This window comes from Pseudomonas sp. NPDC078416, assembly GCF_050268485.1.
Classification (GTDB): Bacteria; Pseudomonadota; Gammaproteobacteria; order Pseudomonadales; family Pseudomonadaceae; genus Aquipseudomonas.
Genome location: NZ_JBNNGV010000012.1, coordinates 56,746 through 143,766, shown reverse-complemented (window position 1 = coordinate 143,766; position 87,021 = coordinate 56,746). Strand labels below are relative to the sequence as shown.

Sequence of the window (87,021 nt, the reverse complement as noted above, 5' to 3'; positions counted from 1 at the left end):
TACGACATCGAGACCGGCTCGATTGACGCCCTGGATGCCGACAACCGCAGCTTCAAGCCGATCTCCATGGAAACTCCGATCGGTGATGACGAAGACTCGCACCTGGGTGACTTCATCGAAGACTCGACCATGCAGTCGCCAATCGATGTCGCCACGGTAGAGAGCTTGAAAGAAGCGACGCGCGAAGTGCTGTCGGGCCTCACCGCCCGTGAAGCCAAGGTCCTGCGTATGCGTTTCGGTATCGACATGAACACCGACCACACCCTTGAGGAAGTCGGTAAGCAGTTCGATGTAACACGTGAACGTATCCGTCAGATCGAAGCCAAGGCGCTGCGCAAGCTGCGTCACCCGACGCGAAGCGAGCACCTGCGCTCGTTCCTCGACGAGTAAGTAACGCGCGATAACAAAACCCCCGGCATTGCTGGGGGTTTTGCGTTTTAAGGAATAAATTTCCGGCAGAGTGCCACTGTTGTCCAGCCCGACTACACTCGACTCATTCTCACCAATGAATCACCGAGGCTGCCATGATGTGGATGCCGGCCATTGCTCTCCTATGCTTGCTCGCCCCCGCTGCCGTCACCGCCCAAACATTGCATGGCGAGGGTGAGAACGGGCAAGCGATGCACCAGGAGTGGCCGCCCGGCGAGGAGACCGAGTCCGGGCATGCAGCCGGGATAAGCCGCTATCTTCCCACAGACTTGATCAGCGATCGATTCGCTGGCGTCGATCAAAGTCGTCAACCCGAACAATTCAGTGGACTGGACGATCCGCCCTCCTCATCGCAGGCCGCCACTCACTCCAGTGAACGCAGCAAGCTCTGGCACGAGTTTCTGCTCATCGGTCTTCCCGGGTTGCTGTTCCTGACGACAGTGTTGGCCATCGTGGTGAGGATCAACCGTCGTCTCAGCTCGGAAATCTCCCGCCGAATTGCTTTGGAACAAGAGCTGCGCAGCAGCGAGTACCACTATCGCGGGATGATCGAGAGCCTTTCGGCCATCGCGTGGGAAGCCAACACCCACGACTACTCCTACAACTATGTCTCGCCCCACGCGCAGGATTTGTTGGGGTATCCGCTGCACCAGTGGCGAAGGCCCGGGTTCTGGCAGAGCATCGTTCATCCGGAAGACATCGACTACGCACAGGCCTACTGCGACCGTGAGGTGGCGGAAGGCAATGATCACAGCGTCGATTATCGAGTCCTGAGCGCCGACGGCAGGGTGGTCTGGATTCGAGACATCGTGAGCATGATCGGCTATGGCCGAGAGCCGGTGATGCGCGGGCTGATGATAGACATCAGTGAAGCCAAGCAAACCGAAGAAGCGCTGCGCTTGTCAGAAGGGAAATTCGCGTCGGTGTTTGCGCAATGTCCTGACATGCTGGTCATCGCGCGTCTTTCCGACGGCTGTTTCCTGGAGGCCAATCCGGCATTCGCGGAGCAGATCGGTATCAGCCCGGCCGACGTTATCGGACGCGTGCCTTCCGAGTTGAATATCTGGGGCATTCCCGACATTGGGCACAGTCTGCTGCAACGCCTTCAGAAGGGCAGCATCCGCAATCTGGAAATGCCGTTTCGGCGCAGTGATGGCCGCCTGTTCACAGGGCTTCTGTCAGCCGAGCCCTTTGATCTGGACTCCACGGCCGCAGTGGTTCTGGTGGTGAGGGACATCACGCCGCTCAAGGAAGCCCAGCAACAACTGCAAATGTCCGAAGAGAAATTTGCCAAAGCGTTCCACTCCTCTCCCGACGGCCTTCTGATTACACGGCAAAACGACGGGCTGCTGGTGGAAGTGAACGACGGTTTCAGCCGGATCACCGGTTATCACAGTTCGTTGTCCGTAGACCGTACCACTCTTGACTTGGGCATCTGGGTAGACCTGAACGAGCGACAGCAGTTGCTTGAGCAATTGAGCCGCGACGGCTTTGTGAAAGACTTCACCAGCCATATTCGTCGCAGAGATGGTCAGATCCGCCTGTGCGAGATTTCTGCGCGGCCGCTCCCGATTGCCGGTGATGATTGCATGCTCACCATCGCGCGCGACATCACCGACCGGCACCAGATGCAGGAAAAGCTGCAATTGGCCGCGACGGTATTCGAGAGCACTGCTGAAGGCGTATTGATCACCGACACCAGACAGCGGATCAATGCAGTCAACCGCGCCTTCAGCGAGATCACTGGCTACAGCGAACTGGAAGCGCTTGGCGACACGCCGCGGCTTTTGGCCTCCGGACTCCATGACAGCGCGTTTTACGCCGCCATGTGGTACCAACTGACGGCCGAGGGTCACTGGCAGGGCGAGATCAGCAACCGGCGCAAAAATGGCGAGATCTACCCAAGCTGGCTGACCATCAGTGCCGTGCGCAACCGCGATAAACTTATCACCCACTTCGTCGCGGTGTTCGCTGATATTTCCAGCCTGAAACAGGCGCAGGCTCGGCTGGATTATCAGGCGCACCATGACCCGCTGACCGGTCTGCCAAACCGGACGCTGTTCGAAAGCCGACTGCACGCCGCGCTGATTCACTCAAAAGCGGCTTACAGCCTCGGCGCGGTGTTGTTTCTGGACCTGGACCGCTTCAAGCACATCAATGACAGTCTCGGCCACCCGGTCGGCGATCTGCTGCTGAAGAGCATTGCGGTGCGCCTGAAGGAGAACCTGCGCGACATCGACACCGTCGCGCGACTCGGTGGCGATGAATTCATCATCCTGTTGCCTGGCCTGCAGAACCCAGGTGACGCCGAAGTCGTGGCAACCAAGTTGCTCAACAGCTTTTCGGCACCGTTTCAGGCGGGCGAACACGAGTTCTTCATGAGCACCAGCATCGGCAGCGCGCTGTTTCCCACCGACGGCGCAGATGTCGCCACCCTGATCAAAAATGCTGACGCGGCGATGTATCGCTCAAAGGCCAAGGGGCGCAACCGCGTCGAGCACTACACGCGCGATCTGACCGCTCAAGCCAGTGAGCGGATTGCCCTGGAGCACGAGCTGCGGCGGGCCATCGAGCGTAATGAATTCACCCTGTCCTACCAGCCCAAGATCAGCTTGCTGACACACAGGCTGGTCGGCGCCGAAGCACTGATACGCTGGTTCCACCCCACTTTTGGCGATGTCCCACCCGAGCGATTCATCCCGCTGGCAGAAGAAAACGGCATGATCCTGCAAATCGGCGAATGGGTGCTCGATACGGCCTGCCAGCAGTTGCACGAGTGGAACCAGCGCTACGATGTGTTTGGTCCCTTGTCGGTAAACCTCGCTGGCGCCCAATTGCGTCAGCCCAACCTGGTCAACAAGGTCGAGCGACTACTGCTCCAGCACCAATTACAGCCAGGCTGTCTGCAACTGGAGATCACCGAAAACTTCATCATGTCGCAGACCGAAGAAGCGCTTTCGGTGCTGCATCGCCTGAAGAAACTCGGCGTGCAATTGGCCATCGACGACTTTGGCACCGGCTACTCCTCACTCAGTTACCTCAAACGCCTGCCGTTGGATATCCTCAAGATCGACCAATCGTTTGTGCGCGGTTTGCCTGATGACCCCCATGATGCTGCCATTGTCCGCGCCATCATCGCGCTGGGACGCAGTATGCAATTGACCGTCATTGCAGAAGGCGTCGAAACCCTTGAACAGCAGCAATTCCTGGCAGACGAAGGCTGTGAACAAATCCAGGGCTACCTCGTCAGCCTGCCCCTGCGCGCGCAGGAATTCTGTGCGACATTTCTTCGTACAACCGTTTCAGACGTTTCGGATAGCACAGCGCGTAAACCGTCGTTATAATCCGCCGCCTACTGAGGGCCTATAGCTCAGTTGGTTAGAGCAGGGGACTCATAATCCCTTGGTCCACGGTTCGAGTCCGTGTGGGCCCACCAAATAAAAAGCCGCGCATTGCGCGGCTTTTTTCGTTCTGATGCGGCATACACAGCGCGCGTCCCATCCCCTCAATCAATCACCACATGCGGCAAAAACCGGCTGCTGTCTTTTGTGATCAGACTGTCGTCTTCACGAATCCCAATCCCCGAAGCTGTGTCACCCACCACCCACGATCCGATCAGCGTGTAGCTGTCGCCGAAGCGTGGTAAAGGCGCGAACGCCTGGAGGATGTAGGGGGCATCGTTGTAGGGGCCGTCTTCGAAAATGACCTGGTCAGTCGGGGTACGGATTTCGATGTTGGCGCCTTCGCGGGAAAAGTACGGCTTGCGCACCCAACCCTTTGGCACTGCGGATTGCGGGTGCTTATCGACGAAGGACGGCAGCAGATTGGGATGGCCTTCGTTGAATTCCCAAAGCAACGGCAGGATGCCTTTGTTCGAAATGATCGCCTTCCAGGCCGGTTCGATGAACTGCGTGTCGCACTGCGGGATGGCCTGGCCGTGGGGCTCATGGAAGACATGCTCCCAGGCATGCAGCTTGAAGATGCGTTCGATCCAGCGGCCTTCGAGATCGACGAATCTGCCGTGGGCGTTCAGGCCAATGTCCTCGATGTCGATGTGGCGGGTTTCGATGCCGACATGCTCAGCCATTTTGCGCAGGAATTCAGTCGTTCCTCGGTCTTCTATCGAGCCTGACATGCACGAGAAGTAAAAAGGCCCGCCTTCCCTGATCGCCGCAAACGCCCGCACCAGATCCTCCGCCATCGAGTTGAACTGCGAAGCGTGGGCCGGCAATACGCCGCGCTGGATCTGCTCTTCAAGCCAGATGAGCTGGAACGCGCCCGCTTCATACGCCGACGTAGGCGTGTCCATGTTGGCTTCCAGCAGCTTTGCCGGGTTGACGCCGTCATAGCTGAAGTCAAAGCGGCCGTACAGATGCGGGTGGCCTTCCTTCCACGAGGTGCGGACCAGATCGAAGAACGCCTGTGGAATGGCCAGGCGGGTCAGCAACTCTTCACTCTCGACGACTTTTTCCACGACGTCGAGACACATGGCATGAAGCTCCTGGGTCGGCGCTTCGATGTCGCGTGTCATCTGCGCTTCAGTGAACTGGTAGTAGGCCCGCTCATCCCAATAGCGCTCGCCGTCGATGGTGTGAAAGTTGAACCCTTCACGCTCGGCCGTCTGGCGCCAATCAGGACGTTCCTGGATGCTGATCCTTTTCATGGGTAACGTCCCTGTTATCCGCCGAAGCTTGAGCCGCTGCTTTTGCCGCCCCAACCGCTGCGAGCGGTGGCCTGGCTACCAAACCCGCCACGGGAAACAGACGACGAGACGGAGGAGTTACGACCAAGGGTGCTTTTGCTGTAAGTGCCGGTCGAGCTGCTTCGCGCCTGGGTGGAGTTGCCGAAGGTTTTGCCCTGCTCGATCTGGCGCGAGAGTGTGGAATACCCGTATCCACCCCGCGAGTCCCGCTCCTGATAAATGGGTTGGGCGTAGTAACGACCGCCACCGCCGGAGAATCCGTTGACCATGTTGCTGACGAGCATGCCCATCAGGAAGCCATTCACCCCGGAACCGAAGCCACCACCGCCGCCGCCACCGGACTGGTTAGCCTGTGCCTTCGCTGCGTCGACCTGGGACTTGGGAAGCTCACCGGAAATTTCCAGCTGGAAGCCGCCGAGCTTGGGCGTGAACTTGCCATCGGCATTCTGCTGGCAGTAATCGGGGACAAAATCTGCTTCGCAAGCGGTCTTGTCGTCGTAGGTCGGGGCAATGCGGCGGTGCTCCGCCAGCGCGTTCATGTAAGCGTCCGAGCAGATGTCGACCGGGACTTTCTGGTCAACGCAGGACTGAACCGACGGGTAGGTCTGCTGCGCGGAAACTTCCACAGTATCGGACTTGCTGCACGCACTGATCGCCAGCGGCAGGGTGCTGGCCAGGACCAGCTTGAGGGAACTACGTCTCATCGATAACTCCTTTCGATAACGGGCGATCAGGTCGACGGCGTCATGCAGGCCGAGTTGAGAAAACCGACACTGATCGAGACGCTGGCGGCGTAGATGGCCGCCGCAAGCTCGCCTCGGGTGATGCGTGCGGAAAGATCCTTGAGCACTATGCTGGTGGCGGTGAAGGCCAGAAGCTGTACGACTGCCGCAATGACTGCCCAGATCACCACATCCAGTACGCTGATGCTGTAGGTGATGACGTTGCTGGCAGGTAAGGCGAAGCCGATCAGCGCACCGCCGAGGGCGACGGCGGCGGCCACATTGCCCTCTCGAATCTGGGCAAATTCCTTGTGCGGCGTCAGTCGCGTGTAGGCCATCTGAAACAACGAGAACAATCCGCCGGCCACAATGATGTAGACCACAAAACCCAGCAACGACTGGAAGCTGACAGACATACGAAGCGCTTCGAGCATTTTTTACTTCCTTTTAAATGACGGTGAAATCAGTGGACTGCAGGGTCACGCCGACCGAGGTGGTGAAGGAGACAACGCCCTCCTCGTCCTCTTCAACGGACAGCAGCAGAAACTCGCGACGATCCACCAGCCCGGTGTCCCGCGCGTACAACATGCTCAGGTGCTTGATGCGGTAGGCACCGTCAGGACTGACGACGTGCTCGTCCATGGGCGTGAGCTCGGTCTGGCCTTGTTCAGTGCCCCACTGACGACCGTACTCCCAGCCGTCATGTTCGAACACCGGCAGACCGACTTTCGACGAAGGCCCCACCAGACGCTTGAGCTCCGCCTCGCTGTTGATTGTTACGGCGCTGCTGTAGCCGAACAGGATGATGTCCTGGACGTCTTCAGCGGCAGGGCCATTCATCATGACCTGCAGCCAGTAATCTTCGTCCTCGAAGTAGAAGCGCACCAGACGGACCGATTGCCCGAGATCGACCTGACCCACTGACCAGACCACTTCTTCGTTGGGGACCACCAGTTCCGAATGGCCGTCGAGCATCAGCTTGAGCGAGTCGTCGAGGTCGAGCATACGACCGGTCGCCAGCCCGAACGGATTAGCCAGGCTTGGATTGCCGAGACCGGCCGGTGCAGTGGGGGACTCCAGGCCTAACGCGCGTTTGATCCAGCTCATGTTTCATCTCCTTTGAATTCGCGCCGAGGCGATGTAAGAAATTTTAAATTCACTGCGCCGGACCTCGCTCGAGAAGCAGCCGCGAGTGCATCAGCCAGGCCGTCACAATACCGGCAAGCGCGCCACACAGGTGTGACTCAATCGATACGCCCGTCACCGGTATGAACCCAAAAATCAATCCGCTGTAGCCCAAGAGGGTCACCAGCGCAATCGCGAAACTCGCCAGACTGCGCTGGTACCACGCCCGGGCCAGCAGATACGCCCACAAGCCGAAGATCAGACCGCTGGCGCCCACATGGATGACCGGCCGGCCAACCACCCAGACCATCAGCCCGCCGAGCACAACGATGAGCAGCACCACGCGGAGGTAACGTTGAAGCCCCTCGGTCGCCACCAGCCAGCTCAGCACCACAAAAGGCAGCAGATTGCTCAGCAGGTGACGGACCGAACCATGCAGAAACGGGGAGAAAACGATGCCTTGAAGTCCGGATAACATTCTAGGCACCAGGCCGTGGGACAGCAGGCTGTTGGCGGTCAGGGAGTTAACCACCTGCACAACGATCATCAAAGCGGCAAGGCAGAGTATCGTCCGTAGTCCGTTTCCGATATTCATCTGCGCACCGGTAATCCGAAAAAATGAAACCGAAAAAAAGGCAGACGGGAAATCCGGCTGCCTCTTTTTAATGGTGCTTACTGCCCAGCGTTACCGCTCTGGTTTTGCGCTTTCAATCGGGCCAGAACGTCAGCTGCACCGCCGGTTTTTGCGCCGATCCCGGCATCCTGAAGACGACGCTCCAGATCGCCGCCATTGGCAACTTCGGTCAGCTCATCGGCCGCTTCAAGCCTGGCGTCCTGTTCATCCTGACGCTGCTTGATACGTGCCAAAGAACCCACTGCGGTTTCAAGTCGGCCGTTGGCACCGCCCGTTGCAGCTGCGGCGTTGATCTGCGCCTTTTGCACGCTGTCGCGGGCCTTGGCCATATCGGTCTGCTGACGCAAGCCTTTGATCTGGCTCTCAGCCTTGATGACCTGTGCGGTCAATTTGGCCACGTGAACACCAAACTGGTCTGCAGCAAGTTTCTCTTGATCGCGCAGGGCCGTCAGTTCAGCCACTTTCTCGGCACACTCGAGGGCAAGGGCTTCTTCGCCTTTATTCATCGCGGCGAGCGCTTTCTGCTCCCAGTTGGCGATGTTCTTGTCGTGCTCTTCGACGCGTTGCAGCGACAGCTTGTGCTTGGCTTTGATCTGAATCAGCTGATTGCGCGCCGCGAGCATTGAAGCGTCGGCGTCACGGATTTCCTGGTCGAGGATTCGCAGTGCCTGAGCATCGACGATGGCTTCACCCACCTCGGAAGCCCCACCACGCAGCGCTGTGACCATTTTTTTCCAAAGGCTCATTGATGTGTCTCCCGATTACTGTGAATCAATGGTTAGAAGGTCTTCGTAGGCATCAGCCGCACGAATCACGTTGTCTGCCAGCGTGAGGACTTCGTGGACGATGACCGTCAGCGAAGAGGCAGCGCTCAGGGCGCCGAACATGCTGTAGACGGTTTCGCCGTTTGGCATGGTCTCGATGCCGATCGACGACAGCGGGAAGAGGTCCCGACTGCGCAGCACTGTCTCGTTGAAAGACTTTGGGTCTTTGACCTGAGAGGCGTAGACCAGCACGGAATCAACCAGAATCTGGTCGCCCGCGATGGCAATGATGATCCGCAAGCCGCCGAACTGGTTCATTACCAGGCTCAGACTTGGCTCGGCGCCTTGAATGAGGGTCAGCTTGATCTCGTTGCTCTTCACCACGTCCAGTTCGGCGAACGCCGAGTGAAGTGTGTCGATCGTCCAATTGGTGTTCTCAGTCATGAATCCCTCCAGTTTGATCCGGTTACCCAAATAGGGCTGGCGTAGCACTTTTTCGATGTCTCTCAATACTTCCGCGTTTTCCGGAAGTACGTACAGCTCTCGTTTCACGTACCCGGCAGCCGTCAGCCGAGCGCGCATTTCGCGCATGTAATCGGTTGAAGTTTTCCGAGCCATTAAAGTTTTTCCTGAACATCACATGTGATAGCAATGCACCCTACGCGCAAGCATCCTGATAAGCAACATCTCACATGTGATGATTTTGTGAATGAAACCACGACGGCGGTGACGCGCCGCATTTGCCGGGCTTCGGATATATTCATCTTCCCCATGGTCTGTAACCCCATGAACTCAGCCTCTCTCCCCTCCTGGCTTCGCCGCGCATTGCGTCCTCTTCTGGACCCATACCGCCGCTATCGCCATGCCCGCTACATCCACGCCGGCCGCATCGTGGTCGGGTTACTGGTGTCGATTCTGCTGACGACAGGCATTAATTTGCCCCACGGTGAGTGGGCGTCGGTGACGATGCTGATCGTGATTGGCGGGTTGCAGCACCACGGCAACATCGGCAAAAAGTCGGTGGAACGGGCTTACGGGACGTTGATTGGCGCTGCGCTGGGTCTGGCGATCGTGGCCCAGGAAAGCTACTTGGGCATGCCGCTGCTGACGTACGTAGTCATGTCGTTGATCTGTGGCTTCTTTGCGTATCACGCCATTGGCAAAGGCGGTTACACGGCGCTGCTGTCGGCGATCACGCTGTTTATCGTGGCGGGCCACGGTGATAACCCGATCACGGACGGGCTGTGGCGTACCGTGGACATCCTGATCGGCATCGCCCTCGCATTGGCATTTTCGTTCGCGCTCCCGCTGTACGCCGTGTATTCGTGGCGCTACAACCTGGCGAATGGTCTGCGTGACTGCGCCCTGGCCTACGACCGCATCGCCAGCGGGCAGTCGATCACTGCGGATGAGCATGTGAAGCTGACCGCGCGAATGGGCGCAACGCTGCTACAGCTGCGTTCGTTGATGCCGTCGGTGTCCAAGGAAGTGAAGATTTCTATCGTTGAGCTGGACGCCATCCAGAGCCACTACCGCATGTGCCTGAGCATCCTTGAGATTCTTTCGAATCTGCGTCCGGCAGACGCCGGCAGTACAGGCGTGACAGCGGAGCAACGCCGCATTCGGCGCATGCTGATCGGCATGGCCCGCGCGCTGCAGACCGGTGCGACCGAGCGTTTGCAGCGGCCGACCGAGAGCTTGATCGTCGGGCCCGACGTTCCGACCGCGTCGACCGAGGTGCTGGGTTATCAACTGATGACCAGCCAGTTCACCCAGAATCTGGAAAGCCTGCAACAGCGTCTGGCGAAAACAGCGCCGGCGTGGAAGATCTGAACCACGCCAGCACGGTTATCAAAAACCGGCAGAGGATCAATAAACCGGCGGAACGACCATTTCACGCGGTACCGGCGCGCGCAGGTAATTGGCGTTGTACTCGCGCTCCGGCAGCACCACTTGCGGTGTCTCGGTATCGCCACGCGGGATCTGCTCCAGCAAGTGATGAATGCAGTTCAGGCGCGCGCGTTTCTTGTCGTCGGCCTCGACGATCCACCATGGCGCGACGTCAGTGTGGGAACGGGTGAGCATTTCCTCTTTCGCGTTGGTGTAATCCTCCCAGCGACGACGAGACTCAAGGTCCATCGGCGAGAGCTTCCACTGTTTCAGCGGGTCATGAATGCGCATCAGAAAGCGCCGGTATTGCTCGTCGTCGGTGATGGAGAACCAGTACTTGATCAGGATGATGCCCGAGCGCACCAGCATTTTTTCGAACTCGGGGACGGTGCGGAAAAACTCTTCGTACTCCTCGTCATTGCAGAAGCCCATGACCCGCTCGACCCCGGCCCGGTTGTACCAGCTGCGGTCGAACAGCACCATTTCGCCAGCAGCAGGCAGGTGTGCGACGTAGCGCTGGAAGTACCACTGCGTGCGCTCGCGTTCACTCGGCGCGGTCAGTGCGGCCACACGGCAAACACGCGGATTGAGACGCTGTGTGATGCGCTTGATCGCACCGCCCTTGCCTGCCGCGTCCCGGCCTTCGAACAGCACGACCACCTTGAGCTTCTGGCTCACCACCCAGTCCTGCAGTTTTACCAGTTCGCCTTGCAGGCGCAGCAGCTCACGGAAATACAGGCGGCGATCAATCCCTTTGGGCACCTCCTCACCCAAGTCAGCCAATAAGCCATCCAGGCGCGCGTCGTCGTACTCCATTTCCAGTTCTTCGTCGAAGCTGTCGAGGATATCGGCCTGGATGTAGCGGGCGGTTTCGGAGAAATCCAGAGTCATGACGAGGCTCCCGGCGTGGATTCAAAGGGGGTGGGGAGGGAATTTAGGCACGTCGGGGGTGACAGAAGAATGACAAAACCCTTACAGCGCAGAAAAGTCCTGCATAACCGGCGCAAGTTCCCGTACGCCCATCCCTGCTGGGCAAACAGCGACAATGACCTCGGTTGCCACCGTGCCCCCTGGTTCGAATATCACCCAAACCCCTACGGAATCTCCTAACATGCCCCGCTTGCCGAAGGAGATCCGCCCTTGCCTGACACCCGCCCACCAGCGCTCGACGACATCGACCGCAAACTGATCGCCGCGCTGCAAATCAATGCCCGGGAACCGGTCGCCTATCTGGCGCGGCAATTGGGCGTCGCGCGCACGACCGTGACCTCGCGACTGGCGCGCCTGGAGAAAGCCAAAATCATCACCGGCTATGGCGTGCGTCTGGGTCAGCGGCTGGTGGATGGCGGCTTGCAGGCTTATGTCGGGATCACCGTGCAGCCCCGCTCGGGCAAGGAAGTGTTGCGGCGACTGAGTGCGATGGCGCAGGTGCAGCAATTGTGCGCCGTGAGTGGCGAGTTCGATTACGTCGCGTGGCTGCGTACGGATTCGCCAGAGCAGCTAGATCAGATGCTTGATTTGATCGGCAGTGTCGATGGCGTCGAGAAGACCACCACGTCGATCATCCTCAGCAGCAAGATCGACCGCGGGCAGCCGTCCTGAATGGGCCAATTCTGACAATGTGACGAACCATCTCGTCACTTTGCATGACTTCTCGACACAACGACGACACTCTGCGTCTTATTAACGTCCCAACTGTTATCTAGACTTGTCCCCTTTCGCGCCCCACTCGAACAAGGTCAGTCATGAAGAACAATCGCCACCCTGCCAACGGAAAGAAACCGATCACCATTTTCGGCCCGGACTTCCCGTTTGCCTTCGATGACTGGATTGAACACCCGGCGGGCCTGGGCAGCATTCCGACGGAAAACTTCGGCAAAGAGGTGGCGATCGTCGGCGCAGGCATCGCGGGCCTGGTGGCGGCTTATGAGCTGATGAAGCTGGGCCTCAAACCCGTCGTTTATGAAGCCTCCAAAATGGGCGGCCGTCTGCGTTCGCAACAGTTCGAAGGCGCTGAAGGCATCATCGCCGAGCTGGGCGGCATGCGCTTCCCTGTCTCCTCCACCGCGTTTTATCACTACGTCGACAAGCTCGGCTTGGAATCCAAACCCTTCCCTAACCCGCTAACGGCTGCGTCCGGCAGCACGGTGATTGACCTGGAAGGCAGCACCCACTACGCACAGAAACTGTCGGACTTGCCTGCGCTGTTTCAGGAAGTCGCCGACGCCTGGGCCGACGCGCTGGAGGACGGCTCGCAGTTTGCCGACATTCAGCAAGCTATCCGCGACCGCGACGTGCCTCGGCTTAAAGAGTTGTGGGACAAGCTGGTGCCGTTGTGGGACGACCGCACGTTCTATGATTTCGTCGCCACGTCCAAAGCCTTCGCCAAACTGTCGTTCTATCACCGCGAAGTGTTTGGTCAAGTCGGTTTCGGCACCGGTGGCTGGGACTCGGACTTCCCGAACTCGATGCTGGAGATCTTCCGGGTGGTCATGACCAACTGCGACGATCACCAGCACCTGATCGTCGGCGGCGTCGGGCAAGTACCCATCGGCATCTGGCGCCACGCCCCTGAGCGGTGCGCGCATTGGCCCGAGGGCACCAGCCTGTCGACGCTTCACCGGGGCGCCCCGCGCACGGGGGTCAAGGGCATCAGCCGGGCCGCCAACGGCCAGTTCGCGGTCACCGACAATCTGGGTGACGTTCGCCATTACGATGCGGTTCTGGCCACGTGCCAAACTTGGTTGCTGACCACCCAGATCGAGTGCGAAGAATCGCTGTTCTCGCAGAAGATGTGGATGGCACTGGACCGCACGCGCTACATGCAGGCGTCGAAAACCTTCGTCATGGTCGACCGGCCGTTCTGGAAGGACAAAGACCCGGAGACCGGCCGCGACCTTATGAGCATGACTCTCACTGATCGCCTGACCCGTGGCACTTACCTGTTCGACAACGGCACCTATTCCAACGGCGTCGAGAAGCCGGGGGTGATTTGCCTGTCCTACTCGTGGATGAGCGACGCGCTGAAAATGCTGCCTCACCCGGTGGAAAAACGCGTCAGCCTGGCGCTTGGCGCGCTGAAAAAGATCTACCCGAAGGTCGATATCGCCGCGCGCGTCATCGGAGACCCGATCACCGTGTCGTGGGAATCTGACCCACACTTCCTCGGCGCCTTCAAAGGCGCGCTGCCGGGCCACTATCGCTATAACCAGCGGATGTACGCGCACTTCATGCAGAAGGACATGCCTGACGAGCAACGGGGCATTTTCATCGCCGGTGACGATGTGTCCTGGACACCCGCCTGGGTCGAAGGCGCCGTGCAGACTTCGCTGAACGCGGTGTGGGGCATCATGACCCACTTCGGCGGCAAGACTCACGCCGAGAACCCGGGCCCGGGTGACGTGTTCCACGAGATCGGCCCGATCGTTTTGCCGGAATAAGGAAGCCTCTATGCGCGTCGCTCTCTACCAATGCCCGCCTCTGCCGCTGGATGTCAGCGCCAATCTTATGCGCCTGGAAGCTCAGGCAATCGAGGCATCGGCGCAGGGTGCGGCGCTGCTGGTCTTTCCGGAGATGTTTCTCAGCGGCTACAACATCGGTGCTAACGCCGCGCGGGAGTTGGCGCAAGCGAGCGACGGTCCGGCTGCGCTGAAGATTGCCGAGATCGCTCAGGCCACGGGCGTCGCGATTTTGTACGGTTACCCGGAGTTGAGCGGCGACGATCAGGTTTACAACGCCGTGCAGTTGATCGACGCGCAAGGCGTGCCGCTCTGCAACTACCGTAAGACCCATCTGTATGGCGACCTTGACAACGCGATGTTCAGCGCGGGCGATGAGCACTTTCCGGTGGTGGAATTCGAGGACTGGAAGCTCGGCTTTTTGATCTGCTACGACGTCGAGTTTCCCGAGAATACGCGGCGTCTCGCATTGGCCGGCGCAGACCTGATTCTCGTACCGACTGCCAACATGGCGCCCTACGATTTCGTCGCGGAAGTCACCGTGCGAGCCCGCGCCTTCGAGAACCAGTGCTACCTGGTGTATGCCAATTACTGCGGCAGTGAGGGCGAGATCCATTACTGCGGTTTGAGCAGCATCTGTGCGCCAGACGGTCGGCAAATCGGGCTTGCCGGTCAGGATGAGGCACTGGTGATTGCGGATCTGGATCGTGAATCGATGAGCGAATCTCAGGCGATCAATACGTATTTCAAGGATCGCCGGCCGGGCTTTTATTCCGGTCTGGGTAAACCCTAGGGTAATCGCCCAGCGTCGGCACTGAGCACGCCCCACCCTGCACGCTCGTTATCCGCTAGCATGGCCGCTCAGTCATCAAACATCACAAGCGCCATGCCCAACGACATCAGCCGACGATCACTCACCCTGCCCAATGGCTTGAACGTGGTGCTTTTTTCGGCCTCACGTTTAAAGCGTTGCGCCGCGGCATTGCGGGTGGCGGCAGGCAGTCATGACGTGTCGGCCCGCTGGCCGGGGCTGGCGCATTTTCTCGAGCATCTGTTCTTTCTCGGCACCGAGCGCTTTGCGGACGACGAAAAGCTGATGGCATTCGTGCAGCGTCATGGCGGGCAGGTGAACGCCAGCACGCGCGAGCGCACCACCGACTTTTTCTTCGAGCTGCCGCGCGCCGTGTTCCTCGACGGTCTTGAGCGGCTGTGCGAAATGCTCGCCCATCCCCGTATGACGATTGCCGATCAGCTACGAGAAAGGGAGGTGCTGCACGCGGAATTCATCGCCTGGTCGCGGGACGATGCCTCTCGTGATGGGCTGAAACGTCTGCAGCCCTTGTCGGCCTTTCATCCCCTGCGCGGGTTTCATGCAGGCAATCGATTCAGTCTCCCGGTTCCGCGTCAGGCATTTCAGCATGCGCTGCAGGATTTCTATCGACGGTTCTATCAGGCCGGACAGATGACGTTGAGCCTCGCGGGGCCTCAGTCGCTGGATGAGCTGGGGGAACTTGCAGCGCAATCTGGCGGGTATTTCGCTCAAGGCAGCCGGGTTGAGCAGCAGAGACCACCTGCGCTGCTCACTGATGAACCGAAGCCAATCGGTGAGGCTGATCAGCGTCGGATGCATCTGACGTTCGCGTGCGAAGGCTTACCGGTAGGGCAGGAGCAGGCCGCGGCGTTTCTCTGCACCTGGATGAATGACGCGCAAGGGGGCGGGCTGGTGACGGAGCTGCGTGACCGAGGCTTGATTGAATCGCTGAAGGCCGAGGTCATGTATGAGTTTGCCGGCCAGGCAGTCATCGACATTGAGATCGCATTGGCCGCGAAGGCACCCGACGCGTCAGCGCACGTGTCAGCAATGGTCTTCAGCTGGCTCGCCTTCTTCAAATCCCATTACCGCCCGTTGCTCGAAGAATCCGCGCGGCTGGAACAAAGGCGCCTGTCCGCCAGTGGTGCGCTGTCGCTGGCGCGGTATTTCAGCGCTGAACCTGATAAGGCGGGTCTTTCGGTAGACGCGGTCAACGCACTGCTCAGCCAGCTCACACCACAGACGCTGTTGCAGGCGCAAGGCGAGTCTTCGGCGTACGAGGCCTCAAGCGTCCATTGGCGCCTGCCCAAACCCAATCCATTTCTCAAGCAGACAGCGCCAGCCACTGCGCCGACCTCGCACTTGCCTGCGCTGACATTCAGCGACGCGTTGCCAGCAAACGGCGAGGCCGCGGTGTACGTGCGATGGACGCTTGCCACGGCGCAACCAACGCTTGCACGAGTGCTGGGTGAAAGCTTGAAACCACTGGCTGCTCAGGCCAATCAAGCGGGGGTCACGCTGGCATTCAGTTCTTACGGCAGGTTCTGGCAATTGAAAGCCTCAGGCTTGGCGGAACCGTTGACCGCCGTGCTGGAACAGGCGGTGCGTCTGCTCGGCCAGCCGGCTGCGCAAACCCTGGCGCGCTACAGTGCGCCAGATAATGAACCGGCCCTCATCCCGATACGTCAGCTGTTGAAGACCTTACCTGATCATTATTTGAACAACTCAGTCCCCCAACAGACTGACAATCTGCAGCGCGTGTGGGCTGAGGCCAGTTGGACAGGGTTTGCCACGGGCTTTACACCCTTAGCGCGAAATGGGTTAAGCCACGCCGCTCGGCTTATCCCCGGTTTCCCGGGGCATTCAACGCACGCGACACTTCGGGCTTCCGGAACGCGTTGGGAAGTTGAACCGTCAGAATCTGCCGAAGTTGCGCTGTTGATGTTCTATCCGACGCCATCCGATTCTCTCCACGATGAGGCCACGTGGCGACTCTTCGCACAGCTGTTGCAGGCCCCGTTCTACCAGCGCCTACGGGTCGAGTTGCAGTTGGGTTACGCCGTTTTCAGCGGTTTCCGACAGATCGCTGGCCAGGGCGGTCTGTTGTTCGGCGTGCAATCGCCCAGCGCGAGCGCGGAGCAACTCGTTGCGCATATCGAGGCCTTCATCGAGGGTCTGCCGACATTGATCAACGCCGCAGACTTACCCGCCCAAGTACAAACCCTGCAGGATCAGCTCGAAACGGCTGACATGGAGCATCCGCAAGCGGCCGATCTGCTCTGGCAAGCGCATCTGGCGGGACACGGCAGCGACTACAGCGCCCGCCTGCAACATTCCCTTGCACATCTTCAGCAAGCCGCTCTGCTCGAAACCGCTCATCGGCTGGCCCAGCCCGACAGCCCCAGACTCTGCCTGTCGAACCGTTCCAGCCCGCTCTAGCCCGCTTCGGTCACGGCCCGCATACAGGTGATCATTGCCCGTTGTGCAAGGATCTTTATCGGATATTTCATCATTGGCCTTCCGATAATTTTAGTAACATAGGCCCCTAAGCATTTGAACGTCTCCGCTCGCAGGAGCACTAACGAATGTACTCACCCACCGCTGCACTAACCCAGAAGGAGTCAATTATGTGGACTAAACCTGCTTACACTGATCTGCGTATCGGCTTTGAAGTCACCATGTACTTCGCAAGCCGTTGATTGTTGCGCGGTGAGAAGCCTCGGTTCGCCGGGGCTTTTTTATTAACGCGATTCTGAATTCAGGGCCGGACTGGTCCGTCGCTACGGGGTTTACATGCACATCCAGATTCTCGGTTCCGCCGCCGGCGGTGGTTTCCCTCAGTGGAACTGCAACTGCGCCAATTGCGCAGGCTTTCGCGACGGCAGCTTGCGGGCGCACGCGCGCACCCAGTCGTCCATCGCGCTGTCGGACGACGGTGTGAACTGGATCTTGTGCAACGCCTCTCCCGACATCCGCGCACAGCTTCAGGGTTTTGCCCCGATGCAGCCCAATCGCGGCCTGCGCGATACCGGGATCAGCGCGATCATTCTGATGGACAGCCAGATCGACCACACCACCGGGCTTCTGAGCCTGCGTGAAGGCTGCCCGCATCAGGTCTGGTGCACGGACATGGTCCACGAGGACTTGAGCACGGGTTTCCCGCTGTTCAACATGCTCACACACTGGAACGGCGGCCTGGCCTGGAATCGCATCGAGCTGGAGGGCAGCTTTGTCATTCCGGCCTGCCCGAATCTGCGCTTTACGCCATTTCCACTGCGCAGCGCGGCACCGCCCTACTCGCCACACCGATTCGATCCACACCCGGGCGATAACATCGGCCTGATGGTCGAGGACCTGAGCACCGGCGGCAAACTGTTCTACGCGCCGGGCCTGGGCAAAGTCGACGATGCCCTCATGGAGAAAATGAGCGGCGCCGACTGCCTGCTGGTCGACGGCACGATGTGGGATGACGACGAAATGCAGCGCCGTGGCGTGGGCACCCGCACGGGTACGGAGATGGGTCATCTGGCGCAAAACGGCCCCGGCGGCATGCTTGAAGTGCTGGAGAAGCTGCCGCAACAGCGCAAGGTGCTTATTCACATCAACAACACCAATCCGATCCTCGACGAAGACTCGCCCGAGCGCGCTGAACTGGCGCGACGTAACGTCGAAGTGGCGTTCGATGGGATGAGCATCGAGCTGTAGGAAAGCACTTTCAGTAAACCGCGCCCCACATTCGTCAGGAAGAGTGCCGACATGAGCGATGCAACGCCGCTGTCCCCCGCTGAATTCGAACAGGCCCTGCGCGCCAAGGGCGCGTATTACCACATCTATCACCCTTTCCATGTGGCGATGTATGAAGGGCGCGCGACCCGCGAGCAGATTCAGGGCTGGGTCGCCAACCGGTTCTACTATCAGGTGAATATCCCGCTGAAGGACGCTGCGATTCTGGCCAACTGCCCGGACCGGGAGATCCGCCGCGAGTGGATTCAGCGCTTGCTCGACCATGACGGCGCGCCCGGTGAAGACGGCGGTATTGAGGCCTGGTTGCGTCTGGGTCAGGCCGTGGGACTGGACCCCGACCAGTTGCGCTCGCAGGAGCTCGTCCTGCCCGGCGTACGATTTGCCGTCGATGCCTATGTCAACTTCGCCCGGCGCGCCAACTGGCAGGAAGCGGCGAGCAGTTCGCTGACCGAGCTGTTTGCGCCGCAGATCCATCAGTCGCGTCTGGACAGCTGGCCGCAGCACTATCCATGGATCGACCCGACCGGCTACGAATACTTCCGCACCCGCCTGGGTCAGGCCCGCCGCGACGTCGAGCATGGTCTGGCGATCACGCTGCAGCACTACACCACGCGGGAAGGCCAGGAGCGCATGCTGGAAATTCTGCAGTTCAAACTCGACATTTTGTGGAGCATGCTCGATGCCATGAGCATGGCGTACGAGCTGAATCGCCCGCCCTATCACAGCGTGACCGACCAACGCGTCTGGCACAAAGGAATCGCCCTATGAGCTTCAATCGCGAACAGGTACCCAGTTGGCGCCGCGGTTATCGTTTCCAGTTCGAGCCCGCGCAAAACGGCCACGTGCTGCTCTACCCCGAGGGCATGATCAAGCTCAATGACAGCGCGAGCGCGATTGGCGGCCTGATCGATGGTCAGCGCAGCGTCGGCGCGATCATTGCGTTGCTTGACGAAAAATTCCCCGGCGTTCCCGAGCTCGGCACTGATGTCGAGCAATTCATGGAGGTCGCCCGTGCAGAACTCTGGATCGAATTTGCCTGACTCAGTGAACACCCCGTCCGACATCTACATTCCGCCCACGCCCCCGGTCGGGTTGCCGCTGTGGCTGCTCGCCGAGCTGACCTATCGCTGCCCGTTGCAGTGCCCGTATTGCTCCAACCCGCTGGATTTTGCCAAGCAGGGCCAGGAGCTGAGCACCGAGCAGTGGTTCAAAGTCATGGCCGAAGCCCGGCAAATGGGCGCGGCGCAGATCGGCTTCTCGGGTGGCGAGCCGCTGGTGCGTCAGGACTTGGCCGAGCTGATCGCCGAAGCGCGTCGGCTGGGTTTCTACACCAACCTGATCACCTCCGGCATCGGCCTGACCGAGCAGAAGATCATCGACTTCAAGGAAGCCGGGCTGGACCACATCCAGATCAGTTTCCAGGCCAGCGACGAGCAAGTGAACAACATGCTCGCCGGGTCGAAGAAGGCTTTCGCGCAAAAGCTGGAAATGGCCCGCGCCGTGAAAAAGCATGGCTACCCGATGGTCCTCAACTTCGTGACCCATCGGCACAACATCGACAAGATCGACAAGATCATCGAGCTCTGCGTGGCACTGGAAGCTGACTTCGTGGAGCTGGCGACCTGTCAGTTCTACGGCTGGGCGCACCTGAATCGTGTGGGCTTGCTGCCGACCAAAGACCAGCTCGTGCGCGCCGAACGCATCACCAACGAATACCGGGTCAAGCTCGCCGCTGAGAACCACCCGGTGAAGCTGATCTTCGTCACCCCCGATTACTACGAAGAGCGCCCAAAAGCCTGCATGAACGGCTGGGGCAATCTGTTTCTGACCGTGACGCCGGATGGTACTGCGCTGCCCTGCCATGGGGCGCGCCAGATGCCGATCCAGTTCCCCAATGTGCGCGATCACACGATGCAGCACATCTGGTACGAGTCGTTCGGCTTCAATCGCTTTCGCGGTTACGAGTGGATGCCAGAGCCTTGCCGTTCCTGCGACGAGAAGGAAAAAGACTTCGGTGGCTGCCGTTGTCAGGCGTTCATGCTCACCGGCGATGCGAGCAACACGGACCCGGTGTGCAGCAAATCGCCGCAGCACCACTTGATCACCCAGGCGCGTGATGAAGCCGAGTATGCTAGCCAGACCATCGAGCAACTGGCCTTCCGCAATGAACGAAACTCACGCCTCATCGCCAAGTCCTGACCTTCTTTCTGCCGCCCAGGCTGTGGCGGCAGGTACTGATTTCGCCGAACTCAGCGTCAGCCCTGCGGGGCTTTTCTGGAGTGAATTCCGCCCGCAAGATGCCGCGACGCGCATCTGGCGCTGGCACGACGGCGCAACTGCTTGCCTGACCCCCGAAGGTTTCAGCGTGCGCAGCCGGGTGTATGAGTATGGCGGCGGGTCGTTCTGTTTGACCGACCATGCTGTGGTGTTCGTCAATGAGGCGGACCAGCAGATTTACCTCCAGCCCTTCGACGCTCAAACCCCTCATCCCCTGACCCAGGGCGACAAACTCTTCGGAGACGTCCGCTATGCGCGTGGGCAGATTCTGGCGGTCGAGGAGGATAAGGATACCCATCGACTGGTCGCCTTCGACGTCGCCGACGGCCGCCGCCATGTGCTGGCCGAGGGCGCCGACTTTTATGCATCGCCCACCGTCAGCCCGGATGGCAATCGCCTGGTATGGATAGAGTGGTGGAGGCCCCATCAGCCGTGGACATCCACGCGACTCATGAGCGTCGAACGCCAGGCGGATCTTGCCTGGGGCCGGCCGCACTGTCTCGCGGGCGGATTGGGTCTGGAATCGCTGCAGCAACCTCGCTTTGATGAAACGGGCCGATTGTATTGCCTGACTGACCGCGCCGGCTTCTGGCAGCCGTGGGTTGAGACGCTGGATGGTTTTGAAGCACTGCCTGCCGCCCCTGCCGACCACGCTTCGGCGCCGTGGCAACTGGGCGCGTCGACTTGGGCGCCGCTCGGCGACGGCGCGTACCTCGCCGCCTGGTTCGAAGACGGTAAAGGCCTGCTCGGCGTGCGCTCGGCGCAGGATTCAGTTGAAGATTTCAGCGGCGATTACAGCCGTTTCAGAAGCCTCGCGGTGGACGCGGACTACCTCTATTGCATCGCGGCGTCGCCCGTCAGCCCCTCTGCGGTGATTGCCATCGGGCGTGCTGACAAGCACGTTCAGGTATTGGCCGGCGGCGTGAGCCCGCTCCCCGTCGAGCGCATCAGCCAGCCGCAAACCTTGCGTTATCCAAGCGGCTCGAGCGAAGCCCACGGGTATTTTTATCCAGCGATGAATGGCGACGAAAAGCCCCCGCTGGTGGTGTTTATCCACGGCGGCCCGACCTCCGCCTGCTACCCCGCGCTGGACCCGCGCATTCAGTTCTGGACGCAGCGGGGCTTTGCCGTCGCCGACCTCAACTACCGCGGCAGCACCGGTTATGGCCGCGCCTATCGCCAGGCACTGTTTCTGGAGTGGGGCGTTGTCGATGTCGAAGACGCCTGCGCAGTGGTTGAATACCTGGGCAACCAGGGCCTGATCGATCCAGAAAACGCATTCATTCGCGGGGGCAGTGCCGGTGGCTATACGACGCTGTGCGCATTGGCTTTCAAGGATGTGTTCCGCGCGGGCGCGAGCCTGTATGGGGTGAGCGACCCGCTGGCGCTGGCGGAAGCCACGCATAAGTTCGAAGCAGACTACCTGGACTGGCTGATCGGCGACCCCGACGTCGACATGGCGCGATATCGGGCGCGTACGCCGCTGCTGCATGCCGATCAGATCAAGGTCCCGGTGATCTTCTTCCAGGGCGAACTCGACGCCGTGGTCGTCCCCGCCCAGACCCGCGACATGCTCAATGCCTTACTGGAAAACGGCATCCCGGCGGAAGGGCATTTCTACCCTGACGAACGCCATGGCTTCCGCAAAGCCGCCAACCTGGCCCATGCACTGGAAACCGAGTGGGCGTTTTATCGGAAGGTGATTGATGGTTGAGGCGTCAGGCATTTGCCGTTCCGAGTGTTGATGGCCGCCCCACATCCGTAGGAGCCGGCTTGCTGGCGAACCGCGTGTCCAGACGACACTGCAGCGTCTTACATGACGCATTCGCCAGCAAGCCGGCTCCTACTCATTGCATTTGGCCCTGGAATTATCAGCGGCCAAAGATGCTGCCCTGTTTGATTTGAACCTGTGGCCCCTCTGAAACAACGAACACATTCAGTCATCCATACACGTGCAGCGCCACGGCACCGATCAATACCAGCCCCACCCCGCAGACCTGAATGGTGCTGAGCCGCTCTTTGAAGAACAGGAAGCCAAGCACGGCGGCGATCCCCCCTGAAAGGGTGCTGATGACGGTGACCACCGAAACCGATCCCACCATCACGCCATACGAGAACGCGGAGAATCCACCCAGGTTCAGCAGGCTCGCTGCCACAAGGGTTACCCCGGCGCGTACAGGCGGCAGCTTCAGGGCATCTTTCATTCGTAAAATCATCGGCGACAAAACGGCGAGGCCGACCAGATACCCCAGCCAAAGCATCGTGACGGGCCCCAATGCTGGCAACGTGTAGCGACCCTGCATCCAGAAGCTCGACCCGTACAGCAAGGCGGCGCCCAGTGCGTAACCAATCGCTTGGCGATTGTGCTTTTTCGCTCTGGAATCTTCGCCAGACGTGATGCTCGACAAAACAACCCCCAGCACACACAAAGCAATCAACGACAGTTGCGTCAGCGATATCTGCTCGCCGCTCGCCCACGACAATAGCGTGGTGAATACGCCGTACGACGTCACCAGTGGAGCCACAATTGAAGCTTTGCCGAGCGAGAACGCCTTGGATAACGCCAAGGCTCCACTCACCGTGAAAACCGAGGCCAGGACAACTAGAAGCCATACAGGCCAAGGGGCAGATAATGATTTGGAGATGAAGGCCGGATAGCTCAACAAGAGCGTGCACATGATCAGAAAGCCAAGCGCCTGACCGAAGTAAACCGCTCGCTTGACCCCTACCGCACGGGCATTGAGCCCTACCAGAAAATCTGTGCCGCCCCAGAACAGAGCGGCGAGCAATCCCAAAACAACGTCCATCCCTGACCTTCCTGATCATAAAGTCCGACGTCGGACTCTACGTCAGCTGACCTGAGACAGGAAGCGCGCTGTTGACCGGATCGGGTTACTTGCGACTGACAATGATGTAGATCGCATGGATGATCCCCGGGATGTAACCCAGCAGGGTCAGCAGGATGTTCAGCCAGAAGGCGCCAGCGAGGCCCACTTGCAGGAACACGCCCAGGGGTGGCAGCAGGATGGCGATGATGATGCGAATGATGTCCATGGGTGGAGCTCCTGTTTAATGGCCCAATGGGGGCCGCACAGCTAATCGACCTTGGGCCGTTACAGGGGTTCCGCGACACATATCATCAAGCCATGACCTTCCCGCAGGCGCACCACGCGAAGCGCCCGACGGCGCAGGATTTTTCCAGGACGCAGAAAAAAGAAAACCCCGCCTAAGCGAGGTTTTCCAGACTGTTTCCCATGACTTCCATTTCTTCCCGCCATCCTGGCAGGCAATCCCTTACGTGTCCCTGTTATCTGTTGCGCGTCCTGCGCTACGTCCATGTGAGTAGATTAAACTTGGATCCACTGGAGCGATAGAGCCGAATGCCACCACGTCGTGTAAGCAAATGCTTACACGACTTTCTGAGTGTCAGAACTGTGACGCCTCCAATAGGTACAGGGACTCACTCCCTGCCTTGACGGAAGCCGAAAGGGACTGAATCCGCGGCAGCAGACGCGCGAAGTAGAAACGCGCAGTACCCAGTTTGCCGGCGTAGAAGTCCTCCTGAGCTTCTTTGCCCCACGCGGCTTTTGCCATCATCGCCCACATGTAGGCGTAGGCCGTGTATCCGAATGCATGCAGATACTCGACGGACGCGGCACCGATTTCGTTCGGGTTGCTACGGGCCCGGTCCAGTACCCAGTCGGTCATCTCGTCCAGCGTGGTCAGGGCGGCGGCCAACGGCTTGGTGAACTCGGCTTGCGAGCTGTCGGATGAAGCGATGAATTGACGAACTTCGTCAGAGAACAGCTTGTAATACGCCCCGCCACTGGCGACAACCTTACGGCCCATCAGGTCCAGCGCCTGAATGCCGTTGGTGCCTTCGTAGATCTGGGTGATGCGCACGTCACGAACCAGTTGCTCCTGACCCCACTCGCGAATGTAGCCGTGACCGCCGAACACCTGCTGACCGTGCACGGTGGTGTCCAGGCCCATGTCGGTGAGGAAGGCCTTGGCAACAGGCGTCAGCAGCGCAACCAACGCATCGGCGCGCTGACGCACGTTGGCGTCTTCGCTGTACTTGGCGGTGTCCAGTTGCAGGGCCACATACGTGGAGAACGCGCGACCGCCTTCGTTCAGCGCCTTCATGGTCAGCAGCATGCGACGCACATCGGGGTGAACGATGATCGGGTCAGCGATGGTGTCTTTGGACTGCGCGCCCGTCGGGGCCCGGCTTTGCAGTCGGTCGCGGGCGTACTCGATCGCGTTCTGATACGAGCGCTCGCCGGACGCGAGGCCCTGAATGCCGACGCCCAGACGCTCGTAATTCATCATGGTGAACATCGCCGCGAGGCCTTTATTAGGCTCGCCGATCAAATAGCCTGCGGCTTGATCGAAATTCATCACGCAGGTGGCCGAGGCCTGAATGCCCATCTTGTGTTCGATGGACCCGCAGAACACCGTGTTGCGCTCACCGAGACTGCCATCGTCATTGACCATGATCTTCGGCACGAGGAACAGCGAAATGCCCTTCGGCCCTGCCGGTGCGTCAGGCAGCTTGGCCAGCACCAAGTGGATGATGTTCTCGGTGAGGTCGTGTTCGCCGCCGGTGATGAAGATTTTCGTGCCGCTGACCTTGTATGACCCATCGGCCTGGGGCTCCGCTTTCGTGCGGATAATCCCGAGGTCGGTGCCGGCGTGGGCTTCGGTCAGGCACATCGAACCGGCCCATACCCCGGCGTACATGTTCGGCAGGTACTTGGCCTTCAACGCCTCGCTGGCGTGGTTGTTGATCGAAACGCAGGCGCCGGACGTCAGCATCGGGTACAGCCCGAATGCCAGGCTTGCGGAATTGACCATCTCTTCGACCTGAGCAGACACCGCTTTGGGCATGCCCATGCCGCCGAACTCGGGGTTGCCGCCGACGCCGACCCAGCCACCTTCAGCGTACGTCTTGTAAGCCTGAACGAAGCCTGCCGGGGTGGTGACGACGGTGTCTTTCCAGTGGCAGCCTTCTTCATCGGCCGCGCGGCTCAGCGGTGCAACGGATCTGCCAGTGACTTTGCCCGCTTCTTCGAGAATCGCCTCGACGGTCTCGGCGTCCACGGTTTCGGACAATTCGGGCAGCGTGGCCCAAAGTCGGGAGACTTCGAACACTTCATTGAGGACGAAGCGCATATCGCGCAAGGGCGCTTTGTAGTCAGCCATGGCAAACCTCGTTTCAGCGGCAAAGAACTCGGGGGAGGAGCGCCACAGCAGGGATATTGCGGCGCCGATGTGTCAGTGGAACGAGTGTACATGAACACCATTTGCGACACATAGGGTCAACGCGTGACTATTAATGGATATCTGGTCACGACCCATTCGTAGCCATACAAATGCCGGTGCACGCACCAAAGTGCGTTTGCCTACAGCACAAAATGAGTACGTCTTAGCCGGCAGCGGCCATTCGGACGGCGCCGCGTTTGCTGGTCTGCGCATGACTGATGACGCAGTTACGCCCGGCGCCTTTGGCGGCATACAGCGCCTGGTCGGCGGATTTGAGGACTTCTTCCGGATTGCGGTGCTCCGGCAGACGCTCGGCCACGCCGATGCTCACGGTCACCGACACCGCTGAAGCCTGGGACCCCGCCCGACGCTGACGCCCTTGCAGGTCATCATTCGGACGATTGTCCTGATTGCGCAGCTGAATCTGATAACTGGCAATGCTTTCGCGAATAGCCTCAAGGTGTGGCATGCACTCTTCCAGGGTTTTGCCGGCAAACACGATGGCGAACTCTTCACCGCCATAGCGATAGGCGCGCCCGCCGCCATTGGTGATCTTCGACAGTTTGCTCGCCACCAGACGCAGCACCTGATCGCCGACATCGTGGCCATGGATGTCGTTGAATTTCTTGAAATGATCCACGTCGCTCATCGCCAGCACGTAATTGCGGCCGAGTCGCTGCATCCGTTCATTGAGTGCACGTCGACCTGGCAGCCCGGTCAGTTCGTCGCGGAAGGCCATTTGATAGGCCTCGTGCGCGACCGCCGCCGCAATCATCAACATCACCTGGCTGCACATAATGTTTAGGGTGAACGGCAGGATGAAGGTTTTGGGTAACGCCCAGAACATCCCGAGCAACCCCACCAGTTGAGCCGCATGCAGGGGGCGCGGCTTATACAGGTACTGCGTGATGAGCACGGCAAACGCGATCAGAAAGGTGACGTAGGACAACTGGATCAGGCTCATCCACTCGCCATGCAGCGCCGGCCAGCGGATGTCGGCCAGCCAGGCCAGCAGCCCGGCGGGGAAGCTCTGTTCGAGGCCCAGGGCGACGCTGCCGACAGCAACCAGCACGGCCAGCCGGGCGACAAGGTCCTGAAACAGGTGGGTCCGCTCTTCCCATGCGGCAAACAGGCCAAACATGACTGGTAGCAAGAGGCAACACAGGTGAAACACCACGGCGGCGTCCTCTCGGACTTTTCCGTTATCGCGGTAGTAGTCGGTCTGTGTATCGAGCAGGAAATAGGCGATGTACACCGTGATCATCAGAAACAGTTCACGCTGTCGCTTGTACACACCGCAATACGCGCCGCCCAGCAACAGCACCAGCGTGGGCAGCACGTTGAAAAGTGAGGTGAAGAAGACGTTAAGGTCTTTCACGTACGCGGCTGCCAGTCCGGCAATCAGCAGGGCCAGAGAGGGTAAAAAGTGACTGAGCCGTGCGGCAGAGGGGCGCAGCAAAAGGACTATCTCCTCACCGAATGATGCGAGTGCTGATTAAATGGCATTGTGCCTGTATCGGCCGCGACATGCATAGGATGAGGAGAATGTGCATGACCTTGAAGCAAAAATCGGCAGGCACAAAAAAGCCGCTTGTCCGTAAGGGCAAGCGGCTTTAAGTCAGGCCCTGCGGTGACTTAGTAAGCCAGGCCGAAGTGCTCTTCGTGCATGTCCATCAGGTTGCTCGCGCCCGACAGCATGGTTGCCACGTGAGTGCGGGTGCGCGGCAGGATGCGCTGGAAGTAGAAGCGCGCCGTCTGCAGCTTGGCGGTGTAGAAGGCTTCTTCGCTGGTGCCCGCCGCCAGTTTCTCGGCTGCAACACGGGCCATGTCAGCCCAGAAGTACGCCAGGCACGCATAACCGGAATACATCAGGTAATCCACCGAAGCGGCACCGACTTCTTCACGGTCTTTCATGGCCGCCATGCCGACCTTCATGGTCAGTTCGCCCCATTCTTTGTTCAGCGCAGCGAGCGGCGTCACGAATTCGCTGATCGCTTCGTTGCCTTCCTGGGACTGGCAGAACTTGTGGACGATCTTGGTGAAGCCCTTGAGCGCCTCGCCCTGAGTCATCAGCACTTTACGGCCCAGCAGGTCGAGTGCCTGAATACCCGTGGTGCCTTCGTACAGCATGGCAATACGGGCGTCGCGCACGTTCTGCTCCATGCCCCACTCGGCGATGAAGCCGTGGCCGCCGTAGACCTGCACGCCGTGGTTAGCGGCTTCGAAACCGACTTCGGTCATGAACGCCTTGGCGATCGGCGTCATGAACGCCAGCAGGCCGTCAGCTTGCTTCTTGGCTTCGGCGTCGTCGCTGTACTTGGCGATATCGACCTGCTTGGCGGTGAAATACACCATCGCACGAGTACCCTCGGCGAAGGCCTTCATGGTCAGCAGCATGCGACGTACGTCCGGGTGAACGATGATCGGGTCAGCGGCTTTTTCCGGCGCTTTCGGTCCGGTTAGCGAACGCATCTGAAGACGCTCGCGGGCGTATTTCAGACCGCCCTGGAAACCGATCTCGGCGTGGGCCAGACCTTGCAGTGCAGTGCCCAGACGTGCGGTGTTCATGAACGTGAACATGCAGTTCAGGCCCTTGTTCGGCGGGCCGATCAGGAAACCGGTGGCGCCGTCGAAGTTCATCACGCAGGTGGCGTTACCGTGGATGCCCATCTTGTGTTCCAGCGAACCGCAATTCACAGCGTTGCGCTCGCCGACGCTGCCATCAGCGGCCGGCACGAACTTCGGCACGATGAACAGGGAAATGCCTTTGGTGCCGGCAGGTGCATCGGGCAGGCGGGCCAGCACGATGTGGACGATGTTATCGGCCATGTCGTGTTCACCAGCGGAAATGAAAATCTTGGTGCCGGACACTTTGTACGAACCGTCAGCCTGAGGCTCGGCCTTGGTGCGCAGCATGCCCAGGTCGGTGCCACAGTGAGGTTCGGTCAGGCACATGGTGCCGGTCCACTCGCCCGAGACCAGCTTGGTCAGGTAAGCGTCCTGCTGTTCAGGGGTGCCGTGCTCGGAGATGGTGTTCATCGCGCCATGGGACAGGCCCGGGTACATGCCCCACGACCAGTTGGCTTCGCCGACCATTTCACTGACCGCCAGACCCAGCGACTCAGGCAGACCCTGACCGCCATGGGCGACGTCGTGGGCCAGGCTCGGCCAGCCGCCTTCGACGAACTGCTTGTAGGCTTCCTTGAAACCGGTCGGCGTTTTAACGCCGGACTCGCTCCAGGTGCAGCCTTCGGTGTCACCCACACGGTTCAGCGGGGCCAGGACCTGCTCACAAAACTTGGCGCCTTCCTCGAGAATGGCGTCAACCATGTCAGGCGTGGCGTCCTGGCATGCTGGCAGACTCTGATAGTGCGCTTCGTAGCCGAGCAGCTCGTCACGGACGAAGCGAATATCACGCAAGGGGGCCTTGTAGTCAGGCATAGCGATAACCTCTGCTGGTGAATCCTGGAATTGGATGACCGTGTGGTCACTGTGGGGCGTTGCCCCGGCGCCGGCGTTTGGGATCACGCGGCGATCAAACAGGTGTTTGAAACATACGTTTACGCCTATACCTTGTCAAGCGACGCCCTGCACCTTTCATCACCTGACAAGGGCAACGCGCGGGCGTGCTTGTCCGACGCCAGGCGGTTCAGACCGGTGCGTTGAGTCTAGAGAGGGTTGGGAGGAAGCGGGCCACAGCGCTCGAGGGATGGGCGCGTGAATGAGGCGTTATTCAGGAGAGGAGGAGCATCCAGCGACGTGCGCCGTAGCGCACGAAGGGAGGAGGATCAGGCGAAGGTGTCGATCAGCGTGCCAAGCATTTCATCGCTGGCTTTTTCGACCTTAACGCCAGCCTGAACTTGAATCCGGCCCTGGGTCAGTTCAACCACATTGGTGGCCATGTCTGAGCGTTGCGGGCGATCGACGGAGCGAAGGCGCTCAAGCTGGAAATCCGAAGACTGACTGCGTCCGGACACTTCAGTCGCAGGGCTGGCCAGTTGCGTCGCAGCCTGATCGACACGGTTCTGCCCGACCTGCATTGCGCCAAGGCCTGGGTACAGCGTGTTGTTCAGTGAGATTTGCATGAGCACGATCCTCTGTTCATAGCGAACAGCGTGATTAAAGCAGCAAAGCGCGCGGATTACTCTGCCATTCGACTAGTGGCATTGCGCCTTGTGACGCGCCTCACACTCGGCGACGCCCTAACGGTTAGTCCAGCAACTCAAGATGCAGATGCTCGGCAATCATTTCCGCCGTCGCCTTCTTCATGAACGGCACTCGACCCAAGCATGGCGCCGGCAGACGCTCAGCCAGCGTGGCGAGGTTTTCTTCAAGCCGTGACGTTTTGGGATCGATGATATTCGCCACCCAGCCCGCCAGTTGCAGACCGTCATTGGCAATGGCTTCGGCTGACAGCAACGCATGGCTGATGCAACCCAGGCGCACGCCCACCACCAGAATCACCGGCAGTTTGAGCGCGATGGCCAGGTCAGACAGATTGGCTTGATCGGCCAGCGGAACGCGCCAGCCGCCGGCGCCTTCGATCAGCGTGAAGTCAGCCTGCTTGTCGAGGATATGCTGCATCGGCCCGAGCAAGGACTGCACGGTCAGGGCGACTCCCGCTTCCCGCGCGGCCAGATGGGGCGCGATCGCGGGCTCGAAGGCCACCGGATTGACCTCGTTGTAGGTCAGCTGGATCGAACATTCGGCGCGCAAGGCGACGGCGTCGGAGTTGCGCAGCCCCTTGGGTTTGACGTCGCAGCCTGAAGCCACCGGCTTGCCCGCCGCCGTGCTCAACCCCGACTGCCGCGCCGCGTACAGAAGCCCCGTGGCGATGGTGGTCTTGCCAACGTCGGTATCGGTTCCCGTGATGAAATACGCAGCGCTCATCGTGGCGACCATCCGTTCAGATATTTCAAACTATTGCCTGCTTACTATAGCGCCCGTGGAACGGACTGACTCAATAGCTCATTCTTTAATCAATGCCGGGTTTCGCCAGAACGGCGTACACCACCTGATAGGTGGCGGGCAGGCCTTTTTCCTGACGAAACCTTTCGTATGCATTCATCAAGGCCTGAATCCTGGCGCGGCCAGTCAGGCCGCCCGGGCGACCCGGGTTGATGTTGTGCGCGCCCAGCGCCTTGAGTTCGTGAGTCAGGCTGCGCACGTCGGGATAGTGCAAGACGTGGGGCAGGACTTCGAAGCTGCGCACGTCCAAACCGCTGGTAGTGCAGAGGCGTTGATACGCCTCGCGCTCGCGGAAGCGGTTGACGTGGACCATGCCGTCCACCGCTTGCCAGCTGTCGCGCAGTTCAAACAAAGTCCCGACGCACAGGCTGGCGAAGGCGAACACGCCGCCCGGTTTCAGCACACGGCCCGCCTCGCTCAGCACCGCGGAAAAATCCGGGCACCACTGCACTGCCAGACTGGAGAACATCAGATCAACGCTGGCGTCGCGCAGCGGAAGATTCTCCGCGTCGCCTGCCACGTAATGAGTGGCACCACCTAAAGGACGTGCATAACGCAGCATGCCTTCGGCGAGGTCGAGCGCAACGCCTTCGCTTTGCGCAAACCTCTGCGCCAGCGCGCGGCTGAAACAACCGGTGCCGCTGCCCAGGTCCAGCCAGCGGGACGGCGCCAGGGCCGGCAACCGCGTCATCAATTCGGCGCCGACGGCGCGCTGCAAGTCGGCCACGCTGTCGTAGCTGACCGCCGCCTTCGAGAAGGACGCCGCCACCTGACGCTTGTCCGGCAGTGCCTGCTGCCCATTAACCTGTTGCTGTTTCACGGCTTTCAGCACCGCGCAGTGGGAAAGATCAGTCATCACCGGACTCGTGTAAAAACGCATGAACTGCAGCGGCGACGCCGTGCGGGTTTTCCAGAATGAAGGCGTGACTGGCCTGCTCGATCACGCCAACTTCGATGTCAGGCTGGAGGGTAAGCAGATCCGCCGATGCTTCAGCGGGCACCAACGCGTCAAGACCGCCGAACAGGTGCAATTGAGGGCCGCGAAACGCTTGCAGCGCTTTGCGCGTGTCCATTTGTTCAAGCAGCTTCAGGCCTTCGATCAAGCCAGCACTGGTGCCGTGGGGCGCGCAGGCTTTGAGTTGTCTCGACAGCGCCCGTGGTTCTTCGGCGCCTTGCACACATAACAGAGTGAAGCGCTTGAGCGTTGCGTCCAGGTCGGCTTTGCAACCGGCAATGAACGCGTCGAAATCCGTTTGCGGCATTGCGTTGGGCCATTCGCTGCGGGCCACGAAGCAGACGTTGCTGGCGAACGTTGCCAGTCCGCAGCAGCGCTCGCCCCTGCGCGCGGCCAGTTCGGTGGCCAGCATGCCGCCCAGGGACCAACCGCCCAGCCAGACATTGTCGGGCAATGTCGAATCCAGCTCATCGAGCCATTCGTCGAGGTTGTCGGTGTCCATGTCCGGCAAAGGCTCGATCACGACCCGCAAATGTTCGTCGAGCCCTCGCAGCGCTGCCGCCAGCGGTTCAAGCGGCGAGACGCCAAGGCCCCAGCCCGGCAACAGGATCAACTGATCACGCATGGTCCAGCTCCGATGAGTCGTATACGCCCAGCAGCGGATAACACTGCTCCAGTGCCTGCAACAATAGCTGCACCTGCGCCTCGCTGTGGGCGGCGGATAATGTCACGCGTAAACGCGCGCTGCCCGCAGGCACCGTCGGCGGCCGAATGGCGGTGACCATCACGCCGCGCGCTCGCAGCAACTGTGACAGCCGCAAGGCGCGCCCGCTGTCGCCGATAAGGATGGGCTGAATGGGCGTGAAACTGTCCATCAGCTCCAGGCCAAGGGCTTGAGCGCCGGCGCGAAACTGCTTGATGAGTGCTGCCAGGTGCTCACGCCGCCAGTGTTCGGTGCGCAGCAGTTCGAGGCTTTTCAGGGTTGCGCACGCCAGCGCCGGCGGCTGACTGGTGGTGTAGATGTAGGGGCGGGCGAACTGGATCAGCGTTTCGATCAGCTCTTCGCTGCCCGCAACGAACGCGCCGGCCGTGCCGAAGGATTTGCCCAGCGTGCCGATCAGCACCGGGACGTCATCAATGCCGAGGCCGAAGTGTTCGACGATGCCTGCACCGTTTGCACCCAGTGGGCCGAAGCCATGGGCGTCGTCGACCATCAGCCACGCGTTTTTGGCTTTAGCAACCTTGGCCAACGCGGGGAGGTCAGCGACGTCGCCGTCCATGCTGAACACGCCGTCGGTGACCACCAAGGTGTCACCGACCGCTTTGTCCAACCGGCTGGCGAGGCTGTCGCAGTCGTTGTGCAGATAGCGGGAAAAACGCGCGCCGCTGAGCAAACCGGCGTCGAGCAACGAAGCGTGATTGAGGCGGTCTTCCAGCACCGTGTCGCCCTGCCCCACCAACGCAGTGACCGTGCCGAGGTTGGCCATGTAGCCGTTGGAAAACAACAACGCGCGAGGCCGCCCGGTGAACTCGGCGAGGGCTTCTTCGAGAGCGTGATGGGGCGTGCTGTGGCCGATCACCAAATGCGAGGCACCACCGCCAACGCCCCAACGCTCGGCGCCGGTTTGCCACGCAGCGATAACCTCAGGGTGATTCGCCAAGCCCATGTAATCGTTGTTGCAGAACGCCAGCAGCGGCTTGCCGTCGACAATGACTTCAGGGCCCTGCGGGCTTTGCAGCAAGGGCCGCTGACGGTAAAGGTGCTCGGCACGACGGGCAGCGAGACGTGCGTTCAGATCAAAAGACATGCAGGCCTCGGGTCAAGCCACTGATGAAGAATCAAACAGCCGCGTCGTAAAACAGCTCGCTGCTTTTCTGTTCGATCAAGGCTTGTTCGATGGCTGCCTGATGGACCTCGTCCGAATGTTCTTCGCGCGTTTCTGGCTGGATGCCCAGACGCGAGAACAGCTGCATGTCCTTGTCGGACTGCGGGTTGGCGGTGGTCAGCAGTTTGTCGCCGTAGAAGATCGAGTTGGCGCCGGCGAAGAACGCCAGGGCCTGCATCTGGTCATTCATGGCTTCCCGGCCCGCGGACAGGCGCACGTGGGACTGCGGCATCAGGATGCGCGCGACGGCCAGCATCCGGATGAAATCGAACGGATCGATATCCTCGGCGTTTTCCAGCGGCGTGCCGGCGACTTTGACCAGCATGTTGATTGGCACGGATTCCGGATGCTCTGGCAGGTTCGCCAGCTGGATCAGCAAATTGGCGCGGTCGTCCAGGGATTCACCCATGCCCAGGATGCCGCCGGAGCATATCTTCATCCCCGAATCACGCACGTACGCCAAGGTTTGCAGGCGATCGCTGTAGGTGCGGGTGGTGATGATGCTGGTGTAGAAATCCGGCGACGTGTCGAGGTTGTGGTTGTAGTAATCGAGGCCAGCGGCGGCCAGCGCCTGGGTCTGGTCCTGATCCAGCTTGCCCAGGGTCATGCAGGTTTCCAGGCCCATGGCCTTGACGCCTTTGACCATCTCCAGCACGTAGGGCATGTCTTTGGCCGACGGGTGTTTCCACGCCGCGCCCATGCAGAAACGGGTCGAACCAATGGCCTTGGCGCGTGCGGCTTCTTCCAGCACTTGCTGGACCTGCATCAGCTTTTCTTTTTCCAGACCGGTGTTGTAGTGGCCCGATTGCGGGCAGTACTTGCAGTCTTCCGGGCAGGCGCCGGTTTTGATCGACAGCAGGGTCGAGACCTGCACGCGGTTGGCGTCGAAGTGAGCGCGGTGCACGGTTTGCGCCTGAAACAGCAGGTCATTGAATGGCTGTGTGAACAGCGCCTTGACCTCGGCTAGATTCCAGTCGTGACGCAGGTTGGCATTGATGCTGGCGCTCATGGGCGGCTCCTTGATGTTTTCTGGACGATGACCCGGGCGGCTTCGCCCAGCGGCAAAACCGGATAGCCCACAGGCGCAACACGGATGTTCGGCATATTTAAGGAAGCGACATGCGCTGTCAACCATATAACGGGCATGAGGTTTACATCTGGTTAGAAAACGTACAGCCGTGTTTGTTGTGCGATGAATCAACGGATTCAAGTACCCCGATCTGCATGCCCTGTGAGCGCGAACTCCCATGGCTCATTGACCAGTGCGACCGTTGTGCACTGCCCATGCCGATGTCCGGCCTCACCTGCGGGGCGTGCAATCGCAACGCTCCTGCTTTCAATGACGTCGTCGCCCCGTGGCTGTACGACTTCCCGATCGACGCGCTGGTCACACGTTTCAAGCATCAGGGCAAATGGCCCCTCGGCCGGCTGCTGGCGGAGCTGCTGGGCGAGACCCTGCAGCATCGTTTCGATGAAGGCCTGCGCCGACCCGACTGTCTCATTCCGGTGCCGCTTGCCAAAAAGAGGTTGCGCCAGCGAGGCTTCAATCAGGCGGCGATGTTGGCGAACTGGCTCGGCGCTCGACTGGGACTGCCTGTCGATGAGCGCGTGATCCGCCGTGTGAAAGAAACACCTTCGCAGCAGGGCCTGGATGCAAAAGCCAGGAAGCGCAATCTGGCGTCCGCCTTTGCACTGGGGGACGCCACGCCGATTATCGGCAAGCACCTCGCCCTGATTGATGACGTACTGACCACAGGCTCCACGGCGAATGCGCTGGCAGCACTGTTGCTCAAGGCCGGCGCCCAATCGGTGGATGTGTATTGCCTGGCAAGAACGCCGAAGCCTGGGGACTAAGCGGCCGACGGATTAAGAAATCCGCAGCATGGGGGAGCAAGGCGTTTTGCCTTACACTCCGGCGTCATCACTTCCAGCGCATCCGACCCCTATGTCACTACCGCCTTCCCTCACCCAGCACATGGTTCGTCGCCCGCACCGCATCGCGCTGTTGCAGCACATTGCCGAACAGGGTTCGATCACCCGTGCGGCGAAAAGCGCCGGGCTGAGTTACAAGGCGACATGGGACGCCATCGATGAGCTGAACAATCTGGCACAGCAACCGCTGGTCGAGCGCAGTGTCGGCGGTCGAGGGGGCGGCGGCGCCAAATTGTCCGCCGAAGGCGAGCGCGTACTGCGGCTTTATCAGCGCTTGCAAGCGTTGCAGACCCAGTTGCTGGAAACCTCGGAGGAGTCCGATGACCTGGCCCTGCTCAGCCGCTTGATGCTGCGCACCAGCGCGCGTAATCAGCTGCATGGTCAGGTCAGCGGCGTCCGCTCCCAAGGCCGCAACGACATGATCACGTTGCAGCTCGCGGGCGGTTTGTCGATCGAGGCGCAGATCACCCACGACAGCACCTTGCGACTGGGGCTCGAAATCGGCACGGATGTGTTCGCCTTGATTAAGGCCGGCTGGCTGGAGCTACTGACGCCCGACCAATCTGAAACAATCGGACACAATTGCCTCATCGGCAAAATCGAGGAAATCCTCGACGCCGAGGATGGCCCGAGCGAGGTCAGAATCGTTCTACCCAGTCACCAGATCCTCTGCGCGGTGGTCGACGCGGACCGGCTGCACGCCTTGCAACTCAAGGCCGGCGGCGCTGTGAAGGTTCAGTTTGCGCCCTCCAACATTCTGCTCGGCACGCCGCTGTAAGCGCTGTTTGCACGAAAGACCAAAGCCCGACTCGTCATCTGACCGACACAATAACGTCATCCGAACTGCATAGGGTTTTGCCCTAAACCGCAGGGAGCCCGTGATGACGCTATTAAAAGATAACCAATCCACCGACCTCGAAAACATGGTTGGCCTGACCCGACGCGGGTTCATCAGCGCGGGCGCCCTGTGCGGCGCGGCGATGTTCCTGGGCGGCAACTTGCTCAGCCGCAGCGTCATGGCCGCCAGTGTCAGCGCCGCCAATGGCACGCTACTCGGCTTCGACAGCATCCCCTCCTCCACCACCGACAGCATCAGTCTGCCGCCCGGTTATCGCTCCTCGGTCCTGATCAGTTGGGGCCAGCCGCTGCACACCAACGGCCCGGCTTTTGACCCCAGCGGCAAAGGCACCGCGAAGATGCAGGAGCTGCAATTCGGCGACAACAATGACGGCATGAGCCTGTTTACCTTCCCCGGTGACAAGCCCGACACCGCCAGCCGCGCACTGATGGCTATCAACAACGAATACACCAATTACCGCTACCTGTTCGATCACGGCAAAGACCCCCAGTCCGCCGAAGACGTACACAAGGCCCAGGCCAGCGAAGGTGTGTCGGTGATTGAGGTCAAGCGCGACGGTCAGCAATGGGCGTTCGTGCAAGGATCCAAATACAACCGGCGCATCCACGGCAACACGCCGATTCACCTGAGTGGCCCGGCCGCCGGGCACGAATGGTTGAAAACCGCCGCCGACAAGACCGGCAAGAACGTACTCGGGACGTTCCAGAACTGCGCCAACGGCAAGACGCCGTGGGGCACCTATCTGACCTGCGAAGAGAACTTCACCGACTGCTTCGGCAGCAGCGATCCGGCACAGACCTTCGACGCCGCGACCAAACGCTATGGTGTGACGGCTGCCAGCAAGGAAGTGAATTGGCACCTGCACGACCCGCGTTTCGACGTCGCAAAAAACCCTAACGAACCCAATCGCCATGGCTGGGTGGTGGAGATTGATCCGTTCGACCCGAAATCTACACCGGTCAAACGCACCGCCCTGGGCCGCTTCAAGCATGAAAACGCTGCGCTGACCGAAACCAAGGACGGCCGCGTCGTGGTGTACATGGGCGACGATGAGCGCGGCGAATTCATCTACAAGTTCATCAGCCGGGACAAGGTCGATCACAAAAACCCCAAGGCCAACCGCGACATCCTCGACCACGGCACGCTGTACGTGGCGCAGTTCGACGCTGGCGACAGCAACCCCGATCACCCGAAAGGCCACGGCAAATGGATTGAGCTGAGCCACGGCAAGAACGGCATCGACGCCGCCAGCGGGTTCGCCAATCAGGCCGAAGTGCTGATCCATGCGCGCCTGGCGGCAAGTCAGGTGAAAGCGACGCGCATGGACCGGCCCGAGTGGATCGTCGTCAGTCCCAAGGACGGCCAGGTCTATTGCACACTGACCAACAACATCAAGCGCGGCGATGAAGGCCAGCCAGTGGGCGGGCCGAACCCCCGGGCGAAAAATCAGTACGGGCAGATTCTGCGCTGGCAGGAAACCGGGTCAGATGCAGCCGCCATGGATTTCGCATGGGACTTGTTTGTGGTCGCGGGCAATCCAGGTGTGCATGCAGGAACGCCCCAGGGTGGATCAAGCAATATCACCCCGCAGAACATGTTCAACAGCCCGGACGGCCTGGGTTTCGACACGGCCGGGCGGCTGTGGATCCTCACTGACGGCGACGCCACCAATGCGGGCGACTTCGCCGGCATGGGCAATAACCAGATGCTGTGCGCCGACCCTGCAAGCGGCGAGATCCGCCGGTTCATGGTCGGCCCGGTGGGGTGTGAAGTCACCGGCATCAGCTTCGCGCCCGACCAGAGAGCGCTGTTCGTCGGCATTCAACACCCCGGCGAAAACGGCGGCTCGACCTTCCCCGAGCACTTGCCGAATGGCAAGCCCAGGTCCTCGGTGATGGTCATCACGCGGGAGGATGGCGGGGTGATCGGCGCCTAACGCGAGCGCTTCCCCATCCCGGAAAGGACGCCATCGGCGGGATGGGGAATCCAGTGAATCAGAGGCACCGGGTGTAACGCGCTGTGTCAGGTGTAACACGCCTGAGGTACCATGACTGGCCCGACGCGGCAGCCTGCTGCGCGCAGGAGTTAGCATGGCCCACCCGTTCGAAACACTTACACCTGACCTGGTGCTGGACGCCGTCGAGAGCATCGGCTTTGTCACCGACGCCCGTATTCTCGCGCTCAACAGCTATGAGAACCGTGTCTATCAGGTCGGCATCGATGAACAGCAGCCGCTGATTGCCAAGTTCTACCGGCCCGGTCGCTGGACCAACGAAGCCATTCTCGAAGAACACAGTTTTACGGCAGAACTGGCCGACGTCGAAATCCCGGTCGTCGCGCCCCTTGTGCACAACGGCCAGACCCTGTTCGAGCACGCCGGCTTTCGCTTTACCCTCTTCCCCCGTCGTGGCGGCCGCGCGCCAGAGCCTGGCAATCTCGAACAGCTCTACCGTCTCGGACAGTTGCTGGGGCGCATCCATGCCGTTGGCGCCACGCGCCCGTTCCAGCACCGCGAAGCCCTCGGCGTGCAGAACTTCGGCCACAACTCGCTGAACTACCTGCTGGACAACAACGTGATTCCCCGCAGCCTGCTGCCGGCCTATGAGTCCGTTGCCAAAGACCTGCTCAAGCGCGTGGAAGACGTCTACGCTGCTACGCCGCATCAGAACATCCGCATGCACGGCGACTGCCACCCCGGCAACATGATGACCCGCGACGACATCTTCCACATCGTCGATCTCGATGACTGCCGTATGGGCCCTGCGGTGCAGGACGTCTGGATGATGCTCGCGGGTGATCGTCAGGACTGTCTGAGTCAGTTGTCGGAATTGATGGACGGCTACAACGAGTTTCACGACTTCGACCCCCGTGAGCTGGCGCTCATCGAACCGTTGCGCGCACTGCGCCTGTTGCACTACAGCGCATGGCTGGCGCGTCGCTGGGACGATCCGGCGTTCCACCACAGCTTTTCCTGGTTCGGCACCGAACGCTATTGGGGTGACCAGGTGCTGGCGCTGCGTGAGCAGCTGTCCGCGCTGAACGAGGAACCGCTGAAGCTGTTCTGAAAACGCGAGAAAACTCTGTAGGAGCGTGGCTTGTCCCGCGAACTCGCGCAAAGCGGCAGCAATCCGGACACTCGATGTAGCAGACGTGGCTAAACCCTTCGGTCTACTACTGCTGCGCAGCCGATCGCGGGACAAGCCACGCTCCTACACGTCAGCCACACGTCCCACGCCTGCGCGACGTTCGGTTACCGAAACAGATAGAACCATCACCACAACAAAAAACTTGCCGAAGGACCACCCATGCAAGCTGCCAACCCGCGACGCGGGTACATTCTGGGCCTGAGCGCCTACATCATCTGGGGACTGTTTCCGATTTACTTCAAGGTGCTGGCCAGCGTCCCTTCGCTGGAGATCATCGTCAATCGCGCGATCTGGTCGGCCATCTTCGGCTCGCTTCTGCTGCTGGTCTGGAAGCATCCCGGCTGGTGGCAAGAGCTTCGGGATAACCCCAAACGCCTTGCCATTCTCGCCGGCAGCGGCACGCTGATCGCCGCCAACTGGCTGATCTACGTTTGGGCCGTGAACAACAACCACATGGTCGAAGCCAGCCTGGGTTACTTCATCAACCCGCTGATCAACGTGATGCTCGGCATGGTGCTGCTGCGCGAAAGACTGCGGCCGTTGCAATGGGTGGCGGTGATGCTGGCGTTGATCGGAGTGCTTCAGCAGGTCTGGCAAGTGGGCAGCCTGCCGTGGGTGTCGCTCGCGCTGGCGTTCACCTTTGGCTTCTACGGCCTGATTCGAAAAAAAGCACCGGTGGCCGCCCTGCCCGGGCTGGTGGTGGAAACCTGGATTCTGGTGCCGCTGGCCGTGGGCTGGCTGATGTTCAACCCGCTTGCCCACAGCGCGCAGCCGGAGTTCTGGACAACATCCGAGGCGCTCTGGCTGGCCGCGGCCGGTCCGGTGACCCTCGTGCCGCTGGTGTGTTTCAACGCCGCAGCGAGGCATTTGCCCTACGCGACATTGGGCTTTTTGCAGTACATCGCGCCGACGCTCGTGCTGGCCCTGGCGGTTGTGCTGTACGACGAACACATGCCCTCGGCCACCTTGGTGACCTTTGCCTTCATCTGGTCCGGGTTGATCATCTACAGCTTCGACGCGTGGCGCTCGTTGCGCAAACGCGCCCAGGCCTGACCGAATCGGGCAAGTCGCTGCAGGCCTTTTGAACAACCAGGCCTGCAGCGGTTACATCGATTACTCGTCCGTCGGCAGATGCAACTCCACCATCAGGTCATCCGCCAGGGTTTCCAGCCGCTGCTGCAGCACATCCAGCGAAAGGTCCATGGGCAATCCCAACTCGGCATGGGCGCGAAACAACGTTTCGCTGCTCATGGGGGCGGGCTCGACGCTGGTCACCAGATGCTCCAGGTTGACGCCTTGCTCGGCCAGCACGCGAGTCACGTCGCGCACGATCCCGGATCGATCATTGCCCACCAGATCCATGGTGATGGGCCTCCACTCAGGCAAGGCTTCCGGAAGAGCGTCGGCGAACAGGACGCGGATACCTTTTGCCGATAGCCCTTCCAGCGCGCTGCGCAGGGACTGATGGGCGTCGACCGGCGCGCTGACCCGCAGGATCCCGGCGAACTGCCCCGCCATATGCGACATACGGCTTTCCAGCCAATTGCCACCGTGATCGGCAATGCATGCCGCGAGCTGCTCGACCACGCCGGGCTTGTCCAGCGCAGACACCGTGACGATAAGATGATCCACAAACGACTCCTTTTATGTGCAGCGACTGAGGCCTGTTTAATACCACGCCTGATGGGTCGCGGGGTGGTTGTGGGGAGTATAGGCACGTCAGCCCCGGTCGCAGCGACGTCAGCACATCAGTATTTTTGTGTACGATCCCAATAATTATCTGGAACAATCTGCATATTCTTTGAGAACATCTGATGCCGCCGTGTGACCAAACACCCAAATCCGGTCGCTCAGTGCACATTCAGTCTGATTTTCATGCCGCAACTCATCATGTAGTATCGCTTCGCGTTCACTACATAGATGTCGAATCCAGGCCAGATCCGATGTTCCTGCAAGGCCAAAACCTGTTTCAAGCGCTTTACCTCAGGTGCCCGCCGCCCCGCCCAGCCGCCCGCAACGGCATGTTCTGGAAGGGCACGCAGCGACGTCGATGGCTTTAACAAGAAAGCGCTCGTGATTGAAGCGCAGATAGCTGAGCAGAGTGAGGCAAGCAATGACTGAACACGTTCAAGTCGGTGGCCTGCGGGTCGCCAACGTCCTGCTGGATTTTGTGAACAACGAAGCCATTCCCGGAACCGGCCTCGACGCCGCTGCATTCTGGGCCGGTGCCGATGCGCTCATCCACGAGCTCGCACCGAAGAACAAAGCCCTGCTCGCCAAACGCGACGAATTCCAGGCGCGTATCGACGCCTGGCATCAGTCCCATGCCGGCAACGCCCACGACGCGGCCGCCTACAAAGCGTTCCTGCTGGAAATCGGCTATCTGCTGCCGGAAGCGGCAGACTTCCAGATCACCACACAAAACGTCGATGAAGAAATCGCGCGCATGGCCGGTCCGCAATTGGTGGTGCCGGTGATGAACGCGCGTTTCGCGCTCAATGCATCGAATGCCCGCTGGGGCTCGCTGTATGACGCGCTGTACGGTACCGACGCCATCAGCGAAGCCGGCGGCGCGGAAAAGGGCAAAGGCTACAACCGGGTCCGCGGCGACAAAGTCATCGCCTTCGCCCGTGCATTTCTCGACGAAGCTGCCCCTCTGGCGGCGGGCTCCCACGTCGACTCCACCGGCTACAAGCTGGTCGACGGCATGTTGATCGTCGGCCTCAAGGGTGGCAGCAACACCGGCCTGCGCGATGATGCCCAACTGATCGGCTTCCAGGGCGATGCGTCGGCGCCGACCGCGCTGCTGTTCAAACACAACGGTCTGCACTTCGAACTCCAGATCGACGCCACGAGCCCGGTCGGCCAGACCGACCCGGCCGGGGTCAAAGACGTGCTGATGGAAGCGGCGCTGACCACCATCATGGATTGCGAAGACTCCATCGCTGCTGTCGACGCCGACGACAAGGTGGTCGTGTACCGCAACTGGCTGGGGCTGATGAAGGGCGATCTGTCCGAAGACGTCGCCAAGGCCGGCATCACGTTCACGCGCACGATGAACGCCGACCGCGTCTACACCTCGCCCACCGGCGAACCCGTCACGCTGCATGGCCGCTCGCTGTTGTTCGTGCGCAACGTCGGTCACCTGATGACCATCGATGCGATCCTCGACAATCAGGGCAACGAAGTGCCGGAAGGCATTCTCGACGGTCTGCTGACCAGCCTCGCGGCCATCCACAATCTCAAGGGCAATACCTCTCGCGCCAACAGCCGCACGGGCTCGATGTACATCGTCAAACCGAAGATGCACGGCCCTGAGGAAGTGGCGTTCACCAACGAATTGTTCGGGCGTATCGAAGCGGTGCTGAACCTGCCGCGCAACACGCTCAAAGTCGGGATCATGGACGAAGAGCGCCGCACCACGATCAACCTCAAGGCCTGCATTCAGGCCGCGAGCGAGCGTGTGGTGTTCATCAACACGGGCTTCCTGGACCGCACCGGCGACGAGATCCACACGTCAATGGAAGCGGGGCCTGTCGTACGCAAGGCGCAGATGAAGGCGGAAAAGTGGATCGGCGCGTATGAAAATTCCAACGTCGATATCGGTTTGAAATGCGGCCTGCAAGGGCGCGCGCAGATCGGCAAAGGCATGTGGGCGATGCCTGATCTGATGGCCGCGATGCTCGAACAGAAAATCGCCCATCCGCTGGCCGGCGCCAACACCGCATGGGTGCCGTCGCCCACTGCCGCTGCGCTGCACGCGTTGCACTACCACAAGGTCGATGTGTTCGCCCGCCAGGCTGAACTCGCCCAGCGCGCGCCGGCCTCGGTCGACGACATTCTGACCATCCCGCTGGCGCCGAACACCGACTGGACGGCGGAAGAGATTCAGAACGAGCTGGACAACAACTCACAGGGCATTCTCGGTTATGTGGTGCGCTGGATCGACCAGGGCGTTGGCTGCTCGAAGGTGCCGGACATCAACGACATCGGCCTGATGGAGGACCGCGCCACGCTGCGCATTTCCAGCCAGCACATCGCCAACTGGCTGCGCCACGGTGTGGTCAGCGAGCAGCAGGTGATGGACAGTCTTAAGCGCATGGCGCCGGTGGTGGACCGTCAGAACGCAGGTGATGCGCTGTATCGGCCGCTTGCGCCGGACTTCGACAGCAACATCGCGTTTCAGGCAGCAGTTGAACTGGTGATCGAAGGCACACGGCAGCCGAATGGTTACACAGAGCCGGTGCTGCATCGCCGCCGTCGGGAGTTCAAGGCGAAACACGGGGCGTAATCAGCGCCCAAACAAAAAGGCGGTGTCCACGTAAATGGACACCGCCTTTTCTGTTTCACCACTGGGTCCATTGTAGGAGCGCGCTTGCCCGCGATTGCGGTATGACTGTGATGGAGACATCGCCTGCCAGATTGCATTCGCGGGCAAGCGCGCTCCTACAGTGGATACGGTCATACAGGCAGATCGTACTCAACCCGTCGGCGCCCCTATCAAACGGGCGGCGTACTTACGCCATTTCCAGTTCCCGTTTCACCAGCCGCAACAGCTGCTTGGTGTTGATCGGCTTGAGCAGAAAATCCACCACGCTCAAATGCATTGCATCGATGGCGTCGCGGACGTTGGCGTCGCCGGACACGATAATGATCGGCAACTCCGCACGGTCCGATTCGCGGACCCGACGGATCAGATCCAGCCCGTCGCACGGTGCCATGCGCAGATCGGTGATCAGCAACGCAATGGACGGTCGGGTCTGCAGCAAATGCATGGCGCTGGTGCCGCCGGCGGCGGTGATGCAACTGATGTCATTGAGACTGAGAATTTCGGCCAGAACTTCCCGAGCATCCTTGTCGTCATCGACGATCAATACCCGTTGTGGCGATTGGGACGCAGGCGCGAGCATCACCTCATTGAGGGCTTCGCGCTCTTCATCACTCAAAATACTGTGATCGAACATACCCGTCTCATCTTCCTGTCGACTCCAATTCTGACAGCGCAAGCGATAGATACGCTGCACATCCTGTCGGCTTCATGCCGGGCCCTGAGGCCTCGCGCTAACTGCATCGCTGCGGTATTACACCTTGGTTCGATGCGATTCAACGCCTTCGCAGTCACCTAAGACTTACGTCCAATGGGCACTGCCCGATAAGCGGTCGACCATGGGGTCAATAAAAACAAGCGGTAACGGTCATGAGCAAAGCGGACGCTTTTACCCAGGCAGGCAAAACAGCCGTTCTGCAGAACATCCACGGCACGATGCAGTTCCTGCAAAAATTCCCGCCGTTCAACCAGATGGAAAATGCCCATCTGGCCTACCTTGTCGAACAGTGTCACCTGCGTTTCTACGCTACAGACGAGAGCATCATCAAGCCTAGCGATGGGCCAGTAGAACATTTTTACATCGTCAAACAAGGCCGCGTGGTGGGTGAGCGTCCTCACTCGGCAAAAGGCGGCACAGAGACCACGTTCGAAATCACCACGGGCGAGTGCTTTCCCCTCGCCGCGCTGCTCGGCGAACGCGCCACGCGAACCGAGCATCTGGCGGCCGAAGACACCTTCTGCCTGCAGTTGAACAAGCAAGCCTTCATCAAGTTGTTCGCACTTTCCAATGAGTTCCGCGACTTCGCCCTGCGCGGCGTCAGCAGCCTGCTTGATCAGGTGAATCAGCAAGTAAAGCAGAAGGCGGTGGAAACACTCGGCACGCAATATTCGCTGAACACGCGACTGGGTGAACTGGCGATGCGTCATCCGGTGACGTGCTCCCCCGACACGCCGCTGCGTGAGGCCGTGCGCCAGATGGACGAGCAGCAAGTCGGCAGTATCGTGATCGTGGACGAGGCCAAAGCGCCTCTGGGTATTTTCACGCTGCGCGATCTGCGTCAGGTCGTCGCCAACATCGATGCCGACTTCGGCGAGCCCATCGAACGCAGCATGATTCAAGCGCCGTTCTACCTGAGCCCGGACGCCAGCGCCTTCGATGCCGCCATTGCCATGACCCAGCGCCATATCGCCCACGTCTGCCTGGTCAAGGATCAGCGTCTGTGTGGCGTGGTCTCCGAGCGCGACCTGTTCTCGCTCCAGCGCGTTGATCTGGTACATCTGGCGCGCACCATCCGCAGCGCGCCGCGCATCGACTCGCTGGCCAACCTGCGCGGCGACATCGTCCAGCTAGTGGACCGAATGCTCGCCCACGGCGCCTCGTCCACCCAGATCACCCAGATCATCACGCTGCTCAACGACCACATGGTCTGCCGCGTCATCGAACTCACGCTGGAAGAGAAAGGCGATCCCGGCATCGCTTTCAGCTGGCTGTGTTTCGGCAGCGAGGGTCGCCGCGAGCAGACGCTGTACACCGATCAGGACAACGGCATTCTGTTCGAGGCTGGGGACGCCGCCGAGGCCGCCGCAATACGAGGCCGGTTGTTGCCGATCGCCGAGCGGATCAATCAAAGCCTGTCGGTGTGCGGATTCGCGCTGTGCAAGGGCGGGATCATGGCGAGCAATCCGCAGCTGTGCCTGTCGCGCATCGAGTGGGCGCGGCGATTCGGCTCGTTCATTCGCGAAGCCACGCCGGAGAACCTGCTGTCGTCTTCCATCTATTTCGATTTGCGTGTGGTGTGGGGCGAAGAAAGCGGCGGCGATCAGTTGCGTCAGAGCATTCTTGCGCAGGTCGCAGACAACGCCTTGTTCCAGCGCATGATGGCCGACAACGCCCTGCGTCAGCGCCCACCGGTGGGCCGCTTCAAGGATTTCGTGGTCGCACGCAAAGGCAGTGAAAAAGACACGCTGGATCTGAAGACCCAAGGCTTGACGCCATTTGTCGACGGGGCGCGGTTACTGGCGCTGGCCAACGGCGTCGAGGCGAGCAACACGCTGGACAGGCTGCGTCAGCTGGTGGCCAAAGAGGTTATCGACCCGCTGGACGGTGCGGCGTATGAAGAGGCTTATCACTTCATCCAGCAAACCCGGATGCAGCAACATCAGCAGCAGAACCGGCAAAACCTGCCGTACTCCAACCGCATCGACCCGGATGTGCTCAATCATCTGGACCGGCGCATTCTGCGTGAGTCGTTCCGTCAGGCGCAGCGGCTGCAGACCAGCCTCACCGTGCGCTACCAACTGTAAGCGACTGCTCATGAATTTGTTCCGTTGGCTCAAGCCACCCAAACGCGCCGCCGCTCCTGAGCTCACGCCTGAACAGCAACAGCGTCTGCGCGCCCTGCCCGCCCCCTGTGCGCTGGATCAGAAGAAGTTGCGCCAGCAACGGTGGGTCGTTGTCGATCTTGAAACCAGTGGGCTGAATCTGCAGCGGGACGACGTGCTGTCGATCGGCGCAGTGGTCATCGAAGATGGCGCGATCGATCTGGGTCAGCAGTTCGAGCGCACGCTGATGCGCACCGATCACAAACTCAGCCCGAGCGTATTGATTCACGGGCTGGGGCCCACCGCGATTGCGGCAGGCAGCGAGCCAGTGGAAGCGCTGCTGGATTTCATGGCGTTCGTGGGTGACAGCCCGCTGCTGGCATTCCACGCGGCGTTCGACGAGCACATGCTGGGGCGTGCATTAAAGGAAAGCCTGGGGTTTCGCCTACTGCACCCTTTCATCGACGTGGCTCACATCGCGCCCTTCATTTGCCCGAACGCGAATTTGCGTCAAGCAGGCCTGGACGACTGGACGCGATTCTTCGGGCTTCACGCCGAAGAGCGTCATCACGCCAGCGCCGACGCGCTGGTGACCGCCGAACTTGCGATGATCCTGTTCAGCCACGCCAGGCGACAGGGGATCGAAACCCCCGCACAGCTTGAGCAAGGCGTGGCGAAATGGCGACGGCAGCAGCAATCACATTCGTTCTAGCGTTCGTCCTCTGAGCCTATGGATTCCGTCCCACCTTACAAACCGAATGGTCGATTCGTACATCAACCGTTCGGCTTGTTCCTACAAGGACCAATTGCCAGCATTAAGTGGCTCTGACACAATCGCGAACAATTCTCGTTAGCCCCTTTGTTCTCCTCGGTGCGTTTGTGTCGTCACTTCAAAGTCCCCAGCAGCAGCTCGTCGGAACGCTCTATCGCGACCATCGCGGCTGGCTGCTGGGCTGGCTCAGACGCAACGTCGCTTGCCCCCACCGCGCCGAAGACCTGAGCCAGGACACGTTCATTCGTCTGCTGGGCCGCGATCAATTTCTTGAACCCCGCGAACCGCGGGCTTTTCTGGTTTCCATCGCCAAGGGCTTGTTGTTCGACCACTTTCGTCGGGCCGCGCTGGAACAGGCGTATCTGGACGAGCTGATGCTGATCCCCGAGGGCGAACAACCTTCGCTGGAAGAGCAGCAACTGATTCTCGAAGACCTCAAAGCCATCGACCGTCTGCTGGGCAAGCTGTCCAGCAGGGCGCGCGCCGCCTTTTTGTACAACCGCCTGGACGGCATGCCCCACGGAGAGATCGCCACAAAGCTCGGCGTCTCGGTGCCCCGCGTGCGTCAGTACCTGGCGCAGGGTGTGCGCCAGTGCTACATCGCACTCTATGGCGAGCCAACATGAGCCGTATTTCCACCCGACCTGTTTCATCCTATGTGCTGGACGCCGCCATCGCCTGGCAGCTGTGCCTGGATTGCGGCCGGGGCAGCGAAGCCGAGCGTGAAGAGTTTGCCAAGTGGTACGCCGCCAGCGACGAACATGCCCGGGCCTGGATGCAGCTCGGCATGGTCGATCAGCGTTTCGCCGGCACCACCGGCCCGGCCCGTTCGGCGCTTTTGCGTTCCCGTGATGGCATCGGCTTGCGTCTGCGCAAGCTGGGCCGCGGGGTTGCAGGTATTGCACTGGCATTGGGATTGACGGTTTTTCTGGGGGATCGCCTGCTGCCAGTGGATTACTGGCTCGCAGATCTGCGCACCGCCACCGGGGAGCAACGCATCATTCGTCTGTCGGATAACACCCTGATCCGGCTCAACACCCACAGCGCGCTGGACGTGCGATTCGACGCCACACAGCGACGGATCGTGCTGCAGGAAGGCGAGATCTTCGTGGAAACCGGGAGCCACAACGACGCGCGTCCGTTCATCGTCGAAACCCCCGAAGGGCAAATGCGCGCCCTGGGCACGCAGTTTCTGGTCAAGCGGCAGGCCGACGGCACGCTGCTGAGCGTGCTGCAATCAGCCGTCGCCGTGCACCCGCAAGCGTCGAATCATGAAAAGGTGCTGAACGAAGGGCAGCAGATGTTGATTCATCGCAACACCCTCGGCCCCATGCTCGCCCTCGCGCCCGGCACCGGCGCCTGGATGCGCGGCATGCTGGTCGTCGATAACGCCCGTCTGGCAGACGTGGTCGCGGAGCTTGCCCGTTATCGTCAGGGCCATCTCGGCGTCGCGAAAGACATTGCGGACCTTCGCATCACCGGCAGCTTTCCGCTGACCAACACCGATCTGGCGCTCAAGGCACTGACGCCCACCCTGCCGGTGCAGATCGAGGCGCGTACGCAGTGGTGGGTGACGGTAGTTGGCAGCGAGAAGAAGCCGGCGACTGCGCTGTAAATAAAGGTTCGCCAGCAAGCCGGCTCCTACAGGTAATGGACTGCCGTAGCCTGCGGATTCAACGCATCTCACTTGTAGGAGCGCGCTTGCCCGCGAACGGGGATTATCAGCCACTGGATAAGTTGGCTGGCCCACCGCAATCGCGGGCAAGCGCGCTCCTACAGTGTTTTGCGCCTGGCGCCGGAGATCTCAAGCTGTAGCCGGTTTGCTGGCGAATGCGTCGGTTCGCTCTGCGTAGATATTTCTGGTCTGTGATCAGCCAAGAAGATCCTTGCGCTCGCCAATCAAAATTATTTTCGCCAGGCCCTATCACTTTTCAGATCTCGTTCGGCACATAGGCATTGAGAACCATTTCCATCGAGGTGCCGTTCATGTCCCGCACGCTTCACACCCTTCTGCGACCGAGCCTGCTGGCTATCGCCGTCGCCATTGCCGCACCGATGCTCAGTGCGCCGCTGATGGCTGCTTCCCAGGCTTCCAGTGTCCGCGCCTACGATCTGCCGGCCGCGCCGTTGTCCACGACGCTGACGCAGATTGCCAGTCAGTCGGGCCTGGCGTTGTCGCTGGATCCGGCACTGGCAGCGGGTCGCACGTCGGCGCCGGTTCAGGGACAGTTCGACGCTCCTGGCGCCTTGGGACAAGCGCTGCGCGGCACCGGCTTGCAGTTGAACCTGACCACGGCGGGGACCTACACGCTGATGGCTGCGCCTGAAGGTGCGATGGCATTGCCGGCCACCAGCATTCAAGGCAGTCAGGAAAGCTTCGAAAGCGCGTGGGGCCCGGCCCAGGGATACGCCGCCAGTCGCACCGCAGCGGGCACCAAAACCGATACCGCGCTGGTTGAAGCACCGCGCTCGATCTCGGTCGCGACCCGGCAGCAGATGCAGGATCGCGGCGTGCAAAATCTTGATGATGCTGTGAAGTACATGCCAGGGATCGTTTCCAGCAGTTTCGGCAGTGACACTCGCGCCGACTGGCTACGCGTGCGCGGTTTCGAGCCGACTCAATTCCTCGACGGTCTGCCCATAGCAAAAGGTGTGTACGCCAACCCGAAACTCGATACCTGGAATCTGGATCGCGTTGCTCTGTTAAGGGGCCCGGCGTCGTCGGTATACGGTCAAACCCCACCGGGCGGCCTGCTGGATATGGTTAGCCGCCGTCCCCAAGCCGAAGCCAGCCATGAGGTAGAGGTTCAGTATGGCAGTGATAACCATCGCCAGATCGACTTCGCTACCACGGGCAAAATTGACGATGATGGTCAGTTCCTCTACAGCCTAAGCGGTGTAGTACGAGACAGCGGAACCCAGATCGATCACATCGACAACAAGCGCTATAACATCGCTCCCAGCCTTACATGGAACATCGACCCGGACACCAAGCTTACATTCCTCAGCCAGTTCACGCGTGACGATACGGGCATCACCAGCCAGTTCCGTCCGATTCAGGGTACGAAGATCAGCATGCCGTTCGGCGATATTTCCCATCATAAGAACTTGGGAGATCCTGACTGGGAGTACTACGACCGAACGTTTTACGCGCTAGGTTATGCATTCGAGCATCGCTTCAATGACACATGGCAGTTTCGCCAAAATCTGCGCTACACAAAATCAGATCTGTCGTTCCAGTCCATCACCCCGGGCTCCTATCCATTTACCCAAGTTGATGACCAAGGCAATCTGGGATCACGTACTACCACCAGTACGGATGAGGACATCTCCCAGTTCGCCGTGGACAACAACTTGCAAGGTGATTTCACCACCGGAGACGTCGCTCACACCTTGCTGATTGGCCTGGATCAGCAGCGTAGCAATACCAACTACACCTCAATCTTTGGAAGTGCACCGGGCATCAATGTAAATAACCCTGTGTATGGATTACCGATCACTCGCCCGCCTCGTTCCTCTGCGTTCTACGACTATGACCAGAAAACCGTTCAGACGGGCATCTATGTTCAAGACCAGATGGCTCTCGACCAATGGAGGCTCACGCTCGGTGGACGTGAAGACTGGGTCCACACGGGCACTAAGTTTTTCAATAAAGGCGATGCAACCAACACCGAACGTGACAAGGCGTTTAGCGGGAACGCGGCAATTAGTTATGTATTCGATTCCGGTTTTGTGCCTTACCTGTCCTATGCCGAGTCCTTTCAACCCACCAGCAACGCCACCGCTTCGCCGACTGACTCGTTCAAACCTACGGAAGGAAAGCAATGGGAGCTGGGTATCAAATACCAACCTCCAGGCAGCAACACGCTACTTAGTGCTGCGATCTACGATCTGACACAGAAGAACGTCGCAGTCACAACTACCAACAGTAGTGGGGTCTCGATCACCAGTCAGACAGGCGAGGTAAAGGTGAGAGGCTTGGAGCTGGAGGCAGTATCCGACCTTACCGACAATTTGAAGTTGGTTGCCGCTTACACCCTTGCCAAATCCGACGTCCAAAAAGGTGACTTCAAGGGAAATCGCCTTCAATTGATGCCTAACCAACAGGCCTCGCTGTGGACGGATTACACCTGGCATGACGGCGTGCTCGACGGTTTCGGTATTGGCGGCGGAGTGCGCTACACCGGTAACACCTATGGTGATCAGGGCAATACATGGCTTGGCAAGGCCGACGCCTATACGGTTTTTGACGCCGCTGTACATTACGACCTTGGACGACTGGCCAACACGCTCAAGGGCACGACCGTTGCTGTCAAAGCCACCAACCTTTTCGACAAGGACTACATTTCCACTTGCGACAGTTTTTATTGCTACTACGGAGACCAACGAAGCGTGGTTGCCAGCGTGAACTACAAATGGTAATGGTTTAAACTCTCATTACCTGAAACAAGGGCCGCTCCCGCACAGCGGCCTTTGTCGCTTTCGCTGACTCCGGATTTCCACATGAAAAGCCAAACCATCCGCCGCTGGTCTTTCATCCACACATGGACCAGCCTGATCTGCACGGCATTTCTGCTGATGCTGGCGATCACTGGCTTGCCGCTGATCTTCAGTCACGAGATTGCTCACCTGACGGGCGATGCGCCGGAATTCAAGGAAATGCCCGCCGGCACCCCGCATCTTGACCTCGAACAACTGGTCCGCTCAGCCGAGGCCCACCGCCCCGGCGACGTGATGCAGTATTTCGGCTGGGACGACGATGACCCGAACGGCGTCTACGCCATCATGGGCAAGACCGCCGGGGGCGACCCTAACGAATCCCACAGCTTCATGCTCGACGCGCGCACCGGCGAGGCGATGGAAACGCCGAGCGCCAACGGCGGTTTCATGATGATCATGCTGCGCCTGCACGTGGACATGTACGCGGGGCTGCCGGGCAAGCTGTTGCTGGCATTCATGGGACTGCTGTTTGTCATGGCGATCGTGTCCGGCGTCGTGTTGTACGCGCCCTTCATGCGCCGACTGGATTTCGCCACGGTGCGGCCGAATAAATCCAAGCGGGTGCGTTGGCTGGATCTGCACAACCTGATCGGCGTCGTCACGCTGACCTGGGCCATGGTCGTGGGCCTGACCGGCGTGCTCAACGCCTGCGCCGATCTGGTAATCGCCCAGTGGCGCACCGACGCGTTGATGACCATGATCGCGCCGTACAAGGACGCCCCGCCCCTGACCGAACGAGCACCTGCGACCCGGCTGATCGACATTTCCAAAGCCACTGTCCCCGGCGCCGAGCCTAGCTTCATTGCATTTCCCGGCTCGCGTTTTTCCAGCGAGCATCACTACGCCGTGTTCATGAAAGGCGACACGCATCTGACGTCCCATCTGCTGACCCCTGTCCTGATCGACGCCCAGGACCTGCACGTCACCGCAACACTGGGACGCCCGTGGTACATGGACGCCCTGCTGCTGTCGCAACCGCTGCACTTCGGCGACTACGGCGGCATGCCGATGAAAATCCTCTGGGCCGCGCTGGACGTCTTGACCATCATCGTCCTCGGCAGTGGCTTGTACCTGTGGTGGGTCCGTCGTCGCGCTGCCGTCACCGTTGCGAAAGCGGTCGCCGTAGAGGCGGAAGTCGCATGACCCGACACAAAAAGCATTCGGCGTTCTGGAAGACCTTCGGCACGCCCGGCTGGATCGCCCTGCTGACCGCAGTCGGCCTGTTCGCGGCACTGCTGGGCGATGGCGCGTGGGATGTACTCGCCTGGGTGGGCATGGCCATTCCGACCTGGTACAGCTGCAAAGGATTGATGGCACGCAAGCGGGTTTGATTCACCGAACCCCGCTTCTACATGATTGACATCGAATCGTACCCACTGAACCGGTTTGCCTTGACGATGGCAGGCGCGCGCGCATCCGCAGTAAAGCATCGCTTCCTGCCTGGCATCCCTTAGTTATAAGCCGAACAAGTCTGTAAGAAGCTTCCCTCAAAACAACAGTAAGCATCCTGCACGCTCCGACACCTAGGCTGGCCTCCCCTGCGAGTCACCCTCCCGATAATCGATATTCCGCCCTGGCAGGGCATCCACAATATCCATCGGGAAGACCCACCATGGCGCTCGACGCATTTTTGAAGATTGAAGGCATTCCTGGCGAAGCACTGGATGAGCAGTGCAAAGACTGGATTGAAATCACCGGGTATTCGTTCGGCACCTACCAGTCCGCGTCCGTTACAGCCAGCACGGCAGGCGGCGCAACTTCCGGGCGTACCACGCTCAGCAACCTGACGCTGACCAAGATGCTCGACAAGTCGAGCTGCAAACTGATGGCAGCCAACTGCGCCGGAGAGCACTTCAAGGAAGTGAAGCTTTCCGTCCACCGTGCAGGGGGCGACAAAATGAAGTTCTACGAAATCATTCTTGAAGAAGTGATCATTGCCGAATACAACCAACTGGCCAACGACGGCATTCCCACCGAACTCATCCAGCTCAACTACGGCCGTATCCGCTCGACCTACACCCTGCAAAAAAGAAACGACGGGAGCGCGGCCGGCAGCGTAACGGGCGGATGGGACAGGATCGGCAATAAGCAATATTGCTGAGCGAGGGACATGTCATGGACTTCGAACGTACCCAACATGTCGGCCATTACGGTGTCGTGTTTACGCTTATTCACTTCACCGTGCAGCCGGACGATGCCGCATCGTTGAGAACGATCAACCTGCCGGAAATAACCAAGGGCCATTTTGAGGTTATCCGGTTGATTGAGGAAACCTACGAGCGAATGCTTGCACAGGGGCGGCCTTGCCGGATGGTGCTTGCGGTGTCACAACCAGTGAGCCGAAACTCAGCAGACCTGCTTAACGATCAGAGGGCTACGATAGGAACCCTGGTTGGCTCCATCGGAGGAAAACTTGCGTCACCGTTAGGGAGCATCGCGGAAAAGATCGCTGGAACGACATCTGCCTCGGCGACCAAAAACGGATTGCCGACTTTTCATTCAGGAGACGTCATCCTCAGTATTGATGCCCAGGTGTCAGGTGGCATCGGTTCTCAACGCTCGTCAGCATCCTTGATCCTGAAAGTAAACGGCGGCCGATGATGGGAACAGGTCTGTCCCTGGCAATTATGGTTTTTGTATTCTGGGGTATACGTCGAATCACCGTACCAAGGCTCTATCAATTCTTGACTGGCTTGGCGCTGATATTCTTCTACTTCAAGTACGTCATCTCATGGATTGTTGCAATGGAGGAAGTACGAGATGCGTACTTCCTGGATTACGAAACATTGTTATTTGGCATTTTCTATCTCGGAGTAGACCTAGTGATCTACAGCTGGTGGCGTGACGACGAGCCAAAGTAGCGAATCGCATTGACTCACCCACCCACTGGCTTGTCCCACGCTCCACCTCGCGCGGGACAAGCACCTCCCGCCGTTCCAGTCATCACATGACCTCCCGCCATTTACAAATCCGGCAGGCCTGCGTTCTGCCCCCGAATCTCACGACTCCACAGGCACTCCATCACCCAAAACCCAGCCCCGCCGGTGACAATCCAGTTACATATAGAAATACAATGGCAATTTATGGGTATTTCAATTGACAAAAAAACGTGCTTTTGACTAAATCCAGTCGTACGACGACGTATAACGATCGCCGCTAAATAAAAACAATACCCAGAGTGGATTCGATGAAAATCAAAGGCATCCGTTGGTGGATGGTCGCGCTGATAACCGGCGGTCTGATCGTCAACTATCTCGCGCGCAACACCCTCTCCGTCGCCGCTCCCACCATGATGAGCGAGCTGAACATCTCCACCGAACAGTACTCGCACGTCGTCATCGCGTGGCAGATGGGCTACGCCTTCATGCAGCCGGTTGCCGGCTATGTGATCGACGCCATCGGCACCAAGATCGGCTTTGCAGTGTTTGCCATCGCCTGGTCTGTGGCGTGCGCATCGGCGGCCATGGCCACCGGCTGGCAGAGTCTGGCGTTCCTGCGCAGCTTGCTGGGCATCACTGAAGCGGCGGGGTTTCCTGCAGCGATCAAAGCGACCACTGAATGGTTTCCGGCCAAAGAGCGCTCCGTCGCTATCGGCTGGTTCAACATCGGTTCTTCGATCGGTGCGTTGCTGGCACCTCCCCTCGTGGTCTGGGCGATCCTGCACAGCGGCTGGCAGATCGCGTTCATCATCGTCGGCGGGCTGGGCCTGCTGTGGAGCGCGGGCTGGATGTTCTTGTACAAGCACCCGCGCAATCAGCGTTTGCTGGGTGACGAGGAGCGCGATTACATTCTTGCCGGTCAGGAATCCCACCTGAAGGACGCGCCGACCAAGCACGCCAGTTGGAAGAAGATCGTCGGCACCCGTAATTTCTATGCGATCGCTTCGGCACGCATGCTGTCGGAGCCGGCCTGGCAGACGTTCAACGCCTGGATTCCGCTTTACCTGATGACCGAACGCCACATGAACATCAAGGAAATCGCGATGTTTGCCTGGCTGCCGTTTCTGGCCGCCGACATCGGCTGCGTGTTGGGCGGTTACCTGAGCCCGTTTTTCTACAAGCACTTCAACGTGTCGCTGCTGACCTCGCGCAAGATGGTGATGGTGTTGGGCTCGCTGTGCATGATCGGCCCTGGCTGCATCGGTCTGGTGGACAGCCCTTATGTCGCGATCGCGCTACTGTGCGCCGGCGGCTTTGCGCACCAGACGCTGTCGGGCGCCTTATACGCAATCACATCGGACTCCTTCGGCAAGAACGAAGTGGGCACCGCAACTGGCCTCGGTGGCATGTTCGGGTTTCTTGGCGCGGCGCTGTTCACGCTGGTGCTCGGGATCATGGTCACCAAAGTAGGCTACAGCCCACTGTTCGTGGCGCTGGCGGCTTTCGATCTCATCGCCGCCACCATCATCTGGTTTGTAGCCAAGCCGCTGTTGACCGGCACACCTTCGGCGCAATCCGGAAGTGCATCGGCTGACTCGGCAGATGGGGTCCCGACGGTCTGACATTCAGGTCCGGGCCGTCGTAAATCGGCCCGGCAACCCATCGGGATATTGCGCAGCGTCCTTGCCCTCACTAGTCTGGAGGGCCAGGCCGATCAGAGGAATGTCCATGTCTGCGCCCAGCATGACGCTGTATTACAACGCCGCTTCGCCCTTCGCGCGCAAGGTGATGATCTTGCTTCATGAAACCGGACAGTCAAACCGGGTGAGTCTGAAAGCAGTAGCGCTTACCCCTGTCAGCCCCGACGTTGAAGTCTGTCGCGACAATCCGTGCGGGAAGATTCCGGCGCTGTGTCTGGCCGACGACAACGTGATCCATGACAGCCGGGTGATTCTCGAATACCTGGATCAACAGCATGTCGGCAACCCCCTCATTCCCAAAGAAGGCTCGGCGCGCTGGCGGCGGTTGACGCTTGCGTCGCTGGCCGATGCCCTTATGGACGCTGCGCTGCTCATCCGTTACGAGACCTTCCTGCGGCCCGAGGAAAAACACTGGTCGGAATGGCTCGACGCCCAGCAGGAAAAAATCGCTCGCACGCTGGCCTACTTCGAAGCCGAAGCCGTCACTGAATTGAGTGCGCACTTCGACGTCGCGTCGATCAGCGTGGCCTGTGCGCTGGGCTATCTGGATTTTCGCCAACCGAATCTGGGCTGGCGCAGCAGCTACCCGCGACTGGCGAACTGGTATTACGAAGTCAGTCAGCGGCCGTCGATGCTGGAGACACAGCCGCCCGCCTGATTGCTTTCAAATCACAGATATCAACGAAGTCGGATTCATTCGCGCGCCGCGGATCGATCCGCCTCGGTGAGGGCCGCGCTGTCGGACCGCGAGGGAATCGGCCTTCGTCGGTCCGCAGCCAGTTCGCTATTTCCACTGCAAGCCCGTGCCCGATCTGCTGGTCTTCGCGCAGTCCCACCCAACTACTCATGACTCACCTCGACCACCAACGCGGCAGGTTTTGCGGGACGTTGCGCGAGGGCATACCAGTCCAGTTTGCGCGTCAGCACCATGAACACGCCGAGGACACCGAACAGCAGCAACGCCCCCATCAGCAAGGCGTAGTCTTCGGCACCGAGCAGGCCGTAAAGCAATGCATACAGGATTCCCAGCGCCACGCCGAAGGACAGTCCGTGACGAACGCTGCCAAGCACATGGCAGACGTAGAACCCGATCAGCGCCACACAGGCACTGGCCGACACCAGGTACGCGAGCGTGAAGCCCAGGTGTTCGGACAGCGACAACAACAGCAGATAGAACAACGCCAGCGACGCACCGACCAGAGCGTATTGCACCGGGTGGACCGCCAGCCCTTTGAGTACTTCGAACAGCAGGAAGCCCGCGAACGTGAGCGTGATGAAGAGCAGCGCATATTTGATCGAGCGATCGCTCTTGAGGTACTGGTCGACTGGCGATATGAAGCTCACGCCGAAACTGCGACCGGCGAACTCGGTACACACTTCGCTGGATGAACAGCGGTTGAGAATTTCCTGCAGATTGGTTGCGAAGAAAGAAGTCTGCCAATTGGCGGTGAAGCCTTGCTCGGAAACGTCGCGACTGGCGGGCAGGTAGTTGCCGATGAAGCTCGGATGGGGCCAGTCAGCCGACACCCGTACAACACTCGATTTGCCCACCGGGGTGATCTGCAACTTTCCAGTGCCCTGCAGACGAAGATCGAACGCGAAATTCAGGCGCTTCTGCTCGACGCCGGTTTCCAGCGGCAGCACGACGCTGACGCCCTCCCCCAACAGCGCGACGTCGGTACCTGGAACGAAGTCCAGTTGCTCGCCATTGAGATCGAGCTTCAGCGCACTTTCGATGCCACGAACATCTGTAATACCGACAGCCAGAAACGGTGCGTCGAACCGGTAGTCGTCGAAATCATTGCCCAGGCCAAAGTGCTCGGGCAGCACAAACTGGCCGCTTAGCGTGTTATCAGCGTGATAAAGACGAGCCTCGTAAATGCCACGCGAACGCACTTCGGTCTGGACCTTGCCGTCCAGTTCAAAGCGCTCGGGAAGGAAATATAAGCGGCCCTTTTCCTCAACCGTTTCCTGATATCGCTCACGAGACTCCGCATTGAGCTTCCAGATCCGGGTCAACTTGCGATACGGCACGACCAACAGCGGCCCACTGATGTGTTGGCTGTAGCTGGAGCTGCGCGCGATGTCTTCGACCACTTCGTCGCGCCTGCTCTGTCGATCCTGGATGAGGCCATTGATCATCATCAACGGGATCATCAGCGCCAATATCAACAGACCGATCATTCCCACCTTGTAAAACGACATGCCCTTGTTCATCGAATTCTCCCGGTTTTTGATGGGGAGATTCTGAAAAGTCTGTGTGGAGCCATCGTGGGGGAAGTGTGGAGATTGTGTGGCGTGTTTCGGGCGATGAAACCCTTGCCCCTCCAGATCTACAACGTTAACGAACCGGCTTGTTTTATCGCAGCGATACTCGCAGCTGCAACACCACCATCACCCCGCCTGCAACATTCCGTATCTGCATTTCCCCACCATGCAACTGCATCACTTCTTCAACGAAGTTGAGCCCAAGACCAGTGCTCTTGCGGCCACTGTCGGGCCGGGGCAGGGAATAGAAGCGCTCACTCAGGCGAGGCAGCGCGTACTCGGGAATGGGGTCGGCGCTGTTGAAAAACAGCACCTTCACGCGCTCGCTGTCCCGCTCGGCGCTGAAGCGCAACGTGCCTCCGTCTGGCGTGAAGTCCAGCGCGTTGTCGAGCAAATTGGAGAACGCCTGGCGCAACAGAAAGCGCTCCCCGGTCACAAACAGCTCAGCCGTAATCAGTCGTTCGACGATCAAACCCTTGCGCTCGATGCGCGCGGCCTGCGCCGCCAGCGTGTCCTCGATGAGCCCGGCAAGTGGCACCAGGACGCGCTCTTCCAGTCCTTGGCGCTGTTCGACCATGGCCAGATTCAGCAGCCGTTCGATCAACTGCTGGACGCGCGCGCTTTCGTTATCGATGTTGCTGACGAAGCGCTGCCGCTGATCGGCGGGCATGTCGCCCTGCAACAGCTCGGCAGCGCCGCGAATCGCGGCGAGCGGGCTCTTCAATTCATGGGTCAGGGTGTGCACATAGCGCTCGACGTAGTCCTTGCCTTCCAGCTGTGTGCGCATGTGCTCGACGGCTGCAGACAACTGCGCCAGCTCGCCACCTCGATAACGGGGCAGCTCGACGCGGCGACCTTCGCTCACGGCCTGAGCGTATCCGGTCAAGCGACGCAGCGCACTGCTCACCCACCACGACAGCAACCCAGCGAACATCAACCCCAGAACGATCAGCCCCGCGCCGTAATACAGCAGACGCCGCTCTGTCCGGTCCACGTAAGGCTGCAGCGAGCTATTGGGTTTGGCCACGGTCACGACACCAATGATGCGGTCACCGTCGCGAATCGGCGCGCCAACGTGCATGACCGATGAGTTAGGGTCCTGAGGATCGCTGCGGGTTGAGCGCGCGCCATATTGGCCACGCAAGGTAAGAAAAACATCATTCCAGCGTGAATAATCCTGCCCCACGGCCTCGCCACTGGAGTCGAGCAAAACAATGCCGTGGGCGTCGGTCACATACACGCGGTTATTGACCTGATTCTTTGGCATGCCCCAGATCTTCGCGTCCGGCTGTCGCAACCCATAGGCCGTGAGCACTTGCGGAAAGCGGCTCTGGCTCAAGGTGCCCGCTCTAACGTCGGCCTGCAGCACCTCGGCAAGAAGGTTCGCGGTGTCCACCAACGTTTCTTCAGTGGATTGCCGAACGCCAGGACGCACCTCTTTCATCACCGTGTTGAGGACGAAATACCCCGTCAGGCCAATGAACAGCGCATAGACCAGAAAAATCCGCAGGCCCAGCCGCATCAGCTGTGATCCGGGCTGTAGCTGTAGCCGAGACCGCGATGGGTCTGAATCGGCTCGGCCTCGGCCACGATCGCCCGCAACTTGGCGCGGACGCTTTTGATATGGCTGTCGATGCTGCGCTCGTAGCCGGCATCGCTGGCAACGCCGACCGCATCGAGTAACTGCTCTCGGCTAAACACCCGTCGGGGTTGCTCCAGCAGGCAGTGCAGAAGGCGAAACTCGTGTCGCGTCAGGCTCATGGGCTGGCCGCGATAGCTGATCAGCACGCGCTCGGGATCAACTGAAAAATGACCGCTGGAGGAGGTTGCGTCGACTCGAGGCGCGATTCGTTTGAGGATCGCCTTGACCCGTGCAGTGACTTCACGCGGGCTGAACGGCTTGACGACGTAGTCATCCGCGCCTATTTCCAGTCCCACCACGCGATCGATCTCACCATCACGGGCGCTCAGAAACATCACCGGCACTTCGGTAAACCGACGCAGTTGTTTGCAGGCTTCGAAGCCGCTGATATCGGGCAGGCCGATGTCGAGGATGATCAGGTCGGCGGGCATCTCGCGTTGCAGGGCGACCGCCGCCTGTCCCAGCGTTAGCCATGCGGCGGTGAAACCCTCGCCCTGCAGGGCATAGATGAGGGTATCGGCAATGGCGGCTTCGTCTTCGACAATGAGAATGTGGGGCATGGCATCCGAGCACGTGGCGTAAAGCCGGAACGGTGCCGGATATCAGTCCCGCGCGTCAATCAGCACTCAGGCTTGTCCGCCGTATAACGACGGGCCGGGTTAACCGCCGCGCCGAATTCGCGCAGGGCCTTCGCGCCGATCAGCAGGGGGTAGTTGAAGTGACTGCGGTCGACGAGGTTGACCTCAACGGTGCGTTTCACGTTGCCCAGGCACAGCTCGAGGTCCACAACCGGGCGTTTGGTGGGATCGGCCGGCTCTTCGTCATCGTCACCTTCGGAACGGCCCTTGATTCGGCTAATGCGCGAAACTTTGTGTTCGTACACTTTGCTGTCAGCGTCCTTGGTCGCCAGACGGAAGCGCACCCAGTCATCGCCATCGCGCTTGAACAGTTCGATGTCCTTGGCCGACAGCGATGCCGTCAACGCGCCGGTGTCCATCTTGGCTTTGAATGTCTCGCCGATCTCCGAGACCTGGATGTATTCGTAACGGCCGTACAACGTCGGTTCGGCAGCCATGACAGGCAACGCCAGCAAAGACATAAGCGCCAGAAGGGATTTCACGGATCTGATTCCTCGTGATGAATGGGCGGAGCGTGTGCCCGGTTTAGACCGTCACTTTGCCGATGGTTCGCGCCAGACTTCGCGCTTAGCGGCAAGCGAGCCAAGCATACGGAGCGTACCGACAAAGGCGTGAAACATTCGTCGGTATCACCAGCATTTTGCGCCCGGCGCCCGGCCTGCTTATCATTGCGCGCCACCCTGTCGACCGCGAGTGCCTTATGCGTCACCTGCTCACCGGAATTGCCGTCACGCTGCTGCTTCTGCTCAATACGCTGGTGCTGATCGGCCCGCTGATGGTCTTTGCACTGCTCAAGTTGGTGTTCCAGAGCGAGATGCGCGACAACTGCTCGGCGGCCGTGATGTGGATCGCCGAAACCTGGTGTGAAATCAACAAGCTGATTTTCAAAATTTGCCTGCCGACCCGGTGGGAAATCCGCGGCGACGAAGGCCTGCGTGGGGACACTTCCTATCTGGTCATCGGTAACCATCAGTCGTGGGTAGACATCCCGGCGCTGGTGCAGGCGCTGAATCGACGTACGCCCTTCTTCAAATTCTTCCTCAAGAAAGAGCTGATCTGGGTGCCGTTCCTGGGGCTGGCGTGGTGGGCACTCGATTACCCGTTCATGAAGCGCTACACCAAGGCGTTTCTGGCCAGACATCCCGAGCTCAAGGGCAAGGATCTGGAGATCACCCGCGAGGCATGCGAGCTGTTCAAACGTCAGCCCGTGACCGTGGTGAATTACCTGGAAGGCACACGCTTCACCCCGGCGAAAAAAGCCGAGCAGGCGTCGCCCTACCGTTACTTGCTCAAGCCCAAGGCGGGCGGCGTCGCCTTCGTGCTGGCGGCGATGGGTGAGCAACTGGACGCGGTGCTCGATGTGACGGTCGTGTATCCGAGCGAGCGCATCCCGGGATTCTGGGACTTGCTATCAGGACGAGTGCCGCGGGTGATCGTCGACATCAGGACCCGCGAACTCGACCCCGCGCTGTGGCAGGGCGATTACGAGAATGACCCGGTGTTCCGCGTGTATGTGCAGGACTGGGTCAACCGGCTGTGGGAAGAGAAGGATGCGCGGATTGCCGAGTTGCGCGGCGCGATTCATTAGCGCTGTAGGAGCGCGCTTTCCCGCGATCTGCCGCAAAGCGGCGGTAAGGCCATCCGCCTGCGTGGTGTCAGGGGAATCAGGTTGGCCATTTCGCCGGCGCTACGCGCCAGACCGCGGGACAAGCCACGCTCCTACAGGATTCGCCAGACAGCTTATTATTTGGCGCCCCAGACGCCACTCAACGCCTGCAACGCTGAACCGCCCGCGCCTTGCTGACCGAGGTATTGCAGAATCACCGGTACGAACTGGCTGACCATGCTGCTGTTCATGCCCAGCGCGCTGAACGCCGTGTTCACATCGCCCATGCTCTGCACGTTGCCCAGCGCGCTGTCGAGGGCAGAGTTGCTGCTTCCGGAGTTGCCCAGCAGACCGCCAAGACCACTCAGGCTGCCGAGAGCCGATGTGCCGGCCAGTTGATCAAGGCCTGGCACTGATTTGCTCAGTTGCGAATAGTCATTGCCGGCGAGCTTGTTTTTGGCCAGCCCCAACAAGGCGCCCGTCCCGCCCACCGCTTGCTCCGGCGTGACGTTCAACTGCGTGCCCAACGTGTTCAAAAGACCGGCAGCCTCAGGCGCGGCGGTTGCCTTCTGCTGACCGCCGGTTGCGCTGGAAACGGCATTGGCCGCGTCATTCAGATTGAAAGCGAAGACCGGCGTGACTGCGAGCGCCATCAGGCTCGCCAGCGCAGCACCACGTACATTTCTCAGTGAAACTTTCATCGCAACAACCTCGTTTGCCAGGAGACCGGCCATGGCCGGGTAAACACGCGTTGGACCGCCCCTCGGAGGGAAGTTCCACCCAGGGCCTCAGGGTTTGCTGACATAGAACAAGCGCTGCGGCTCGAAGGTCCGCGCCAGCCGTTGATCCGCAGCCGTCGAGCCCGCCTGCAAGAGCCGGTGGCGAATGAACGCCTTATCGAAATGCTCACCGTTGTGAAGCTTCTCGCGCAGGCTGATCAAGCGCGTGCCGCCCTGATGATCGGCACCGCGATATAGCGGTTCACTGAAGAGGCGCACATGAGGGTCGGCGCTACCTCCGGTGGATTTCACCTGAACCTGGGTGATGATCGCGAAACCGGACAGCCAGGGGGACCACAGCCGGGAAACGTCGCCAGCGAAACACTCACCCGGGGTGAAATCAGCCTCGCAGTCCGCCAGCTCGCGGTAGGTTGGTGCGACGCGCACATGTTGACGGTAAGCCGCGCGGTATCCGGCCTCGCAGACTGGCGGCTCCACCCCGGCCCAAATACACGCGTTGGGGTTTTCAAAGAACATTTCCGACGATACCCAGCCCGATGTAACAGGCACCAGGTGAGCGCTGGTCAGCGTGGCAGGCAAGACAATGAGCGGCGTTGCGACGAGGAAATGAATCGAGGTTCTGACCCACCAGACAAACATGCATGACTCACCAGCTGAAAACGGGCAGGACAAATAGCACGGAGAAAACGCCGCTGAAACAAGCGGGAATGGAATTCAAACGCTCCTCGACTATTTTCAGAAACGCCCTACAAATGCCAGGATTGAGCCCTACGTCAGGCATAAAAAAAGCGACCCGAAGGTCGCCTTTTGTGAGGGTCAGAGGATCACGCGGCGCTGAACAGCTTGTGTGGGTCAATGACGAATTTCTTCGGCACACCGGCATCGAATTCGCCGTAACCGCGCGGGGCGTCGTCGAGGCTGATGACTTCCACGCCCACCACGTCGGCGATGTTGATGCGGTCCCACATGATGGCCTGCATCAGTTGACGGTTGTACTTCATGACCGGCGTCTGGCCGGTGTGGAAGCTGTGGGATTTCGCCCAGCCCAGGCCGAAACGAATGCTCAGCGCGCCGACCTTGGCCGCAGCGTCCACGGCGCCCGGGTCTTCCGTCACGTAAAGGCCAGGGATGCCGATCTTGCCGGCAACGCGAACCACACCCATCAGCGAGTTGAGTACAGTGGCCGGTGCCTCGGCCTTGGCACCCGCATGTCCATGGCCGCGCGCTTCGAAGCCCACGGCATCGACGGCGCAATCCACTTCAGGCTCACCCAGCAGATCGGCGATTTGCTCGTGCAGCGGAGTGTCCTTGGACAGATCGGCGATCTCGAATCCCTGCGCCTTGGCGTGTGCCAGGCGCACCGGATTGACGTCGCCGACGATGACCACTGCCGCGCCCAGCAAGCGGGCGGACGCCGCAGCGGCAAGCCCCACGGGACCGGCGCCGGCGATGTACACCGAGCTGCCCGGGCCTACGCCGGCAGTGACCGCGCCGTGATAACCGGTTGGCAGGATGTCGGACAGGCAGGTCAGGTCGCGGATCTTCGACATCGCCTTGTCGCGATCAGGGAGTTTGAGCAGGTTGAAGTCGGCGTAGGGCACGAGCACGTATTCGGCCTGGCCGCCGGTCCAGTCGCCCATGTCGACATAACCGTAGGCACCGCCGGCACGGGCCGGATTGACGGTCAGGCAGACGCCGGTGTGTTGTTCTTTGCAGGAGCGGCAACGGCCACAGGCGACGTTGAATGGCACGGACACCAGATCGCCGATCTTGAGGTTTTCGACGTCGCTGCCCTTCTCGATCACTTCACCGGTGATTTCGTGCCCCAGTACGAGGCCGACCTGGGCGGTCGTCCGGCCACGCACCATGTGTTGATCGGAGCCACAAATGTTGGTGGATACCACGCGCAAGATCACCCCGTGCTCGATCTTCTTGCCACGCGGGTCCTGCATTTTGGGATAGTCGATTTTCCGTACTTCGACCTTGCCTGCGCCGAGATACACCACACCACGATTACCAGACATGCTTTCACCTCGCTGATTGTTGTTATGAATACAGCTGTGTAGCGGAGTTATGCGTTGCCAGTGTCCTGCGGCAACGCACTGATTGCTCTGGGGTGTTGCGCTAGATCTTGTGTCGTTTTTTATTACGTCATCGCGAGCAAGCTCACTCCTACAGTTGATCGCGTTCGATTGTAGAAGTGAGCTTGCTCGCGATGCCGCTAAACGGCGGGTGCTTAAAGCACCACGGTTCTGTTGGCGTTGAGAAAAACCCGCCGCTCAATGTGGTAACCCACTGCGCGTGCCAGGGTCAGGCCTTCGATGTCGCGGCCCTTGGCGATCAGGTCTTCAGGGTAGTGACTGTGGTCTACCACTTCCACGCCCTGGGCGATGATCGGCCCTTCATCCAGGTCGTTGTTGATGTAATGCGCTGTCGCGCCGACCAGTTTCACGCCCTTGTTGTAGGCCTGGTGATAAGGCTTCGCGCCTTTGAAGCCCGGCAGCAGCGAGTGATGAATGTTGATCGCCTTGCCATCCAGCTTGCGGCACAGCTCCGGCGACAGCACCTGCATGTAGCGGGCAAGCACCACCAGTTCGGCGCCGGTGTCTTCGATCACCTTCATCACCCTGGCTTCCTGGGCCGGTTTGTCGTTGGGGTCGAGGGGGAAATGGTAGTAGGGAATGTCGTGCCAGCGCGCCAGCGGTTCGAGGTCCGGGTGATTGGAGACGACAGCAACCACGTCCATGGACAGCTGATTGATGCGCTGGCGGTAGAGCAGATCGTTGAGGCAGTGGTCGGCTTTGGACACCATGATCACCACTCTCGGGCGATAGTTCGGGGCGGTGAGCTCGAAGATCATGCCGAACGATTCGCCCCGCTCGGCCAAGCCTGCACGAAACGACGATTCGTCAAACCCCTCCGGCTGACGGAACTCGACGCGAATGAAAAAGCGGCTGGACAGCCGGTCATCGAACGAATGGTGCTCGGTGACGTAACAGCCCTGCTCGAAGAGATAACGCGTCACCGCGTCCACCGTGCCCAGCACGCTGGGGCAGTCGGCGGTCAGAATCCAGGTATCGGGGGCGCGGCTCATAGGTATTCCTTGATCGTTCCCACGCTCTGCGTGGGAATGCAGTTCAGGACGCTCCGCGTCCAATGTCGAGTGACGCGGAGCGTCGCGGGAGGCGTTACCACGCGGAGCGTGGGAACGATCAAATCAAGCAGCAACGCCCAAACCATACTCCGCGCTCGCGTCCTGCAACCACAGCCACCAGTAATCGGCGAAGCTGCGGCGAATGACCAGTTCCCAGGTCTCTTCGCCGGTACGGCGGATCACCAGCTGCGATTTGGCGAACACGGTGCCGATGGCCTTGCCTACCGGGAAGTTGCTCGGGTGCACGTCGTAGCTGGTGGATTTCATCAGCACTTCGCGGACCTTTGGCCCAGTCAGCTCCAGCAACGATTGCCCGCCGCTGACATTGACGATAGCGATGTGCAGACCCGAGAGCGCCTCCCGCAGCTTCTGCTCGACGGCGAATTCTTCACCGGTCGGCACGATCAGCAGCCACTCATCCGGGCCAAGCCACTGGATCGAACTGTCACCGCTGGACACCAGCGCCAGCGCACCCGGCAACTCCATGCCCAATGCCTTGTGCACGCCCGCCGCAAACGCCGGATCGTGGCCATTGCCACGGATGGTCAGGTGACCAAGCAGTTTTTTCTCCCGCAGCACGACGCCCGGATTGCTGCGGCCCTTGCCGATCAGGCTTTGAAGGTCAGCATGAAACAGCGGCGACTCGGCTTTGGCCTCGGTCGTTGGCCGCTGTTGGTAAACGTTGGCTGTGGTCATAGAGCACCTGTATTGAATTCTGTTGTTTCAGTGAACACGAACCTTGTAGGAGCGTGGCTTGTCCCGCGATAGCAGTCTGCGAGTCACCGCGATAGCGACGTGTTAATCGCATCGCGGGACAAGCCACGCTCCTACACAGGAAGCCGTGCACTGCAGGGAAATTACTCCACGTTCTGCTGATCACCCTTCGGATCGAAGAACACCGAGGACACTATCTCCGCCTCCATCACCGACCCATCCGCCAATGGCGCAAACACCCGCTCACCCATGCGCTTAAGCCCGCCCTTCACCACACCCATAGCGAACGAATAGCCCAGAGAGTTCGCTGCGTAACTCGACGTCACGTGGCCCACCATCTTCATCGGGATCGACTGCTTCGGATCAAACACCAGTTGCGCACCCTCAGGCAGCCACTTGTTCGGATCAATCGGCTTCAGGCCGACGAGTTGCTTGCGATCTTCCCGCACGCAGTCCTCACGGTTCATGCCGCGCTGGCCGATCCACGAGAACGGCTTGGTACGACCCACACACCAGCCCATGTTCAAATCGTCCGGGGTCATCGAGCCGTCGGTGTCCTGGCCGACGATGATGAAACCCTTCTCGGCCCGCAGGACGTGCATGGTTTCAGTGCCGTACGGGGTCAGGTTGTACTGCTTGCCGGCTTCGGCGATTTTTTCCAGAACGCCCATGGCGTAGTCGGCCTGGATGTTCACTTCGTAGGAAAGCTCACCGGTAAACGAAATCCGGAACACCCGCGCCGGCACACCGCCGACCAGGCCTTCCTTCCAGGTCATGAACGGAAACGCTTCACGGCCCAGGTCGATGTCGGTCACTTCGCTAAGCAGCTTGCGGCTGTTCGGGCCCGACAGCGTCAGGGTCGCGTAGTGGTCTGTGACGGACGTGAAGTACACCTTCAGGTCCGGCCACTCCGTCTGTTGGTAGATTTCCAGCCACTGCAGCACGCGTGCAGCGCCACCGGTGGTGGTGGTCATGATGAAGTGGTTGTCGGCGATGCAGGCGGTGACACCGTCGTCGAAGACCATGCCGTCTTCCTTGCACATCAGACCGTAACGTGCCTTGCCAACGTCCAGTTTGGTCCAGGCGTTGGTGTAGATGCGGTTCAGAAACTCCCGGGCATCCGGGCCTTGAATGTCGATCTTGCCCAGCGTCGATGCGTCCAGCAGACCGACGCTGTCGCGCACGGCCTTGCACTCGCGGCGCACGGCGGCGTGGATGTCTTCACCGGCTTTCGGGAAATACCACGGGCGTTTCCACTGCCCGACGTCCTCGAATTCGGCGCCGTTCTTCACGTGCCAGGCATGCAGCGCGGTGAAGCGCACAGGCTCGAAGACGTGACCGCAGTGACGTCCGGCAATGGCGCCGAAGGTCACCGGCGTGTAGTTCGGACGGAACATGGTGGTGCCCATTTCCGGGATCGACACGTTCAGCGAGCGGGCCGCGATGGCCAGGCCGTTGACGTTGCCGAGCTTGCCCTGGTCGGTACCGAAACCCAGCGCGGTGTAGCGTTTGACATGCTCGACGGACTCAAAGCCCTCGCGGGTCGCCAGTTCGATGGCCGCTGCGGTGACGTCATTCTGCAGGTCGACGAATTGCTTCGGCGCGCGGGCTGTACCCTTTTCGTGCGGGACTTGAAACAGCGCCAGTGTTGGTTCTTCCACACGACTCAGGGCTTTGGGCAGTACGCCTTCGACCGGTTGGAACCCGGCTTCGCTGGCGGCACGAACACCGCCTTCAAAACCGTCGGCCAGCGAGTCGCCGAGCGCATAAACGCCGTTCACACCGCCGACGCAGACACGTTTCTGGGGTGCTTCACCCGGCACGAAACCGAGAATGTCTTCGCGCCAGACCGGCTTGCCACCCAAATGCGAAGCCAGGTGAACGATCGGGCTGTAACCACCGGAGCTGGCGACCAGATCGCAGTCGAGCCATTCGCCAGGGCTGGCGACCTTGTGGGCTTTGACGTCGATGGCCGCTACACGGGCGGCACTGACGCGCTTGCTGCCACGGGCCTCCACCACGGCGCTGCCGGTCAGGATACGAATGCCTTTGGCCCGGGCTTCTTCCACCAACGCACCGCGCGGGTTGTGACGGGCATCGGCAACGGCGACCACCTGCAGGCCAGCATCGAGCCAGTCCAGCGCCACGCGATAGGCGTAATCGTTGTTGGTCGACAGCACCAGTTTCTTGCCCGGCGCCACACCATAACGGCGCACGTAAGTGGAAACCGCGCCGGCCAGCATGTTGCCCGGCACATCATTGTTGCCGTAAACCAGCGGGCGCTCGTGGGTGCCGCTCGCCAGCACCACGCGCTTGGCGCGGACCCGGTGCATACGCTGACGCACCTGGCCAATCGGTGCGCGGTCGCCGAGGTGATCGGTCAGCCGCTCGTGAATGGTCAGAAAGTTGTGGTCGTGGTAGCCGTTCACCGTGGCGCGCGGCAGCAGGGTGACGTTGGGCAGGCCTTTGAGTTCGGCCACCACCGTCGCCACCCAGTCTGCTGCCGGTTTGCCGTCCAGACTTTCGCGGCTGTCCAGCAGGCTGCCGCCGAATTCTTCCTGCTCGTCTGCCAGGATGACCCGAGCACCGCTGCGCGCAGCGGCCAGTGCAGCGGCCAGACCTGCAGGCCCGGCGCCGACCACCAGTACGTCGCAGTGCTGGTTCATGTTGTCGTAGGTGTCCGGATCCAGCTCGGTCGGCGAACGCCCGAGACCTGCTGCTTTACGGATGTACTTCTCGTAAGTCATCCAGAACGACTGCGGGTACATGAAGGTTTTGTAGTAGAAGCCGGGCGGCATCAGCTTGCCGCCGACCTTGCCGAGAATGCCCATCATGTCGGTGTTCACGCTCGGCCAGCCATTGGTGCTGGTCGCAACGAGTCCCGAATAAAGCGCCTGTTGCGTGGCGCGCACGTTGGGGATCTGCGTGGCTTCGGTGGCGCCGATCTGCAACACCGCGTTCGGCTCTTCGGAACCTGCCGCAAAGATGCCGCGAGGACGCGAATACTTGAAGCTGCGGCCGATGATGTCGACACCGTTGGCGAGCAAGGCGGCGGCCAGTGTGTCGCCTTCAAAGCCCTGATAGGTCTGGCCGTTGAAGTTGAAATTCAGGACTTTGCTGCGATCGATGCGGCCGCCGTTGGGCAGGCGATTGGACTGGCTCATACCTGATCCCCCTTTCTGATCGCAGGCGCAGGGTTCACGAACTGAGGCTGCGTGCCGATCGGATAGGTTTCGAGAATTTCGTAGGTCACGGTGTCACGCGTGGTGTTGAAGTACTGCCGGCAACCCGCCGCGTGAATCCACAGCTCATGATGCAGACCGCGCGGGTTGTCGCGGAAGAACATGTAGTCGCCCCACTCCTCGTCGGTGCAGGCCGCCGGGTCCAGCGGACGCGGGATGTGGGCCTGACCAGAGACGTGGAATTCCTCTTCGGAGCGCAGTTCGCCACAGTGAGGACAGAAGATGTGCAGCATGGGATTTCTCCTGTGAGTGGGTTAGTGCGCAACCGCAGCGGCGCCGTGCTCGTCGATGAGCGCGCCGTTGTGGAACCGGTCGATTGAGAAGGGTTTGGCCAGCGGGTGCATTTCGCCTTTCGCCAGGCTGGCGGCAAACACGTTGCCCGAGCCCGGCGTGGCCTTGAAGCCACCGGTGCCCCAACCGCAGTTGAAGAACATGTTCGGTACCGGCGTCTTGGAAATGATCGGGCAGGCGTCCGGTGTGGTGTCGACGATGCCGCCCCACTGGCGGTTCATGCGTACCCGCGACAGCACCGGGAACATCTCGACGATGGCTTGAATGGTGTGCTCGATCACCGGGTAAGAGCCGCGCTGGCCATAGCCGACCCAGCTGTCGATACCGGCACCGATCACCAGGTCGCCCTTGTCGGACTGGCTGATGTAACCATGCACCGCGTTGGACATGATCACGCTGTCGATGATGGGCTTGATCGGCTCGGACACCAGCGCTTGCAACGGATGGGACTCGACCGGCAGACGAAACCCGGCGAGCTTGGCCATGTGGCCGGAGTTACCGGCAGTCACTACACCGACGCGCTTGGCACCGATAAAGCCCTTGTTGGTTTCGACGCCGATGCACACACCGTTTTCCTTGCGAAAGCCGGTCACTTCGGTCTGTTGGATCAGGTCCACGCCCAACGCATCGGCGGCACGAGCATAGCCCCAGGCAACGGCGTCGTGACGCGCGACACCGCCGCGACGTTGCACGGTCGCGCCGATGATCGGGTAACGGGTGTTTTTCGAGCAGTCGAGGTACGGAATTTCTTCAGCCACTTGCTTGCCGTTGAGCAGCTCGCCGTCGACGCCGTTTAAACGATTGGCGCTGACGCGGCGCTCGGAATCACGCATGTCCTGCAGGGTGTGGCACAGGTTGTAAACGCCGCGCTGGGAAAACATGACGTTGTAGTTGATGTCCTGGGACAGACCTTCCCACAGCTTCATCGCGTGTTCATACAAGTGCGCGGATTCGTCCCACAGGTAGTTGGAACGCACGATGGTGGTGTTGCGCGCGGTGTTGCCGCCGCCCAGCCAGCCTTTTTCGACCACGGCCACGTTAGTGATGCCGTGCTCTTTTGCGAGGTAGTAGGCCGTCGCCAGACCGTGTCCGCCGCCGCCCACAATCACGACGTCATAGACCTTTTTCGGGGTCGGCGTGCGCCACATGCGCTGCCAGTTTTCGTGGTGGCTGAGGGAGTGTTTGAAGAGGCCGAAGCCCGAGTAATGCTGCATGGTGCGACTCCTGACTCAGCGGTAAACCGGGAAATCGGCGCACAGCGCGGAGACCTGCTCGGCAACATTGGCCTCGACATCGGCGTCGCCGAGGTTGTCGAGAATGTCGCAGATCCAGCCTGCCAGCGTGATGCACTGGGTAACTTTGAAACCGCGCGTGGTCACGGCGGGGGTGCCGATGCGCAGGCCCGACGTCACGAACGGCGACTGCGGATCGTTCGGCACGGCGTTCTTGTTGACGGTGATGTGCGAGCGACCGAGGGCCGCGTCGGCGTCCTTCCCGGTCAGGCCCTGACGAATCAGGCTGACGAGGAACAGATGGTTATCGGTCCCGCCCGACACTACGTCGTAGCCGCGATCGATGAACACTTGCGCCATGGCCTGAGCGTTATCGATCACTTGCTGTTGATAGGCTTTGAAACCGGGCTCCATGGCTTCCTTGAAGCACACGGCCTTGCCGGCAATCACGTGCATCAATGGGCCACCCTGGGCACCCGGGAACACAGCGGAGTTGAGCTTCTTCTCGATCTCTTCGTTGGCTTTGGCCAGGATCAAACCGCCACGCGGACCGCGCAGGGTTTTATGGGTGGTGGTGGTCACCACATCGGCGTACGGGAGCGGGTTCGGGTACAGACCGGCAGCAACCAGACCGGCGACGTGGGCCATGTCCACAAACAACAGCGCGCCCACTTTGTCGGCGATCTCACGAAAGCGCGGGAAATCCAGGGTTTTGGAGTAGGCCGAGAAACCGGCAACGATCATCTTCGGTTTGTGCTCGACGGCCAGTCGCTCGACTTCGTCGTAATCGATCAGGCCGGTGGCAACGTCGATGCCGTATTGAACGGCGTTGTACAGCTTGCCCGAGGACGACACTTTGGCGCCGTGGGTCAGGTGACCGCCGTGGGCCAGGCTCATGCCCAGCAACGTGTCGCCGGCTTGCAGCAGCGCCAGATAAACCGCGCTGTTGGCCGACGAACCGGAATGCGGCTGGACGTTGGCGTAGTCGGCGCCAAACAGCAGCTTGGCGCGATCGATCGCCAGTTGCTCGACCTTGTCGACGTGCTCGCAGCCGCCGTAGTAACGCTTGCCAGGATAACCCTCGGCGTATTTGTTGGTCAGGCCGCTACCTTGGGCCTGCATCACGCGCTTGCTGGTGTAGTTCTCCGAGGCGATCAGCTCGATGTGGTCTTCCTGACGCTGCTCCTCGGCACTGATTGCCGCCAACAATGCATCGTCATAACCCTGGATCTGGTCTTGCTTGCTGAACATCGCGGTTCTCCCAGCGGCGGCGCGGCGCCTGAATGATCGACAGGGCCTAGAGCTGCCCTTTGGCCACGATGGTAGGGCTGACGCTGACAGCCCAGATGCCTACGCACGCCACACAAAGGCGCGTTTACGACATGGGATGATGGGGGGCAGGATTTGCTCGATTCTGCGGGCAGCAGACCGTCGGTCCCGAGCCCGCCGCAAACCATCGGCACACCGCAACGCCCCAGACCAGCGGGCATGAACACTGTCAACAATGACAGTATTCAAATAGCAGTGACGGGTTTACTTTTGGGCCAACGGAATACCAGTTACTCAATCAAGGGAATGATCATGGGCACAATCGCAAGGTCGCATACCCTCACTCCTCAGTTATGGAAAACCCTGAGGGCGAAATCCGTCAGGCGGCAGGGGCCCGCTACGGAGCCGCTGCTCTTTCTGACTCAGGGCGTGTTTCATACGGTGGATATTGAAGGCTCGGTCAAGCTGAGGATTATTCGAGAACTGAACACGCTTGAGGCGCTGATTGCCGCATACGTCGAGGATTCGGACGAAATTCTTTCCACCACCGTTTCAGTGGGCGACGCCAGGCTTTATGCGACCTCCCAAGACATCGTTCATCAGGAGGGCGGTTTCTATTCGGTCATCCTCAAGATCATTTCCTATCCGGACGCAGAGGTGGTCGCCGATATCTATCTGTGGGAAATACCACCCATCGCGGCACCGCAGGCCGTCGAGTCCGACCTGGCGCTGTCTCTTCCCAAAGGCTCGACTTTCTATGTAAGTCCCTCTGAAGAAGACATCGTGATGGACAGAACTTTCAGAGTGTCTGAAGACCGCCAAGTGTCGGTCAACATCCGCACGGTTGAAGGGCGTAGCTACTCAAAAACGGTCACGGAACCCGAAGCCATTCGATGTGCCGCGCCCGGTGATTACTATGTAGCGAGCGGTTCCAACGAGCTGTCGGTCGTATATGGCATCACCACTCATCCCGAATTGCCGTCATCACCGATCCTCAAGCATATGCCGCTGCCGGATTTGCCGAGGTCCCGTCATGACCTCGGCAAATGAGTGACGACATTCAGGGTTTTTGCGTAATCAATCCGTCAGCCCGGAACATGCTGCGAATACCCCGCACGGCCTGACGGATCCGGTCCTGGTTCTCGATCAGGGCAAAGCGCACGTGGTCGTCGCCGTATTCACCAAAACCGACACCGGGGGAGACACAGACCTTGGCTTCGGCCAGCAGTTTCTTCGCGAACTCCAGCGAACCCAGGTGCGCGTAAGCCTCGGGAATCTTGGCCCAGACATACATCGAGGCTTTCGGGTTTTCGACCATCCAGCCCAGTTCATGCAGACCTTTGACCAGTACGTTACGACGCTGACGGTACTGCTCGGCGATGTCGAGCACGCACTGTTGATCACCTTCCAGCGCGGCGATGGCCGCTACTTGCAACGGCGTGAACGTGCCGTAGTCGTGGTAGCTCTTGATCCGCGCCAGGGCGTTGACCAGCTCGGGGTTGCCGACCATGAAACCGATCCGCCAGCCCGCCATGTTGTAGCTCTTGGACAGGGTGAAGAATTCGACGGCGATGTCTTTGGCGCCCGGCACTTGCATGATCGACGGGGCTTTCCAGCCGTCGTAGACGATGTCGGCGTAGGCCAGGTCGTGAACCACCAGCACGTCGTACTGTTTGGCGAGGGCAACGACGCGCTCGAAGAAATCCAGCTCGACGCATTGAGCGGTCGGGTTGGACGGGAAACCCAGAATCATCATCTTCGGTTTCGGGATCGAGCCGCGAATGGCTTTCTCCAGCTCGGCGAAGAAGTCCACGCCCGGCACCAGCGGCACGGAGCGCACCTGGGCTCCGGCGATCACTGCGCCATAGATGTGAATCGGGTAACTGGGGTTCGGCACCAGAACGGTATCGCCCTGATCCAGCGTGGCGAGCATCAGGTGCGCCAGGCCCTCTTTGGAGCCAATGGTGACGATGGCTTCGTCTTCGGGATCGATGTCGACGTCGTAGCGTTTTTTGTACCAGCTGGAGATCGCCCGACGCAGACGCGGAATGCCACGCGAAGTCGAGTAGCCGTGAGTGTCTTCACGTTGGGCGACGGTGACCAGTTTTTCGACAATGTGCGGCGGCGTTGCCCCATCGGGGTTGCCCATGCTCAGGTCGATAATGTCCTCACCACGACGACGCGCAGCCATTTTCAGCTCGGCGGTGATGTTGAACACGTAAGGGGGGAGTCGATCGATGCGCGCGAAACGGCGCGGCGAACCTTGGTCTGCCATGGAAACCTCTGAAGACGTAAGCGCCCGGAACCGTCCGAGCGACGCTGGCCACTGCGGTGGCCTGAGGCGGAAGATACGGGCGGGGATGGCGGTCTGTCTACACCGTTTTTTTTTGGGGGGGGGCGCTGAGAACCTGTAGGAGCGCGGCTTGTCCCGCGATCGGCGAAGCAGTCGTCGTAGGAGCCGCACATGCGGTTTGTCTGTCCCAGCGCATTCTCCGAATCTACGACTGCTTCGCAGCCGATCGCGGGACAAGCGCCGCTCCTACAGGGATTCGGTGTCAGGCCGAGAGAGCGTATCGCAGCCCAAACAGCACCAAAAAATGCACTGGGTAGATCAAGTACGCCCATCGCCGCATCGGCCACACACCAAATGCCGGGCGCCCGCGCAGAATCGCCAACCCCAATAGAGGTGCCAGCAGACAAGCCACGAGCGCGCCGATGGAAATCGGGTCACCCCACAGCATGCCGTCGATGATCTTCGGCCACTCGTTGCTCAATAAACAGACGATCCCCGGCACAATCGCCAGCCATAACGAGGTACGCAGCACGAGCACGAACGCCAGAGGCAGCAAAACCCCATACATTCCGAACATCAACTGCGGCCCAAACAGAACTCCGATAGCCAAGGCAGCGATACCCAGCAGCTTCGCCGGCCATAAGCGACTCAATCCGCCCTGCGCAACCAGCAAACCCAGCGCCAGGCTCGGTAGCACGTTGAGCGTAGTGACCTCCCCGGCCATGTAAATCCGGTAGGGCAGCTCAGCGATCACAGAAAACACCGCCAGCCAGGCCAGATATTTCCACTTGATCGACGAATCAACATCGCGTGGGCCATTGCGCACGAGATTCACCGCGATTGCCAGGCAGAACCACGGGAACGCCAGACGTCCCGGTACGTACAGCCAATTGGCGTGCCAGCCGACATAGCGCAGGTGATCCATCACCATACTCAACATCGCCAGCCACTTAAGCAGGTCCAGCGCGCGATCGCGCACGGGTGCGGTCATTGATTTCGTTTCGGTCATATTGCTTCGCTGTCTGGCTGAATTTTCTGACGCAAGAATGCATGACCAAACCGATCAACTTTGGTTACAGTCGCAGGCTTCGATTACAGGGAACCGGCCATGTCAGACCAAAGCCAGCAGTTTGCCAGCGACAACTATTCGGGAATCTGCCCGGAAGCGTGGGCGGCCACGGAGCAAGCCAACCATGGGCACCAGCGTGCCTATGGCGACGATCAGTGGACAGCACGCGCGGCCGATCAATTCCGTCAGTTGTTCGAAACAGACTGCGAGGTGTTCTTCGCTTTCAACGGCACGGCGGCCAACTCCCTGGCGCTGTCTTCGCTCTGCCAGAGCTACCACAGCGTCATCTGCTCGGAAACGGCTCACGTCGAAACGGACGAATGCGGCGCGCCGGAATTCTTCTCCAACGGCTCCAAACTGCTGACCGCACGCAGCGAGAACGGCAAGCTGACACCCGCTTCCATTCGCGAAGTCGCGCTCAAACGCGCCGACATTCACTACCCAAAACCCCGCGTGGTCACACTGACCCAGGCCACGGAAGTGGGCAGTGTCTATCAGCCGCAAGAGCTCAAAGCCATCAGCGAAACCTGCAAGGAGCTGGGCCTGAACCTTCACATGGACGGCGCCCGCTTTGCCAATGCCTGCGCCTTCCTCGGTTGCTCGCCTGCCGAGCTGACCTGGAAATCAGGGGTTGATGTGCTGTGCTTCGGTGGCACCAAAAACGGCATGGCGGTGGGCGAGGCGATTCTGTTCTTCAACCACAAGCTCGCCGAAGACTTCGACTACCGCTGCAAACAGGCCGGTCAACTGGCCTCTAAGATGCGTTTCCTGTCAGCGCCCTGGGTGGGTTTGCTGGAAAACGACGCCTGGCTCAAGCACGCCCGTCACGCGAATAGCTGCGCGCAGTTGTTGGCGGATCTGGTGAAGGATATTCCCGGCGTTGAGTTGATGTTCCCGGTGCAGGCCAACGGCGTGTTCCTGCAATTGTCGGAAGCGGCCATTGCTGCGCTGACTGCACGAGGCTGGCGCTTCTACACTTTCATCGGCGTCGGCGGCGCGCGCTTCATGTGCTCGTGGGACACCGAAGAAGCGCGAGTGCGCGAGCTGGCAGCCGACATCCGATTGGTGATGGGGAGCTGAAATCAGCCAGCTCATCGCTTGCACGCCGCAGCCCATCAGCAGTCTGCAGATGGACTGAACCGGTGCCTCACCCCTGAGCAATCACCTTCTCGATCACCTCGACCGTCGCGCTGACCTTGTCTTCATAACGGCTCAGCGCTTCGGCGTGGTGCTGCTTGAGTTCGATCTGCTTTGAACACAGGTTCAGCGCGGCGAGCACCAGAAGACGATCGCCGATCAATGTCGGGTAGCTGCGCTTGGTTTCAAACAGCGCCGATTTCAGCATCGACACAGCGTCCATCAAGGTCTGCTCTTGGCCGGCAGGTGCCTTGATCGTGTAGTCGTTGCCAAGGATGGAAATAACCTTGGCGCCGTCCTGATCGGTGATCATGCGTCAACCGCGCTGACACTGGTGGCGCGATCGACCAGCGCCTGGATACGCGCAGCCGTCGCACCCTGTTTTTCTTCCTGCTCCATCAGACTCAACTGCAGACTGTCGTTGTCATCCCTGGCTTGTTTCAACTCTTCGGCGAGTTGCGCGTTCGTGTTCTGCAGTTCCTGATTGTGCTGTACCAGGTCACTGACGAGCTTTTCCAACTGGCTTAGGGATGCTTCCAACATTTTGATATCTCAGGCAAATTTCAAAGGGCGCGTACGATAAAGAAAAGTCACTTTAGCTACCAGTGAAATCAGGGCATTCACGCCACTACACCGACCAACAAGCATCTCTACCACTCTATTCCGCAAACGCATAAGGGCCCTGATTGACTCCATTTTTGCGATCTTGTTCCTGCTGTTCGTCAGATCAGATGGCTGCGACATAACCGCGCAGCGCAGGACAGTGGCATCAAGTCCCCATGAGGCCGACCGATAACCCGCGCATCTTTCTCACTTCTATCTTTCGCCTCGCATGGATCGCGGCCTCTCTGGAACCGTAATGTCCCTACGTAATTTGAATATCGCCCCCCGCGCCTTTCTCGGATTTGCCGTCATCGGCCTGCTGATGCTGATTCTGGGCATCTTCGCTCTGTCGCAGATGAACAAGATCAACAACGCCAACGTCGACTTGGCCACCAACAGCGTGCCGAGCATCAAGGCGCTGGATAAATTGACCGAGGGCAGTATTCGTCTGCGTGTGCTGTCCTATCGCCTGATGCTCAACCGCGACCCCGACACGCTGCAGAAAACCACTGAATTGTTCGCCATGCGCAACAAGCAGATCGACGATGCCCGGGCCGTCTACGTCAAGCTGATTTCCGAGCCGGCGGAGCAGTCGGCCTACGACCAGTACGTGCAGTTGCTCAACGACTATCGCCAGCTTGAAAACCGCATGAAGACGCTGAGTCAGGCCAACGACATGGCCGAACTGATCCGTCTGCTCAGCGCCGATCTGCAGACCAACTCGGACCAGATGAACACCGCACTCGCCAAGTTGATCGAGATGAACACCCAACAGGTCAATGAAGCCAGTGCGACGGCTACTCAACAGTATTCGACCGCCTTCACGATGGTCGTCACGCTGCTGATCATTGCCACTGTGTTGACCTTGCTGTTCGCCTGGCTGCTGACCAACAGCATCACCCGTCCTATCGCTTCGGCGCTGCACGCCGCTGAGGACATCGCCGAGGGCGACCTGACGCGCACCATCACGGTGGACGGTACTGACGAAGCGGGCCGCTTGCTGGCCGCGATGTTGAAGATGCAGTCCAAACTGCGCGACACCCTGCAGCGTATTTCCGGTTCGGCCACTCAACTCGCTTCAGCGGCCGAGGAGCTGAACACCGTTACCGACGAGAGCGCGCGTGGCTTGTCCCAACAGAACGACGAAATCGAACAGGCGGCCACTGCGGTCAATCAGATGACCAGCGCCGTGGAAGAAGTCGCACGCAACGCTGTGAGCACCTCGGAAGCGTCGAAAAACGCCACCACGTCCGCCAGCGATGGCCGCGACCTGGTGCAGGAAACCGTCAGCGCCATTGAGCGCATGAGCACCGACGTGCAAAGCACGTCCGCTTTGATCGGCAACCTGGCGGACGAGTCCCGCGACATTGGCAAGGTGCTGGATGTGATCCGCGGTCTGGCGGACCAGACCAACCTGCTGGCCCTCAACGCCGCCATTGAAGCCGCCCGTGCGGGTGAAGCGGGTCGCGGATTTGCTGTAGTGGCCGACGAAGTCCGCGCCCTCGCCCACCGCACCCAGCAGTCGACCAGCGAAATCGAACGCATGATCGGCAGTATCCAGGGCGGCACCGAGCAGGCGGTGAACTCCATGCGCAGCAGCACCGAACGCGCCGAATCCACCCTGAACATCGCCAAGGGCGCCGGCCTTGCGCTGGACACCATCAACACCGCCGTTGTGGAAATCAATGAACGCAACCTGGTCATCGCCAGCGCGGCGGAAGAGCAGGCCCAAGTCGCTCGGGAAGTGGACCGCAACCTGGTCAACATCCGCGACCTGTCGACTCAGTCCGCCACCGGCGCCAATCAGACCAGCGCGGCGAGCAACGAACTGTCGCGTCTGGCTGTGGATTTGAACGGTATGGTTGCGCGCTTCAAGGTGTAAGCAACCCGTCGATCACAGTGTAGGAGCGCGCTTGCCCGCGAAAAAAACAACGCGGTCTCTCAGGTAGACCGCGTCATCGCCCATCGCGGGCAAGCGCGCTCCTACACAGGTCGATCAATACTCAATCCGCACATCCCCCTTCGGCACGCTGCAGCACGCCAGGATGTAGCCTTCGTCTACGTCGTCGTCGGTGATGCCGCCGTTGTGCTCCATCTCGACTTCCCCGCTCAGCTTCATCACTTTGCACGTGCCGCAGATGCCCATGCCACACGCTTTGGGGATCATCAGGCCAAGCTTGGCAGCGGCGGCGTGGACGGTTTCCCCAGGCGCGACGCGGATGCTCTTGCCGGTATCGGTAAATTCCACCTGATTCAATTCAGCGACATCCAGATCCGGCGCATCGGCGGCCTGCTCGGCATGCTCCACGGCATCGGCGCGGGCTTCCGGCGGCGTCGCGCCGAAGGATTCTTCGTGGTACTGGGCCATGTTGAAACCGTTGGCTTCAAGTAACCGCTTGACCGCACTCATGTACGGCGTCGGCCCGCAGCAGAACACCTCGCGCTCCATGAAATCCGGCGCCATCAGTTCGAGCATCTTCTGATTCAGATAACCGCGATAGCCCGCCCACGGCTCACCCAACCCATGCTTTTCACAGACGATGTGCAGGGCGAAGTTGTTGATTCGCGACGCCATCTGTTCCAGCTCGCGGTGGTAGATGATGTCTTTGGGTGAGCGCGAACTGTGCACGAAGACCATGTCGACGTTGGCGTTGGTGTCGTAATACCAGCGCGCCATGGACATGACCGGCGTGATGCCGACGCCGCCACTGAGGTATAGGATTTTCGGGTTCGGGAAATCGATGGCGTTGAACAGACCCACCGGCCCGTGCAACGCCAGCTCCTGGCCTTCGTGCAATGTGTCGTGCAGCCAGTTTGAAACCTTGCCGCCGGGCACACGCTTGATGGTGATCGAAAAGCTGTAAGGGACCGAAGGCGAGCTGGAGATGGTGTACGAGCGCATGATCGGCACGCCGTCGATTTCCAGCTCCAGGGTGACAAACTGCCCGGGTTTGAAGAAGAACAGAATCGGTTGGTCGGCCATGAAGCAGAACGTACGCACGTCCCAGGTTTCCTGGATCACTTTGACGACCCGCACCAGGTGGCGGCCGTTGGCCCACGTCTGGGTGTTGACCGGGCTGAGGAAACTCTGGGACATACTCACTCTCCACGGCCGACGGTCGGCCTCTTATGGTGGCGATTCTGCGTAACGCGCGAGCCGGCTATTTACCTATCAGCGACATTCACATACTTATGGCGACCAGCCCCGGTCTATAGGGGCCGGGCCGTCGGAAACGGATTCGGCCATGTCGCCCATGGATAAGGTTCAGGTCGCGTCCGGCTCCACACTCGCCATCAATTCGTTACAGATTCTTTATCCATCGGCCTGAGCGTCAGAAGTCACTGCCGCCTCGCGCGTTTCGCTCTACACCCACCGTATCAGCCACATTCGTAGACTGCGCAAAGCGCGGCCTGAGGACTTGAAAGATGGACGTCACCGCAACTCTGAGCTTGGGTGATCCGCTGGAACCTGCGCGCAAGGCAACTGCCGAGATGCTGCATACCCGCGAGCGCACTTACTCGCTGCCGCAGCCTTTCTACAGCGATGAGCGGCTGTTTGAAATCGACATGCAGGAAATCTTTCAGAAAGAGTGGCTGATCGCGGGCATGACCTGCGAAGTGCCGGCCAAGGGCAATTTCCTCACCCTTCAGATCGGCAAGAACCCGATCCTGGTCGTACGCGGGCCTGACGGCTCTATCAATGCATTCCACAACGTCTGTCGCCACCGCGGCTCTCGCCTGTGCACCAAGGAAAAAGGCAAGGTCGCCAAGCTGGTTTGCCCTTACCACCAGTGGACGTACGAACTCGACGGTCGCCTGCTGTATGCCGGTACCGAGATGGGAGCAGACTTCGACATGAAGGCCTTTGGCCTCAAGCCGGTGCATTGCAAAGTGGCGGGCGGTTACATCTTCATCAGCCTGGCCAGCAACCCTCCTGCCATCGACGCGTTCCTGCAGACGCTGAACCACTACATGGAACCGTACGACATGGAGAACACCAAGGTGGCGGTGCAAACCACCTTGATGGAAAAAGCCAACTGGAAGCTGGTGCTGGAAAACAACCGCGAGTGCTACCACTGCAATGCGTCGCACCCCGAACTGCTGAACACCTTGCTGGAGTGGGACGACGTCACCGATCCGCGTGCCGACCAGGCCTTCAAGGACCACGTCGCAGCCTCTGCGGCCGCCTGGGAAGCCGAGAAAATCCCGTTCGCCCACGCCAGCTTTGGCCTGCGCAACCGCATCGTGCGCATGCCGCTGCTCAAAGGCACCGTCTCGATGACAATGGATGGCAAGCAAGGCAGCAAGAAACTGATGGGGCGCATCCAGAATCCCGACCTGGGCTCGATGCGCATCCTGCACTTGCCCCACTCGTGGAACCACTGCATGGGCGACCATGTGATCGTGTTCACTGTGTGGCCGATCAGCGCGCAGGAAACCATGGTCACCACCAAATGGCTGGTCCACAAGGATGCTGTCGAGGGCGTGGACTACGACGTCGCGCGCCTGCGTGAGGTCTGGGACGCCACCAACGACCAGGACCGCCGTCTGGCCGAAGAAAATCAGCGCGGCATCAACTCCATCGCTTACCAGCCGGGGCCGTATTCGAAGACCTACGAGTTCGGCGTGGTGAACTTCATCGACTGGTACAGCGCAAAATTGCTGGAGAACATGGGCGCCGAGCCTGCTTCATATTTGAAAGGTGTGGCGGTTAACCACGAGTAGGGAATTACCTGTCGGATTTGAACTGACACCTTCGCGGGCAACCGCGCTTCTACAGACATTCGTGCTGTAGAAGCGCGCTTGCCCGCGTTGCGTTTTCGGTGGGTGACGGGAATCGGTGTGAGGCTGGCCGTGTCCGCATGCAATCCAGGCTGCTTTGATAGCTGGCCAAAAAATAAATGATCATTTTTTGATCATATCGCTCAACCGACCGGATTCAGGGGTTAAACCCCGACCGCGAACATGTTATCCACAGAAGCGCCAACAGCGTATGTGTGTAAGTCCGCCGGCTGCTGTGGAAAAGCATTAAATGGGCTAAAGAACGATAGCAAGGGACCTAGAGCGGCGCTGGATGACCATCATTGGTTAAATTTTGACCAAAGCCCTACGAGCCACGTACTACAAGGGATTCAGTGGATCACGAACATGTTATCCACAGCCCCGCTCACAGAGAATGTGGGTAAGAACAGGCTCCGCAGACTCCAGCTTGTGGAAAAATCCCTTAAGAATCCGTGAGATAGGCTGATCAAAAATTGATCACCCAGCTGTGAGCCATACTAAACAAGGCCTGTAGTAATGTCCGAACAGTTTATCCACAGGCGGATCAACAGCGATTGTGGGTAATGCAGTTTTACTACAAACCGAATCAGACGCGTCTGAAATTCACATCTTTCTCGGAGCGGTAGACTCCCGCCCATCATCGATTCGGAGTGGCTAAAAATGACGTCAAGAGTCCGGTTTTCTGAGCAGGTTGTTCTGCGGGCAAACGCTTAGCTCATACAACAACGCGGTCGGCCTACCAGCCTTCCTCGGGAGCTGCTGGGTATCGTGACCTACAGACCCAGAACGCTTCAGGAGATTAAAAGCGCATTCGCCTCCGCCTACGCAAAAATGCAGCGGACCTGATGACCATGGCGAGAGGAGGCTACAACTACATCTACAAGGAACTGGTCGCGGACAAGAGCGACATTCTGGGTAAGCTGGTTGCCCGATCATTCAACTACAAGTGAAGAAGGCGCCACCTAGGACGCTTTCCTCAATGCTGAAACGCGCTCAGCGCACCACCCCCTCCTCAACCAGCAGTTTCAAAATCGCCGCGGCCCCCTCCTGAGCAGTCACCCCCTTGAGCACCTGCCCACCGCCGCCGCTCGCTTTCGCTGTCGCGGCCTTCATGCGATCAGCGCCGCTCTTTGCTTTGATGACCTTCAAGCGTTTTGGCCGTGGTTTCGCGGGCGTCAGCCCTGCGCCGGTGAACACTTCGTCGATGACCACTTCAATCTCTTCCACATCCAGCAGACCCCGTTGCGCCGGACCGTAAGCGCTTTGACGAGGTTTCGGTGCGGCGTTATCCACAGTCGCCAGGAACGGCAATCTGACCTTGAGACGGCGGCGCTGACCTCGGGGGAGCGCTTGCAGCACCTGAGCGCTGCCATTACTCATGGACTCGACCTCAGCCAGACCCACCACTAGGGGCCAGCCGAGCTTTTCAGCCAGCAAATAAGGGAGCATGCCGGAGCCTTCGCCCGTCTCGGCCTGACTGCCGGTCAGGACCAACTGCACGCCCGACTCGCGAATGTAATCCGTCAGCCCAGGCAACGCGTCCGCGCCCGTCGGCTGAGCCAGCACGTGCAGCTCGTCCACGCCCATGCCCAGGTAGCCACGTAATGCGGGCTCTTCGGCATCACCGGCATGCAATATGTGCAAGTTATCCCCAGCCAATTGCAAACCCAGCTCCACCGCACGGGCGTCCTGCTCGGCGCGACGGGGACGTCCTGACGTCGGGTGCGCGCCGACGGAGACGAGGCTGATCACGTGTAGCGCACCTTTATCCACAGAGACACCCATTTCAGGCCGCATCGCGTTTCGCCCCATTCCGGTAAGTCTCGACCGCTTCAACCAGCGCTTCGAGAATGGCAGCGCTTTCACCGATCACCGACAGATCAGCCCGCTTGATCATGTCGCAGGTCGGGTCAAGGTTGATGGCCACCACCTTGTCGCAGGCGCCAATGCCCTGTAAATGCTGGATCGCACCGGAAATCCCGACCGCCACATACACCCGGGCAGTGACCCAGGTGCCGGACGCGCCAACCTGGCGATCACGGGTCATGAAGCCATCGTCGACGGCCACACGGGATGCGCCTTCAGTAGCGCCCAGCGCGACAGCCGTGCGGTGAAACAGCGACCAGTCCTTGACCCCGTTGCCACCCGAAAATATGAATTCAGCTTCGGACATGGGGATAAGTGCAGGATCGACCGCCACGGCGCCAAGGTCTTCGATGCGCGTCAAACTGCGCGGGACGGCTGTGGATAACTCCACGACCTGCACTTCGTGGCGCGTCTCACTGACAGGTTCGGCGCACTCCGCTTGAGCGAGAATCAGGCGTGACACGGGACGCGACAGATCCTCCGCGCCAGCACCTGCACGACCGATGCACCGTTCGCCAGCTACTTGCCAGACGCGTGTCGACGGTCGCTCACCCAGACTGGCCGCAAAACGGCGTCCCAATTCTCCCCCGCCGTTTCGGCTGTCGGGCAGCAACCAGTGATGGGGGTCGAACTGGTTATCCACAGCCCGCAAACCTTGCACACGTTGCTCGGGCGAATAACCGCTGAACTCGCTGCCTTCCAGAGTCAGGAGCCGATCCACGCCGGCGGTGTTGAACGTCGTTTCTTTGTGCTCGCCAAAAATCACCGCCAGTACAGCGCCCTCGTTGCCGGCCAGGCCATGGGCCAAGCCCAGCAGGTCGCGGTCATGGCTGCTCAGACGGCCGCCGACCATGTCGGGCACCACAGCGATATAAAAAGCCGGCGTCGCAATCCGATGCAACGGCAATTGCACATCCACCGATACAGAGCGTTTGATCGCGCCGCCCTGCTGAGCCCCGCTTCGATCAATGCGTTTGATGCCGTTGGGACCGATAAAACCGATGCCATGCACGTTTTTACGCAGCACACCGTTGGGGCCCATCCAGCTGACCTGGGCCGGTTGCATGGCGGCGTGCAAGGGATGCAGGCGGTTTCGTGCGATCCACTCAGCGCGTGGGTCACGGCGGATAATGTCGCTCATCAATGCGCCTCCGCAGGTTCACGTCGGGCCGCTGCCGGTTTTGCAGGCGCGGTGTCTTCAAGCAGCGCGTCAGCCACCAGTTCGGCGATGTCCTTGATCATCGGCCGTGGCTCGACCACGCCTTCAAGCATCGCGGTGCACTGTGGACAACCCACGGCCACCAGTTCGGCGCCGGTTTCGCGGATGTCATCCATGCGCATGTCCGGGATCCGTTGCCTGCCGGGAATGTCGGTGATCGGCGCGCCACCACCGCCGCCGCAGCAACGTGAGCGGAATCCGGACCGCACCATTTCCTTGACCTCGATGCCCAGCGCACGCAGCACATCACGCGGCGCCTGGTATTCGCCGTTGTAACGACCGAGGTAGCAGGGATCGTGATAGGTGACGCTGGCACCTTTGTGCTGGCCCAGATTCAACGCGCCGTTGACTATCAGCTCTGCCAGATAAGTGCTGTGGTGCTGTACGACGTAGTGGCCGTCGAACGCACCGTATTCGTTTTTCAGCACATGAAAGCTGTGCGGGTCGCAGGTGACGATGCGCTTGAAGTCGTACTGCGCCAGCGTCTGGATATTGCGTTTGGCGAGCATCTGGAACGTCGCTTCATCGCCCAGACGTCTCGCGACATCACCGCTGTCGCGCTCCTCAAGCCCCAGCACGGCGAAGTCGACCTTGGCCGCTTTCAGCACTTTGACGAAGGCGCGCAAGGTGCGTTGATTGCGCATGTCGAACGCGCCATCGCCCACCCAGAACAGCACGTCCACGGTTT

The 87,021-nt window shown here is 60.1% G+C and carries 76 protein-coding genes, 1 tRNA gene and 1 pseudogene (1 of these 78 only partly in view); 36 read left to right on the top strand and 42 right to left on the bottom strand.

The features are described from left to right. From ACQKEN_RS13700 to ACQKEN_RS13690, 3 genes and pseudogenes are all read left to right on the top strand, one after another. Window positions 1–390, top strand: a 390-nt coding sequence (locus ACQKEN_RS13700; protein WP_427686176.1) for a sigma-70 family RNA polymerase sigma factor, incomplete at its 5' end; no start/stop codon positions are given. 440 nt (window positions 391–830) lie between these two features. After that, window positions 831–3,773 (top strand): annotated as a pseudogene (locus ACQKEN_RS13695) (sensor domain-containing protein); the annotation flags it as partial. A 15-nt stretch (window positions 3,774–3,788) separates the two neighbouring features. Then, window positions 3,789–3,865 (top strand) — tRNA-Ile (locus ACQKEN_RS13690). Window positions 3,866–3,934: 69 nt separating this feature from the next. Here ACQKEN_RS13690 and ACQKEN_RS13685 read toward each other — a convergent pair. From ACQKEN_RS13685 to ACQKEN_RS13655, 7 genes are all read right to left on the bottom strand, one after another. Then, complete coding sequence (locus tag ACQKEN_RS13685; protein ID WP_427686174.1) at window positions 3,935–5,092, bottom strand: glutathionylspermidine synthase family protein; 1,158 nt, start codon at window positions 5,090–5,092, stop codon at window positions 3,935–3,937. Window positions 5,093–5,106: 14 nt separating this feature from the next. Further along, window positions 5,107–5,835: a DUF1190 domain-containing protein gene (locus ACQKEN_RS13680; RefSeq protein WP_427686172.1), complete on the bottom strand. Its 729-nt coding sequence runs from the start codon at window positions 5,833–5,835 to the stop codon at window positions 5,107–5,109. A gap of 26 nt (window positions 5,836–5,861) precedes the next feature. Continuing rightward, the gene (locus ACQKEN_RS13675) at window positions 5,862–6,287 is read right to left on the bottom strand and encodes a DUF350 domain-containing protein (protein ID WP_427686170.1); all 426 of its coding nucleotides are present in this window, start codon (window positions 6,285–6,287) and stop codon (window positions 5,862–5,864) included. 13 nt (window positions 6,288–6,300) lie between these two features. Next, the gene (locus ACQKEN_RS13670) at window positions 6,301–6,960 is read right to left on the bottom strand and encodes a DUF2491 family protein (protein WP_427686168.1); all 660 of its coding nucleotides are present in this window, start codon (window positions 6,958–6,960) and stop codon (window positions 6,301–6,303) included. Between the two features lie 49 nt (window positions 6,961–7,009). Continuing rightward, window positions 7,010–7,573, bottom strand: coding sequence for a rhomboid family intramembrane serine protease (locus ACQKEN_RS13665; RefSeq protein ID WP_427686166.1), 564 nt, complete (start codon window positions 7,571–7,573; stop codon window positions 7,010–7,012). 77 nt (window positions 7,574–7,650) lie between these two features. Continuing rightward, the gene (locus ACQKEN_RS13660; RefSeq protein ID WP_427686164.1) at window positions 7,651–8,358 is read right to left on the bottom strand and encodes a PspA/IM30 family protein; all 708 of its coding nucleotides are present in this window, start codon (window positions 8,356–8,358) and stop codon (window positions 7,651–7,653) included. A gap of 15 nt (window positions 8,359–8,373) precedes the next feature. After that, window positions 8,374–8,994 carry a YjfI family protein gene (locus ACQKEN_RS13655; RefSeq protein ID WP_427686162.1) on the bottom strand — a complete coding sequence of 207 codons (621 nt, stop codon included), beginning with the start codon at window positions 8,992–8,994 and terminating at the stop codon, window positions 8,374–8,376. Between the two features lie 168 nt (window positions 8,995–9,162). Here ACQKEN_RS13655 and ACQKEN_RS13650 point away from each other — a divergent pair, with 168 nt between their 5' ends. Then, window positions 9,163–10,209: an FUSC family protein gene (locus tag ACQKEN_RS13650; RefSeq protein ID WP_427686160.1), complete on the top strand. Its 1,047-nt coding sequence runs from the start codon at window positions 9,163–9,165 to the stop codon at window positions 10,207–10,209. A 36-nt stretch (window positions 10,210–10,245) separates the two neighbouring features. Here the strand turns inward: ACQKEN_RS13650 and ppk2 are convergent, their stop codons facing one another. Next, window positions 10,246–11,157 (bottom strand): polyphosphate kinase 2, encoded by a 912-nt coding sequence (gene ppk2, locus ACQKEN_RS13645; RefSeq protein WP_074886916.1) that lies wholly within the window; start codon window positions 11,155–11,157, stop codon window positions 10,246–10,248. Window positions 11,158–11,406: 249 nt separating this feature from the next. Between ppk2 and ACQKEN_RS13640 the strand changes: the two genes are divergently transcribed. The 10 genes from ACQKEN_RS13640 to ACQKEN_RS13595 all read left to right on the top strand — a co-directional run bounded on the left by ACQKEN_RS13640 (window position 11,407) and on the right by ACQKEN_RS13595 (window position 22,270). Further along, a complete protein-coding gene (locus ACQKEN_RS13640; RefSeq protein WP_427686158.1) occupies window positions 11,407–11,868 on the top strand; it encodes an Lrp/AsnC family transcriptional regulator in 462 nt (153 codons plus the stop codon). A 143-nt stretch (window positions 11,869–12,011) separates the two neighbouring features. After that, window positions 12,012–13,706, top strand: a complete 1,695-nt coding sequence (locus tag ACQKEN_RS13635; RefSeq protein ID WP_427686156.1) for a flavin monoamine oxidase family protein — start codon at window positions 12,012–12,014, stop codon at window positions 13,704–13,706. Between the two features lie 10 nt (window positions 13,707–13,716). Further along, window positions 13,717–14,517, top strand: a complete 801-nt coding sequence (locus ACQKEN_RS13630) for a carbon-nitrogen hydrolase family protein (protein ID WP_427686154.1) — start codon at window positions 13,717–13,719, stop codon at window positions 14,515–14,517. A 93-nt stretch (window positions 14,518–14,610) separates the two neighbouring features. Beyond that, on the top strand, window positions 14,611–16,974 hold the full coding sequence (gene pqqF, locus ACQKEN_RS13625) for a pyrroloquinoline quinone biosynthesis protein PqqF (protein ID WP_427686152.1): 2,364 nt from the start codon (window positions 14,611–14,613) through the stop codon (window positions 16,972–16,974). A gap of 188 nt (window positions 16,975–17,162) precedes the next feature. After that, window positions 17,163–17,234, top strand: coding sequence for a pyrroloquinoline quinone precursor peptide PqqA (gene pqqA / locus ACQKEN_RS13620; RefSeq protein ID WP_008365141.1), 72 nt, complete (start codon window positions 17,163–17,165; stop codon window positions 17,232–17,234). A gap of 94 nt (window positions 17,235–17,328) precedes the next feature. Further along, window positions 17,329–18,240 (top strand): pyrroloquinoline quinone biosynthesis protein PqqB, encoded by a 912-nt coding sequence (gene pqqB, locus ACQKEN_RS13615; RefSeq protein ID WP_427686150.1) that lies wholly within the window; start codon window positions 17,329–17,331, stop codon window positions 18,238–18,240. A 51-nt stretch (window positions 18,241–18,291) separates the two neighbouring features. After that, window positions 18,292–19,047 carry a pyrroloquinoline-quinone synthase PqqC gene (pqqC, locus tag ACQKEN_RS13610; protein WP_074886902.1) on the top strand — a complete coding sequence of 252 codons (756 nt, stop codon included), beginning with the start codon at window positions 18,292–18,294 and terminating at the stop codon, window positions 19,045–19,047. Beyond that, window positions 19,044–19,319: a pyrroloquinoline quinone biosynthesis peptide chaperone PqqD gene (gene pqqD, locus ACQKEN_RS13605; RefSeq protein ID WP_065991309.1), complete on the top strand. Its 276-nt coding sequence runs from the start codon at window positions 19,044–19,046 to the stop codon at window positions 19,317–19,319. The genes pqqC and pqqD overlap by 4 nt, the downstream gene beginning before the upstream one ends. After that, entirely contained in the window at window positions 19,264–20,478 is a 1,215-nt protein-coding gene (gene pqqE, locus ACQKEN_RS13600) for a pyrroloquinoline quinone biosynthesis protein PqqE (RefSeq protein WP_427686147.1), read from the top strand. Before pqqD ends, pqqE begins: the two co-directional genes overlap by 56 nt. After that, window positions 20,444–22,270: a S9 family peptidase gene (locus ACQKEN_RS13595; RefSeq protein WP_427686145.1), complete on the top strand. Its 1,827-nt coding sequence runs from the start codon at window positions 20,444–20,446 to the stop codon at window positions 22,268–22,270. The genes pqqE and ACQKEN_RS13595 overlap by 35 nt, the downstream gene beginning before the upstream one ends. A 226-nt stretch (window positions 22,271–22,496) precedes the next feature. On the opposite strand, the gene ACQKEN_RS13590 is transcribed toward ACQKEN_RS13595, so the two are convergent. The 11 genes from ACQKEN_RS13590 to bioB all read right to left on the bottom strand — a co-directional run bounded on the left by ACQKEN_RS13590 (window position 22,497) and on the right by bioB (window position 34,639). Continuing rightward, a complete protein-coding gene (locus tag ACQKEN_RS13590; protein ID WP_427686143.1) occupies window positions 22,497–23,363 on the bottom strand; it encodes an EamA family transporter in 867 nt (288 codons plus the stop codon). Between the two features lie 85 nt (window positions 23,364–23,448). Beyond that, window positions 23,449–23,610: a YqaE/Pmp3 family membrane protein gene (locus tag ACQKEN_RS13585; protein WP_331100174.1), complete on the bottom strand. Its 162-nt coding sequence runs from the start codon at window positions 23,608–23,610 to the stop codon at window positions 23,449–23,451. 372 nt (window positions 23,611–23,982) lie between these two features. Next, window positions 23,983–25,761 carry an acyl-CoA dehydrogenase C-terminal domain-containing protein gene (locus tag ACQKEN_RS13580; RefSeq protein ID WP_427686141.1) on the bottom strand — a complete coding sequence of 593 codons (1,779 nt, stop codon included), beginning with the start codon at window positions 25,759–25,761 and terminating at the stop codon, window positions 23,983–23,985. A 223-nt stretch (window positions 25,762–25,984) separates the two neighbouring features. Further along, window positions 25,985–27,280, bottom strand: coding sequence for a GGDEF domain-containing protein (locus ACQKEN_RS13575; protein ID WP_427686139.1), 1,296 nt, complete (start codon window positions 27,278–27,280; stop codon window positions 25,985–25,987). 176 nt (window positions 27,281–27,456) lie between these two features. After that, a complete protein-coding gene (locus tag ACQKEN_RS13570) occupies window positions 27,457–29,262 on the bottom strand; it encodes a phenylacyl-CoA dehydrogenase (RefSeq protein ID WP_427686137.1) in 1,806 nt (601 codons plus the stop codon). Window positions 29,263–29,609: 347 nt separating this feature from the next. Further along, complete coding sequence (locus tag ACQKEN_RS13565; protein WP_427686135.1) at window positions 29,610–29,906, bottom strand: pyrroloquinoline quinone biosynthesis protein PqqE; 297 nt, start codon at window positions 29,904–29,906, stop codon at window positions 29,610–29,612. Between the two features lie 124 nt (window positions 29,907–30,030). Then, on the bottom strand, window positions 30,031–30,711 hold the full coding sequence (gene bioD, locus ACQKEN_RS13560; protein ID WP_074886878.1) for a dethiobiotin synthase: 681 nt from the start codon (window positions 30,709–30,711) through the stop codon (window positions 30,031–30,033). Window positions 30,712–30,796: 85 nt separating this feature from the next. After that, entirely contained in the window at window positions 30,797–31,645 is an 849-nt protein-coding gene (bioC, locus tag ACQKEN_RS13555; RefSeq protein ID WP_427686133.1) for a malonyl-ACP O-methyltransferase BioC, read from the bottom strand. Next, a complete protein-coding gene (locus tag ACQKEN_RS13550) occupies window positions 31,638–32,369 on the bottom strand; it encodes an alpha/beta fold hydrolase (RefSeq protein WP_427686131.1) in 732 nt (243 codons plus the stop codon). The genes bioC and ACQKEN_RS13550 overlap by 8 nt, the downstream gene beginning before the upstream one ends. Beyond that, window positions 32,362–33,552, bottom strand: a complete 1,191-nt coding sequence (bioF, locus tag ACQKEN_RS13545; protein WP_427686129.1) for an 8-amino-7-oxononanoate synthase — start codon at window positions 33,550–33,552, stop codon at window positions 32,362–32,364. Before bioF ends, ACQKEN_RS13550 begins: the two co-directional genes overlap by 8 nt. Window positions 33,553–33,583: 31 nt before the next feature. Further along, window positions 33,584–34,639, bottom strand: a complete 1,056-nt coding sequence (gene bioB / locus ACQKEN_RS13540; protein WP_427686127.1) for a biotin synthase BioB — start codon at window positions 34,637–34,639, stop codon at window positions 33,584–33,586. Between the two features lie 110 nt (window positions 34,640–34,749). On the opposite strand from bioB, the gene ACQKEN_RS13535 reads away from it, so the two are divergent. The 5 genes from ACQKEN_RS13535 to rarD all read left to right on the top strand — a co-directional run bounded on the left by ACQKEN_RS13535 (window position 34,750) and on the right by rarD (window position 40,620). Then, window positions 34,750–35,484 carry a phosphoribosyltransferase family protein gene (locus ACQKEN_RS13535; RefSeq protein WP_427686125.1) on the top strand — a complete coding sequence of 245 codons (735 nt, stop codon included), beginning with the start codon at window positions 34,750–34,752 and terminating at the stop codon, window positions 35,482–35,484. Between the two features lie 91 nt (window positions 35,485–35,575). Beyond that, window positions 35,576–36,340 carry a TOBE domain-containing protein gene (locus ACQKEN_RS13530; protein ID WP_427686123.1) on the top strand — a complete coding sequence of 255 codons (765 nt, stop codon included), beginning with the start codon at window positions 35,576–35,578 and terminating at the stop codon, window positions 36,338–36,340. Between the two features lie 103 nt (window positions 36,341–36,443). Next, a complete protein-coding gene (locus ACQKEN_RS13525; RefSeq protein ID WP_427686121.1) occupies window positions 36,444–38,357 on the top strand; it encodes a PhoX family protein in 1,914 nt (637 codons plus the stop codon). Between the two features lie 154 nt (window positions 38,358–38,511). Further along, window positions 38,512–39,486, top strand: coding sequence for a serine/threonine protein kinase (locus ACQKEN_RS13520; protein ID WP_074886856.1), 975 nt, complete (start codon window positions 38,512–38,514; stop codon window positions 39,484–39,486). 240 nt (window positions 39,487–39,726) lie between these two features. Next, window positions 39,727–40,620 (top strand): EamA family transporter RarD, encoded by an 894-nt coding sequence (gene rarD, locus ACQKEN_RS13515; RefSeq protein WP_427686119.1) that lies wholly within the window; start codon window positions 39,727–39,729, stop codon window positions 40,618–40,620. A 60-nt stretch (window positions 40,621–40,680) separates the two neighbouring features. Here the strand turns inward: rarD and ACQKEN_RS13510 are convergent, their stop codons facing one another. Next, window positions 40,681–41,199 (bottom strand): glycine cleavage system protein R, encoded by a 519-nt coding sequence (locus tag ACQKEN_RS13510; protein ID WP_427686117.1) that lies wholly within the window; start codon window positions 41,197–41,199, stop codon window positions 40,681–40,683. A gap of 481 nt (window positions 41,200–41,680) precedes the next feature. On the opposite strand from ACQKEN_RS13510, the gene ACQKEN_RS13505 reads away from it, so the two are divergent. Continuing rightward, window positions 41,681–43,858 carry a malate synthase G gene (locus ACQKEN_RS13505; protein WP_427686115.1) on the top strand — a complete coding sequence of 726 codons (2,178 nt, stop codon included), beginning with the start codon at window positions 41,681–41,683 and terminating at the stop codon, window positions 43,856–43,858. 226 nt (window positions 43,859–44,084) lie between these two features. On the opposite strand, the gene ACQKEN_RS13500 is transcribed toward ACQKEN_RS13505, so the two are convergent. Further along, window positions 44,085–44,531 carry a response regulator gene (locus ACQKEN_RS13500; protein WP_163022123.1) on the bottom strand — a complete coding sequence of 149 codons (447 nt, stop codon included), beginning with the start codon at window positions 44,529–44,531 and terminating at the stop codon, window positions 44,085–44,087. A 233-nt stretch (window positions 44,532–44,764) separates the two neighbouring features. Between ACQKEN_RS13500 and ACQKEN_RS13495 the strand changes: the two genes are divergently transcribed. From ACQKEN_RS13495 to ACQKEN_RS13445, 11 genes are all read left to right on the top strand, one after another. Then, the gene (locus tag ACQKEN_RS13495; RefSeq protein ID WP_427686113.1) at window positions 44,765–46,699 is read left to right on the top strand and encodes a putative nucleotidyltransferase substrate binding domain-containing protein; all 1,935 of its coding nucleotides are present in this window, start codon (window positions 44,765–44,767) and stop codon (window positions 46,697–46,699) included. A gap of 10 nt (window positions 46,700–46,709) precedes the next feature. Next, complete coding sequence (locus ACQKEN_RS13490) at window positions 46,710–47,429, top strand: 3'-5' exonuclease (protein ID WP_427686111.1); 720 nt, start codon at window positions 46,710–46,712, stop codon at window positions 47,427–47,429. Window positions 47,430–47,596: 167 nt separating this feature from the next. Then, window positions 47,597–48,115: an RNA polymerase sigma factor gene (locus ACQKEN_RS13485; RefSeq protein ID WP_427686109.1), complete on the top strand. Its 519-nt coding sequence runs from the start codon at window positions 47,597–47,599 to the stop codon at window positions 48,113–48,115. Continuing rightward, window positions 48,112–49,104, top strand: a complete 993-nt coding sequence (locus ACQKEN_RS13480) for a FecR domain-containing protein (protein ID WP_427686107.1) — start codon at window positions 48,112–48,114, stop codon at window positions 49,102–49,104. The genes ACQKEN_RS13485 and ACQKEN_RS13480 overlap by 4 nt, the downstream gene beginning before the upstream one ends. A gap of 371 nt (window positions 49,105–49,475) precedes the next feature. Then, window positions 49,476–51,911 carry a TonB-dependent siderophore receptor gene (locus ACQKEN_RS13475; RefSeq protein WP_427686105.1) on the top strand — a complete coding sequence of 812 codons (2,436 nt, stop codon included), beginning with the start codon at window positions 49,476–49,478 and terminating at the stop codon, window positions 51,909–51,911. Between the two features lie 81 nt (window positions 51,912–51,992). Beyond that, window positions 51,993–53,132 (top strand): PepSY-associated TM helix domain-containing protein, encoded by a 1,140-nt coding sequence (locus ACQKEN_RS13470; RefSeq protein ID WP_427686103.1) that lies wholly within the window; start codon window positions 51,993–51,995, stop codon window positions 53,130–53,132. Continuing rightward, window positions 53,129–53,320, top strand: coding sequence for a hypothetical protein (locus ACQKEN_RS13465; protein WP_074886829.1), 192 nt, complete (start codon window positions 53,129–53,131; stop codon window positions 53,318–53,320). The genes ACQKEN_RS13470 and ACQKEN_RS13465 overlap by 4 nt, the downstream gene beginning before the upstream one ends. A 281-nt stretch (window positions 53,321–53,601) precedes the next feature. Next, window positions 53,602–54,090, top strand: a complete 489-nt coding sequence (locus tag ACQKEN_RS13460) for an Hcp family type VI secretion system effector (protein WP_427686101.1) — start codon at window positions 53,602–53,604, stop codon at window positions 54,088–54,090. A gap of 14 nt (window positions 54,091–54,104) precedes the next feature. Beyond that, on the top strand, window positions 54,105–54,590 hold the full coding sequence (locus ACQKEN_RS13455; RefSeq protein ID WP_427686099.1) for a hypothetical protein: 486 nt from the start codon (window positions 54,105–54,107) through the stop codon (window positions 54,588–54,590). 586 nt (window positions 54,591–55,176) lie between these two features. Next, window positions 55,177–56,490, top strand: a complete 1,314-nt coding sequence (locus tag ACQKEN_RS13450; protein ID WP_074886818.1) for an MFS transporter — start codon at window positions 55,177–55,179, stop codon at window positions 56,488–56,490. A 106-nt stretch (window positions 56,491–56,596) separates the two neighbouring features. Continuing rightward, complete coding sequence (locus ACQKEN_RS13445; protein WP_427686097.1) at window positions 56,597–57,226, top strand: glutathione S-transferase family protein; 630 nt, start codon at window positions 56,597–56,599, stop codon at window positions 57,224–57,226. A 182-nt stretch (window positions 57,227–57,408) separates the two neighbouring features. Here ACQKEN_RS13445 and creD read toward each other — a convergent pair whose 3' ends face one another. The 4 genes from creD to ACQKEN_RS13425 form a co-directional block, all read right to left on the bottom strand. After that, window positions 57,409–58,785, bottom strand: coding sequence for a cell envelope integrity protein CreD (creD, locus tag ACQKEN_RS13440; RefSeq protein WP_427686095.1), 1,377 nt, complete (start codon window positions 58,783–58,785; stop codon window positions 57,409–57,411). Window positions 58,786–58,927: 142 nt separating this feature from the next. Beyond that, on the bottom strand, window positions 58,928–60,358 hold the full coding sequence (creC, locus tag ACQKEN_RS13435; protein ID WP_427686093.1) for a two-component system sensor histidine kinase CreC: 1,431 nt from the start codon (window positions 60,356–60,358) through the stop codon (window positions 58,928–58,930). Further along, a complete protein-coding gene (gene creB, locus ACQKEN_RS13430) occupies window positions 60,358–61,038 on the bottom strand; it encodes a two-component system response regulator CreB (RefSeq protein ID WP_427686091.1) in 681 nt (226 codons plus the stop codon). Before creB ends, creC begins: the two co-directional genes overlap by 1 nt. 59 nt (window positions 61,039–61,097) lie before the next feature. After that, entirely contained in the window at window positions 61,098–61,598 is a 501-nt protein-coding gene (locus ACQKEN_RS13425; protein WP_065991278.1) for an ATP-dependent zinc protease family protein, read from the bottom strand. A gap of 218 nt (window positions 61,599–61,816) precedes the next feature. Here ACQKEN_RS13425 and ACQKEN_RS13420 point away from each other — a divergent pair, with 218 nt between their 5' ends. Next, window positions 61,817–62,704 (top strand): acyltransferase, encoded by an 888-nt coding sequence (locus tag ACQKEN_RS13420; RefSeq protein WP_427686089.1) that lies wholly within the window; start codon window positions 61,817–61,819, stop codon window positions 62,702–62,704. 155 nt (window positions 62,705–62,859) lie between these two features. Here ACQKEN_RS13420 and ACQKEN_RS13415 read toward each other — a convergent pair whose 3' ends face one another. From ACQKEN_RS13415 to glyA, 9 genes are all read right to left on the bottom strand, one after another. Beyond that, entirely contained in the window at window positions 62,860–63,423 is a 564-nt protein-coding gene (locus ACQKEN_RS13415; RefSeq protein ID WP_427686087.1) for a DUF2780 domain-containing protein, read from the bottom strand. Between the two features lie 87 nt (window positions 63,424–63,510). After that, the gene (locus ACQKEN_RS13410; protein WP_427686085.1) at window positions 63,511–64,101 is read right to left on the bottom strand and encodes a DUF1190 domain-containing protein; all 591 of its coding nucleotides are present in this window, start codon (window positions 64,099–64,101) and stop codon (window positions 63,511–63,513) included. 185 nt (window positions 64,102–64,286) lie between these two features. Continuing rightward, window positions 64,287–65,486: a formaldehyde dehydrogenase, glutathione-independent gene (gene fdhA, locus ACQKEN_RS13405; protein ID WP_074886796.1), complete on the bottom strand. Its 1,200-nt coding sequence runs from the start codon at window positions 65,484–65,486 to the stop codon at window positions 64,287–64,289. Between the two features lie 212 nt (window positions 65,487–65,698). Continuing rightward, the gene (purU, locus tag ACQKEN_RS13400) at window positions 65,699–66,556 is read right to left on the bottom strand and encodes a formyltetrahydrofolate deformylase (protein WP_427686083.1); all 858 of its coding nucleotides are present in this window, start codon (window positions 66,554–66,556) and stop codon (window positions 65,699–65,701) included. A gap of 123 nt (window positions 66,557–66,679) precedes the next feature. After that, entirely contained in the window at window positions 66,680–67,312 is a 633-nt protein-coding gene (locus tag ACQKEN_RS13395; protein WP_427686081.1) for a sarcosine oxidase subunit gamma, read from the bottom strand. A 161-nt stretch (window positions 67,313–67,473) separates the two neighbouring features. After that, window positions 67,474–70,494: a sarcosine oxidase subunit alpha gene (locus tag ACQKEN_RS13390; RefSeq protein ID WP_427686079.1), complete on the bottom strand. Its 3,021-nt coding sequence runs from the start codon at window positions 70,492–70,494 to the stop codon at window positions 67,474–67,476. Next, complete coding sequence (locus ACQKEN_RS13385; RefSeq protein WP_074886785.1) at window positions 70,491–70,805, bottom strand: sarcosine oxidase subunit delta; 315 nt, start codon at window positions 70,803–70,805, stop codon at window positions 70,491–70,493. The genes ACQKEN_RS13390 and ACQKEN_RS13385 overlap by 4 nt, the downstream gene beginning before the upstream one ends. Before the next feature lie 21 nt (window positions 70,806–70,826). Then, window positions 70,827–72,077 carry a sarcosine oxidase subunit beta family protein gene (locus tag ACQKEN_RS13380; protein ID WP_192173169.1) on the bottom strand — a complete coding sequence of 417 codons (1,251 nt, stop codon included), beginning with the start codon at window positions 72,075–72,077 and terminating at the stop codon, window positions 70,827–70,829. Between the two features lie 15 nt (window positions 72,078–72,092). Beyond that, a complete protein-coding gene (gene glyA / locus ACQKEN_RS13375) occupies window positions 72,093–73,346 on the bottom strand; it encodes a serine hydroxymethyltransferase (protein WP_427686076.1) in 1,254 nt (417 codons plus the stop codon). A 237-nt stretch (window positions 73,347–73,583) separates the two neighbouring features. Between glyA and ACQKEN_RS13370 the strand changes: the two genes are divergently transcribed. Then, window positions 73,584–74,414: a hypothetical protein gene (locus tag ACQKEN_RS13370; RefSeq protein ID WP_427686074.1), complete on the top strand. Its 831-nt coding sequence runs from the start codon at window positions 73,584–73,586 to the stop codon at window positions 74,412–74,414. Between the two features lie 10 nt (window positions 74,415–74,424). Here ACQKEN_RS13370 and alaC read toward each other — a convergent pair whose 3' ends face one another. Both alaC and ACQKEN_RS13360 read right to left on the bottom strand, forming a co-directional pair. Further along, complete coding sequence (gene alaC, locus ACQKEN_RS13365) at window positions 74,425–75,639, bottom strand: alanine transaminase (protein ID WP_427686072.1); 1,215 nt, start codon at window positions 75,637–75,639, stop codon at window positions 74,425–74,427. A gap of 280 nt (window positions 75,640–75,919) precedes the next feature. Beyond that, on the bottom strand, window positions 75,920–76,666 hold the full coding sequence (locus tag ACQKEN_RS13360; protein WP_427686070.1) for a TraX family protein: 747 nt from the start codon (window positions 76,664–76,666) through the stop codon (window positions 75,920–75,922). A gap of 99 nt (window positions 76,667–76,765) precedes the next feature. Between ACQKEN_RS13360 and ACQKEN_RS13355 the strand changes: the two genes are divergently transcribed. Continuing rightward, the gene (locus ACQKEN_RS13355; RefSeq protein WP_074886770.1) at window positions 76,766–77,806 is read left to right on the top strand and encodes a low specificity L-threonine aldolase; all 1,041 of its coding nucleotides are present in this window, start codon (window positions 76,766–76,768) and stop codon (window positions 77,804–77,806) included. A gap of 67 nt (window positions 77,807–77,873) precedes the next feature. Here ACQKEN_RS13355 and ACQKEN_RS13350 read toward each other — a convergent pair whose 3' ends face one another. Continuing rightward, window positions 77,874–78,176, bottom strand: coding sequence for a cell division protein ZapA (locus ACQKEN_RS13350; protein WP_427686068.1), 303 nt, complete (start codon window positions 78,174–78,176; stop codon window positions 77,874–77,876). Next, window positions 78,173–78,406 (bottom strand): hypothetical protein, encoded by a 234-nt coding sequence (locus tag ACQKEN_RS13345; protein ID WP_065991261.1) that lies wholly within the window; start codon window positions 78,404–78,406, stop codon window positions 78,173–78,175. The genes ACQKEN_RS13350 and ACQKEN_RS13345 overlap by 4 nt, the downstream gene beginning before the upstream one ends. Window positions 78,407–78,722: 316 nt before the next feature. Between ACQKEN_RS13345 and ACQKEN_RS13340 the strand changes: the two genes are divergently transcribed. Continuing rightward, window positions 78,723–80,348 (top strand): methyl-accepting chemotaxis protein, encoded by a 1,626-nt coding sequence (locus ACQKEN_RS13340; RefSeq protein ID WP_427686066.1) that lies wholly within the window; start codon window positions 78,723–78,725, stop codon window positions 80,346–80,348. 114 nt (window positions 80,349–80,462) lie between these two features. Here the strand turns inward: ACQKEN_RS13340 and gbcB are convergent, their stop codons facing one another. Next, window positions 80,463–81,563, bottom strand: a complete 1,101-nt coding sequence (gbcB, locus tag ACQKEN_RS13335) for a glycine-betaine demethylase subunit GbcB (protein WP_108121077.1) — start codon at window positions 81,561–81,563, stop codon at window positions 80,463–80,465. A 329-nt stretch (window positions 81,564–81,892) separates the two neighbouring features. On the opposite strand from gbcB, the gene gbcA reads away from it, so the two are divergent. After that, entirely contained in the window at window positions 81,893–83,191 is a 1,299-nt protein-coding gene (gene gbcA / locus ACQKEN_RS13330; protein WP_427686063.1) for a glycine-betaine demethylase subunit GbcA, read from the top strand. A 1,050-nt stretch (window positions 83,192–84,241) separates the two neighbouring features. On the opposite strand, the gene ACQKEN_RS13325 is transcribed toward gbcA, so the two are convergent. The 3 genes in view from ACQKEN_RS13325 to dgcB are tightly spaced (each overlapping or abutting the next) and all read right to left on the bottom strand, a layout consistent with a single transcriptional unit that may run on beyond the window. Then, entirely contained in the window at window positions 84,242–85,045 is an 804-nt protein-coding gene (locus tag ACQKEN_RS13325; RefSeq protein ID WP_427686062.1) for an electron transfer flavoprotein subunit beta, read from the bottom strand. Next, window positions 85,035–86,255, bottom strand: coding sequence for an electron transfer flavoprotein subunit alpha/FixB family protein (locus tag ACQKEN_RS13320; RefSeq protein WP_427686061.1), 1,221 nt, complete (start codon window positions 86,253–86,255; stop codon window positions 85,035–85,037). The genes ACQKEN_RS13325 and ACQKEN_RS13320 overlap by 11 nt, the downstream gene beginning before the upstream one ends. Continuing rightward, window positions 86,255–87,021, bottom strand: the 3' portion of a protein-coding gene (gene dgcB, locus ACQKEN_RS13315) for a dimethylglycine demethylation protein DgcB (protein ID WP_427686060.1). 1,195 nt of this gene lie beyond the right edge of the window; only the last 767 of its 1,962 coding nucleotides appear in the window; the start codon falls outside the window, past its right edge; it ends in the stop codon at window positions 86,255–86,257. Before dgcB ends, ACQKEN_RS13320 begins: the two co-directional genes overlap by 1 nt.

Coding starts and splice junctions, on each gene's coding strand:
- fdhA (WP_074886796.1), bottom strand. CDS start 65,486: ATGTCTGGTAATCGTGGTGTGGTGTATCTCGGCGCAGGCAAGGTCGAA.
- ACQKEN_RS13585 (WP_331100174.1), bottom strand. CDS start 23,610: ATGGACATCATTCGCATCATCATCGCCATCCTGCTGCCACCCCTGGGC.
- ACQKEN_RS13630 (WP_427686154.1), top strand. CDS start 13,717: ATGCGCGTCGCTCTCTACCAATGCCCGCCTCTGCCGCTGGATGTCAGC.
- ppk2 (WP_074886916.1), bottom strand. CDS start 11,157: ATGACTCTGGATTTCTCCGAAACCGCCCGCTACATCCAGGCCGATATC.
- ACQKEN_RS13565 (WP_427686135.1), bottom strand. CDS start 29,906: ATGCAAATCTCACTGAACAACACGCTGTACCCAGGCCTTGGCGCAATG.
- ACQKEN_RS13470 (WP_427686103.1), top strand. CDS start 51,993: ATGAAAAGCCAAACCATCCGCCGCTGGTCTTTCATCCACACATGGACC.
- ACQKEN_RS13670 (WP_427686168.1), bottom strand. CDS start 6,960: ATGAGCTGGATCAAACGCGCGTTAGGCCTGGAGTCCCCCACTGCACCG.
- gbcB (WP_108121077.1), bottom strand. CDS start 81,563: ATGTCCCAGAGTTTCCTCAGCCCGGTCAACACCCAGACGTGGGCCAAC.
- pqqC (WP_074886902.1), top strand. CDS start 18,292: ATGAGCGATGCAACGCCGCTGTCCCCCGCTGAATTCGAACAGGCCCTG.
- ACQKEN_RS13480 (WP_427686107.1), top strand. CDS start 48,112: ATGAGCCGTATTTCCACCCGACCTGTTTCATCCTATGTGCTGGACGCC.
- ACQKEN_RS13525 (WP_427686121.1), top strand. CDS start 36,444: ATGACGCTATTAAAAGATAACCAATCCACCGACCTCGAAAACATGGTT.
- ACQKEN_RS13355 (WP_074886770.1), top strand. CDS start 76,766: ATGTCAGACCAAAGCCAGCAGTTTGCCAGCGACAACTATTCGGGAATC.
- ACQKEN_RS13445 (WP_427686097.1), top strand. CDS start 56,597: ATGTCTGCGCCCAGCATGACGCTGTATTACAACGCCGCTTCGCCCTTC.
- ACQKEN_RS13520 (WP_074886856.1), top strand. CDS start 38,512: ATGGCCCACCCGTTCGAAACACTTACACCTGACCTGGTGCTGGACGCC.
- purU (WP_427686083.1), bottom strand. CDS start 66,556: ATGAGCCGCGCCCCCGATACCTGGATTCTGACCGCCGACTGCCCCAGC.
- pqqE (WP_427686147.1), top strand. CDS start 19,264: ATGTCGAGCAATTCATGGAGGTCGCCCGTGCAGAACTCTGGATCGAAT.
- ACQKEN_RS13350 (WP_427686068.1), bottom strand. CDS start 78,176: ATGATCACCGATCAGGACGGCGCCAAGGTTATTTCCATCCTTGGCAAC.
- gbcA (WP_427686063.1), top strand. CDS start 81,893: ATGGACGTCACCGCAACTCTGAGCTTGGGTGATCCGCTGGAACCTGCG.
- ACQKEN_RS13420 (WP_427686089.1), top strand. CDS start 61,817: ATGCGTCACCTGCTCACCGGAATTGCCGTCACGCTGCTGCTTCTGCTC.
- ACQKEN_RS13580 (WP_427686141.1), bottom strand. CDS start 25,761: ATGGCTGACTACAAAGCGCCCTTGCGCGATATGCGCTTCGTCCTCAAT.
- creC (WP_427686093.1), bottom strand. CDS start 60,358: ATGCGGCTGGGCCTGCGGATTTTTCTGGTCTATGCGCTGTTCATTGGC.
- pqqB (WP_427686150.1), top strand. CDS start 17,329: ATGCACATCCAGATTCTCGGTTCCGCCGCCGGCGGTGGTTTCCCTCAG.
- ACQKEN_RS13535 (WP_427686125.1), top strand. CDS start 34,750: ATGCGCTGTCAACCATATAACGGGCATGAGGTTTACATCTGGTTAGAA.
- ACQKEN_RS13455 (WP_427686099.1), top strand. CDS start 54,105: ATGGACTTCGAACGTACCCAACATGTCGGCCATTACGGTGTCGTGTTT.
- ACQKEN_RS13465 (WP_074886829.1), top strand. CDS start 53,129: ATGACCCGACACAAAAAGCATTCGGCGTTCTGGAAGACCTTCGGCACG.
- ACQKEN_RS13325 (WP_427686062.1), bottom strand. CDS start 85,045: ATGCGGCCTGAAATGGGTGTCTCTGTGGATAAAGGTGCGCTACACGTG.
- ACQKEN_RS13370 (WP_427686074.1), top strand. CDS start 73,584: ATGAACACTGTCAACAATGACAGTATTCAAATAGCAGTGACGGGTTTA.
- ACQKEN_RS13675 (WP_427686170.1), bottom strand. CDS start 6,287: ATGCTCGAAGCGCTTCGTATGTCTGTCAGCTTCCAGTCGTTGCTGGGT.
- ACQKEN_RS13340 (WP_427686066.1), top strand. CDS start 78,723: ATGTCCCTACGTAATTTGAATATCGCCCCCCGCGCCTTTCTCGGATTT.
- ACQKEN_RS13495 (WP_427686113.1), top strand. CDS start 44,765: ATGAGCAAAGCGGACGCTTTTACCCAGGCAGGCAAAACAGCCGTTCTG.
- ACQKEN_RS13650 (WP_427686160.1), top strand. CDS start 9,163: ATGAACTCAGCCTCTCTCCCCTCCTGGCTTCGCCGCGCATTGCGTCCT.
- bioD (WP_074886878.1), bottom strand. CDS start 30,711: ATGAGCGCTGCGTATTTCATCACGGGAACCGATACCGACGTTGGCAAG.
- ACQKEN_RS13570 (WP_427686137.1), bottom strand. CDS start 29,262: ATGCCTGACTACAAGGCCCCCTTGCGTGATATTCGCTTCGTCCGTGAC.
- ACQKEN_RS13505 (WP_427686115.1), top strand. CDS start 41,681: ATGACTGAACACGTTCAAGTCGGTGGCCTGCGGGTCGCCAACGTCCTG.
- ACQKEN_RS13590 (WP_427686143.1), bottom strand. CDS start 23,363: ATGGACGTTGTTTTGGGATTGCTCGCCGCTCTGTTCTGGGGCGGCACA.
- ACQKEN_RS13500 (WP_163022123.1), bottom strand. CDS start 44,531: ATGTTCGATCACAGTATTTTGAGTGATGAAGAGCGCGAAGCCCTCAAT.
- ACQKEN_RS13635 (WP_427686156.1), top strand. CDS start 12,012: ATGAAGAACAATCGCCACCCTGCCAACGGAAAGAAACCGATCACCATT.
- ACQKEN_RS13415 (WP_427686087.1), bottom strand. CDS start 63,423: ATGAAAGTTTCACTGAGAAATGTACGTGGTGCTGCGCTGGCGAGCCTG.
- ACQKEN_RS13475 (WP_427686105.1), top strand. CDS start 49,476: ATGTCCCGCACGCTTCACACCCTTCTGCGACCGAGCCTGCTGGCTATC.
- ACQKEN_RS13530 (WP_427686123.1), top strand. CDS start 35,576: ATGTCACTACCGCCTTCCCTCACCCAGCACATGGTTCGTCGCCCGCAC.
- rarD (WP_427686119.1), top strand. CDS start 39,727: ATGCAAGCTGCCAACCCGCGACGCGGGTACATTCTGGGCCTGAGCGCC.
- ACQKEN_RS13360 (WP_427686070.1), bottom strand. CDS start 76,666: ATGACCGAAACGAAATCAATGACCGCACCCGTGCGCGATCGCGCGCTG.
- ACQKEN_RS13390 (WP_427686079.1), bottom strand. CDS start 70,494: ATGAGCCAGTCCAATCGCCTGCCCAACGGCGGCCGCATCGATCGCAGC.
- pqqD (WP_065991309.1), top strand. CDS start 19,044: ATGAGCTTCAATCGCGAACAGGTACCCAGTTGGCGCCGCGGTTATCGT.
- bioB (WP_427686127.1), bottom strand. CDS start 34,639: ATGAGCGCCAGCATCAATGCCAACCTGCGTCACGACTGGAATCTAGCC.
- ACQKEN_RS13460 (WP_427686101.1), top strand. CDS start 53,602: ATGGCGCTCGACGCATTTTTGAAGATTGAAGGCATTCCTGGCGAAGCA.
- creB (WP_427686091.1), bottom strand. CDS start 61,038: ATGCCCCACATTCTCATTGTCGAAGACGAAGCCGCCATTGCCGATACC.
- ACQKEN_RS13345 (WP_065991261.1), bottom strand. CDS start 78,406: ATGTTGGAAGCATCCCTAAGCCAGTTGGAAAAGCTCGTCAGTGACCTG.
- ACQKEN_RS13680 (WP_427686172.1), bottom strand. CDS start 5,835: ATGAGACGTAGTTCCCTCAAGCTGGTCCTGGCCAGCACCCTGCCGCTG.
- glyA (WP_427686076.1), bottom strand. CDS start 73,346: ATGTTCAGCAAGCAAGACCAGATCCAGGGTTATGACGATGCATTGTTG.
- ACQKEN_RS13320 (WP_427686061.1), bottom strand. CDS start 86,255: ATGAGCGACATTATCCGCCGTGACCCACGCGCTGAGTGGATCGCACGA.
- ACQKEN_RS13655 (WP_427686162.1), bottom strand. CDS start 8,994: ATGGCTCGGAAAACTTCAACCGATTACATGCGCGAAATGCGCGCTCGG.
- creD (WP_427686095.1), bottom strand. CDS start 58,785: ATGAACAAGGGCATGTCGTTTTACAAGGTGGGAATGATCGGTCTGTTG.
- ACQKEN_RS13385 (WP_074886785.1), bottom strand. CDS start 70,805: ATGCTGCACATCTTCTGTCCTCACTGTGGCGAACTGCGCTCCGAAGAG.
- ACQKEN_RS13490 (WP_427686111.1), top strand. CDS start 46,710: ATGAATTTGTTCCGTTGGCTCAAGCCACCCAAACGCGCCGCCGCTCCT.
- ACQKEN_RS13410 (WP_427686085.1), bottom strand. CDS start 64,101: ATGTTTGTCTGGTGGGTCAGAACCTCGATTCATTTCCTCGTCGCAACG.
- ACQKEN_RS13595 (WP_427686145.1), top strand. CDS start 20,444: ATGAACGAAACTCACGCCTCATCGCCAAGTCCTGACCTTCTTTCTGCC.
- ACQKEN_RS13660 (WP_427686164.1), bottom strand. CDS start 8,358: ATGAGCCTTTGGAAAAAAATGGTCACAGCGCTGCGTGGTGGGGCTTCC.
- ACQKEN_RS13665 (WP_427686166.1), bottom strand. CDS start 7,573: ATGAATATCGGAAACGGACTACGGACGATACTCTGCCTTGCCGCTTTG.
- bioF (WP_427686129.1), bottom strand. CDS start 33,552: ATGTCTTTTGATCTGAACGCACGTCTCGCTGCCCGTCGTGCCGAGCAC.
- ACQKEN_RS13380 (WP_192173169.1), bottom strand. CDS start 72,077: ATGCAGCATTACTCGGGCTTCGGCCTCTTCAAACACTCCCTCAGCCAC.
- alaC (WP_427686072.1), bottom strand. CDS start 75,639: ATGGCAGACCAAGGTTCGCCGCGCCGTTTCGCGCGCATCGATCGACTC.
- bioC (WP_427686133.1), bottom strand. CDS start 31,645: ATGACTGATCTTTCCCACTGCGCGGTGCTGAAAGCCGTGAAACAGCAA.
- ACQKEN_RS13550 (WP_427686131.1), bottom strand. CDS start 32,369: ATGCGTGATCAGTTGATCCTGTTGCCGGGCTGGGGCCTTGGCGTCTCG.
- ACQKEN_RS13685 (WP_427686174.1), bottom strand. CDS start 5,092: ATGAAAAGGATCAGCATCCAGGAACGTCCTGATTGGCGCCAGACGGCC.
- pqqF (WP_427686152.1), top strand. CDS start 14,611: ATGCCCAACGACATCAGCCGACGATCACTCACCCTGCCCAATGGCTTG.
- ACQKEN_RS13395 (WP_427686081.1), bottom strand. CDS start 67,312: ATGACCACAGCCAACGTTTACCAACAGCGGCCAACGACCGAGGCCAAA.
- ACQKEN_RS13450 (WP_074886818.1), top strand. CDS start 55,177: ATGAAAATCAAAGGCATCCGTTGGTGGATGGTCGCGCTGATAACCGGC.